The organism is Streptosporangium sp. NPDC053982, assembly GCF_055585205.1.
In genome coordinates this window covers 1-114,989 of sequence record NZ_JBVJKQ010000006.1, presented here as the reverse complement: position 1 = coordinate 114,989, position 114,989 = coordinate 1, and the positions used below count along the sequence as shown (strand labels likewise).

96 protein-coding genes (1 of these 96 running past the window's edge) are annotated in these 114,989 nt (G+C 73.0%); 45 read left to right on the top strand and 51 right to left on the bottom strand.

Going from position 1 to position 114,989, the window contains the following annotated elements:
- Positions 1–472, top strand: the end of a protein-coding gene (locus ACZ6W9_RS12160; RefSeq protein ID WP_389956010.1) for an FAD-dependent oxidoreductase. It extends 833 nt beyond the left edge of the window; the window shows 472 of its 1,305 coding nt (coding positions 834–1,305); the start codon falls outside the window, past its left edge; its stop codon occupies positions 470–472.
- 175 nt (positions 473–647) lie between these two features.
- The gene (locus tag ACZ6W9_RS12155) at positions 648–1,820 is read left to right on the top strand and encodes a DUF6986 family protein (protein ID WP_389956013.1); all 1,173 of its coding nucleotides are present in this window, start codon (positions 648–650) and stop codon (positions 1,818–1,820) included.
- A gap of 91 nt (positions 1,821–1,911) precedes the next feature.
- On the opposite strand, the gene ACZ6W9_RS12150 is transcribed toward ACZ6W9_RS12155, so the two are convergent.
- From ACZ6W9_RS12150 to ACZ6W9_RS12140, 3 genes are all read right to left on the bottom strand, one after another.
- On the bottom strand, positions 1,912–2,586 hold the full coding sequence (locus ACZ6W9_RS12150) for a copper homeostasis protein CutC (RefSeq protein WP_389956016.1): 675 nt from the start codon (positions 2,584–2,586) through the stop codon (positions 1,912–1,914).
- A gap of 78 nt (positions 2,587–2,664) precedes the next feature.
- Positions 2,665–3,375: a GNAT family N-acetyltransferase gene (locus ACZ6W9_RS12145; RefSeq protein ID WP_389956019.1), complete on the bottom strand. Its 711-nt coding sequence runs from the start codon at positions 3,373–3,375 to the stop codon at positions 2,665–2,667.
- A 453-nt stretch (positions 3,376–3,828) separates the two neighbouring features.
- Positions 3,829–4,575, bottom strand: a complete 747-nt coding sequence (locus tag ACZ6W9_RS12140) for a GntR family transcriptional regulator (protein WP_362928117.1) — start codon at positions 4,573–4,575, stop codon at positions 3,829–3,831.
- Between the two features lie 92 nt (positions 4,576–4,667).
- Here ACZ6W9_RS12140 and ACZ6W9_RS12135 point away from each other — a divergent pair, with 92 nt between their 5' ends.
- The 5 genes from ACZ6W9_RS12135 to ACZ6W9_RS12115 all read left to right on the top strand — a co-directional run bounded on the left by ACZ6W9_RS12135 (position 4,668) and on the right by ACZ6W9_RS12115 (position 12,183).
- On the top strand, positions 4,668–5,063 hold the full coding sequence (locus ACZ6W9_RS12135; RefSeq protein ID WP_389956023.1) for a hypothetical protein: 396 nt from the start codon (positions 4,668–4,670) through the stop codon (positions 5,061–5,063).
- 448 nt (positions 5,064–5,511) lie between these two features.
- The gene (locus tag ACZ6W9_RS12130; RefSeq protein WP_362928113.1) at positions 5,512–6,138 is read left to right on the top strand and encodes a flavin reductase family protein; all 627 of its coding nucleotides are present in this window, start codon (positions 5,512–5,514) and stop codon (positions 6,136–6,138) included.
- 230 nt (positions 6,139–6,368) lie between these two features.
- Positions 6,369–9,821: an AfsR/SARP family transcriptional regulator gene (locus ACZ6W9_RS12125; protein WP_470117663.1), complete on the top strand. Its 3,453-nt coding sequence runs from the start codon at positions 6,369–6,371 to the stop codon at positions 9,819–9,821.
- Positions 9,822–10,043: 222 nt separating this feature from the next.
- On the top strand, positions 10,044–11,246 hold the full coding sequence (locus ACZ6W9_RS12120; protein WP_389956029.1) for an FAD-dependent monooxygenase: 1,203 nt from the start codon (positions 10,044–10,046) through the stop codon (positions 11,244–11,246).
- 91 nt (positions 11,247–11,337) lie between these two features.
- Positions 11,338–12,183 (top strand): DMT family transporter, encoded by an 846-nt coding sequence (locus ACZ6W9_RS12115; protein ID WP_389956032.1) that lies wholly within the window; start codon positions 11,338–11,340, stop codon positions 12,181–12,183.
- 128 nt (positions 12,184–12,311) lie between these two features.
- Here ACZ6W9_RS12115 and ACZ6W9_RS12110 read toward each other — a convergent pair whose 3' ends face one another.
- Complete coding sequence (locus tag ACZ6W9_RS12110) at positions 12,312–13,529, bottom strand: MGDG synthase family glycosyltransferase (RefSeq protein WP_470117661.1); 1,218 nt, start codon at positions 13,527–13,529, stop codon at positions 12,312–12,314.
- A 140-nt stretch (positions 13,530–13,669) separates the two neighbouring features.
- Between ACZ6W9_RS12110 and ACZ6W9_RS12105 the strand changes: the two genes are divergently transcribed.
- The 7 genes from ACZ6W9_RS12105 to hpnH all read left to right on the top strand — a co-directional run bounded on the left by ACZ6W9_RS12105 (position 13,670) and on the right by hpnH (position 21,941).
- Positions 13,670–14,569 carry a polysaccharide deacetylase family protein gene (locus ACZ6W9_RS12105; protein WP_470117659.1) on the top strand — a complete coding sequence of 300 codons (900 nt, stop codon included), beginning with the start codon at positions 13,670–13,672 and terminating at the stop codon, positions 14,567–14,569.
- A 103-nt stretch (positions 14,570–14,672) separates the two neighbouring features.
- Entirely contained in the window at positions 14,673–15,593 is a 921-nt protein-coding gene (gene hpnC, locus ACZ6W9_RS12100) for a squalene synthase HpnC (RefSeq protein ID WP_470117657.1), read from the top strand.
- A complete protein-coding gene (locus ACZ6W9_RS12095; RefSeq protein WP_389956042.1) occupies positions 15,580–16,467 on the top strand; it encodes a squalene/phytoene synthase family protein in 888 nt (295 codons plus the stop codon). Before hpnC ends, ACZ6W9_RS12095 begins: the two co-directional genes overlap by 14 nt.
- Positions 16,464–17,939: a hydroxysqualene dehydroxylase HpnE gene (gene hpnE, locus ACZ6W9_RS12090; protein ID WP_470117655.1), complete on the top strand. Its 1,476-nt coding sequence runs from the start codon at positions 16,464–16,466 to the stop codon at positions 17,937–17,939. Before ACZ6W9_RS12095 ends, hpnE begins: the two co-directional genes overlap by 4 nt.
- Positions 17,936–20,173: a squalene--hopene cyclase gene (shc, locus tag ACZ6W9_RS12085; RefSeq protein WP_470117653.1), complete on the top strand. Its 2,238-nt coding sequence runs from the start codon at positions 17,936–17,938 to the stop codon at positions 20,171–20,173. Before hpnE ends, shc begins: the two co-directional genes overlap by 4 nt.
- Entirely contained in the window at positions 20,170–20,931 is a 762-nt protein-coding gene (locus ACZ6W9_RS12080) for a phosphorylase family protein (RefSeq protein ID WP_389956051.1), read from the top strand. Before shc ends, ACZ6W9_RS12080 begins: the two co-directional genes overlap by 4 nt.
- A 5-nt stretch (positions 20,932–20,936) precedes the next feature.
- Positions 20,937–21,941 (top strand): adenosyl-hopene transferase HpnH, encoded by a 1,005-nt coding sequence (gene hpnH, locus ACZ6W9_RS12075; RefSeq protein ID WP_389956054.1) that lies wholly within the window; start codon positions 20,937–20,939, stop codon positions 21,939–21,941.
- Between the two features lie 69 nt (positions 21,942–22,010).
- Here the strand turns inward: hpnH and ACZ6W9_RS12070 are convergent, their stop codons facing one another.
- On the bottom strand, positions 22,011–22,745 hold the full coding sequence (locus tag ACZ6W9_RS12070) for an SDR family NAD(P)-dependent oxidoreductase (RefSeq protein ID WP_389956057.1): 735 nt from the start codon (positions 22,743–22,745) through the stop codon (positions 22,011–22,013).
- A gap of 281 nt (positions 22,746–23,026) precedes the next feature.
- Between ACZ6W9_RS12070 and ACZ6W9_RS12065 the strand changes: the two genes are divergently transcribed.
- Entirely contained in the window at positions 23,027–24,334 is a 1,308-nt protein-coding gene (locus ACZ6W9_RS12065; protein ID WP_389956059.1) for a DUF2252 domain-containing protein, read from the top strand.
- A gap of 158 nt (positions 24,335–24,492) precedes the next feature.
- Here ACZ6W9_RS12065 and ACZ6W9_RS12060 read toward each other — a convergent pair whose 3' ends face one another.
- Complete coding sequence (locus ACZ6W9_RS12060) at positions 24,493–25,140, bottom strand: VC0807 family protein (RefSeq protein ID WP_389956061.1); 648 nt, start codon at positions 25,138–25,140, stop codon at positions 24,493–24,495.
- Positions 25,137–26,375 (bottom strand): alpha/beta hydrolase family protein, encoded by a 1,239-nt coding sequence (locus ACZ6W9_RS12055; RefSeq protein ID WP_470117649.1) that lies wholly within the window; start codon positions 26,373–26,375, stop codon positions 25,137–25,139. Before ACZ6W9_RS12055 ends, ACZ6W9_RS12060 begins: the two co-directional genes overlap by 4 nt.
- An 89-nt stretch (positions 26,376–26,464) precedes the next feature.
- Between ACZ6W9_RS12055 and ACZ6W9_RS12050 the strand changes: the two genes are divergently transcribed.
- The gene (locus ACZ6W9_RS12050) at positions 26,465–27,061 is read left to right on the top strand and encodes a TetR-like C-terminal domain-containing protein (protein ID WP_389956066.1); all 597 of its coding nucleotides are present in this window, start codon (positions 26,465–26,467) and stop codon (positions 27,059–27,061) included.
- A gap of 4 nt (positions 27,062–27,065) precedes the next feature.
- Here the strand turns inward: ACZ6W9_RS12050 and ACZ6W9_RS12045 are convergent, their stop codons facing one another.
- From ACZ6W9_RS12045 to ACZ6W9_RS12020, 6 genes are all read right to left on the bottom strand, one after another.
- Entirely contained in the window at positions 27,066–27,251 is a 186-nt protein-coding gene (locus tag ACZ6W9_RS12045; RefSeq protein ID WP_389956069.1) for a hypothetical protein, read from the bottom strand.
- Positions 27,252–27,400: 149 nt separating this feature from the next.
- Positions 27,401–28,414, bottom strand: a complete 1,014-nt coding sequence (locus ACZ6W9_RS12040) for an ABC transporter ATP-binding protein (RefSeq protein ID WP_389956071.1) — start codon at positions 28,412–28,414, stop codon at positions 27,401–27,403.
- Complete coding sequence (locus ACZ6W9_RS12035) at positions 28,411–29,487, bottom strand: ABC transporter ATP-binding protein (RefSeq protein ID WP_389956074.1); 1,077 nt, start codon at positions 29,485–29,487, stop codon at positions 28,411–28,413. Before ACZ6W9_RS12035 ends, ACZ6W9_RS12040 begins: the two co-directional genes overlap by 4 nt.
- Positions 29,484–30,332, bottom strand: coding sequence for an ABC transporter permease (locus ACZ6W9_RS12030; protein ID WP_389956347.1), 849 nt, complete (start codon positions 30,330–30,332; stop codon positions 29,484–29,486). Before ACZ6W9_RS12030 ends, ACZ6W9_RS12035 begins: the two co-directional genes overlap by 4 nt.
- 137 nt (positions 30,333–30,469) lie before the next feature.
- The gene (locus ACZ6W9_RS12025) at positions 30,470–31,528 is read right to left on the bottom strand and encodes an ABC transporter permease (protein WP_389956077.1); all 1,059 of its coding nucleotides are present in this window, start codon (positions 31,526–31,528) and stop codon (positions 30,470–30,472) included.
- A gap of 7 nt (positions 31,529–31,535) precedes the next feature.
- Positions 31,536–33,389 (bottom strand): ABC transporter substrate-binding protein, encoded by a 1,854-nt coding sequence (locus tag ACZ6W9_RS12020; RefSeq protein ID WP_389956079.1) that lies wholly within the window; start codon positions 33,387–33,389, stop codon positions 31,536–31,538.
- 275 nt (positions 33,390–33,664) lie between these two features.
- Here ACZ6W9_RS12020 and ACZ6W9_RS12015 point away from each other — a divergent pair, with 275 nt between their 5' ends.
- The gene (locus ACZ6W9_RS12015; RefSeq protein ID WP_470117645.1) at positions 33,665–34,426 is read left to right on the top strand and encodes an SDR family oxidoreductase; all 762 of its coding nucleotides are present in this window, start codon (positions 33,665–33,667) and stop codon (positions 34,424–34,426) included.
- A 181-nt stretch (positions 34,427–34,607) separates the two neighbouring features.
- Here the strand turns inward: ACZ6W9_RS12015 and ACZ6W9_RS12010 are convergent, their stop codons facing one another.
- Positions 34,608–35,417, bottom strand: coding sequence for an ATP-grasp domain-containing protein (locus ACZ6W9_RS12010; protein ID WP_389956085.1), 810 nt, complete (start codon positions 35,415–35,417; stop codon positions 34,608–34,610).
- Positions 35,418–35,697: 280 nt separating this feature from the next.
- Complete coding sequence (bla, locus tag ACZ6W9_RS12005; protein WP_470117643.1) at positions 35,698–36,702, bottom strand: class A beta-lactamase; 1,005 nt, start codon at positions 36,700–36,702, stop codon at positions 35,698–35,700.
- Between the two features lie 471 nt (positions 36,703–37,173).
- Between bla and ACZ6W9_RS12000 the strand changes: the two genes are divergently transcribed.
- The 3 genes from ACZ6W9_RS12000 (at position 37,174) to ACZ6W9_RS11990 (ending at position 39,407) form a co-directional block, all read left to right on the top strand.
- On the top strand, positions 37,174–37,449 hold the full coding sequence (locus ACZ6W9_RS12000; protein WP_389956092.1) for a heavy-metal-associated domain-containing protein: 276 nt from the start codon (positions 37,174–37,176) through the stop codon (positions 37,447–37,449).
- 136 nt (positions 37,450–37,585) lie between these two features.
- Complete coding sequence (locus ACZ6W9_RS11995; protein WP_389956095.1) at positions 37,586–39,019, top strand: MFS transporter; 1,434 nt, start codon at positions 37,586–37,588, stop codon at positions 39,017–39,019.
- A gap of 106 nt (positions 39,020–39,125) precedes the next feature.
- Positions 39,126–39,407, top strand: a complete 282-nt coding sequence (locus ACZ6W9_RS11990; RefSeq protein WP_389956097.1) for a metal-sensitive transcriptional regulator — start codon at positions 39,126–39,128, stop codon at positions 39,405–39,407.
- Positions 39,408–39,516: 109 nt separating this feature from the next.
- Here the strand turns inward: ACZ6W9_RS11990 and ACZ6W9_RS11985 are convergent, their stop codons facing one another.
- Positions 39,517–39,723: a DUF397 domain-containing protein gene (locus ACZ6W9_RS11985; protein WP_389956100.1), complete on the bottom strand. Its 207-nt coding sequence runs from the start codon at positions 39,721–39,723 to the stop codon at positions 39,517–39,519.
- On the bottom strand, positions 39,714–40,541 hold the full coding sequence (locus ACZ6W9_RS11980) for a helix-turn-helix domain-containing protein (protein WP_470117639.1): 828 nt from the start codon (positions 40,539–40,541) through the stop codon (positions 39,714–39,716). The genes ACZ6W9_RS11985 and ACZ6W9_RS11980 overlap by 10 nt, the downstream gene beginning before the upstream one ends.
- Positions 40,542–40,995: 454 nt before the next feature.
- On the opposite strand from ACZ6W9_RS11980, the gene ACZ6W9_RS11975 reads away from it, so the two are divergent.
- A complete protein-coding gene (locus ACZ6W9_RS11975) occupies positions 40,996–41,469 on the top strand; it encodes a hypothetical protein (RefSeq protein ID WP_389956106.1) in 474 nt (157 codons plus the stop codon).
- 8 nt (positions 41,470–41,477) lie between these two features.
- On the opposite strand, the gene ACZ6W9_RS11970 is transcribed toward ACZ6W9_RS11975, so the two are convergent.
- The 3 genes from ACZ6W9_RS11970 to ACZ6W9_RS11960 form a co-directional block, all read right to left on the bottom strand.
- Positions 41,478–43,442, bottom strand: a complete 1,965-nt coding sequence (locus ACZ6W9_RS11970) for a hypothetical protein (protein ID WP_470117637.1) — start codon at positions 43,440–43,442, stop codon at positions 41,478–41,480.
- 172 nt (positions 43,443–43,614) lie between these two features.
- Positions 43,615–43,923, bottom strand: coding sequence for a hypothetical protein (locus ACZ6W9_RS11965; RefSeq protein ID WP_389956112.1), 309 nt, complete (start codon positions 43,921–43,923; stop codon positions 43,615–43,617).
- Between the two features lie 325 nt (positions 43,924–44,248).
- The gene (locus tag ACZ6W9_RS11960) at positions 44,249–46,774 is read right to left on the bottom strand and encodes an MMPL family transporter (protein ID WP_470117636.1); all 2,526 of its coding nucleotides are present in this window, start codon (positions 46,772–46,774) and stop codon (positions 44,249–44,251) included.
- Positions 46,775–46,850: 76 nt separating this feature from the next.
- Here ACZ6W9_RS11960 and ACZ6W9_RS11955 point away from each other — a divergent pair, with 76 nt between their 5' ends.
- Both ACZ6W9_RS11955 and ACZ6W9_RS11950 read left to right on the top strand, forming a co-directional pair.
- Positions 46,851–47,426 carry a TetR/AcrR family transcriptional regulator gene (locus ACZ6W9_RS11955; protein WP_389956117.1) on the top strand — a complete coding sequence of 192 codons (576 nt, stop codon included), beginning with the start codon at positions 46,851–46,853 and terminating at the stop codon, positions 47,424–47,426.
- 198 nt (positions 47,427–47,624) lie between these two features.
- Positions 47,625–49,142 (top strand): serine/threonine protein kinase, encoded by a 1,518-nt coding sequence (locus tag ACZ6W9_RS11950; protein ID WP_389956120.1) that lies wholly within the window; start codon positions 47,625–47,627, stop codon positions 49,140–49,142.
- 27 nt (positions 49,143–49,169) lie between these two features.
- Here ACZ6W9_RS11950 and ACZ6W9_RS11945 read toward each other — a convergent pair whose 3' ends face one another.
- Both ACZ6W9_RS11945 and ACZ6W9_RS11940 read right to left on the bottom strand, forming a co-directional pair.
- Positions 49,170–49,607, bottom strand: coding sequence for a VOC family protein (locus ACZ6W9_RS11945; RefSeq protein ID WP_389956122.1), 438 nt, complete (start codon positions 49,605–49,607; stop codon positions 49,170–49,172).
- Positions 49,608–49,709: 102 nt separating this feature from the next.
- Positions 49,710–51,452 carry a right-handed parallel beta-helix repeat-containing protein gene (locus ACZ6W9_RS11940; protein ID WP_470117633.1) on the bottom strand — a complete coding sequence of 581 codons (1,743 nt, stop codon included), beginning with the start codon at positions 51,450–51,452 and terminating at the stop codon, positions 49,710–49,712.
- A gap of 64 nt (positions 51,453–51,516) precedes the next feature.
- On the opposite strand from ACZ6W9_RS11940, the gene ACZ6W9_RS11935 reads away from it, so the two are divergent.
- The 3 genes from ACZ6W9_RS11935 to ACZ6W9_RS11925 all read left to right on the top strand — a co-directional run bounded on the left by ACZ6W9_RS11935 (position 51,517) and on the right by ACZ6W9_RS11925 (position 54,329).
- The gene (locus ACZ6W9_RS11935; protein ID WP_389956128.1) at positions 51,517–52,461 is read left to right on the top strand and encodes a TetR/AcrR family transcriptional regulator; all 945 of its coding nucleotides are present in this window, start codon (positions 51,517–51,519) and stop codon (positions 52,459–52,461) included.
- A gap of 66 nt (positions 52,462–52,527) precedes the next feature.
- Positions 52,528–53,394, top strand: a complete 867-nt coding sequence (locus ACZ6W9_RS11930; RefSeq protein ID WP_389956132.1) for a GyrI-like domain-containing protein — start codon at positions 52,528–52,530, stop codon at positions 53,392–53,394.
- A 122-nt stretch (positions 53,395–53,516) separates the two neighbouring features.
- The gene (locus tag ACZ6W9_RS11925; RefSeq protein WP_470117630.1) at positions 53,517–54,329 is read left to right on the top strand and encodes a phosphotransferase; all 813 of its coding nucleotides are present in this window, start codon (positions 53,517–53,519) and stop codon (positions 54,327–54,329) included.
- A 199-nt stretch (positions 54,330–54,528) separates the two neighbouring features.
- Here the strand turns inward: ACZ6W9_RS11925 and ACZ6W9_RS11920 are convergent, their stop codons facing one another.
- Positions 54,529–56,106, bottom strand: coding sequence for a glycoside hydrolase family 3 N-terminal domain-containing protein (locus ACZ6W9_RS11920; RefSeq protein ID WP_470117628.1), 1,578 nt, complete (start codon positions 56,104–56,106; stop codon positions 54,529–54,531).
- A gap of 493 nt (positions 56,107–56,599) precedes the next feature.
- On the opposite strand from ACZ6W9_RS11920, the gene ACZ6W9_RS11915 reads away from it, so the two are divergent.
- From ACZ6W9_RS11915 to ACZ6W9_RS11905, 3 genes are all read left to right on the top strand, one after another.
- Positions 56,600–57,238 carry a phosphatase PAP2 family protein gene (locus tag ACZ6W9_RS11915; protein ID WP_470117626.1) on the top strand — a complete coding sequence of 213 codons (639 nt, stop codon included), beginning with the start codon at positions 56,600–56,602 and terminating at the stop codon, positions 57,236–57,238.
- A gap of 120 nt (positions 57,239–57,358) precedes the next feature.
- Positions 57,359–58,048, top strand: coding sequence for a TetR/AcrR family transcriptional regulator (locus ACZ6W9_RS11910; protein ID WP_389956143.1), 690 nt, complete (start codon positions 57,359–57,361; stop codon positions 58,046–58,048).
- A 9-nt stretch (positions 58,049–58,057) separates the two neighbouring features.
- Positions 58,058–58,786 carry a DNA alkylation repair protein gene (locus ACZ6W9_RS11905; RefSeq protein WP_362942119.1) on the top strand — a complete coding sequence of 243 codons (729 nt, stop codon included), beginning with the start codon at positions 58,058–58,060 and terminating at the stop codon, positions 58,784–58,786.
- A 119-nt stretch (positions 58,787–58,905) separates the two neighbouring features.
- On the opposite strand, the gene ACZ6W9_RS11900 is transcribed toward ACZ6W9_RS11905, so the two are convergent.
- From ACZ6W9_RS11900 to ACZ6W9_RS11880, 5 genes are all read right to left on the bottom strand, one after another.
- Entirely contained in the window at positions 58,906–59,817 is a 912-nt protein-coding gene (locus ACZ6W9_RS11900) for a carbohydrate ABC transporter permease (protein ID WP_470117625.1), read from the bottom strand.
- Positions 59,817–60,719 carry a carbohydrate ABC transporter permease gene (locus tag ACZ6W9_RS11895; RefSeq protein WP_389956150.1) on the bottom strand — a complete coding sequence of 301 codons (903 nt, stop codon included), beginning with the start codon at positions 60,717–60,719 and terminating at the stop codon, positions 59,817–59,819. Before ACZ6W9_RS11895 ends, ACZ6W9_RS11900 begins: the two co-directional genes overlap by 1 nt.
- Before the next feature lie 100 nt (positions 60,720–60,819).
- Positions 60,820–62,232 (bottom strand): N-acetylglucosamine/diacetylchitobiose ABC transporter substrate-binding protein, encoded by a 1,413-nt coding sequence (gene ngcE, locus ACZ6W9_RS11890; RefSeq protein WP_470117622.1) that lies wholly within the window; start codon positions 62,230–62,232, stop codon positions 60,820–60,822.
- A gap of 19 nt (positions 62,233–62,251) precedes the next feature.
- Positions 62,252–63,010, bottom strand: coding sequence for a sugar isomerase domain-containing protein (locus tag ACZ6W9_RS11885; RefSeq protein WP_470117620.1), 759 nt, complete (start codon positions 63,008–63,010; stop codon positions 62,252–62,254).
- A 15-nt stretch (positions 63,011–63,025) separates the two neighbouring features.
- The gene (locus ACZ6W9_RS11880; protein ID WP_362942104.1) at positions 63,026–63,901 is read right to left on the bottom strand and encodes a MurR/RpiR family transcriptional regulator; all 876 of its coding nucleotides are present in this window, start codon (positions 63,899–63,901) and stop codon (positions 63,026–63,028) included.
- A gap of 240 nt (positions 63,902–64,141) precedes the next feature.
- Between ACZ6W9_RS11880 and ACZ6W9_RS11875 the strand changes: the two genes are divergently transcribed.
- The 5 genes from ACZ6W9_RS11875 to ACZ6W9_RS11855 all read left to right on the top strand — a co-directional run bounded on the left by ACZ6W9_RS11875 (position 64,142) and on the right by ACZ6W9_RS11855 (position 70,126).
- A complete protein-coding gene (locus ACZ6W9_RS11875; RefSeq protein WP_389956159.1) occupies positions 64,142–64,792 on the top strand; it encodes a MerR family transcriptional regulator in 651 nt (216 codons plus the stop codon).
- 134 nt (positions 64,793–64,926) lie between these two features.
- Positions 64,927–65,940 (top strand): glutamine synthetase, encoded by a 1,014-nt coding sequence (glnII, locus tag ACZ6W9_RS11870; protein WP_389956161.1) that lies wholly within the window; start codon positions 64,927–64,929, stop codon positions 65,938–65,940.
- 155 nt (positions 65,941–66,095) lie between these two features.
- A complete protein-coding gene (locus tag ACZ6W9_RS11865; RefSeq protein ID WP_389956164.1) occupies positions 66,096–66,827 on the top strand; it encodes a TrmB family transcriptional regulator in 732 nt (243 codons plus the stop codon).
- A gap of 76 nt (positions 66,828–66,903) precedes the next feature.
- Entirely contained in the window at positions 66,904–68,646 is a 1,743-nt protein-coding gene (locus ACZ6W9_RS11860) for an NAD(P)/FAD-dependent oxidoreductase (RefSeq protein WP_470117617.1), read from the top strand.
- Between the two features lie 64 nt (positions 68,647–68,710).
- Positions 68,711–70,126 (top strand): ATP-binding protein, encoded by a 1,416-nt coding sequence (locus ACZ6W9_RS11855; RefSeq protein ID WP_470117615.1) that lies wholly within the window; start codon positions 68,711–68,713, stop codon positions 70,124–70,126.
- Positions 70,127–70,320: 194 nt separating this feature from the next.
- Here ACZ6W9_RS11855 and ACZ6W9_RS11850 read toward each other — a convergent pair whose 3' ends face one another.
- A complete protein-coding gene (locus ACZ6W9_RS11850) occupies positions 70,321–71,580 on the bottom strand; it encodes an alpha/beta fold hydrolase (RefSeq protein ID WP_389956173.1) in 1,260 nt (419 codons plus the stop codon).
- A gap of 92 nt (positions 71,581–71,672) precedes the next feature.
- On the opposite strand from ACZ6W9_RS11850, the gene ACZ6W9_RS11845 reads away from it, so the two are divergent.
- Positions 71,673–71,927 carry a GntR family transcriptional regulator gene (locus ACZ6W9_RS11845; RefSeq protein WP_389956175.1) on the top strand — a complete coding sequence of 85 codons (255 nt, stop codon included), beginning with the start codon at positions 71,673–71,675 and terminating at the stop codon, positions 71,925–71,927.
- A 206-nt stretch (positions 71,928–72,133) separates the two neighbouring features.
- Here the strand turns inward: ACZ6W9_RS11845 and ACZ6W9_RS11840 are convergent, their stop codons facing one another.
- From ACZ6W9_RS11840 to ACZ6W9_RS11830, 3 genes are all read right to left on the bottom strand, one after another.
- Positions 72,134–72,709: a DUF3147 family protein gene (locus ACZ6W9_RS11840; protein ID WP_389956178.1), complete on the bottom strand. Its 576-nt coding sequence runs from the start codon at positions 72,707–72,709 to the stop codon at positions 72,134–72,136.
- A complete protein-coding gene (locus ACZ6W9_RS11835; RefSeq protein ID WP_389956181.1) occupies positions 72,706–73,053 on the bottom strand; it encodes a DUF3147 family protein in 348 nt (115 codons plus the stop codon). The genes ACZ6W9_RS11840 and ACZ6W9_RS11835 overlap by 4 nt, the downstream gene beginning before the upstream one ends.
- Before the next feature lie 148 nt (positions 73,054–73,201).
- Positions 73,202–74,761, bottom strand: coding sequence for a BCCT family transporter (locus tag ACZ6W9_RS11830; protein WP_470117612.1), 1,560 nt, complete (start codon positions 74,759–74,761; stop codon positions 73,202–73,204).
- A 130-nt stretch (positions 74,762–74,891) separates the two neighbouring features.
- On the opposite strand from ACZ6W9_RS11830, the gene ACZ6W9_RS11825 reads away from it, so the two are divergent.
- From ACZ6W9_RS11825 to ACZ6W9_RS11815, 3 genes are all read left to right on the top strand, one after another.
- Complete coding sequence (locus ACZ6W9_RS11825) at positions 74,892–76,925, top strand: protein kinase domain-containing protein (protein WP_389956187.1); 2,034 nt, start codon at positions 74,892–74,894, stop codon at positions 76,923–76,925.
- A gap of 202 nt (positions 76,926–77,127) precedes the next feature.
- Entirely contained in the window at positions 77,128–77,469 is a 342-nt protein-coding gene (locus ACZ6W9_RS11820) for a VOC family protein (protein WP_362942069.1), read from the top strand.
- 248 nt (positions 77,470–77,717) lie between these two features.
- Positions 77,718–79,829 carry a CHAP domain-containing protein gene (locus tag ACZ6W9_RS11815; RefSeq protein ID WP_470117609.1) on the top strand — a complete coding sequence of 704 codons (2,112 nt, stop codon included), beginning with the start codon at positions 77,718–77,720 and terminating at the stop codon, positions 79,827–79,829.
- A gap of 130 nt (positions 79,830–79,959) precedes the next feature.
- On the opposite strand, the gene ACZ6W9_RS11810 is transcribed toward ACZ6W9_RS11815, so the two are convergent.
- The 5 genes from ACZ6W9_RS11810 to ACZ6W9_RS11790 all read right to left on the bottom strand — a co-directional run bounded on the left by ACZ6W9_RS11810 (position 79,960) and on the right by ACZ6W9_RS11790 (position 88,520).
- Positions 79,960–81,720, bottom strand: coding sequence for a trypsin-like peptidase domain-containing protein (locus ACZ6W9_RS11810; protein ID WP_470117607.1), 1,761 nt, complete (start codon positions 81,718–81,720; stop codon positions 79,960–79,962).
- A gap of 90 nt (positions 81,721–81,810) precedes the next feature.
- Complete coding sequence (locus tag ACZ6W9_RS11805; RefSeq protein WP_470117605.1) at positions 81,811–82,158, bottom strand: hypothetical protein; 348 nt, start codon at positions 82,156–82,158, stop codon at positions 81,811–81,813.
- 702 nt (positions 82,159–82,860) lie between these two features.
- Positions 82,861–83,493: an SSI family serine proteinase inhibitor gene (locus tag ACZ6W9_RS11800; protein ID WP_389956200.1), complete on the bottom strand. Its 633-nt coding sequence runs from the start codon at positions 83,491–83,493 to the stop codon at positions 82,861–82,863.
- 376 nt (positions 83,494–83,869) lie between these two features.
- Positions 83,870–86,110, bottom strand: coding sequence for an MMPL family transporter (locus ACZ6W9_RS11795; protein ID WP_470117602.1), 2,241 nt, complete (start codon positions 86,108–86,110; stop codon positions 83,870–83,872).
- A gap of 262 nt (positions 86,111–86,372) precedes the next feature.
- Positions 86,373–88,520 carry a serine/threonine-protein kinase gene (locus ACZ6W9_RS11790; RefSeq protein ID WP_470117600.1) on the bottom strand — a complete coding sequence of 716 codons (2,148 nt, stop codon included), beginning with the start codon at positions 88,518–88,520 and terminating at the stop codon, positions 86,373–86,375.
- A 187-nt stretch (positions 88,521–88,707) separates the two neighbouring features.
- Between ACZ6W9_RS11790 and ACZ6W9_RS11785 the strand changes: the two genes are divergently transcribed.
- Together ACZ6W9_RS11785 and ACZ6W9_RS11780 are read left to right on the top strand one after the other, a co-directional pair.
- Positions 88,708–89,529, top strand: a complete 822-nt coding sequence (locus tag ACZ6W9_RS11785) for a HipA family kinase (protein ID WP_362942048.1) — start codon at positions 88,708–88,710, stop codon at positions 89,527–89,529.
- On the top strand, positions 89,526–89,903 hold the full coding sequence (locus ACZ6W9_RS11780; protein ID WP_470117598.1) for a DUF3037 domain-containing protein: 378 nt from the start codon (positions 89,526–89,528) through the stop codon (positions 89,901–89,903). The genes ACZ6W9_RS11785 and ACZ6W9_RS11780 overlap by 4 nt, the downstream gene beginning before the upstream one ends.
- A gap of 46 nt (positions 89,904–89,949) precedes the next feature.
- On the opposite strand, the gene ACZ6W9_RS11775 is transcribed toward ACZ6W9_RS11780, so the two are convergent.
- The 5 genes from ACZ6W9_RS11775 to dxr form a co-directional block, all read right to left on the bottom strand.
- Positions 89,950–90,792 carry a GNAT family N-acetyltransferase gene (locus ACZ6W9_RS11775; RefSeq protein ID WP_362942173.1) on the bottom strand — a complete coding sequence of 281 codons (843 nt, stop codon included), beginning with the start codon at positions 90,790–90,792 and terminating at the stop codon, positions 89,950–89,952.
- A 56-nt stretch (positions 90,793–90,848) separates the two neighbouring features.
- Positions 90,849–92,531 (bottom strand): alpha/beta hydrolase, encoded by a 1,683-nt coding sequence (locus tag ACZ6W9_RS11770; protein WP_470117596.1) that lies wholly within the window; start codon positions 92,529–92,531, stop codon positions 90,849–90,851.
- Positions 92,532–92,821: 290 nt separating this feature from the next.
- Positions 92,822–94,081: an OmpA family protein gene (locus ACZ6W9_RS11765; protein ID WP_470117594.1), complete on the bottom strand. Its 1,260-nt coding sequence runs from the start codon at positions 94,079–94,081 to the stop codon at positions 92,822–92,824.
- Positions 94,082–94,213: 132 nt separating this feature from the next.
- A complete protein-coding gene (gene ispG, locus ACZ6W9_RS11760) occupies positions 94,214–95,383 on the bottom strand; it encodes a flavodoxin-dependent (E)-4-hydroxy-3-methylbut-2-enyl-diphosphate synthase (RefSeq protein WP_389956215.1) in 1,170 nt (389 codons plus the stop codon).
- 36 nt (positions 95,384–95,419) lie between these two features.
- Positions 95,420–96,592: a 1-deoxy-D-xylulose-5-phosphate reductoisomerase gene (gene dxr, locus ACZ6W9_RS11755; protein ID WP_389956217.1), complete on the bottom strand. Its 1,173-nt coding sequence runs from the start codon at positions 96,590–96,592 to the stop codon at positions 95,420–95,422.
- A 209-nt stretch (positions 96,593–96,801) separates the two neighbouring features.
- Between dxr and ACZ6W9_RS11750 the strand changes: the two genes are divergently transcribed.
- A complete protein-coding gene (locus ACZ6W9_RS11750) occupies positions 96,802–97,989 on the top strand; it encodes a trypsin-like serine peptidase (RefSeq protein WP_470117591.1) in 1,188 nt (395 codons plus the stop codon).
- A gap of 37 nt (positions 97,990–98,026) precedes the next feature.
- Positions 98,027–99,265: a hypothetical protein gene (locus ACZ6W9_RS11745; protein WP_389956222.1), complete on the top strand. Its 1,239-nt coding sequence runs from the start codon at positions 98,027–98,029 to the stop codon at positions 99,263–99,265.
- 133 nt (positions 99,266–99,398) lie between these two features.
- On the opposite strand, the gene ACZ6W9_RS11740 is transcribed toward ACZ6W9_RS11745, so the two are convergent.
- Positions 99,399–100,829: an aldehyde dehydrogenase family protein gene (locus ACZ6W9_RS11740; protein ID WP_389956224.1), complete on the bottom strand. Its 1,431-nt coding sequence runs from the start codon at positions 100,827–100,829 to the stop codon at positions 99,399–99,401.
- A 217-nt stretch (positions 100,830–101,046) separates the two neighbouring features.
- Here ACZ6W9_RS11740 and ACZ6W9_RS11735 point away from each other — a divergent pair, with 217 nt between their 5' ends.
- Positions 101,047–101,673: a TetR/AcrR family transcriptional regulator gene (locus ACZ6W9_RS11735; protein ID WP_362942021.1), complete on the top strand. Its 627-nt coding sequence runs from the start codon at positions 101,047–101,049 to the stop codon at positions 101,671–101,673.
- Between the two features lie 200 nt (positions 101,674–101,873).
- Here the strand turns inward: ACZ6W9_RS11735 and ACZ6W9_RS11730 are convergent, their stop codons facing one another.
- Positions 101,874–103,331 (bottom strand): PucR family transcriptional regulator, encoded by a 1,458-nt coding sequence (locus ACZ6W9_RS11730; RefSeq protein ID WP_470117588.1) that lies wholly within the window; start codon positions 103,329–103,331, stop codon positions 101,874–101,876.
- A 98-nt stretch (positions 103,332–103,429) separates the two neighbouring features.
- On the opposite strand from ACZ6W9_RS11730, the gene gabT reads away from it, so the two are divergent.
- A complete protein-coding gene (gabT, locus tag ACZ6W9_RS11725; protein WP_362942015.1) occupies positions 103,430–104,782 on the top strand; it encodes a 4-aminobutyrate--2-oxoglutarate transaminase in 1,353 nt (450 codons plus the stop codon).
- A gap of 214 nt (positions 104,783–104,996) precedes the next feature.
- Positions 104,997–105,206: a hypothetical protein gene (locus ACZ6W9_RS11720; RefSeq protein ID WP_362942012.1), complete on the top strand. Its 210-nt coding sequence runs from the start codon at positions 104,997–104,999 to the stop codon at positions 105,204–105,206.
- A 163-nt stretch (positions 105,207–105,369) separates the two neighbouring features.
- Here the strand turns inward: ACZ6W9_RS11720 and ACZ6W9_RS11715 are convergent, their stop codons facing one another.
- The 7 genes from ACZ6W9_RS11715 to ACZ6W9_RS11685 form a co-directional block, all read right to left on the bottom strand.
- Positions 105,370–107,073 carry an ABC transporter family substrate-binding protein gene (locus ACZ6W9_RS11715; RefSeq protein ID WP_389956233.1) on the bottom strand — a complete coding sequence of 568 codons (1,704 nt, stop codon included), beginning with the start codon at positions 107,071–107,073 and terminating at the stop codon, positions 105,370–105,372.
- A gap of 22 nt (positions 107,074–107,095) precedes the next feature.
- Entirely contained in the window at positions 107,096–109,156 is a 2,061-nt protein-coding gene (locus ACZ6W9_RS11710) for an ABC transporter ATP-binding protein (protein ID WP_389956236.1), read from the bottom strand.
- The gene (locus tag ACZ6W9_RS11705) at positions 109,153–109,992 is read right to left on the bottom strand and encodes an ABC transporter permease (protein ID WP_389956239.1); all 840 of its coding nucleotides are present in this window, start codon (positions 109,990–109,992) and stop codon (positions 109,153–109,155) included. Before ACZ6W9_RS11705 ends, ACZ6W9_RS11710 begins: the two co-directional genes overlap by 4 nt.
- Position 109,993: 1 nt before the next feature.
- Complete coding sequence (locus tag ACZ6W9_RS11700; RefSeq protein ID WP_362942000.1) at positions 109,994–110,968, bottom strand: ABC transporter permease; 975 nt, start codon at positions 110,966–110,968, stop codon at positions 109,994–109,996.
- A gap of 494 nt (positions 110,969–111,462) precedes the next feature.
- A complete protein-coding gene (locus ACZ6W9_RS11695; RefSeq protein WP_389956243.1) occupies positions 111,463–112,686 on the bottom strand; it encodes a saccharopine dehydrogenase family protein in 1,224 nt (407 codons plus the stop codon).
- A gap of 283 nt (positions 112,687–112,969) precedes the next feature.
- Positions 112,970–114,310 (bottom strand): extracellular solute-binding protein, encoded by a 1,341-nt coding sequence (locus ACZ6W9_RS11690; protein WP_470117584.1) that lies wholly within the window; start codon positions 114,308–114,310, stop codon positions 112,970–112,972.
- A gap of 247 nt (positions 114,311–114,557) precedes the next feature.
- The coding region (locus ACZ6W9_RS11685; protein WP_470117582.1) for an aldehyde dehydrogenase family protein at positions 114,558–114,989 on the bottom strand (432 nt) is incomplete at its 5' end.

The following is a 114,989-nucleotide window of genomic DNA, read 5'->3' as shown; positions in this document are numbered from 1 at the left end:
GCGGCTGGAGCGCACCCGCCTGGAAGGGGGCCGGGTCGTGGGCACCGGCGAGTTCGAGACCCTCCCGGTGGGCATGGTGCTGCGCTCGGTCGGCTACCGCAGCGTCCCGCTGCCGGGCGTGCCGTTCTCCGAGGAGACCATGACCGTGCCGAACGAGGCCGGGCGGGTCCGCGACCGCGAGTACGTCGCGGGGTGGCTCAAGCGCGGGCCCACCGGGGTGATCGGCACCAACAAGTCCGACGCCGCCGAGACGGTCCGCACCCTCCTCGCCGACCTCGCCGGCCTCGCCCGCGACCCGGTACGGCGCGGCGACGTCGACGCCCTGCTGGCCTCCCGGGGCGTCTCCCCGATCACCTACCGGGAGTGGCTGGCCATCGAGGCGGCCGAGGCGGAGCTGGCACGGAGCCTGGGACGCGGCGAGCGCGTCAAGCTCCTGGGCCTGGCCGCCATGCTCACCGCGTCGGGCCGCTGAGCCGTACGGCGGGCGTGTCCACCCGGAGCCGCCTCGGGCCGCCGAACCGTACGGCGGGCGTGTCCACCCGGAGGGCGTCCGGCGCGTCCACTTTCGAGCACGTTTCTGAGCACTTCTCTGAGCACGTCCGAACGACCCCCCGAACGCCCGTCAAGCACCACGAGGAGCGACCCCCATGCGCGTCACGCTCGGCGACCCGCTGGCCCTGATACCCGGCTTCGAGCGGGCCCACCGCGAGCAGACGGCGACCTACCCCCCTTCGGAGGTGGAGTGGCAGCCGGTGCACACCGTCTACGTGCCCGCCGACCGCTTCGACGCGGGCACGGTCGCGGCCTGGGGCGAGGCCGCGCTGGACCTGATGCGCCGGCACCTGTCCAGGAAGGACACGGCCCGTTTCTTCGAGATGCACGAGCAGACGGCCAGGGCCGTGCACGAGAGGGTGACGGCGAAGCTCGCCGCCGAACCGGTCGAGGACCTGCGGATCGACTTCGAGGACGGCTACGGCGGGAGCCCCGCCGAGGAGGACGGCCACGCCGTCCGGGCCGCCGAGGCGGTCGCCGTCATGCACGCCGGTGGAACGCTCCCCCGCCGGTGGGGGCTGCGGGTGAAGTCGTTCGCCGACGGCGACCCGGTCAGGAGCGTCCGGACGCTGGACGCCTTCCTCACCGGGGTGGTCGAGCGGGCGGGCCTGCTGCCCCCGGGGTTCGTGGTGACCTTCCCCAAGGTGCTGATGCGGGACTACCTGGAGCAGTTCACCGCCTGCCTCGCCGCCCTGGAGAAGGGGCTGGGGCTGGGTGAGGGCGAGCTGCGGTTCGAGATGCAGGTCGAGGCCGTCCAGACGCTGCGGTTCCTCGACGCCGGGCTCGTCGCCGCGCTCGGCGGCAGGCTGGCCGCCGCGCACTTCGGCGTCTTCGACTACACGGCGAGCTGCTCGCTGCCCCCGCACGAGCAGCGGCTGGACCACCCCGCGTGCGACCACGCCCGCCAGGTCATGCGGGCGGCGTTCGCCGGGACCGGGGTGGAGCTGTCGGACGGCTCGCTGGCCGCCGCGCCCGCCTCCGACGACCGGTACGCCGTGCGCAACCTGTGGTGGCGGCACGTGAGCCTGATCCGGCACTCCCTGGCGGACGGCTTCTACCAGGGCTGGGACATGCACCCGGCGCACCTGGTCAGCCGCTACGTCGCGGTCTACCACTTCCACCTGTCCCGCTACGACGAGTACCTCGGGCGGGTGCGGGCCTGGGAGGAGCGGCGCGCGGCCGAGGGCGGGACGCTGGAGGAGCCCGCCACGATCAGGACCGTGGCCGCCGCCCTGCGCCGCGCCGACCTGGCCCTCGGGAACGCCTGACCCCGTGCCCGGCCCCGCCCGTCCGTGAGGGGCCGGAGGGAGTAGGAGGGGGACCGTACGGCGGACCGGCCGGCCCGCCGTACGACGGGCGTCAGTCGATCAGCGCCCGCCACCGGCGGACACGGTCCGGGTCCACCGGGTCGGACCACGACGCCCGTACGGCGCTGCCGACGTGGAAGGCCCGCACGCCGTACTCCAGGAGCGCCGGGACGTGGGACGGCCGCAGCCCGCCGCCCGCCATGATCAGCGGCCCGTCCCCGGCGGAGCAGCGGGCCCGGATGATCTCCAGGCCGTCTCCCACGCCGCCGGGGGCGCCCGAGGTGAGCACGGTGGCGAGGTTGGGCAGCAGCCGCACGGCCCGCCAGCCCGCCCTGACGTCGGCCGCGTGGTCGACGGCCCGGTGGAAGGTCCACGGCAGCGGCGCGACGGCGTGGATGAGCGCCTCGGTGGCGGCCAGGTCGACCGCCCCGGCGGCGTCGAGGAAACCGAACACGAACCCGGCCGCGCCCGCGTCGGCGAGGGCCCGGGCGTCGCGCCGCAGGCCCTCCAGCGACTCGGGCGTGGCCAGGAACGACGCCTCACCGCGCAGCATGACCATCTGCGGCAGCGCGCACTCCTTGGAGATCGCGGCGACCGTCTCCGCCGCCGGGGTGAGCCCGTCGGCGGCCATGTCCGCCACGATCTCCAGGCGGTCGGCACCGCCCTCCTCCGCGGCGACGGCGTCGCGGACGTCGAGGGCGATCACCTCAAGCAAGGATCCGGTCATGGAGTGAGGCTATCGGATGACTTTGTCCTGGGATCGCCTTGGTTCAGCGACGCCGTTCCGGAGACGGTCCGTGATCTCTCATCGACGGCTCCTGACGATCGACGGCGAGCCGCCGTCCTCCGCGCCCGCCACGACGGGCTCGGCCGGGACGGTCAGCGGGCCGGTCAGCGGGCCGCGGAGGTCGGCGAACGGCAGCGCGCCGGCGAGGGCGTCGCCGCGCAGGCCGCCCGCCCTCTGGAACAGCGCCCCGGAGGCGCGGTGCGGCAGGTCCACCGTGCGCAGGTGGGTGAAGCGCTGGCCGCGGTAGTACCGCTGGAGTCCGGGGTTGTCCTTGGAGCAGTCGAGGCGCAGCCACCTGCGGCCCGTCGCCAGCACCCTCAGGCCCGCCCAGTCGAGCAGGGCCTGCCCCAGGCCGAGCCCGGCGTAGGCGCGGGAGACGGACAGCTTGTGGACGTAGAGCGCCGCCTCGGGGACGTCCCCGGCGGTCCAGAACTCGGGGTCGGCGTGGCCGTCCAGGGCGAGGGTGGCCGCGGGACCGGCCTCGCCCTCCTCACCGCCTTCGGCGCCTTCGCCGTCGAGCACGTACATGGTTCCCTCCTCGATCAGCGGGCTGATGCGCTCGGCCGGGAATCCCCCGGCGGGCCACTGCCGCACGCCGCGGCGGTTGAGCCAGCCGGCGGTCTCGGCCAGGAGCGCGAGCACGCCCGCGAGGTCGCTTCCGTCCGCCCGGCGCAGGGTGAGACGGGTGGTGGTGGTGGGGTGGGTGGGGCGAGCGGTGCCGGAGTGCATGGTGCATCCCTTCGTTGCGATGGGTGAATGAGTGGACACGGAAAGTGCCGGTCCGATGGCGTACGGCGACCGTGTCCGGCCAGGCGGAACGCCTAGGGGTCGAAGACGCGTAAGGGGAACGCGGAGGGGGGCCGGGAACGGGCTCCGGCGGAGACGCGCCGGCTGCGGCGCCCGGGAGGACGGTGGCCCTCGGGGACGGACCGGCCGCGCCCGGAACCGGGACGGCGGCGGCGGCCGGGGAGTCCGAGCCGGTGGTGGTCCGGGAAGGCGAACCGGTGGTGGTCCGCGTGAACGGGACGGCGACGGGCCGGGCAGAGGAGCCGGTGGTGGTCCATGGGGCCGTACGCGAGAGGAGCGAGAGGAGAGGGAACGCCGGGACCGCGGGCGCGGCCCGGTCCTCGCCCGTGGGGCGGGCGGGACTGGAGCCGCCCCGTCAGGGCGGTCACGGAGGCGTCAACGGCTTTCCAGCTCGTACCTGATCAGATGCTTGTCGGCGGGGAGCACGGACACCGCGACCCGTACCGGGGTGTCGGAGGGGTCGTAGCCGACCCGGACGTAGACGATGACCGGCGTGCCCTGCTGGAGCTGGAGCCGGTCCGCCTCCGAGCTGGTGGGCATGCGCGCCCAGATGTCATCGACGACCCGGACCTGGGGGTGGCCGAGCTCCTCCAGCACCCGGTTGCCTCCCCGGGTGATGTCGCCGGGGCGGGCGATCTCGGAGTCGGAGACCAGCTCCAGCGGGAAGTAGGAGTCGTTGGTGTTGTACGGCTGGCCGTCCACGAACCGCAGCCGGCGGCGGACCACGGCGTGCTCGTCGTCGGCCAGTTCCAGCCTGCTGGCGATCTCCTCGGCCGGCCGTACGATCGCGACCTCGATGTTCTGGCCGGGCGAGCGGCCCTCCTGGGAGACGGCCCAGGCGAACGCCTCGCGGGTCTCCCCCGGCTGGGGCCGCAGCTCGCGCTGGGGATGTATGAGCAGCGGACGGCGCTCCCTGACCACGGTCCCCCGGCGCGGGGTGCGGGTGACCAGGCCCTCGTTGACCAGCTCGCCCAGGGCGAGCCGCACGGTGTTCCGGCTCACCTGATGGGCCAGCATGAGCTCCGCCTCGGTCGGCAGCTGATCCCCCGGTCCGAGCGCACCGGAGTAGATGGTCCTCCTGAGCTCGGAGGCCACCTGCTGATACAGCGTTGACCGTGGCATTAAGTCCCCTTTGTGCCAACAAACTAGACGATCTGGTTCTAGCGGGAAACCGGCCCTTGACCCAACCTCCCGCAACCCGCATCATCCAATCGTTGGTACAAATCCATCGAAAGGTCGGCGAGGGGGTGAAGGTCCGGGTGTTGCCGGTCCCCGCGGACGCGCCATATGTGCCCTGGCGCGAACCCCGCGAGGCAACGCGTTCACTGCGCTACGCGCTGCATCGCCAGGGGTTCACCCACACCTACCAGAGCAACGGGAACGGGATGTCGGTCCTTTCGGTCCAGGCAGACCTGACCGTCTGGTGCAGAAGCGGGCTCTTCGTCTGGGACGAGGAAGGCCGCGAGACCTGCCACCCCGCCGACGATCCCGCGGGGGCGGCCCGCGTCATCTCCCTGCACTACCGGAGACCCGCGTCCGCCGCCCCCGTCCGGGAGAGGACGGGCTTTCGCGCCCCCGCCTCTCCCGTCGCCTACTCCGTGCGCGAGTGAACGGCCCGAGGACCCCAACCCTCGCCGGGGTCCTCGGGACGGCGCGCCGGAACGGGGCGCGTCCTGGCGGGTCCCCCACGCCCGCCAGGACGCGCATCCCACACCCCTCGCCGCGCCTCCTTCCGTCCCGCGCCCCCCTACCCCGGTGTCCCCGGTCACGGGTGTCCCGGCGTCGGCGTCCCCCGCTCCGGGCGTCCCCGCGGACACACCCGGTGAAGGCGTCCGCGGCACGGGTCCCCGCGCCGCGGACGGTCCCGGCCCGGTCATGCCGCCGTCCGCCCCGCCGTCCATGGCGGAGATCCGGAGGACCAGGCGAGCCCGGGGGGCCCGGCGCGCGTCCGGGGCCGCGGATGCGAACATGGGCTCCTACGCGACCCGGGCACCGGAGCCGGGCCGCCGCCCACGCGCCGCCCCCGAGGGACGCGGGGCCGGCCTCGACGGAGTCAGCATGCACAGCGGCCTTCCCCAGGACCCGCCAGGCGACCGGGACACGTCCCGCGACGCACCCGGCGGGACGCCCGGCCGGTGGGGCGCGCCCGGCGGCCCGGAGACGCACGGCGGCCCGCGAACGGCCGGAGGGGCGGGAAGCCGTCCGCGGGACGTCGACGAACGGCGGTTCCGCTCGGTGCTGGGTCACTTCGCCACCGGCGTGGTCGCCGTCACCGCGCTCGCCCCCGGCGGCCGCCCGCACGGCCTGGCCGTCGGCTCCTTCACCTCCGTCTCCCTCGAACCCCCGCTGGTGGCCTTCTGCGTGGGCAGGACCAGCACGAGCTGGCCGCACCTGCGGGCCGCCGACGTCCTGACGGTCAACGTGCTCGCCGAGCACCAGGGGCCGGTCTGCGACGCCCTGGCGGCCAGCGGCGGGGACAAGTTCGCCGGCCTGGACTGGACCCCCTCCCCCGCGGGCAACCCGGTGCTCGACGGGGCACTGGCCTGGATCGACTGCTCGGTCGAGGTCGAGTATCCCGCCGGAGACCACATGATCGTGGTCTGCCGGGTGCGCGACCTGGACGTCCACGCGAGCGGCGGGCCGCTGGTGTTCTTCCGGGGCCGCTACGGCGAGCTCCGCCCCTGACGCCCCTCCACCCCGGACACCTCCGGCCCCTGACGCCCTTCCGCCGCCGTCCCCACCCCGGACACCTCTCCGCCGGCGCTCCTCCATTCCGGGCACCCTCACCCCGGACGCCCTTCCGCCGACGTCCTCCACTCCGGACGGCCCTCCGCCGGCGCCCCTCCACCCCGGCCTCCGCGCCCCGATGTCCGCCACCGCTCCCGGCATCCGCGGAGGACGGGGACAATTGCCGGGTGCGATTCGGGATTCTGGGGACCACGCGGGCGTGGCGGGACGACGAGACCGAGGTGAACCTCGGTGGGCCCGCCAGGCGGGCGCTGCTGACCCTGCTGCTGGCCCGGCCCGGAGAGGCGGTGGCGGCCGACCGCCTCATCGACGACCTGTACGGCGAGCGGCCGCCGGACGGCGCCGGGCACGCCCTGCAGTCGCAGATCTCCCGGCTGCGCGGGGTCCTGGGTCCCGGCGCGGTGATCGAGGCGGCCCCGCCGGGCTACCGGCTCGCGGCCGGCCCCGGCGACGTGGACGCGCACCGTTTCGAGCGGCTGGCCGAAGAGGGACGGCGGGCGCTCGCGACCGGGGACCCGGCGCGGGCCGCCGCGCTGCTGCGCGAGGCCACGGACCTGTGGCGGGGCCCGGCGCTGGCCGACGCCGCCTCGGCCGGGTCCGTCCAGGCGCTGGTCACGCGGTTGGAGGAGCGCAGGCTGGGCGCGCTGGAGGATCGGATCGAGGCGGACCTGCGCCTGGGCGGGCACCACTCCGCCGTACCGGAGCTGCGGGAGCTGGCGGACCGGCATCCCCTGCGGGAACGGCTGCGCGGCCTGCTCATGCGCGCCCTCGCGGCCGACGGCAGGCAGGCCGAGGCGCTCGTGGCCTTCGAGGAGACCCGGCGGCTGCTGGCCGACGAACTCGGCGCCGACCCCTCCGCCGGGCTGTCCGCGATCCACCGGTCCATCCTCCGGGGCGAGACGCCCGCCGCCCCCGGGCCGTCCACACCCACCGCGCCCACGCCCGGCCCGCCCGCGTCCACCGCACCGGAGCCGTCCGCCCCCGCCGTGCCGGGGCCGCCCGCGCCCGCCGCATCCGGTCCTGTGCCCGGCCCGCCCGCCGCGCCCGGCCCCGTCCTGCCCGCGCCGCCCGCGCAGCTGACGAGCTTCGTCGGCCGCGCCGGAGACCTCGCCGAGGTGACCCGGCTGCTGGACTCCGCGCGTCTGGTCACCCTGCTCGGTCCCGGCGGCGCGGGCAAGACCCGCCTCGCGGTCGAGGCGGTGAGCGGCCGGTCCGGCGTCTGCTTCGTCGAGCTGGCGCCGTTGCGTGAAGGCGCGGAGCTGCCGCGGGCTCTGCTCGGCGCGCTCGGACTGCGCGAGGGCGGGCTGCTCTCCGTACCGGCCGGGGCGACCCCCCTGTCCCGGCTGGCCGCGGCGCTGGCCGATCGGCCGCCGCTGCTGGTCCTCGACAACTGCGAGCACGTCGTCGCGGCCGTCGCCGAGCTGGCCGGGCGTCTGCTGGCCGCCTGCCCCGGGTTGCGCGTCCTGGCCACCAGCCGCGAACCGCTCGGCATCACCGGCGAGCACCTGTGGCCGGTCCGCCCGCTGGCGCCGGAGGAGGCCGCGCGCCTGTTCGTCGACCGGGCCGCGGCCGTACGGCCCGGCTTCGCCCGGAACGAGACCGGGAGCGAGGCCGGGACCGGAGCCGGAGCCGGAGCCGGGACTGCGACCGGGACCGGAAGCGGGATCGGGGCCGGGGCGGAGGCGGAGGCCGTGCGGCACGTCTGCGCGGCGCTCGACGGCCTGCCCCTGGCGATCGAGCTGGCCGCGGCGAGGACCCGCACCCACGACGTGACGGAGATCGCCGTCCGCCTGGACGACCGGTTCCGCCTGCTGACACGCGGCAGCCGCACGGCCGACGCCAGGCACCGGACGCTGCGCGCGGTCGTGGAGTGGAGCTGGGACCTTCTGAGCGAGGAGGAGCGGGTCGCGGCCAGGCGGCTGACGGTCTTCTCCGGCGGCGCGACCGCCCGCGCCGCCGGGCGCGTCTGCGGGATCGAGGACGCCGAGGACGTGCTCGACTCGCTGGCCGACAAGTCCCTTCTGGAGTCCGGCGGCGGGCGCTACCGCATGCTGGAGACGATCCGCGCCTACTGCGCCGAGCGGCTGGAGGAGGCCGGGGAGGCCGGGGCCGTACGGCGGGCGCACGCCGGCCACTTCCTGGACCTGGTCAGGGACACCGCGCCCGGCCTGCTGCGCGCCGGGCAGCTCCGCCGGATGGAGGTCCTCATCGCCGAGCACGAGAACCTCCACGCGGCGCTGCGCTGGGCCGTCGAGGCCGGGGAGATCGGGACCGGCCTGGGCCTCCTAGGGGCCATGTCCGGATATTTATGGATGCGCGGCATGCGTTCCTTGATGACGGCGCAGGCCGTCGCGCTGCTGGAGGCGATCGGACCCGACCCCGACCCGGCGTTCGGGGACGACTACGTCATGTGCGCGCTCACCGCCGCCGCCGGCGAGGCCGGCAGGGATGCGTGGGAGCGTCACCGAAGAGCCGCGGAGGCGATCGTCCTGCGTCCGGACCGGCCGCGGCGCAACCCGCTCGTCGCGTTCCTGTGGCCGATGCTCAACAGCGGCGGGTCCGGCGAGGACGTGGAGGCCGCCCTCACCGTGATCGGCCGTGGGCGGACCGCCCCCGACCCCTGGGAGCGGGCGGCCTCCCGCCTGGTCTGGGGCTACCCGCAGATGGTGACCGGTGACTTCGCCCAGGCCGAGCGGGACTTCACCGCTGCCGCCGACGCCTTCCGGGCGCTCGGCGACCGCTGGGGCAGGGCACTGGCCCTGGACGCGCTGGCGGGACTGGCCGGGTGGTGCGACGACCCGGTGCGGGCGATCGCGCTGACCGACGAGGCGCTGGCCCTCACCGAGGAGCTGGGAGCGGACGAGGACGCCTCGGACCTCCTGTGCAACCGGGGCGACCACCGGGTCCGCCTGGCCCGCTCCGCCGGATCCGAGTCCGTCCCCGTCCCCGTCCCCGGGTCCGGCGGTCACCGCTCCGCGGAGGGGCGGGCGGCCCAGGGCCCGCCGGACGGCGGACTCGACGGCGCGCGCGCCGACTACGCGCGGGCCGCCGAACTGGCCCGCCGCGCGGGCAGCCCCACCTGCCTGGCCGCCGCGCTGCGCGGTCTCGGCGACATCGCCCGGCTGGAGGGGGACCCGGCCGGAGCGCGGAGGCTGTACGAGGAGGCGCTGGAGCGCTTCGACCCGCACTGGGTCAGGAGCCTGAGCAACCGCGTGGGCACGCTCGTCGGGCTCGGCCGGGTCGAGGAGGGCCTCGGCCGGATCGCCGAGGCGCGGGCGCGGTACCGGCAGGCCGTCGAGCTGGCGGTGAGCGCGGGGCCGATTCCCGACGGCGCGCGGGCGGTGGAGTGCCTCGCCGGGGCCGCGCTGGCCGAGGGTGACGCCGCCGCGGCGGCCCGGCTGCTCGGCGCGGCCGCCGCGCTGCGCGGCGTCACGGCCGACGGGGACCCGGACGCGGCCGGGACGGCGGCCGCCGCGCGGGACGCGCTGGGCGAGCGGGCGTACGAGGCGGCCCACCGCGAGGGGCTGCGGCTGGCTCCGGACGAGGCGCTGCGCCTGGCCGGGGTCTCCGAGCACGTCATCCGCTCCTCGCCGGTCCTCGGCTCCGCTTCCGAGGACTGAGACCGAGGGCCGGGACTGAGACCGAGGGCCGGGGCTGAGGGCCGGGAGCGCGGGACGCGCCGGAACGGCGGGCGGACGACGGGCATCGACGGGTGACGGGTGAGGACCGGCGGCGGGCGCTGTGAGTCTGCGGGAGCCCCGGTGAGCGGCCGGTGAGGCGCGGCGGGAGGCGGTGAGGCGGAGGTGAGGGCGCGGTGAGCGCCCCCGGACAGGCTTGCCGTCATGAACACCACTTCGCGGCTCAAGAACAAGAACGTCCTGATCTCCGGCGCGAGCGTCGCCGGCCCCGCGCTCGCCTACTGGCTGCGCCGCCACGGCTTCACCCCCACCGTGGTGGAGCGGGCGCCCGCGCCGCGCGACGGCGGCTACGCGGTCGACTTCCGCGGCCGGGCCCACCTGACCGTCCTTGAGCGGATGGGCATCCTGGACGACGTCCAGCGCGCCCGGACGGGCATGGGCGCGATGTGGCACGTCGACGAGTCCGGGAAGAAGCTGGTCTCCATGCCCGCCGACCTCTTCAGCGGCGACATCGAGATCCTCCGCGGAGACCTGGCCCGCATCCTGTACGAGGCCACCGCCGGCGACGTCGAGTACGTCTTCGGCGACTCCATCGCCTCCATGACCGAGGACGACCACGGCGTCGAGGTCACCTTCGAGCGGGGCGCGCCCCGCAGGTTCGACCTGGTCGTGGGCGCCGACGGCCTGCACTCGACGGTCCGCTCGCTGGTCTTCGGCCCGGAGGCGCGGTACGTGAAGGACCTGGGGCTGCACTGCGCGGTCTTCACCACCGGGAACTTCCTCGGTCTCGACCGCACCGGGCACATGTACAACACCCCCGGCAGGCTCGTCGGCCTCTACAGCGCCCGGAACAACACCGAGGCCAAGGCCATGTTCTACTTCGGCTCGCCGGAAGCGCCCTATGACCGCCACGACACCGGGCAGCAGAAGAAGATCCTCGCCGAGACGTTCGCCGGGGTCGGCTGGGAGACCCCGCGGCTGCTGGAGGCGATGTGGGACGCGCCCGACTTCTACTTCGACTCCATCAGCCAGGTCCGGATGGACCGCTGGTCGCGGGGCCGGGCCGTGCTGCTCGGCGACGCCGCCGCCTGCCCCTCGCCGCTGTCGGGCATGGGCACCGGCCTGGCCATGGTCGGGGCGTACGTCCTGGCCGGGGAGCTGGCGGCGGCCGGCGGCGACCACCGTACGGCGTTCGCCCGCTACGAGGAGGAGATGCGCGGCTACGCCGACGGCTGCCAGAAGGGGGCCGAGGGGACCGCGAAGGCGATGGTCCCGGAGAACCGCTTCGTCGCCTGGTTCATGAGCCAGAACTACCGGCTGCTGCCGTACGTGCCGTGGAAGGGGATGATCGCCAGGGGCGCCCGCAGGACGGCCGAGGCGATCACCCTGAAGAACTACTTTCTGTGACCAAGCATCACCCTGGGTACCAAATCATCATGGAACGAACGGCGCAGCCCGGTGGTCCCGGTCGCCGCGCGGCCGGAGGCCGGAGCGCGGGATGCCGGTGATCGCGGTCGTCCTGGCCCTGTGCGCCGCCGCGTGCAACGCCGCCGCGTCGGTGCTGCAGCGGCAGGCGGCGCGCGCCCTCCCGGAGAACGGGGTGTCCGGCCTGGCGCTGGCCTGGAGACTGGTGCGGACCCCGGTGTGGCTGGGCGGCATCGGCGCGCTCATCGGAGGCTTCCTCTTCCAGGCCTCCGCGCTGGACAACGGCGGTCTCACACTCGTGCAGCCCCTCCTCATCACCGAACTGCCCTTCACGATCGCCCTCGCGGCGAAGGTCTTCGACATGAGGCCGGACCTGGGGACATGGCTGGCCATCGGCTCCCTGACCGGGGGGCTCGCCCTCCTGCTGGCGGCCGCGGCCCCGTCGCCCGGCCTGAGGTATCCCGACCCGGCCGACTGGCTGGTCACCGTGGTGGCGACGGTCCTCACGACGGGGGCCCTCCTCGCGGCGGCGAGGGTCTCCCGCGGGCGGCTCCGCGCGGCCCTGCTCGGCACGGCCTCCGCGCTGGGGTTCGCCTTCACCGCCACGCTGATGAAGGAGAGCACCCACGTCTTCTCCAGGGAGGGGGCGGGGGTGCTGACCACCTGGCCGCCGTACGCCATGGCCGGGGCCGGCCTGGTCAGCGTGGTGCTCCTGCAGCAGGCGCTGCGCAGCGGAACCCTGGTGGTCGTGCAGCCCGCGCTCAGCGTCGTCGATCCCGTGATCAGCATCGTGTACGGCGTCGCGCTGTTCGACGAGGCGATCCGGCTGGGCCCGTGGGTCGTGGCGGAGCTGGCCGGTCTGGGACTGATCCTCTACGGCACCGTACGGCTGGCCCGTTCCCGGTTCATCCAGGGCTGAGCCGTACGCCGGCGACCGGCCCTCCGGCATCGGTGAACGACGGCCGGTGAACGACGGCCGCGGCCGGTCACCGGACACCGGTTCTCCGGGACCGAGCCGGACGCGCGCTCCCCAGGGCGGCGCGCCGGTCAGCGTCCCGGGCCGAGGGGGTCCGCGAGGCCGAAGAACGACTCGGCGGACGGCGCGGCGAACAGCGCCGCCGCCCGGACCACCCGGCGGTCGCGTTCCCCGTCGGACGCCAGCCGGTCCAGCGCGACCGGCAGCTCCCCAGGGCCGGGGACGTGCACGCTCAGCCCGGCCCTCGCCATGGCCAGGACGCCGTCCCTGCCGTGGCCGGGGATCGGCCGGCAGGAGACGACCGGCACCCCCGCCGCCATCGCCTCCCGGCACGTCAGGCCCGCCGCGTTGTCCACCAGCGCGTAGGCGGCGGCCATCAGCCCCGGCATGTCGTCGCACCAGCCGAGGGCGATCCCGGTGCGCGCCAGGCGGCGGCGCAGCTCCCGGTTGCGCCCGCACAGCACGACGGGCACGTACCGTCCCGAACCCGCCAGGACGCGGGCCGTCTCCTCGACCTCCCCCACGCCCCACGAGCCCGCCGAGACGAGGACCAGCCGCTCCCCCGCCGGCACGCCCGGCGGGAGCCGCACCGTACCGGGACCGGGGCCGGGGCCGGGGCCGGAACCGGTGTCCGGAGCGGAGCCGGCGTCAGGGCCCGAGCCGGAATACGGGCCGGCGCCGGGGCGGTGGAACTCCGGGCGCACCACGGGGGCGTGGCAGGCGGCCGGGCGCCCGGTCGCGGCCCGTACGGCGCGCGCGGTCGCCGGATCCGGGCACAGGTAGCGGTCGTTGCCCGGATGCAGCCAGAGGCGGTGCACCGCGAAGTCGGTCAGCAGGACCGTGCTGGGCGCCCGCAGGAGGCCGCGCCTCCGCAGGTGACCGGCCGCCTGCGCGGCCAGGTGGAAGGTCGAGACGACCTCGGACGGCGGCCTGCGGCGTACCAGCCGGCGCAGCCCGGCCGCGGCCAGGAGCGTCAGCGGCGACACCGGGACCGTCCCGTTCCGTACGGACACCCCGCCCGCCACGGGTGTCCCGTTCCGTGCGGGCCTCCGGCCGGGCGCGAAGAAGACCCGGTAGATCAGCGCGTACATCCAGGGGGCCGAGCGCATCATCCAGCCGTACCAGCGGCGCATCCCCTCCCCCAGCCGCAGCGGCAGCAGTTCCAGCACGTCGGCCACCTCGGCGGCGACGCCCCCGGCTTCCAGCCTCCTGGCCAGCTCGGCGGCGACCGCGTCGTGCCCGGCGCCCATGCCGGCGCTGAGGATCAGCACCGTGCGCCGCGTTGGCATCGCGCCTCCTCTCGCGCAGACTCGGAGGGGTGAGACGTTCCGCGCCGCTCCCGGCCGGCTCCGGCGAACCGGGTCGCGGGAAGACGGGCTCGGGGAGGACGGGCCTCAGGAAGACGGGTCTCGGGAAGGCGGGCTCGGGGATGACGGGCTTGGGTAAGGCGGGCCGTGCCACGCCGGCCTCGCGTGTGCCCGAAGCGCCGGGCCGGGCCGCGCTGGCGGTCGCGGGCCTGGCACTGCTCCACGTGGGACCGGCGGCGACCTGGCTGCCCGCCGTACGGCGTCTGCTGCCGGGGCTGGCCGGGGTGGGGACGCCCGGCCACGTCGCCCTGACCTTCGACGACGGGCCCGACCCGCACTCCACCCCGCGTTTCCTCGACGAGCTGGCGCGGCTCGGCTGCCGGGCCACCTTCTTCGTGCTCGGCGAGATGCTCGAACGCCATCCCGGGCTGGGCCGGCGCGTCGCCGCCGACGGCCACGAGATCGCGGTGCACGGCTGGCACCACGGCAACGCCCTCGTCACCCCGCCGGGCCGGACCGCGGCCGGGATCGGCAGGACGGCCCGGCTGGTGGCGGACGTCACCGGCGTCCGCCCCGCCTGGTACCGGCCGCCCTACGGCGTGCTCAGCGCCGAGGCCCTGGTCGCCGCGCGGGCGCTGGGCCTGCACCCCGTGCTGTGGACCGCCTGGGGCCGCGACTGGACCCGGTCGGCGACGCCGTCCTCCGTGCTGGCGGCCCTGGCCCCCGGCCTGCGCGGCGGGGCCACGCTCCTGCTGCACGACTCCGACCGCACCTCCGCCCCCGGCTCCTGGCACTCGGGGCTCGGCGCCCTGCCGGAGCTGGTGGGACGCTGCCGTTCCGCGGGGCTGCGGGTCGGGCCGCTGAGGGACCACGGCGTCAGCGGTTCCGGCGGCGCCGGCCGCCGCCGTCCGGTCCTCCATGACGCCTCCGAGACCACCGTGCCGGGAGACGCGGTTCACGCCGGCGACACGGACGGCGCGGACGCGGAAAACACCCCGGACTTCCTGGAACGACTTTCATGACAATCCACCAACTATCACTCCGAAGGAAAAGCCCTGCGCTTTCCAATGACTAGGTAAGGGCAAAACATCAAACGCTCTCCCACCTCATTTCCGGTAAACATCAATGGCCCGAAAGCCCATGTTTGCCCTGCACGACGGGGGACATCCTCTGTTCATGCATTCGGGGGAGGGCGATGCGGCGGGCATCACGCCCAAAACGCACGGGGAGAATTTCCCGGTGGCCGCGCTGGTACTGCCGCGCGATATCCGCCGCCACCTCCTCTCGGTGTACGGCTTCGCGCGGTTCGTTGACGACGCCGGTGACGAGGGCCGCGTCCGCGACCCGCTGCGGCTGCTCGACGAGGTCGACGCCGACCTCGGCCTCCTGTACGCCGGACGGCTCCCCCGCCTGCCGGTCGTCCGCGCCCTGGCGCCGCTCGTCGAGGCCCGCGCCGTCCCGGCCGAACCGTTCCACCGGCTGGTCGAGGCCAACCGGCGCGACCAGACCGTCGGCCGGTACGGCACGTTCAAGGACCTGCTGGCCTACTGCGAACTGTCGGCGAACCCCGTCGGCCACATCGTGCTGCACGTCTTCGGCCTGGCGACCGCAGGCCGGATGGCCCTGTCCGACCGCGTCTGCACGGCGCTGCAGATCGTCGAGCACTGCCAGGACGTGGGCGAGGACCACGCGCGGGGCCGCGTCTACCTCCCGGAGGAGGACCTGCGCCGCTTCGGCTGCGCCGAGCACGACCTCGCCGGGGAGACCACCCCGCCGAGGCTGCGCGGCGTCGTCGCCCTCCAGACGACGCGGGCCGAACGGCTGCTCGACGAGGGGGAGCCGCTCGTCGCCTCGGTGGGAGGCGCCGCCCGCGTCGCCGTGGCGGGCTACGTCGCGGGCGGCAGGGCCACCGTCGCGGCGCTGAGACGGGCCGGTCACGACGTCGTCGGGCGGGCGGTGCGCCCGCGCCGCGTCCGGATCCTCTCGGCGTGGACGGGCATCCTGGCACGAGGCATGCGAGGGGGGAACGGCCGTGGACGTCCCTGACGCCTACCGGCACTGCGAGCGGGTCGTCGGCCGGGAGGCGCGCAACTTCCTCTACGGCATGCGGCTGCTGCCGCCGCCCAAGCGTCACGCGCTCAGCGCCGTCTACGCGTTCGCCCGCCGGATCGACGACATCGCCGACGGGGACGAGCCGGCCGGGCGTCGTCTCGCGCGGCTGCGGGAGGCGCGGTCGGCCCTGGACGCGGTGCGCTCCGCGTCCGGCTGGCCTCCGCCCGGTCCCGAGGACCCGGTCCTGGTCGCGCTGCGCCACGCCTCGCTGCACCACCCCATCCCCCTGCGGGCTTTCGGGGAGCTGATCGACGGGTGCGCCGCGGACGTGCGGGGGACGCGCTACGCGCGGTTCGAGGAACTGCTGACGTACTGCCGGTGCGTCGCCGGGTCGATCGGGCGGCTGTCGCTCGGCGTCTTCGGCGTCCAGGACGGCCGGGACCTCCGTGAGGCCGAGCCGCTGGCCGACGCGCTGGGGGTGGCGCTGCAGATCACGAACATCCTCAGGGACGTGCGCGAGGACCGGCTGGCCGGGCGGATCTATCTTCCCGCCGAGGACCTCGACCGGTTCGGGTGCACCCTGGACGTCGACTCCTCCGGCGGACTCACCGACCCGCCGGACCGGCTCGCCGCGCTGGTGCGCTTCGAGGCCGACCGGGCCCGCTCCTGGTTCGCCGAGGGCATGCGCCTGCTGGCCGTACTGGACGGGCGCAGCGCGGCGTGCACGGCGGCGATGGCCGGCATCTACCGGTGCCTGCTCGGCCGGATCGCGGCGGACCCCGCCGGGGCGCTGGCCGCGCGGCTGTCACTGCCTCCCTGGCGGAAGGCGATGGTCGCGGCGGGCGCGCTCGCGGGGACGGTCCGGTGAGCGGCGGTACGGCGCCCGGCGGTCCCGCCGGAAACGGCACGGGCGGTCCCGAAGGAGACGCCCCGGACGGCCCGGCGTGGGGCCCTCCGGCGGCGAGCGGTCCGGTGAGCGGCGGCGCCCCCGTCGTGGTCGTCGGCGGCGGCCTGGCGGGCATCGCCGCCGCCGTCGCGCTCGGGGAGGCCGGCCACCGCGTGACCCTGTTCGAGTCCCGGCCGAGGCTGGGCGGCGCGACCTGCTCCTTCACCCGCGGCGATCTGACGGTCGACAACGGCCAGCACGTGTTCCTGCGCTGCTGCACGGCCTACCGGGGTCTGCTCGAGCGGCTCGGCGGCGCCGGGCTGGTGCACCTGCAGGACCGGTTCGACGTGCCGGTGCTCACCCCCTGGGGGCGGTCCGGGCGGCTGCGGCGCGCGGCCCTGCCGGGGCCGTTCCACCTGCTGCCCGCGCTGGCGCGGTACCGGTTGCTGGGACCGGCCGACCGGCTGCGCGCGATGCGGGCCTCGCTGGCCCTGCGCCGGCTCGACCCGGCCGACCCCGCGATGGACCGGACCGACCTCGGGAGCTGGCTGGCCGCCCACGGGCAGAGCGACGCCGCGCGGCGGGCGCTGTGGGAGCTGTTCGCGATGGCGGCGCTGAACGCCGCCGTCGAGGACGTGGCCCTGGGGCCGGCCGCGATGGTCTTCAGGACGGCGCTGTTCGGCCGGGCGGACGCGGCCGACATCGGGCTGCCCGCCGTACCGCTGGGCGAGTTGCACGGCGCCGCGGCGCGGGCCGCCGTCGAGCGGCTCGGCGGCACGGTGCACCTGTCGTCGAAGGTCACCGCCGTCGGGCCGGGTCCGGCGGTCACCGTGAACGGCGGCCGGGTCGAGGCGTCCGCCGTCATCGTGGCCACGCCGCACGAGCAGGCCGCGGCGCTGCTCCCCGAGGAGGCCGTGCCCGGCGCCCGGCGCTGGAGCGGCCTGGACGCGAGCCCGATCGTCAACGTGCACGTCGTCTACGACCGGCGGGTCACCGAGGCGCCGTTCGCGGCGGTCGTGGGCTCCCCCGTGCAGTGGGTCTTCGACCGGTCGCGGGTGGCGGGGCTGGAACGCGGCCAGTATCTCGCCGTGTCGGTGTCGGCGGCGGACCGCTGGATCGACACGCCCACGGCGCTGCTGCGGGCCGTGTTCGAGCCCGCGCTGGAACGGATCTTCCCCGCCGCCCGGCGGGCCGAGATCGTCGACTTCTTCGTCACCAGGGAGCGGCGCGCCACCTTCCGCCAGCGTCCCGGCAGCGGCGCGCTGCGTCCCGGAGCCGCCACCCGGTGGCCCGGGGTCTTCCTCGCCGGCGCGTGGACCGACACGGGCTGGCCCGACACCATGGAGGCCGCCGTGCGCAGCGGGCTCTGCGCGGCCCGCCTGGCCGGACACCGCCTCGGCGGGCGGGCGGCCCGGCCTCCCCGGACATCCTGCCACCGGGAGACCCTGACATGACCACCGAGACCGCCGGGGACACCGGCGAGGCCACCGGAACCACCGGGACCGCAGGAGCCGCCGGAGCCGTCGACACCGCCGGACCCGCCAGGGCCACCGGGACCGCCGGTAGCGCCGGTAGCACCGGTAGCACCGGGACCGTTCCGGCCGTCCCGGCCGCCGGAGCCGCCGTGCCCCTCGCCGCCCCGGTGATCGCCGCGTCCGCCGTGACCGTCGCACCGCCCGGGACACCCGGACCCGCCAGGACGACCGGGACGGCCGGGACGGCCGGGCGCGCCGCGCTCGCCCTGGACGCGGCGTGCGAGCACCTGCTGGGCCTGCAGTCCCCCGAGGGGTGGTGGAAGGGCGAGCTGCAGACCAACGTGACCATGGACGCCGAGGACCTGCTGCTGCGGGAGTTCCTCGGCATCCGCACCGAGGAGGACACCGCCGCGGCGGCCCGGTGGATCCGCTCCGAGCAGCGCGGCGACGGGACGTGGGCCACCTTCCACGGCGGGCCCGGCGACCTGTCCACCACGGTGGAGGCGTACACGGCGCTGCGCCTCGCCGGTGACCCGCCCGACGCCGCCCACATGCGGGCCGCGGCCGGTTTCGTCCGGGACTCGGGAGGCGTCGAGGCGGCCCGGGTGTTCACCCGGATCTGGCTGGCGCTGTTCGGGCGGTGGCCGTGGGAGCGGCTTCCGGCGCTCCCCCCTGAGATGATCTTCCTGCCGCCGTGGTTCCCGCTCAACGTCTACGACTGGGCCTGCTGGGCCCGGCAGACGGTCGTGCCGCTCACCGTCGTGGCCGCCCACCGGCCGGTCCGGCCGCTCCCGTTCGGCCTGGCCGAGCTGCGCACCGGCCGCGACCCCGGCGGGCGGCCCCGTCCCGGGTGGGAGGCCGCGTTCACCGCGCTCGACCGGGTCCTGCACCGGTACGAGCGGCACCCCGTCCCGGGCCTGCGGCGGGCCGCGCTGCGCCGCGCCGCCGAGTGGATCGTCGCGCGGCAGGAGGCCGACGGGTCGTGGGGCGGCATCCAGCCGCCGTGGGTGTACTCGCTGATGGCCCTTCACCTCCAGGGCTACCACCTCGACCACCCGGTGATGCGCAGGGGCGTGCGGGGACTCGACCGCTTCACGATCAGAGAGGCCGGGACACGCAGGCTGGAGGCGTGCCAGTCCCCGGTGTGGGACACCGTCCTCGCGGTCAACGGCCTGCTGGACGCCGGCCTGCCCGGCGACCACCCGGCCCTGCTCCGGGCGGCCGGATGGGTGCTCGGCGAGGAGATCCGCGGGCCGGGCGACTGGTCGGTGCGGCGGCCGGACCTGCCGCCCGGCGGGTGGGCGTTCGAGTTCGACAACGACGGCTACCCCGACATCGACGACACCGCCGAGGTGATCCTCGCCCTGCGCCGGGTGCGCCACCCGGGGGCACGGCCGGCCGTCGACCGGGCGGTGCGCTGGATGACCGGCATGGCCTCCCGCGACGGCGGCTACGGCGCCTTCGACGCCGACAACACCCGCGTGCTGTGCACGAAGCTGCCGTTCTGCGACTTCGGCGAGGTCATCGACCCGCCGTCCGCCGACGTCACCGCCCACGTCGCCGAGGCGCTCGCCCACGAGGCCCCCGGCTCCCTCGCCCTGCGGCGGGCCGTGGTGTGGCTGCTGCGGGCCCAGGAGGCCGACGGGTCGTGGTTCGGCCGCTGGGGTGTCAACCATGTCTACGGCACCGGCGCGGTGGTGCCCGCGCTCGTCGCGGCCGGGGTGCGGCCGGACGGCCCCTGGATCCGGCGGGCCGTCGCCTGGCTGGAGCGCCACCAGAACGCCGACGGCGGCTGGGGCGAGGACCTCCGTTCCTACACCGACCCGTCCTGGATCGGGCGCGGCGCGTCCACGCCCTCGCAGACGGCGTGGGCGCTGCTGGCGCTGCTCGCCGCCGGGGAGCGCTCGCCGGCGGTGGACCGGGGCGTGACGTGGCTGGCCGACCACCAGCGGCCGGACGGCACGTGGGACGAGCCGTACTTCACCGGGACCGGCTTCCCCGGCGACTTCTCCATCAACTACCACCTCTACCGGCTCGTCTTCCCGGTCAGCGCGCTCGGCCGCTACCTGCGGCGGGAGCGGCGCGCGGACGCGGGTGCCGGGCCCTCCCCGGACGGCGCGCGCCGGGAGCGGCGGACCGGCGCCGGAGGCGGGCCCTCCCCGGACGGGGTGGGCGGGCATCGGCGCGCGGGCGGCGGGGAGGATCGGTCATGATCGCCCTGCTGGTCTGCACCGCCCTGGGGATCGAGGCGCGTGCCGTACGGCACGGCCTGCCGGCCGGGGACGCGCTGGTGCTCCGCACCGGGATGGGGCCGGAGCGGGCCGGGCGGGCGGCGGCGCGGCTCCCGTCCGCGGGCGCGCTGGCCGTGGCCGGCTTCGGCGGCGCCCTCACGGAGGACCTGCGCGCGGGAGACGTGGTGGTCGCGAGTGAGATCCGCTTCGGGGAGCGGGCGCTGCCCTGCCCCTCGGCGTCGTTCCTCGCCGCCGAACTGTCCCGGTACGGCCTGCCGGTGCGGACCGGCCCGCTGGTGACCTGCGACCACGTGGTGACGGGCGCCGGACGGGGGCTGCTCGCCGGGCGGGGGGCGCTGGCCGTCGACATGGAGACCTGGCCGCTCGCGGAGGCCGCGAACGGCCTGCCGTTCGCGGCGCTGCGTGTCATCGCCGACACCGCCGGGGTCCGGTCGCCGTGGGCGGTCCCCGCGTACGGCGTCGTGGCGTACCGGACGCTGCGGCGGATCGGCCCGGCCCTGGCCCGCTGGGCGGCGCACGCCTCCGGCACCGGCCGCCCTTCCGGCACCGGCCACGCGGCGGGCGCCGGCCGCGTCGCGGACGCCCGCCGTACGGAGGGCGCCGGCCACGTGAGGGACACCGGCCACGTCATGGACGCCGGCCGCGGAACAGACCCGGGCGCGGACGACGACTCCGCGCCCCGGGGAGAACATCCGTTTCCGACATCCAGGGAGGGGTGATCCGGATGGCGATGCCAGTGCGCCAGTGCCTGCGAATCGGCGGCTACATCCTCGGTCAGCGGCTTCGCGGGCGGAGGAGGTTCCCGCTCCTGCTGGAGCTGGAACCGCTGTTCGCGTGCAACCTGGCCTGCTCGGGCTGCGGGAAGATCCAGCATCCCGCGGGGGTGCTGAAGCAGCGCATGGACGTCGCGCGGGCCGTGGCGGCCGCCGAGGAGTGCGGCGCGCCCATGGTGTCGATCGCGGGCGGGGAGCCGCTGATGCACCCCCGCATCGGGGAACTCGTCAGGGAGCTGGTCTCCCGGAAGAAGTACGTGTTCCTGTGCACCAACGCGCTGCTGATCCCGCGGAAAATCGACGAGTTCGAGCCCTCGCCGTACTTCGCCTGGACGGTCCACCTGGACGGCCTGCGCGAACGTCACGACGAGTCGGTGTGCAAGGAGGGGGTGTTCGACGCGGCCGTCGCCGCGGTCCGGGAGTGCCGGCGGCGCGGCTTCCGGGTCACCACGAACACCACCTTCTTCAACACCGACAGCCCGCAGACCGTCATCGAGGTGCTCGACTACCTCAACGACGAGCTTCAGGTCGACCAGATGATGATCTCCCCCGGCTACGCGTACGAGAGGGCGCCCGACCAGGACCGCTTCCTCGGCGTGCGGGAGACGCGGGAGCTGTTCCGCAAGGCGTTCTCCGGCGGGAACCGGCGGCGGTGGAGGTTCAACCACACGCCCCTGTTCCTGGACTTCCTGGAGGGCAGGGCCGACTTCCCGTGCACGGCGTGGGCCATCCCGTCCTACTCGGTGTTCGGCTGGCAGCGGCCCTGCTACCTGATGTCCGACGGCTACGCGGCGACCTACCGGGAGCTGGTGGAGGAGACCGACTGGGACTCCTACGGCCGGGGCCGCGACCCCCGGTGCGCCAACTGCATGGCCCACTGCGGGTACGAGCCGACGGCCGTCTTCGCCACGCTGTCCTCCCTGCGGGAGTCGCTGCGCGCGCTGCGCGAGGCCTGAACCGGCCCCGGGACGTCAGCGGGCTTGTCGCCGTACGGGAGGTGGCGCGCACCGCCTCACCGGCGGCGGTCACCGCTGCGCGGACAGTCCGGCGAGCACCCGGAAGGGACCGGGGGCCGCGCCCCGCAGCCGGGCCGGGAAGCGCAGCCAGCCGGGGACGTACGACTCGGTACGGCCGCGCTCGACGGCCGCGACGATCGCCCTGGCGACCCGCTCGGCGGGGATCGGCGCCGGCCACCGGCGGGTGTACGGCGCGCCGCGCCGCTCGAAGAACGGGGTGGCCACCACGCCGGGCAGCACGACCGACACGCCCACCCCGCGCAGCTCGTACCGGAGGCTCTCGGCGAAGCAGAGGAGGCCGGCCTTGGTCGCCGCGTACACCGCCTCCCCCGGCACGCCGACCGCCCCGGCGATCGACGCGACGAAGACGACGTGTCCCCGCCCGCGTTCCACCATGGCGGGCAGCAGCAGACGGGTCAGCCGGATGGGGGCGGTCAGGTTGCCCGCCACCAGGCGCTCGATGGCGTCGTCCGGCATCGCCTCCAGCGGCCCGGCCCACCCGGCGCCGGCGTTTGCGACCAGGACGTCCACCGGGCCGGCGCGCCGGGCCAGGTCCGCGGCGTCCGTCACGAGGTCGCCGGCCAGCGCCCGCCCGCCGGTCCCGGCGGCGACGGCGTCCAGCCTGGCGGGGTCGCGGCCGGTCAGTACCAGGCGGGCCCCGGCCGCCGCCATGGCCCGCGCGGTCGCGGCCCCGATGCCGGACGACGCGCCGGTGATCAGCACGCGGGCTCCCGCGATCCTCATGGTCACACCATCCCCTCGTCACCGGGGGGAGACCGGAACGACTCCGACGCCGTCTCCGGCGTCTCCGGCGTCGTTCCCCGCGCGGGCCCGCCGCATGCGCGCCGGGCCCTCACCCGGTCCGGCGGGGCTCATCGAGCGTGACGTCGAGCATGACGAGGCCCGCCGGGAACGAGAGGGGACGAGGACGCCGGATCCGGCCGGCCCCGCCGCCGCCCGGTCTCCGGCCGGATCGCGGCACCCCGCCTCGACGGGGTTTCCCGGTTGCCTCTAGCGTGCGGGTCATGACCGACGATGGGCGCTCGGCCCACATCCTCGACGTGCTGGTCACCGAGTTCGGTGACGCCATGGGACGCGACCCCGCCGCCTTCCGGCGCAAGTTCCGGAAGATGGCCGCCACCCCCTTCGCCTTCTACCGCGGCAGCGCGGCCCTGTTCTACGCGGACATGACGGGCGCGTTCGCCGACGACGCGTTCCTCGACGAGCGGACGAGGCGGGTGTGGATCCACGGCGACCTGCACGCCGAGAACTTCGGGACCTACATGAACGCCTCGGGCGTCCTGGTCTTCAACGTCAACGACTTCGACGAGGCGTACGTCGGCCCCTACGTCTGGGACCTCAAGCGGTTCGCGGCCAGCGTCGCGCTCATCGGGTACGCCAAGGCCCTGTCGGACGAGGCGATCACCGGCCTGGTGACCGGTTTCGCCCACGCCTACCTGGCCGAGCTGACCGCCGTCTCCGTGGGCGGGGACGACGCGATCGGCTCGCTGACCCTGGAGACCACCACCGGCGTGCTCCACCGGGTGCTGCAGCTCGCCCGGCTGAACACGCGGGTGGCGCTGCTGGACGCCGAGACCACGGTCGAGGACTTCGACCGCAGGTTCGCCGTGATGGACGGCCGCCGTCCCATCGACGAGGAGACCCGGCAGGCGGTGGAGGCGGCCTTCCGCGAGTACCTCACCACGTTGCCCTCGCAGCCCTCGGTCTCGCCGGTGGAGCACAGGATCAAGGACTTCGCGCTCCGCACGGGCGTCGGCATCGGCTCGGCGGGGCTGCCGTCGTACAACATGCTGCTGGAGGGCCACACCCAGGCCCTGGAGAACGATGTGATCCTCTACATGAAGCAGGCGCAGGTCCCGGCGGTCGCCCGGTACATCGCCGACGAACGGGTGAGCGGCTACTTCAGGGACCAGGGCCACCGTACGGCCGAGTCGCAGCGGGCGCTGCAGGCGTACGCCGACCCCTGGCTCGGCCACACCACGCTGAACGGCGTGGGCCAGCTCGTGGCCGAGGTGTCCCCCTACTCCGCCGACCTCGACTGGGGCGACGTCAACGAGCCCGAGGACCTCGCCTCGGTGATCGGGGACCTGGGCCGGGCGGTGGCCCGCATGCACTCGGTGGCCGACGACGAGTCCAGCCACGACCTGGTCGACTTCTCCACCGAGGACGCGATCGTCGAGGTCATCGGCGGCGACGCCGCCGGTTTCACCGCCATGCTCACCGGCTTCGCGCACGCCTACGGCGCGCGGGCCAGGGCCGACCACCAGCTCTTCGTGGACCTCTTCCGCAACGGCCGTCTTCCCGGCCTCTGACGGGAGCCGCCGGGCCGGTCCCGTCGGCGGCCCGGAATCCGGGGCCGCCGGCGCGGCAGGCCCGGCCGCGGCCCGGCCGCCGGGGGGCGGGGGGCGGGCCCGTCACCGGCGCCGGTCCGCGTCGAGGGCGGCGCGGCGGACCCGCCGCGCCGCCCGCCTCACGCGCCCGTGGGCTCCCTGCGCCCGTCCCGCTCCCGGAGGGCCGTCGCCAGCCGCTCGCCGCGTCCGCCGTACCAGGCGCTCCAGACGCCGAGCAGCGCGATGGTGGCGATGAGCAGGAGCGACGACAGCCCGGCCATGACGTCGACGGGCAGCAGGTAGACCAGCGGGATCCGGGCGGCCGACTCGGCCAGCAGGACCGCTCCCCAGACGAGCGTCATGACCAGGTAGACCCGGCGGAAGGAGGGCTCGGCGGCGTAGAGGACGTCCCAGCGCCGGGCGGTCTCCTCGTCCTCGGCGCCGAAGCGCTTGGCCACGGCGAAGGCTGCCGGACGGCCGGCGACGCAGGTGCCGAGGAAGATGAGCCCGGCGACGCAGGTCGTGAGGGACTTCGTCGCCATCAGCGTCCTCTCGTCGCCGGTGAGGAGGGACAGGGCGATCCCGACGCCGAAGACGACGGTCACGAAAGCGGCGAAGCCATCGAACCTGCGTTCCCGGATCGCGACGTAGCCGACGCGGAGGAACCCGACCGCGGTCGCGGCGAGCATGGCGGCGTACTCGCCGACGCCCACGGCGCGGAGGACGTAGTAGGCGGCGATCACGGGGACGACGTCCCACAGCACCACGCCGACGATCGAACGGTTCATCTCATGCTCCCGAAGGTGGTGTCCAGCCAGTCGCCGATGCGCGCCATGGCGAGCCGCTGCGCCCCTGACTGGCAGTGCGCGTCGGCCCCCTCCTCGGCGGTGAACTCGGCGAAGGTCTTGTCGCAGGTCAGGTGTTCGTACAGTGCCTCGGGCTGGCCGGCGAAGGCGAAGTCCCCCGCGGCCGAGCAGACGAGGGTGGGGCAGGTGATCCGCTCGGCGACGCCGTCGCGCAGGTGGTAGTCGAGCAGGGCGGCGGCGTAGCCGCGCGGCGTGGACGCGCCCATGACCCGCATGCCGTGGACGACCGCCCACCGGGTGACCGGGTCGGCGGCCATGAGCGCGGCCATGGCGTCGTCCGCCTCGGGCAGGGCGAGGGCGGCCCGCGCGGCCTCCCGGTCGCCGTCGAAGACGGCGGTGACCTTCCAGCCCATGTCGTAGACGCCGTCGAACGCGATCAGCGCGGCGATCCTCGGTTCGAAGGCGGCCGCGCGGGGCGCCAGCAGGCCCCCCATGCTCGCGCCCAGCAGCGCGACACAGCCGGGGTCGGCGATCGCCTCCCCCGCGGGCCGGTCGAGCAGGAAGTCCAGCACGGGTCCGACGACGTTCTCCCAGTCGGGGCGGAAGACGAGGCCCTCGCGACGCATCGGCCCCGGCTGGCCGGGTCCGTCGAAGGTCAGTACGTGGTAGCCGCGCCGGACCATGGCCTCGGCGGCGAAGAAGTGCATCTCCTCGGCGCTTCCGTCGAAGCCGTTGTGCATCACGACGACCGGGCCCGGCCCGTCGCCCGCCCGGTAGAGGTAGCCGGGCAGGGTGGTGCTCCCGTAGGGGATCTCGACGGGACGGATGTCGAGGTCGGACAGCTCGGCGGCGGCCCGGAAGCAGGCGACGGCCTCGTCGTGGGCGGCGTCGGCGCGCGGACCGGCGGAGTCTCCGTGCGGGCCGGCGGTGTCGCCGTGCAGGAAGAACCCGGCCGAGCGGTGGTAGGTGGAGGCACGCAGGAAGGCGTCGTGGGCGCTGACCCGGTGGCCGGCCGCGTGGCTCCGGCGGGCCTCGGCGGCGACCCGGTCGGCCGTCGCCCGCCACGCGTCGTGCCAGCCGTCGCGGTCGCCTTCGGCCACGCGTTCCACGGTGACGGCCACCTCGCCGAAGTCGGCGCCGCCGTAGGCGATGTGGCCCAGGACCCGCAGCGTCTCGTACCAGAACGACGGGTCCTTCTCGAAGACCAGTGGACGCACCGGATCCCCTTCACTTAAAGCGAGCTATTTCGCTTTAAGGTAGCGGGAGCGGACTGCTAACGCAATGGGATTCGCGTTAACATTGGGCCATGCCAGAACATCGCCCCGCCCACCGGCCGGGAGGCCGCAGCGCCAAGGTCCGCGCGGCAGTGCACGAGGCCGTCCTCGACCTGCTGCTCGAGAAGGACTGGGATGATCTGTCCGTAACCCAGGTGGCCGAACGGTCCGGCGTCCACCAGGCCACGATCTACCGCCGCTGGGGCACGCTCGGCTCACTGATCGACGACGCGGTGACCGAGCGGCTCACCCGCTCCTCCCCCGTCCCGGACACCGGCACGCTCCGCGGTGACCTGGAGGCGTACGCCACCCGGATGGCGGCCGACCTGGCCGGTCCGCTGGGCCCGGTCTACGTGCGGGCCGCCATGCTCGGCAACCGCGCCGAGGACGCCGGGGAGCCCGACCCCTACCTGCTGGAACGCGCCGTGCAACTCCAGGCGATGCTCGACCGGGCCGCCGCGCGCGGGGAGGACCCACCCGCGCTGCTGGAACTGATGGAGGTCGTCCAGGCGCCGCTGTACTTCCACATGATCTTCTTCGGCGGGCCCGCGGACGTGGGGCACGCCGTCGCCCTGGTCGACCGGCTGCTGTCGCTGCCCGGCCGCGGCCCCGGGGCCGCGGCCGGCTGAGACGTCAGGCCTCGGTCGGCCTCTCGTAGCCCTCGGCCTCCCCGTAGACGTGCTCGTCGGGGTCGGACTCGGGCTGGCCCGCCGGATCGGTCTCCGACGTGGTGAACTCGCCCGCGATGTCGGGCTCCGCATATGCCTCGGGATCGTCCCGCCGGTCGGCGAGCGACCTGTTCTCCTCTGGCTGTGACATGTGCTCCCCTCCTCTTCGTACGGGGAGGACGTGCCCGCCGGGAGCCGGTGTATGTCCCGGCGGGGCACGGAAGGACGCGGGCGTCAGGAGCGGACCGGGGCGGGGCCGTGGGGATCCGCCGGGTCCGGCACCGGTGTCCGCGCCGGGCGTCAGGAGCGGGCCGGGGCGGTCGCCTCCGCGTAGTGGCAGGCCACATGGGTCTCCGCCGACGACGGCGCGGCGGGCAGGATGTCCAGGAGCTGCGACCTGCACCGCCCGTCCACCCCCGCCTCGGCCGCCGCGCCGGAGGCGAGGACCTGGCAGCGCGGATGGAAGCGGCAGCCGCCGGGGATGCGGGTCGGGTCCGGCGGCTCGCCGCCCAGCACCACAGGCTCGGGCGACTCCGGCAGCACCGACAGCAGCGCCTGGGTGTAGGGGTGCGACGGCGAGGTCAGGATCTGCTCGACGGGCCCGGACTCGACGATCCGGCCGAGATACATCACCGCGACGCGGTCGGCGATGTTCCAGGCCAGCCCGAGGTCGTGGGTGACGACCAGCGCCGACAGGCCCAGCTCGTCGCGCAGCCGCAGCAGCAGGGCGAGGATCTCCCCGCGCACCGAGGCGTCCAGCGAGGCCACCGGCTCGTCGGCGATCAGCACCCCGGGGTCGAGGGCCAGCGCCCCGGCGATGACGACGCGCTGCCGCTGGCCGCCGGACAGCTCGTGCGGGTAGGACTGCAGGAACCGCTCCGGCGGGCGCAGCCCGGCCCGGGACAGCGCCGAGACGACCCGTTCGTGCTCGTCGGCCATGCCGTGGATGCGCGGCCCCTCGGCCACCGCCTCGTAGACGGTGTGCCGGGGGTTGAGCGACCCCATCGGGTCCTGGAGCACCAGCTGCACCTCGCGCCGGTAGGCCTTCAGCGCACGCGAGGAGTAGTTCAGCGGGGCGCCGTCGTAGCGGACCTCGCCCGCGGTGGGGCGCTCCAGCCCGAGCAGGGTGCGTGCCAGCGTCGTCTTGCCGCAGCCGGACTCGCCGACCAGGGCGACGATCTCCCGCCGGCCGACGGCGAGGTTGACCCCGTCCACCGCGCGGGCGCGCCGTCCGCGCGCGCTGAACTCCACGCGCAGGTCACGGGCCTCCAGCAGGGGGGCCTCGACGTCCGTACCGTCGCTTCGCCCGTTCACCGGACCTCCTTCGCCGGTCGCATGACCGGAACATCATCCTCGGCGCCTTCCGGGAGGTCCCCGGAGACGCCCGGGACGTCCTTGTGGCCCGGGAGATCCCCCGGCAGCGCCGGGTCCGGCAGGACGTGCACGCACGCGGCCCGGCGCCCCTCCCCGGCCGGCCACAGCTCGATCGGCCGCGACGCGCAGGAGGGCAGGGCGACGTCGCAGCGCGGGTGGAAGGAGCAGCCGGACGGCAGGTGCATGGGGTCGGGCGGGTCGCCGGCCAGGCCGCGGGGCGCCAGCCGGGAGGCGGGGTCGCCGACCGTGGGGAAGGCGGCCGACAGGGCGCGGCTGTAGGGGTGGCGCGCGTCGGCGAACACCTCCCGCGAGGGGCCGTGCTCCACCACCTGACCGGCGTACATGACCGCCAGGCGATCGCACATGGAGGCCAGGACCGACAGGTCGTGCGAGATCATGATCATGCTGATGCCGTGCTCGGCGATGAGCGAGCGGATCAGCGTCAGCACCTGTGCCTGGATCATCACGTCCAGCGCGGTCGTCGGCTCGTCCGCGATGATCAGGCGCGGCGAGCAGGCCAGCGCCATGGCGATCATCACGCGCTGGCGCTGCCCGCCCGACAGCTCGTGCGGGTAGTTGCGGCCCCGCCAGGCGGGCAGGCCGACCTGCTCCAGCAGCTCGGCGACCCTGCGCCGGGCCTGGGCGGCGGTGGCCTTGCCGTGCACCAGCAGCGGCTCGGCGATCTGCTCCTCGATGCGGCGCACCGGGTTCAGAGCGTGCTGCGCCCCCTGGAAGACGACCGACGCCGACGCCCAGCGGACCGCGCGCAGCCGTCCCCACTTCATGGCGAGGACGTCCTCGCCGTCGAGCAGGACCTCGCCGGTCACCCGGGCGTCGCGGGGCAGCAGCCGCAGCAGGGCCATGGCCAGCGTCGACTTGCCCGACCCCGACTCCCCTGCGACGCCGAGCGCCTGACCGGCCTCGAGGTCCAGGGAGACCCCCCGTACGGCCGGCACCTCGCCGGAGGCGACCCGATAGGTCACCGAGACGTCGCGAAGCTGAAGCAGGCTCATCGGGAAACCCCCCGCAGGCGTGGGTTGAGTACGGCCTCCAGCGCCCGGCCGCACAGCGTGAACGCCATCACGACCGCGACGATGCACAGGCCCGGCGCGAGGATGTACCACCAGGCGCCGGCGGTGGCGGCGCCCCAGTCGTAGGAGCCGCGCAGCAGGCCGCCCCACGACACCTGGCCGGAGTCGGCGCCGAGGAAGGCCAGCGTCGACTCGGCGACGATGGCGCTGGCCACCTGGAGGGTGGTGTTGGCCAGCACCAGCGGGGCGACGTTCGGCAGCACGTGCCGGGTCATGATGTGCCAGTGCCCCGCGCCCAGCGCCCGGGACCGCTCGATGTACGGCCTGGCCTCCACCGACAGCGTCTGCGCCCTGATCAGCCGGGCCGTGGACGCCCAGGACGTCACGCCGATCGCCAGGATGATCGTGGCGGTGCTGCCGCCGAGGATGGCCGCGAGCACCAGGGCCAGCACCAGCGAGGGCAGGACCAGGAACCAGTCGGTGATCCGCATCAGCACGGCGGAGGTCCAGCCGCGGAAGTGACCGGCCGCGATGCCGACCACCGTGCCGATGACCATGCTGAGCAGGGCCGCGAGGAAGCCGACGAGCAGCGAGATCCGCGAGCCCCACAGCACCATCAGCAGGACCGACCGGCCCGACTCGTCGGTGCCGAACGGGAACGCGAGGCTCGGGGCCGCCATCTTCGCGCCGGTCGCCTGGGTGACGTCCAGCCCGGTGGAGTCGGTGAGCAGCGGGGTGAGGAGGGCCAGGGCGACGGCCACGACGAGGATCACCGCGCCGTACAGCCCGGCGCGCTGGCGGCGGTACTCGCGCCAGAAACGTGCCAGCGCGAGCCTGCGGCGGGTCCGGGCGAGGCTCGCGGCGCTGACGGAGCCGGCGGCGCCGCCCCTGTCCCCCGCGCCGGTCGCGTTTCCGGCGCCGTCCGGGTTCCCGGTGCTCCCCGGTCCCGTGGTGTTCGGAGTGCTCACGCCGACCTCACCCTCGGGTCCAGGACGTGGTAGGCCACGTCGGCCAGCGTGTTCATGATGATCACGGCGGTGCACACCACGATGAACGTCCCCTGCATGACGGCGAAATCAGGACCCTTGATGGCCTCGTAGAACAGCAGACCCAGTCCCGGCCAGGAGAAGACGGTCTCCACCGACACCGCGCCGCCGACGACGAAGCCGATGTGGATGAACACCAGCGTGATGGTCGGCAGCAGCGCGTTGGGCACCGCGTGCCGGCGGCGCACCTGGTCGTCGCGCAGGCCCTTGGCGCGGGCGGTGGTCACGTAGTCCTGGCCGATCTCGTCCAGCAGCGAGGACCGCATGACCAGCAGGTACTGGGCGTAGACCACGGCGACCAGGGTCAGGCACGGCAGCACCAGGTGCAGGGCGACGTGCGGGATGTAGGCCAGGCCGTCGGGCGCGTCCACGCCCTCCATGCCGCGGGTGGGGAAGATCCCCGGGATCGGGCCGATGCCGGCGGCGAAGACCATCAGCAGCAGCAGGCCGAGCCAGAACGTCGGCACCGACCACAGCACGAGCGAGACGCCGGTGGACATCCGGTCGAACCGGCTTCCGTGCTTCCACGCCGCCCGGGTGCCCTGCCACAGGCCCAGGCTGACCGCGATGACCAGGCCGGTGCCGACCAGCACCAGCGTGGGGCCCAGCCGCTCGCCGATGAGGTCGAGGACCGGCCGGCGGTACTCGTAGGAGGTGCCGAAGTCCAGGCGCACGGTCCGCAGCACGAAGTCGGCGAACTGCTGCATCAGGGGCTTGTCCAGGCCCATCTGGCGGCGCAGCAGGTCGAGCTGGTCCGGGCTGAGCGGCACGTCGCGCGTGTAGGCGAGCGCGGGGTCGCCGGGGATCAGCCGGAACAGGAAGAACGTCGCGACGATGACCATGCCGATGCTGAGCAGGGCCCCGCCGGTTTTCGTCAGCGCGTAGCGCAGCACCCCCCGATGGGCGCCGCGCTCTTCCATGGCGGGGCCCGCCGCCGCGGTCGCGGCGGCGGGCTCCGTGTCGAGAGGTGCGGTCATCGAGACGCTACTCGCGGTCGTCGGTGACGGAACGGCGGCGGCGGGCCAGGAAGAAGCCCAGGGCGCCGAGGACCACGACGGCCACGACGCCGCCGATGATGGGGCCGGTGCTGGAGCCGCCGTCACCGGCGGAGCCCGCGGCCGCGGGGGCCGGGGCGTCCAGCGAGTAGATCGGCCAGTGGCCGCTGGCGCCGTAGAAGATGCCCTTGTCCTCCGGCATCGGTGTGATGCTGGAGATCCGGTCCTTGCGGTAGCCCTCCAGGTCGTTCTGGTAGTAGAGGGCGATCACCGGGGCGTCGGTGTAGAGCTGCTTCTCCATCTTCTTGATGACCTCGGCGCGCTTGGCGCGGTCGAGCTCGCTGAGCTGCTCCTGGTAGAGCTTCTCGTAGTCGGGGTTGCAGTAGAACGACTCGGTGCCGCCGCCGTCGCCGCTGGCCGTGGGCCTGCGGCTGCACAGGTGGGTGGCGAGGATCTCCTCGGGGTCGGGGTTGACCGACCAGCCGCTGATGGCGATGTCGAACAGGCCGGTGTAGCCGGTCTCCTCGGTGAACTTCGTCGAGTCGAGCTTCTTGGTGGTCAGCGTGATGCCGATCTGCTTGAGCCACCCGGTGAGGTACTGGGCGAGCTTGTCCTCGACGGGGGCGTCGGTGTGGATGCTGAAGCGCATCTCCAGCTTGCGCTTGCCGTCGGGCATGGTCCGGACGCCGTCCGGGCCCTTCTTGTATCCGGCGTCGTCGAGGATCTGGTTGGCCTTGGCGATGTCGAAGGTGACCTTCTCGTCGCCCTCGGCCTGCCAGAAGAAGTCCTTGTACATCGGCGGGATGATCGACCCGTCGGCGGGCACGGCCAGGCCGTTCTGCACCTGGTCGACCAGGGCCTTCTTGTCGATCGCGTAGTGGATGGCCTGGCGGACCTTCTGGTCCTTCAGCGCGGGGTGGCCGTCGCCGACGGGCTTGTCGTCGATCGTGGTGGCGCCGTGGTTGATCTGGAGGTAGGCGGCCCGGCGGCCGTTGCCGTTCCACTGCACGATGTTCGGGTCGCCCTTGAGCGCCTCGTACTGCGGGGCGTCGAGGCGGCCGATGAGGTCGATGTCGCCCTTCTTCAGGCCGGTGATCGCGGCCTCGGGGTTCTCGTAGAAGACGACGTCCAGCTCGTCGATCTTGGGCTTGCCCTGCCAGTAGTTCGGGTTGGCCTCAAGCCGGACGTAGGCGTCCTTCTTGTGCTCGACCGCGATGAAGGGGCCGGAGCCGACGATCGGGTACTGGTCGTTCTGGAACTTGCCGGGGTCGCCGGCCTTCTCCCAGACGTGCTTGGGCACGATCGGGATGGGGTTGTCCAGCATCGACGCCTGCGGCTTCTTGGTCTTGATGACCAGGGTCCGGTCGTCGGTGGCGGTGACGCTCTCGTAGTTCTCCACGACCGGGCCGTTGCCCTGCTTGGCCGCGTCGTTCGTCATGATCGTGTTGAACGTCCACGCGACGTCCTGCGCGGTGACCGGCTGACCGTCGGACCACTTGGTGTCGCGGATCTTGAAGGTCCACGTCAGCTTGTCGTCGGAGGTCTCCCACGACTCGGCCAGATCGGGGCTCGGCTGGAGGGTCTTGGGGTCGGGGACCGTCAGGTAGCTGTAGATCCACCGGTGGACCGACGAGGAGACCAGCCGGACCGCCAGGAACGGGCTCATCGAGTCGACGGCCTGCGTCGCGCCGATGCGGACGATCTTCTTTCCGGCTGCGGGAGCCTTCTGCTGTACGGCCTGCGCCTGCGTGGCCTGTGTCTGCGCCTGCCCTTGCGCAGCGGGGAGTGTGGCCACTACCAGCGCCACGCCCAGCGCCGCCAGGCGCCCGCCCAATCTGGTCATCGTTTCTGTCCCACCTTCGAACCGGTGAATCGTTGTAGAAGAAGCCACACCATAGGGATGGCGCGTGTCAACGAATGGTGGAAGATTGTTTCACTCTCGTTTCCTGGCGTGATATTTCTTTTCAGTCACGGCCCGGGGCTCCGGTGAGACGGGTCTTGACGGCGCACCGGCGACCGTGGGAGGCGGCGGCGCGCGACCCGCGCCCTTCTCGCCGCCCGGGAGGCCCGGCGGGACCGCGTGGACGGTGAAGCCGCCGGTACGGCATGCTGCAGAACATGACTCTGTTCTCCGTGGAAGGCAAGACGGTCGTCGTCACCGGCGGCTCCCGGGGCATCGGACGCATGATCGCGACCGGTTTCGTCCGGGCCGGGGCCACCGTCTACATCTCCTCGCGCAAGGCCGCCGAGGTGGAGAGGACCGCCGCCGAGCTGGGCTGCGTCGCCGTACCGGCCGACCTGTCCACCGAGGACGGCGCCGCCGCGCTCGCGGAGGCGGTCTCGGCACGAGAGTCACGGCTGGACGTGCTGGTCAACAACGCCGGGGCCACCTGGGGCGCGCCCCTTGAGGAGTATCCCGAGGCGGCCTTCGACAAGCTCTGGGGGATCAACGTCAAGGGCGTGTTCGGCCTCACCCGGCGATTCCTGCCGCTGCTGCGCGCCGCCGCGAGCCCCGGGGACCCGGCCAGGGTGATCAACGTCGGGTCCGTGGACGGCATCCGCGTCCCGGCCATGGAGACCTACGCCTACTCGGCGACCAAGGCGGCCGTCCACATGCTGACCCGGCACCTGTCCCAGCGACTCGCCGCGGACTCGATCACGGTCAACGCCATCGCGCCCGGACCGTTCGAGTCGAAGATGATGGCGTTCGCGCTCAACGACCCGGCGACCCGCTCGGCCGTCGAGTCGCACGTACCGCTCGGCCGGATCGGCACCCCCGAGGACATGGCCGGGACCGCGATCTTCCTCGCCTCGCGGGCGGGGGCCTACCTCACCGGGACGGTCATCCCGGTGGACGGCGGGATCACCGCCCACGGCTGAGCCGCCTCCGGCCGCGCGCCGGCGGGGCGGTGAGCCGATCGAGCCGCAGCGCTCCGAAGGCGGCCCCTCCGGCCGTGCGCCGCCGAGGCGGTGACGACGCCGGGACGAGCCCCGTACGGCGTGCGCCCCACTGCGCCGGGGCGCACGCCGTATCGGTTCCCCTTCCGGGCGGTGCGGCGGTTCAGACGGCCTCGGCGAGGGCTCGGGCGAGGCGTTCGGCGGCGCCGGGCGCGTAACGCAGGAACAGGTAGGGCTCGGTCAGCTCCAGCTCGATGAGGACCGGGGTCCCGTCGGCCGTGCGCACCATGTCGACGCGGGCGTAGAGCAGGTCCGGCAGCTCGCCGAGCACCCGCTCGGCCAGCGCCACCTGATCGGCCGCGGGGTCGCGCAGCTCGGCCCGGCTGTTCTGCCGCTCCGTGGCGGCCCCGGCGGTCAGCGCCGCGCTGCGCCGTACGGCGTGGCTGAACCGGCCGCCGAGGTACACCAGCGAGGTCTCCCCCTCGGTCTCCACCATGTCCAGGTACGGCTGGACCATCACGGTCCGGCCCTCGGCGGCGAGCCGGGCTGCGTGCGCCTCGGCCTTGCCGCGGTCACGGGTCCTGATCGTGTCGCGCGCCCCGGCCGAGACGGCGGGTTTGACCACGTACTCGTCCAGGACCGGCAGGTCGGGCGTCTCACCCGGTCCGACCCAGCAGGTCGGGATGAACGGCGCGTCCAGGTCCCGCATGTAGGTCTTGTCGGTGTTGCGCTCCAGCACGGCGGCCGGATTGAGCAGCCGGGTGACCCGCTCGACGCGGCCGGCCCAGCCGAGGAACTCCTCGCGCCGGTCGATGTAGTCCCAGGCGGAACGGACCACGGCGGCGTCGAAGCCGGCCCAGTCCGCCTCGGGGTCGTCCCAGCGCACGGCCCGCCCGCCGATCCCGGCCGCGGCCCAGGCCGCGAGGACGACCTCCTTCTCGTCGTCGATCCCATCCGGGTCAGCGAATGTCACATAGGCCGCGGAAACGCTCACTTGGTGTCCTATACGTAAGTCATCAAATAACCGTATGAACACTACATAAAGCAGAGCATTTCCACAGAGCCGACGGTGACGGGCCGAACGCGGCGGAGGCCGCCGGATGGCCGGTCGGCCCGGTCGGCCCGGCCGGGAGCTGGGACTCCGCGGGCCGCCGGGCGGTCCGCGGCCGGGGCCGGAAAGCGGCGGAGGCGGCCGGGCGGTCTACGGCCGGGGCCGGAACCCGGGAAGCGGCGGAGGCCCCGGGCGGCCCGGGTCAGCTCCTGGGGAGCTTGCCGAGGGCCTGGGCGACGATGGTCGCGGTGTCGGCGATGGCCTGGTTCTCGTTGGGCGCCTTGGCGGCCCGGTGGGTGGTGTAGATCGCCATGACCAGCGGGGCCTTGGCGTTCTCCGGCCAGACGACGGCGATGTCGTTCGTCGCACCGTGGTACGAGCTCGCGCCGGTCTTGTCACCGACGGTCCAGGTCTTGGGCAGCCCGGCGCGGATGCGCTTGTCACCGGTCTTGTTCGCGCGCAGCCACCCGTTGAGCCGCGCCCGGTCCTTGGCGTTCAGCGCGTCACCGAACGTCAGCTCGCGCAGGTCGGCCGCGATGGCCGCCGGGGTGGTGGTGTCCCGCTTCTCCTTGGGGTTCCAGATGTTCAGCTCGGTCTCCCAGCGGTCCAGGCGAGAGATCGGGTCCTTGAGGGTGCGGAAGTACCGGGTGAGGCCGGCCGGGCCCCCGATCTGCTTCAGCAGCATGTTGCCGGCCGTGTTGTCGCTCTCGGTGATGGCCGCGTCGCACAGCTCGGCGACGGTCAGTCCGTCCTCCACGTGGTGCTCGGTGACCGGCGAGTTCTCCTTCACCTCGTCCTGCGTCCAGTGGACGACCTTCTCCATCAGCCCGGGCTCGGTCGTACGGGCCTTGTCCAGCACCGCGGCGGCGGCCACCGCCTTGAAAGTGGACAGCAGCGGGAAACGCTCACCGGCCCGGTGGGTGATCTTCTTACCGGTGGCCGTGTCGACGGCGTAGACGCCGATCCGGCCGTCGAACGACGCCTCCAGCGCGCGCAGCCGGCGCCCGGCCTCGGCCTGACCGGACGGCGCGACCGCCTGCCGGTCGTGCCGGACCTGCGCCACCGGCGCGTGAACGGCCGCCGCGGGGGTCTGGACGGCCGCCGTGGCTGCGGCCGGGCCGTGGACCGCGCCACCCGCCAGGACGGAGACGGTCAGCGCGGCGGCCTTCAGTGCCGCGGGGAAACGCCGGGTGTGCAGGGGTCGCATGCCATGTCCTTCGGTCTCGATGACTACGGAGCTGCGAGCACATCAGAACGGATCAGCCGATGTCCAATATTCGCATGATCGCCGGATCAATAATCGAATGGATATAAAGCCAGGTCAGAGCACCAAAAAATGATCATGGAGGGTCGGGGCGACATAACCCCCGCAACACGTCCTCGACCCGCCCCGCTCCCGCAGACACCTGCCCTCGACCCGCCCCGTTCCCGCAGAGATCCGCCCGGCTCCCACAGGGACCCGTCTTCGACCCGCCCGACTCCCGCGGAGACCCGTCCGGCCGGCCTCAGGTTCGAGCCGCCACCCCGGGAGGCGGGGCGGCGCGGCGGCGGGGCGGGAACCGGCGGAAGGCCCTCATCCGGCCCCTCCGGAGGCGCAGCCGGGAAGATAAACCCTGTGGGGGTATGTTACAGTCTCGCTCGACATACCCCCCATGGGTAAACGAGAAGGAGGACGGACATGTGCACTGCGTGTGCGTGCGGCACTGAGCAGGTGCGGACCGAGGCGCCCGCTGAGACGGGCGCGGCGGACGGCAAGGTCTATTCGGTGAGCGGAATGACCTGCGGACACTGCGTCTCGTCGGTCTCCGGGGAGATCGGCAAGGTCGGCGGCGTCACCGGCGTCGCCGTCGATCTCCCTACCGGCGCGGTCACCGTCAGCGGCTCGGGATTCGCCGACGAGGAGATCCGGGCCGCGGTGGAACAGGCGGGCTACGCGCTGGCGAGCCGGCCCTAGGGGCGGGTCCCGGAAGAAGGCGGTGGGCGTGCACTGGCATGCACGCCCACCTGCGGGATCGGCCCGACTCGACATCACACCCGACCCCTACCGCATCCTCCCACCGCGAGGCGGATGCGAAGAACAGGAGTGCGGCATGAACGCCGTCAATCCGCGCAGATGGCGGGCACTGGTCGTGCTCGCCACCGCGCAGTTCATGGTCATCATGGACACCTCGATCATCGGGGTCGCTCTACCCGACATCCAGCGCGACCTCGGCTTCACGGCGGACGCCCTGCAGTGGGTTTTCAACGCCTACGTCATCGCCTTCGGCGGCCTGCTGCTGCTCGGCGGACGCCTGTCCGACCTGTTCGGCGCCCGCAGGGTCTTCACCGCCGGCTGGCTGGTCCTGATCGCCGGCTCGGTCGTCGCCGCCGCGGCGCAGGGCCCGTGGATGGAGATCCTCGGCCGGGGCGTGCAGGGCGCCGGTGGCGCCCTCATCGCTCCGGCCTCGATGACCCTGCTCATGATGCTCTTCGGACACGACCCGCGCGAACTCGGCAGGGCCATGGCGCTGTACGGCGCCGCCGCGCCGGCCGGAGGCACCGCCGGAGTGTTCCTCGGCGGGGTCGTCACCGAGTATCTGAGCTGGCCGTGGGTCTTCATCCTCTACATCCCGATCGGCGTCGCCACTCTGCTGGCCGTACCGGCCCTGCTGCCCGCGGTCGCCGGCAGGCGCGGCTCGGTGGACGTGCTCGGCGGCCTGGCCGTCACCGCCGGGATCGCCCTGGCCGTGTTCGCCATCGTGCGGGCTCCGGAACAGGGCTGGGGATCTGCCACGACGCTGCTGGAACTGGCGGGGGCGGTCGCGCTGCTCGCGCTGTTCCTGCTCGTGCAGCGCGCGGTCCGGGAGCCGCTCATGCCGCCGGCGATCTGGCGCACCCCCGGACTGGCCATCGCCAACCTGGCGATGGCGCTGCTGGGCGCGGCCTGGATCCCGATGTGGTACTTCCTCAATCTCTACCTGCAGCAGGTCCTGGGCTACAGCGCCTTCCCCAGCGGAGCAGCCCTGCTTCCCATGACCGTCGCCGTCATGATCTTCATGATCGGGATCACCGCCCGGCTGCTCGGCCGGTTCGGCGCCAAGCCGCTGATCGTCATCGGGCTCGCCGTACTCGCGGCGGGGGTGGCCGGGTTGTCCCTGGTCCGGGCGGACGGAAGTTTCGCCGCCGACGTGCTGCCCGCGTCGCTGGTCGCCGCGGTGGGGATGTCCCTGGCCTACATTCCCGCGATGATGTCGGCGATGTCCGGCGTGCGGCCCGAGGAGAGCGGGCTGGCGTCCGGCATCGTCAACACCACCTACCAGATCGGCTCGGCCCTCGGCCTGGCCGTGATGACCGCGCTCGCCACCGGCGGGGCGACCGCCGGAGCGACCGGCCGGGCCGCGCTCACCGACGGATTCCAGGCCGCCTTCGTCGGCGCGGCCGTCGTGGCGGTGTCGGGAGCCGTACTGACCTTGCTGCTGATGCGGAGACCCGCATCGGCCGGGTCCCCCGCGGCGGACGCCGAGGCGGCACCCACCCGGGTGTGAGAGTGACGACGAGCGGGCCCGCCCCCAGCGACGGCGGGCCCGCGAAATACGGTAGGGGGGTGGGGTGTTAGGTAGGGCGACGGGCCTCAGAGCAGGGAGCGGGGAGATGGCCGGATACACGGAAGCCAAAGAAGACCACCTCAGGCGGCTGCGCCGGATCGAGGGACAGGTCCGTGGACTACAGCGGATGGTCGGCGAGGACAAGTACTGCATCGACATCCTCACCCAGGTCTCGGCCGCCAACAGGGCGCTCCAGGCGTTCGCCCTGGAACTGCTCGAAGAGCACATGGCGCACTGCGTCGCGGAAGCGATCGCCAAGGGCGGCGGCGAGGCCGACGCCAAGATCAAGGAAGCCTCCGACGCCGTCGCCCGCCTCGTCCGCTCCTGATCATCCCGACCGGCTCGCGGCCCGTCCACCGATCAACACGAGCCACCCGCCGTCCGTCGATGGCCGTCCGTGCTCCGCCTCGAACACGATGACCGAACCGGAGTACGGCTCAGCGCGAGACATCGAACTCCCCGGCCTTGACTCCACCGACGAAGGCCCGCCAATCAGCGGGGCTGAAGAGCAGCTTGGGACCGTCGGGGTCCTTGCTGTCCCGGATCGCGACCACTCCGGGCAGGTCGGCGGCCACCTCGACGCACTGACCACCGTTTCCGCCGGAAAGCGATGACTTTTGCCACACAGCATTACTCAGGTCCATTCCCGCCTCGCATCCTCGATCATCTTGAGGGACATGTGCTCAGGGTAGGCCCATAGCCGGATCGTTTCATAGCGCTTCCAGGTCGCTGCCACGGATTCCGGGGCCATCGTGACGTGCCCTTCAGCTGAGGAGTCCACGTGGAGGGTATCCGGCTGTCCATGCGGAAGCTCAGCGATCATGAATGCGCCGAGAAGCCCGACAAGGCATTTCGGGTCCACTATTTGCAGGAAGATGTTCGACCTCTTTGCAGCATCGAGAAGATGGCCGAGTTGACCGCGCATCACCTCCGCGTCGCCTACCTGCCGACGGAGGACACCCGTGTCGATGAGGAAGAGAAGGGAGAAGGAGCCTTGTCGATCCAGCACTCTCTGCCGGTCCATTCGATCCTTTACCCGCTCCTCTATCTCCTCGGAAGTGGTGTGCGGTTCCTGGCTGAAGATGTGGCGGGCGTACGCCTCCGTCTGGAGGAGGCCGGGCATCAGGAGTGGGTCCCAGGAGCGCAGGACCAGGGCGGTGGGCTCGATCTCCTCGGCCCAGTCGCGGAACCAGATCGGGCTGCGGGACTGGGAGACGATGCTTTGGTAGATGCGGGTGAACGACGAGGCGTTGGACGGCTTGAAGAGCTGGTCCAGCCGTTCGGCGTCGGATCTCGACGGAGTGCGGGTGGCCGCCTCCAGGCGGCTGATCTGGGTCTGGGTACAGCCCAGGCGGGCTGCGACGGCGGCCTGGGAGAGCTGCTCGGCCTCACGCAGCCGCCGCATCTCGGCACCGAACCGCACACGCGGGGAGCCGGGGTCCAGAGATGGCATGTTGTCCATCGCACTTCCTCCCGAATTAGAAAAAACGGACCTATCCCTCGATTGTCGACATTGATCTGGCATGGTCATGCCAGCCACTGTCATCGCCTGCTTTAAAATGGTCTTATGATCTGTTGATCGACTGACCGTGGGTGAGGCATTCTAAGCACAGGAATTAGAACCCCAATAGCACTATAGAGAAAATCTTCCGTCACTCCATAGAACGGAGGGAACGGTCAGTCAATGCCGCGGAGACTGCCGGGCGTTTGTCCTCACGGCAGAAGGCTTCGGAGGGTGAAGCCACGGTGACGGGCGATTCTCCGGCCATCGAAGGCACGAAGAGTCTGGCCCTCAAATCGGCCGATCGATCCAAAACGGTCACTGCTGACAAATAGGTGGCCGAAGGGTGTGGCGCAGCCGGGCGGAGTGGGCGAAGATTGGGATGTCCCGGTCTCAGCCGCTCCGGAGGTGCTGAATGCGTATCACCCGACTGCTGGCCATCGGCTTGACACTGGCCATGGCGGCCTCGGGATGCGCCTCCGAGCCGTCACTGAAGGATGCGGCGGCCGAGCTGCAGAAGGATACGCACCGCCTGGAGACCGACGATCTCTTCAAGAACCCACTTATGAAACTCCGAGTGTTGCAGCGTCCAGAAAAAGACATCCCATGCGATAAAGGGAAATTTAAGCGGGTGTTGCGAGCCACGGCAGACGATGAACGAGCCGACGAGCCTCTGACCTCTCATCTTGGGCGGGCTCAGGCAGTTATGGAGAACGTCCTAGCCCAGCGGCTTGGCTACAAGGTTAATTCTGATTCCAGTCAGGAAAATGCAGAAGAGGGGCGCTTCGTTCAGGGTTCTAAGAGTTCAGGGGTCACAGTGATCGTGTATATTTCCCCTGAACCCCCTACGTGGCGACTGTATGCCATGACCACCTGCCTGCCACGATGAAGGCCGCGCTAGTTCCATACCCTTATTTGTTCTTTGGCTTGCTCGCTGGCAAGGAACGCCGACGAGTATTCAATTTTTTTGTCGAACCCGTCATTGCGATCCATCCACTGCTCGTATGAGGCCAACTTCGTCCGGAGCGCTTGCTCCAACGTCTTGTCTTTACTGACCTCTCTCTTGGCTTCGTTGAAGAGCTCATCATAAGTCTTTAGATGGCCAGTCTTCTTGCTGACAAGTTCGGGCGGCGGATCACTCGCGGGGTAGCGAGCCTCGTGGAGGATATACGCCATGTCGTACTTCTGGCGGAGGACGAAGTCCGATCGAGCCCCGGTCGCTTTCTCGACCCTGGTCTCGAAGCTGTCGGCCCAACCGTCCAGAAGAGTGCTGATGCCGTATGCCTTGGCCAGGGTCCAGGCGGCTCCTGGGATGGGGATCTTGTCGATTCCAAGAGCCATGGTGTTCTTTGTGATGTCTCGGATCAGGTCGTCGGTGGCGTCCAGTTCGCCACGTACATCCAGCGTCGCTTTGAACTCGACTCCGGCGAGGTCACCGAACATCCTCGCCGTGTCTTCGAAGTATCTGGTCGTGCCACGTGCGTCCAGACGGGCTGCGGCTGTCAACGTGTCATGGCGGAACCGGCCCGCTTCCGTGTCGAAGTCCTCGGTGAGCCGTTCGTCCCCGACGAAGGTCTTGAGGAAGCGATGGGTGTCACCGGGGCTGAGATAGAACGCCGGAGTCACCCCCGGAAGAGTGATCCAGTTCTCTGGGATCTTCATGCCGGAGGCGCGGTCCACGGCCTTGTCGAAACGGGCACCCGAGGCCATTTCATGGATGTAGGACTTCGCGATGGCCACCATGGATTCTCGGGCGGCCTCGGGCATGTCCTCACCGAAAGAGCCCGCCGCCCTCATCATGTCCATGGTGAACGCCGCGGCCTCCGGGCTGTGATGCCCTGCCTGTTCGGTCGTCGCCTCGGTGCCCGCCTTCACGGCCCGGCCGAAGGCCGCCGCCACCTCGTCCCCGGTGTCGATCACCTTGGCGTAGCCGATGAGGTGTTTCATCTTGTCGACCTGGCTCATTTTCAGATCCGTCCCGCCCATCTTCGCGAACGCGTCCCGTACGGCCGCGCCGTCCCCGGCGAGGAGATCCAGCGACATGGCGACCAGGTCGGCGGAGTATCCGTACGCCTTCGTATCGGTGGTTCCGGCGGCGCGGCGGTCCTGGCCCGGATTCTTGGCGAAGTCGTCCAGGACCAGGCCGCGGGCCACCGCGCTGCGGACGTCCGCCGGAGCGCCTGCCCCCTTGAGCAGGGCGAGACGGTTCCAGGCAGCGGCCTTGTCATTGGTCGGCTTCGCCAGGTCGGCCTTGACCTTGGTGAATGCGGGGACGAGGGCGGGAGCGTGGAGAGCCGCGCCCAGAACCTTGCTGAAGGCCGCCAGGTCCTGCTTGGCGGTCTTGCTGCCGGTGCGCGCGATACGGCTGGCCAGGCTGTCGCGGACCTGTGGGGACAGCAGAGCGTAGAAGGCTGCGGCGGCCTGGGGGTTCTTCGCCAGGGCGGCGATCTCGTCGACGTGCTCGTGGATCAGCTTGGCCTGGAAGTCGCCTTCGAAGGTGACGAAGATGTCCTTGCCGTACATGGTCGCCAGTCCCCGGGCGGCCTCCAGCGCCTCCAGGTCGGCGGGGAGCCGGACGAGCGAGGAGCCACCGGCCCCTCCCGTGCCGCCCGGCTCCGGGGCGCCCGCGCCCAGGTCGTTGATCAGGTCGATCCGGCGGCGCAGCATGGACACCTGCTCGCCGCCCCAGCCCGCGATGTCGGCGATCTCCCGCAGCTCCGGAGCGCTGATCCCGTACCGCCGCAGTCTGCCGTCGAGCTCCCGGCTGAGGGCGGTCAGCCGGTCGGCCGCGCCGCCCAGGGAGGACGCCAGCCCTCCCATCCCCTCGGGGTCGATGCCGCAGAACTCGTCACTGGATGCCACCGGGACTTCCCCCTTTTCGATCGTTGACGGGCGGATGGGACCGGTCGAGCCGGTCGGCGACGGCCCGGTGTCCGGCGAGAGCTGGCGCCGTGCCGGTCGGGTTCGGTGTCCGGCGAGGGCTCGGATCGCGCCGGTCGGGTTCGGCGTCCGGCCGGAGCTCGGGCCGCGCCGGTCAGGTTCGGCCGGCCGCCTCCCGGCGCATGGCGTTCGCCTGCGACTCGGGCACCGTGGCGGGCTGGCGGCGCAGCTCCTCCTCGATCGCGTCGACCACCCGTTGGGCGAGCTGTCCGAGCCGCCGGTGCCTGGCCTCCAGCTCGGCGGTCCACGCGGTGGCGGTCGGCCCCGTCCAGACCCGCCCCGACCGCATCGCCGCGGAGGAGGGCCGGTAGGCCCGCCGTACCTCTTCGGCCCGGTCCGCGGCCTCGGCCAGCAGGCGTCTCAGTTCCGCGTGCCGGGGATTGGGCACCATCGGCTCGGCCACACCGCCCCCGCCCTTTCCAGGACCCCGATGAAAACAGACCGTTGAATACCGTTGAATACCACAGTAGGTATTGATCGTTCACGCCGACAAGGCTCGGATGGCGTTTGCCCCGTTTTCGGGTTCGCTTATCGCCCGGCCCGATCCGCCATTTCCCGTGGAATCCCGTTTTGAAATATCACGACTTTCGCCTCGGCCGGGCGGGCTCTCCCCTGCCACGGCGGACCTCCCGGTCTCGGTGATCCGGAGACCGGGAGGTCCGCGCACGCGGGGAAGCAACCGGGCATCGCACGCCTCGCACGCGGGGAAGCGCCGGGCCGGGCAGGCCTCAGTCGTGAATGTGGTGGCGCCGTTCGAGAGCCGCGCCCTCGACGTCCACGTTCGGCATGATCCGGTCGAGCCACTTCGGGATCCACCAGGCCGACCTTCCGAGCAGGTGCATGAGCGCCGGCATCAGCAGCAGCCGCACGACGAACGCGTCCAGGAGCACCCCGAAGGCCAGGCCGAACCCGACCGAGCGAATGATGATCGACTCACTGAACACGAATCCGCCGAACACCGCCACCATGATGACGCCCGCCGCGATGACCACCGAACGGCCGGCGCGCAGGCCCTGAGTGACCGCGAGACGCGCCGGTGAGCCGTGCACGTACGCCTCACGCATGCCGGAGGCGAGGAACAGCTGGTAGTCCATGGCGAGGCCGAACAGGATGCCGACCAGGATCACCGGCAGGAAGCTCAGGATCGGACCGACTCCGTCGATGCCGAGCAGACCGGCGAGCCAGCCCCACTGGAACACGGCGACGACCGCGCCGAAGGTCGCCAGCAGCGACAGGATGAAGCCGCCGGTCGCGACCAGGGGCACCAGGAACGAGCGGAAGACCACGATCATGATGAGCAGCGACAGGCCGACCACGATCAGGAGATACACCGGCAGGACCTCGGCGAGGCTCTCGGAGATGTCGATGTTGATCGCCGCCTGGCCCGCCACGCCGAGCGAGACCTCGCCGTCCACGGCCTCCACGAAGACGGGCTTCATCGTGCGCAGGTCGCGGACGAGCCGCTCGGTCGACTCGCTGTTCGGCCCCTCGGAGGGCACGACCTGGAAGGCGATGACCGTCTTGTCGCCGGACACGCCGGCCGGGGCGACGGCTTCGACGTCGCCGAGGTCCGCGAGGGCGTCCGCGACGGTCGCCTCGGCGGCGGTGAGGTCGTCGTCCGGCACCGCGGCCGGGAGGGTGGCGACCACGAGGAGCGGCCCGTTCGCGCCCGCGCCGAATTCACGCTCGACGACGATGAAGGCCGCGTTCGTGGTCGATCCGCTCGGTTCGGACGAGCCGTCGGGAAGCCCGAGCCGCATGGACAGGGACGGAATCGCGACGACGAGCAGGGCGATCACCGAGGCGAGGGCCGTCACGACGGCACGCCACGTCGGCATGGGCGCGACGGGCCTGCTCACCGGTGCGGCGTCCGCCGCGGCCGGGGCCGCCGCCGCGCGTTCGCGTTTCCTGCGGGAGAGCACGCGCATGCCCGCGAGCCCGAGCAGGGCGGGCGTGAGTGTGATCGCGACGAGTACGGCGATCAGCACGCAGACGGCGCCGACCGTACCCATCAGTCCGAGGAACGGGACGCCTGTGACGTTGAGCGCGAGCAGGGCGACGATCACGGTCGATCCGGCGAACACGACGGCGTTGCCGGCGGTGCCGTTGGCGAGGCCGACGGACTCGTGGACGCCGACGCCCTGCAGCAACTGCTTGCGGTGGCGGTTGACGATGAACAGCGAGTAGTCGATCCCGACGGCCAGGCCCAGCATGACGCCGAGGACCGGGGTCACCGAGGCCATCTGCACCACGCCCGAGAAGGCGAGGGCCGCCAGGACGCCGGTGGCCACGCCGACGAGCGCCGTGACGATCGGGAACGACGCGGCCACGACGCTGCCGAGCATGACGAGCAGGACGACCGCGGCGATCACGACGCCGACCGCCTCACCGACGCCGATGATCTCCGGGACGCCCTGCGCGATGTCGGTGGAGAAATCGACCTCGACGCCGTCGATCGGCTTCGCCGTGAAGTGGTCGATGACCCCGTTCTTCGTCTCGGGGGCCAGTTCCATGCGGGGCTCGGTGAACGCGATCGTCACCTGGGCGGCGGAGCCGTTCCCGGACACCATACGGATCTTCGACGCGTGGGCGAGCAGTCGCTCGCCGAGCGCGAGCGACTCGCCGTTCCTCGTGAGCTCGGCGCGTGAATCGTCGATCTTCTTCCGCTGCTTCGCGAGTTCCGCCTTCTGCGCGTCCAGCCGCTTCTGCTGCGCGTCGAGCATCGCGAGCTGCGGCGCCGGCGCGCCCGCCGACTTCGCCTGCTCGCGCGCCGCGTCGAGCCGGGCCTGGGCGTCCGCGAGCCGTTTCGCACCGGCGTCCAACTGCGACCGGCCGGCGTCCAGCCGGGTACGGCCGTCCTCGATCTGCCGTTTGCCGTCGGCGAGTTCCCGTTCGCGGCCCGCCCGCTGCTTCTCGGTCTCGAACGGGTCGACGGTCCGGGCGACTCCCTTCAGTCCGCCGGCATCCGCGACCAGCGCGCTGATCCGCTGCCGCTGCTCCGGGGTGAACGGCGAGCCGTCGGCGGTGTGGAACACGGCGGTTCCGGACGCTCCGGCGAAGTCGGGGAACCTGCCGGCGAGCTCGTCCACGACCTTCGACGAGGCCGTGTTGGGGATGTCGAAGTTCGAGGTCAGCGTGCCGGATCCGGCGGCGAAGCCCGCGCCGGCCAGGACCAGCAGCACTGCCCACGTGGCGATCGTGATCCACGCGCGCCGTGCGGCCGCCTTGCCCAGCCGGTAGAGGAGTTCGGCCATGTAGTCACCCCTTCAGGGCTTCCGAGAATTATCATACGCAACGTACCGTATTTGAAATATCGCTAGGATGAGGGCCATGCCGAGCCGAGGTCGCGGGGCGCCCCGCAGTGAGAGCGCGCGGCTGGCGATCCTTCAGGCGACCGCCAGGCTGTTCGCCCAGCGGGGCTATGAGCACCTGTCGATCGAGGGGATCGCCGCCGAGGCGGGAGTGAGCAAGCAGACGATCTACCGCTGGTGGCCGGCCAAGGGCGACCTCGTGGCCGACTGCCTTCTGGACGGGATGCTGCTGCCGTCCAGGCTGACGATCCCGGACACCGGAGATCTGCGCGCCGACCTCGTCGCGTGGCTGGATCAGCTCTTCCAGCTCCTCCGGGAGCCGGACGGGCGCGGGCTGATGATCTCGCTGATCGCCGCCGCGACGGCGAACGAGCAGATCGGCGCCCGGCTGCGGGACAGCCTCGGCGGGAGCTCCTCGCTCGCCGGGCGCCTCGCCACAGGGGTCGAGGCCGGTCAGCTGCGCGGCGACGCGCTCGTCGCGGAGCTGAGCGAGGCCCTGGTGGGCGCCATGATCGTCAAGGCCCTCAGCGGCCGCCCCGCGGAGAGCGCGGACGCCGTACGGCTCGTCGACGCCCTCCTCGTGCCGCCGGGCTGACCGCGCGGCTCCGGCCATGACGCCCCCACCAAGCCGCCCACGCCCTCAGGCCGCTCGCATTCTCACGCCGCCTACGTCCCCCGAGCCGCCCGCGTCCCGAACCGTCCGCGTTCCCAAGCCGTCCGCGCGTCGGCCGGGGCACCCGTAAGGTTGGCCAGAATTGCCGGGACGGAGTCAGTAGGGGCTGATATGCCGGATGTGACGCCGGATCTGATCGCGGGGCGGTATCGGCTCGTGGAGCGGATCGGCCAGGGCGCCGGGGCCGAGGTGTGGCGAGCGTACGACCACCGGCTCGACGTGGCGGTCGCCGTCAAGATCCTCGACCCTCCGGCGGGCGGTGCCGCCGCGGCCGAGCGGTTCGCCCGCGAGATGCGGGCGGCGGCGCAGATCGTGCACCCCAACACGGTCACCCTGCTGGACGTCGGCCAGGAGGAGAACCGCCGCTTCATGGTCATGGAGCTGCTGACCGGCCGCGACCTCGCCGCCGAGCTGGCGGCGCGCGGCCCACTGCCGGTGGCCGAGACCTGCCTCCTGCTCGCCCAGGCCGCGGCGGGACTGGCGGCGGCGCACCGCGCCGGGGTGGTGCACCGCGACGTCAAGCCCGGCAACCTCCACCTGAACGGCGACGGCACGCTGAAGGTCGTCGGCTTCGGTCTCGCGCACGTCGCCGGCGAGGCCGCGCGGCCGACCAAGGCCGGCGCCATCGTGGGCACCGCCGCCTACCTGGCGCCCGAGCAGATCGGCGAGTCCGGCGGGGAGGCGGCCTGCGACCTGTACGGGCTCGGCTGCGTCGCCTACGAACTGCTGTGCGGGCGTCCGCCGTTCACCGGCTCGGTGCCCGAACTCATCCACCAGCACGTCCACCGCTCCCCCGACCCTCTCAGCGTCCACCGGCCGGGCGTCCCCGCCGAGCTGGAGCGGCTCGTCATGGCCATGCTCGCCAAGAATCCCGGCGAACGGCCGGCCGGGGCCGAGCAGGTGCGCCAGGTCCTGGACGGCATCGCCCGCTCGGTCCACACCCCGGTACGGCCCGCCGCCACTCCGGCGGTCCGGGCGGCCCGCGCGGGCGACACCACCGTGTTCGAGGCCCCGCCGGTCCCACCGGTCGTTCCGCCCGCCGTACGGCCCGGCCGGCCCGGCGGGGCGAGAGGGGATCGGCGGCTCCTCCTTCAGGTCGGCGCGGCCCTCGCGGCCATCGTGGTCGCCACCGTGGGAGCGGCGACCCTGTTCTCGGGCTCGTCCGGTCCGGCGGAGACGACCGCCACCGTGTCCGCCGCCGCCCCCGTGGAGCCGGTCCGCGAGCGGAAGCCCTCCGCCGCGCCGACCCCGGCCGCCCGGCCCACGACACGGCCGACCGCAAAGCCGACGCCCGCGCCGACCGGGACCCCGGCCCGGCCCGCCGTACGGGATCCGCGTGCCTGGCTGGCGGCCTTCGACCGGGCCGTGACCGCCCAGCAGGCGCGCGGCGGCATCGATCCGCGACTGGCGCGCAGGACGCACGACAGGATCCGGGAGGCGGCCCGCAAGCTCGCCGAGGGCAGGGCCCGGGAGGCGGGCAGGAAGATCCAGGAGGCGGGGCGGGATCTGATGAGGGCCCGCCGCGAGGGCAGGCTCGCCGACGGGCCCCTGACCGCGTTCCTCGGCGACGCCGGTCTCGACACGTTCAGGGACCCTGCCCCGAAGGACGACCACCGCGGTCGCCCCGGCAAGCACTAGCCGAGGGCCGCCGGTGCGCCCTGCTCGTCAGCCGAACGCCGTCAGGGCGCCCCGCTCGTCGAACGCGGCGTTCGGCGCCCACGCGATCTCCCACCGGTGGCCCTCCGGGTCGGCGATGTAGGCCGAGCGCCCGCCCCAGGGCCGGTCCACCGGCTCGGCGACCGGAACCGCGCCCGCCGCCACGGCGGCGGCGAAGGCGGTGTCCACCTCCGCGGCGTGGTCGACGTTGCAGGCCAGGGTGATTCCGGACCATCCGCCCGGCGGCGGCGTCCCCGGCGCGGCCTCGGCGGCCAGCTCGTCCAGCGGGTACAGCGCGAGCACCGCCCCGCCGAGTGTGAAGGCGGCCCACGCGTCGTCACTCGACGGCAGCTCCGGCCAGCCCAGCCCGCGGTAGAACGCCCGCAGCCGCGGCAGGTCTCTCGCCCCCAGGGTCACGATGGACAGTCTCGATGGCATCTCGGTCATGCACCCGATTCTGTCCCTGAGCCGCCGGCGTCGCGCCGTCCTGGCCGAACCGGGTCCGGGCGGAGAGCGCCCGGCCGCTGCCCCGATCCACGCCGTGGCGGATCAGGAACCGGCTCTCCGGGGCCGGGGACGCCGGCCGGCCCGCGCCCGGATGGCGGCGGTGGCGGCGTTCAGCTCGTGCTCGTCCTTGAGGGTGACGTTCCCCTCGTAGGTGACCCCGTCCGGCGGGTCGTCGTGGCCGATCGGGTCGGCGTCCCAGAAGTTGTCCCGGTAGACGACGTTCTCCAGCGGCGGCGCCACGTGCAGCACGGCCGTGTTGTCGGCGCGGGCGACGACGTTGCCCTCCACCGTCACCCACGAGGCCCCGTAGTCGGTGTAGAGCCCGAAGTTGTACGGCGTGCGGGTGTCCTCGATGACGTTGCCCCGCACCAGCGCGCCCTCGTCGTACGAGCGGCCCTGCGACCCGGACAGGTAGATCCCGCCGCCGTCGGCCAGGACCCGCATGGTGTCGGCGGTGCGGTTGTGCAGGATGCGGGTGCCCTCGCCGGGTCCTGCCACGATCCCGCAGTGCGGCACGTCACCGATCTCGTTGTGCGCGACGACGCAGCCGGACGTCTCCATGATCGAGATTCCGGGCGATCCGCGGTACTCCAGCCCGATGCCGCGTACCAGGTTGTCCTCGATCACGGTGCCGCGGCCGCCGGACACCACGACGGCCCCGGCGGAGATGGTGTCGAATTCGCAGCCCCGCACGGTGAGCCCTTCGCCTCCGGACACGCCCAGCCCGGACGCTCCGAGCCGGGTGAACCGGCAGCCCTCGACCACCGCGTCCACGGTGTCCTCGAAGACGACGCAGGCGGGAATCGTCACGGACGCGGCGGGATACGTCACGAACGCTCCTTCCCCCAGGGCGGCCACCTCGACGCCGCCGCCCTCGTAGTAGCCGCTGCCGTGGTAGTGCACGAAGCCCTCGGGGCGGCTCGGGCGCAGCCAGGTCGCGTCGGCGAACACCAGCCCCAGGAACGCCGTCCCCCGCGCGCCGGTCACGCGCAGCAGGGTCTCCAGCACCGGGGCGACCGCCTTCGTGCGCGCCGGGTCCTCGCCGGGACGGGGAAGGTAGTGCAGCACGTGGTCGCCGGGGCGGGATCGGTCGAGCACGAAGGTGCCCGGCTCGCGCAGGAAGCTCGGGTCGTTCTCGATCCGGGTGGGCAGTCCGGGGCCGGTGGAGGTGACGCCGCCCCACGCGGAGTCGTACAGCTTCATGGCCCAGCCGAAGGCGGGCCGGGCCATGGTGATCACCGTCCGGTCGCCGTCGCGGGCGACGTCCGCGACGCCCAGTCGGGCCTCGGTCCACGGGTAGACGCCCCGGTGGACGAACTCCACGTCGCGGGGGCTGCGCCAGCCGAGCGGGCCGGTGCTGTCGGTGACGTAGCCGGTGGCGGTCGCGGCCGGGGACGAGCCCGGCAGGCCCGGGATGCCGGCGCGTTCGGCCCGGCGGCCGTCGACGTGGAGCTGGCGGGTCTCCAGGTCGCCGACCTCGGCCGTCCAGACACCGTCGCGCTCCCTCCACCCGGTGATCGTCCGGCCGCCGCTCAGGACGGCCTCCTCCTGCGCGGGGGTGCCGTATCCGTACGCCTGGTAGACGACGCCGGAGTCGGCCTCGGTGAGTTCGAGGGGCCGGGTGAGCTCGTGGACGCCGCCCCGGAGCAGGACGACGACGTCCCCGTCCGCCTCCCTTCCCGCCTCCCTGGCGGCCGACCGGGCCCGTTCCAGGGTGGCGAAGGGGCGTTCGAGGGAGCCGGGCCAGGAGTCGTCCCCGCCGGGGGCGACGTGGAGATGGAGCATGCTTGACCGCCTTTGCTGTTTATGCCGTACACAAGGTAATACACTATAAACACGGGAGGTGCCAATGGCGCGAGGCAGATCGGGGGACCCCGACCACGGCATGGAACTGCTGTGGCGGGAGGCGGAACACGAGCCGCGACCGGGCCTCAGCCTGCGCCGGATCGTGCGCGCCGCCGTCGAACTGGCCGACGCCGAGGGACTGGAGGGGCTGTCGATGCGCAAGGTCGCCGACCGGCTCGGCTTCACGACCATGTCGCTGTACCGGCACGTCCCCGGCCGCGACCAGCTCGTGGACCTGATGGTGGACGAGGTCACGGGCGAGGTCCTCGCCGAGGCGCGGGGCCGCTCCCCCTCCGGGGCGCCGGACCGCCCGCAGGCCGGGGAGGGCTGGCGGGAGAGGCTGGAGGAGGTGGCCCGGCAGGGGTGGGAGCTCCGCGGGCGGCATCCCTGGCTGGCCGAGGTGCGCGGATCCCGGCACCTTCCGGGCCCCAACGGCGTCGCCTACTACGACCACATGCTCGGCACGCTGGCCGGCACGGCGCTACGGCCGTCCGAGGTGATCGCGGTGATCGGACTGCTCGGCCGATTCGTGGACGCCGAGGCCCTGCTCCTGGTCGAGACGCGACGCGAGGAGCGGCGCAGCGGCGTGTCGGAGCAGGACTGGTGGGGCGCCCGCGACTCCCTGTACGAACGGCTCGGCCGCTACCCCGCGATCACCCGCCTGTGGGAGACGGGAGGCTGGGACCGTCCGGAGGACTCCTTCACGTTCGGCCTGAGCCGCCTCCTGGACGGCGTCGAGGTGCTCGTCCGCGAACGCGCCGGGGAGCGTGACGATGGACCCGGCGGGGAGCGTGACGAAACTCGTGACGTAATTCGTGACGGGATTCGCGGGGAGAGCTGCCCCGAATGCGGCACCCCGCTGGACGCCGCCCGCTCCGGCCGTCCCCGCGTGTACTGCTCGCGGGCCTGCCGGCAGCGCGCCTACCGCAGGCGCAGCACCGACGCCTAGAGGACCAGGACCGCCTGGGAGATGAGCCGCTCCTGGCGTGACGGCTCGAAAGGGAGGGAGACGGGGATGCTGGACCGGCTGAACCAGGCCATGCGGTACGTCGAGGAGCACCTCGACGAGCCGATCGACGTCGCCGAGCTGGCGCGGATCGCCGTCACGTCGGACTACCACTTCCGGCGGATGTTCTCCGCGCTGGCCGGCATGCCGCTGTCGGAGTACGTCCGCCGCCGGCGGCTCAGCGTCGCCGGGGCCCTGGTGATCGCGGGAGAGGAGACGCTGCTCGACGTGGCGGTGCGGTACGGCTACGGCTCGGGTGAGGCGTTCGCCCGCGCGTTCCGGGCCGTGCACGGCATCGGTCCCGGCGAGGCCAGGCGGACCGGCGCGGCCCTGCGCTTCCAGCCCCCCATGTCCTTCCGCCTCGTCATCGAGGGGAGCACGAGCATGCGATACCGGATCGTGGAGAAGGACGGGTTCCGCGTGGCCGGCAGGAAGGCGCGGATCCCCCTGGTCCAACTGGGGGTCAACCAGCCGATGGCCGACCACATCCGGAGCATCGGCCAGGAGACCCTCGGGCGGATGGCGGCGCTGTCGGACCAGGAGCCCCGGGGGATCGTCTCCGTGTGCGACGACATCGACCCCGGCCGCGCGGAGGGCAGCGAACTGGACTATTACCACGGCGTGGTGACCGGCGCCGACGTCCCCGGGGATCTGGACGCCCTCGCCGTCCCGGCGGGGACATGGGTGGTCTTCGAGGACTCGGGGCCGGTCCCGGAGGCACTGCAGCGCATCTGGGCGGACGCCTACTCGCAGTGGTTCCCGTCCAACCCGTACCGCACCAGGCCGGGGCCGGAGATCCTGCGCACCCGGATGTCCCAGGACGGCGGGGAGGCCGAGGCCGAGTTGTGGCTCCCCGTGGAGCGGACCGGGGGCTGAGCAGGGGGCGGGAGCGGGGACCGGATCGAGGACCGGGCGCCCGCGGGCCCTCCCGACAGGAGCGACCCGCCGCCGGGGAAACCGTTCGCCACCGGCCCGGAGAGGAGAGGATCATGTCCGTCATGAGCCTCCCCGTAATCTCCGAGATCCCAACCGGACCGGTGCCCGTCCCCGCCGTCGTCGCGGCGCTCGCCGACGGCGACACCGTCACCCCGGTGTGGCGCAACGAACTCGGCGGCCTGACGTTCCGCCTCGGGGACGCCTCCGGCGGCGGCCGGTACGTCAAGTGGGTCGCCGCGGGCACTCCGGAGATCGACCTCGCCGGTGAGGCGGAGCGCCTGGCCTGGGCGCGGCGGTGGGTGACCGTTCCGCGGGTCGTCGAGCACGGCGCGGACGCCGACGGCGCGTGGCTGGTCACGGCGGCGCTTCCCGGCCGGTCGGCGGTGGACCCCCGGTGGACCGCCGACCCGGCGACCGCGGCCGCCGCGATCGGCCGGGGACTGCGTGTGCTGCACGACGCCCTGCCCGTGGACGGATGCCCGTTCGACTGGAGCGTCGAGCGCCGGCTCGTCCGCGCCGACGAGCGTCTCGCCGCCGGCGACGGACCGGTGAGCGAGCTCGCCGCGCACGGATGCGCCGACCTCGCCGAGGCCAGGGCGCGCATCGGCGCGCCGCCCCCGATCGACCGCCTGGTCGTCTGTCACGGCGACGCGTGCGCCCCCAACACCCTGCTGGACGACGACGGCGCGTTCGCCGCCCACGTCGACCTCGGCTCGCTCGGCGTGGCCGACCGGTGGGCCGACCTCGCGGTCGCGGCGTGGAGCACCGACTGGAACTACGGCCCGGGATACGACGGCGTCATCTACGACGCGTACGGGGTCGCCCCGGACACCGAGCGCATCGCCTACTACCGCCTGCTGTGGGAGATGGCCTGACCGGTCGTGTCCACCCCGACCGAACCCGAGCCGTGCCGGGAGTTCGGCGTCTCCCCCGTCCGGTCCGGGTCGTTCTCCTCAGCGAGGACGCCCTTTACGAAGTACGTCCTATTTGCGAACAATCAGAACTATTCCGATTCAACCGGCATTTCGGGAAGGACCGGTCGTGGGCTTCGGCGCGGCCCCGGCCGTCCCGTCGTCAGAACCCCGCGCCCCCGGCGAGCAGTTCGGCGGCGGCCTGACCGCAGACGCGGGCGGCGCCGTACGTCGCCAGGTGGACCGCGCCGAGGTCGCGGCGGCCGGGCAGCCCCATCTCGACCACGACGGCGTCCGGCCGGGCGGCCAGCAGGTGCTCCAGGACCGCGGCCTGCCAGGCGTGGCGGTGGGCGTCGCGGACGACGGCGACCAGGGGCCGGCCGGACGCCGCGGCCAGGACCGTCTCAACCGCTCCCCCGGTGGCCTCCGGGGCGGTCAGGCGGGTCACCGTGGTGCCGGGCAGCAGTTTGCCGAGCGGCTCGCCGACGCCCCAGGGGGTGTGCGGGTCGATGGCGAGGTTCATCTCGGGGGCGAGTTCGAGCACGTGGGGCGGGGCGGGCAGCGGGATGACGGCCGCGGAGGAGCGCCGGGTGACCCGCAGCGCCCGCCGGGCGGCGGCCAGACCGGCGGGGACGCCCCCGGGACGCGCGGACGCCTCCGGGGAACCGGCCGGCGCGACGGTACGGCCGGCGGCCGGCCCCCCGGGAGACGCGGAGACGGCGGACCGGCGGGCGGGTCCCGCCGAGGCGGCCCAGAGAGCCAGCTCGCAGACCCGCTCGGCCGCGTCGGCCAGCCGTTCCTCGGGGAGCCTGCCCTCGACCACGGCGTCGGCGATGGCGTCGCGCACCGCGACGGCGGTCCGCTCGTCGGCGTGCTCACCGCCCACGCAGATCGCGTCGGCCCCGGCGGCGACGGCCAGCGCGGACGCGCCGCCGATGCCGTGCGGTCCGGAGACCGCCTCCATCTCGATGCCGTCGGTGACGATGACGCCTCCGAAGCCCAGTTCGTCGCGGAGCAGGTCGCGCAGCAGCGGGCCGCTGAGCGTGGAGGGCATGGCGGGGTCGAACGCCGGGACCAGCAGGTGACCGGTCATGACCGCCCGCACCCCCTCGGCCACGGCCGCGCGGAAGGGCTGCAGCGCCACCTCGCGCAGTTCGTCGGCGTCGGCGCCGACGAGCGGCAGCCCGTGGTGGGAGTCGACGGAGGTGTCGCCGTGACCGGGGAAGTGCTTGGCGCAGGCGGCGACCCCGGCGGACTGCAGGCCGCGGATCCAGGCGGCGGTGTGCCGGGCGACCAGATCCGGGCCGGAGCCGAAGGAACGCAGTCCGATGACCGGGTTGCGCGGATTGGAGTTCACGTCCGCCGAGGGGGCGAAGTCGAGGTTGATCCCGGCCAGGGCCAGGTCGCGTCCGAGGTCACGGGCGATCTCCTCGGTGAGGCCGGGGTCGTCCACCACGCCCAGGGCGAAGTTTCCCGGCCTGCTGCTGCCGGTGGCGGCCTCCAGCCGGGTGACCTCCCCCGTCTCCTCGTCGACCCCGACGAGGACCTGCGGGTTCTCCGCGCGCAGCGCCGCCGTGAGGTCCGCGACCTGGCTCGGGGAGGCGATGTTGCGGGAGAAGAGCACCACCCCGGTCAGACCTTCGGACAGCCGCCGCCGGAGCCAGTCGGGCGGGGTCCTCCCCTCGAATCCGGGGAGGACAACGGTGTCCGCCAGGCGAAGCAGCTCTCGGCCGTGCTTCATTCATCCTCCTCGCCCGGCGACGGCGTCTCCTGCCGTGGGCGCGCGGGCAGCACGTTGTCCCAGGGGTCTTCCCGGCGAGAGCGCTCTCCCGGGACTCCCCGCAAATCTAATAGGAAAGTTTACTAATTGCCAGTGGGCTGACCGTGGGTCTTCACCCCGGCCACCGGCCGCCCCTCCCCTGCACGGCCGCCCCTCCCCTGCGCGGCCGGTCCGTACGAGGGAGGGCCTCCCGCACCGCCTGCTCTGCGCTCTCTCCCGGCCCTCCGGGCCCGCCGGTCCTTCACACGCCGCCAGACCCCCGGGCCCACCGGCCGTCCGCGTTCTCCCGGCCCTCCCGCACCGTGCCGACACGCCGGGGCGGGGCTCCGCGGAACGCCGGGCGCCGCCCCGGCATTGACTAAAGTCAACGGCAGCCGGCGACGTTCGGCGACGGCCGGCCGCACCTCCCGCTTCCTACGGTCATCAGCACCGTCTGGAACGACACGGAGGAAGCGTGCACAACGAGATCGAAGACGTCCCCGACGTGAGCGCCGAGTGGTACCGGCAGATCACCGCGTTCGCCCGGACCACCCCGCACTGGTTCCAGGAGCTGGCCGAGGTCGGTACCGAGGCCGTGCTGATGGTCTTCGCCGTCCTGTACCTCGTCGCCTGGTGGCGGGCCAGGCGCGGCGGCGACCGGGGTATGGCGCTGGCGCTCCTCGCCCCCGTCGCGATGACGGCGTCCTACCTGGTCAGCGAGGTCCTCAAGAACGCGCTGCGGATCGACCGCCCCTGCCGCCTGGTCCACGGCGTGGTCACCCTCGTCCCGTGCCCGGAGTTCGGGGACTGGTCGCTGCCGAGCAACCACGCGACGCTCGCCGGCGCCACCGCCGTGGCGCTGGCCGTCGCCTGGCGTCGCACACTGTTCTACGTGCCGGTGCTGGCGGTGCTGGGGGCGTTCTCCCGGGTGTTCGTCGGCGTCCACTTCCCGCACGACGTCATGGCCGGTCTGCTGCTCGGCGCGGTGGTGGCGCCGCTGGTCATGTGGGCCCTGGCCGCCCCGGTGACGAGGCTGGTCGGCAGGCTGCGCGGGCACGCCTCCCTGCGGGCGCTGCTGCTGGACACCGGTACGATCCGCCGTCAGAGCCGTTAGAAGCGCCCGTTCCGCTCCCGTCCGGGCTCCGGGAGGATCTCCTCCGGGTTCGGAGAGAACGGGCGTGAGCTGGTGTGTTCCGGCGAACAAGCGATTGCGCAAAGTCTCATAATGGGTGACGTGAACACGCGAAAGAACTCCGGCGGCACGACCAGGACCCCGGCCGGACGCCAGGGCGCGGCCAGGCGCGCGACCGCGTCCGGGTCGGCCTCCGAGCGCCGTGACCACCTCGTCAAGCTGGCCGCCGAGCTCTTCGCCCGCAAGGGGTTCCAGGCCACGACCGTCCGCGAGATCGCGGAGGAGGCCGGCATCCTGTCCGGGAGCCTCTACCACCACTTCGACTCCAAGGAGTCGATCGTCGACGAGGTGCTGACCACCTTCCTCGACGACCTGGTGGGCCGCTACCGCGCCGTGCTGGCGCGCGGGGGCGAGCCGCGCGAGGTCCTGGCGGAGATGGTCCGCACCGGGTTCGCCGCGCTGGAGCCGCACCGCGCCGCGGTCACCGTCATGCAGAACGACTGGAACTACCTGCGATCCCTGCCCGGCGACCGCTTCGGCTACCTGGTGAAGGCCGAGGAGGAGGTCGAGCGGATGTGGATCGAGCAGATCAAGCGGGGCCAGGCCACCGGCGGGATCCGCCCCGACGTCGATCCCAAGCTGACCTACCGCATGATCCGTGACACCATCTGGGTCGCGGTCCGCTGGTTCCGGCCTGACGGCCGCCTCGACACCGCGGCCGTCGCCGAGCACTACATCACGATCCTGTTCGACGGCCTGGCCACCGGCGAGCGCAGCAGCCACCAGGACTGACGGGGAGCGATGGACACACTGCACAAGGCCGTGCGGATCGCCCTGACGGAGGCGGCGGACCCGGGCAAGGCCGAGGCGATGCGGGCCTACATGAAGTCGGACCTGCCCTTCCTCGGGGCCCAGGCGGTGCCGCGCCGTACGGCGCTGCGGAGGGTCTTCGGCGAGCACCCGCTGCGGGACGCGCACGAGTGGCGCGAGGCGGCGCTGACGCTGTGGCGGGACGCCGAGTACCGCGAGGAGCGCTACGCCGCGATCGAGCTGACCGGTTTCCGGCTCTACCGGGCCCACCAGACGCTCGACGCGCTGCCGATGTACGAGGAGATGATCGTCACCGGGGCGTGGTGGGACTACGTCGACGAGCTGGCCGTCCACCGCGTCGGCGGCCTGCTGGCGGCCTTCCCCGACGTCATGCGCCCGCTCATGCTGCGCTGGGCCCGCGACCGCGACCTGTGGCGGCGCCGTACGGCCATTCTGTGCCAGAACCGGTTCCGGGGCGCCACCGACCCCGGTCTGCTCCACGCCTGCATCGAGCCGAGCCTGTCCGACAACGACTTCTTCGCCCGCAAGGCGATCGGCTGGGCGCTGCGCGAGTACGCCAAGACAAATCCGGGCGAGGTGCTCCGCTACGTGGACCACATGGGCATCACCGGCCTGAGCCGCCGCGAGGCCCTGAAGAACCTGACGGACCCAGGGAACCCGAGGGGCGGCCCGAGGGGCCCGAAGCGCCCGGAGGCATGAGGACCGCGGGGAGCTGAGGGGCCGCCCGCCGGCCCCGGTCCGGCGCCGCCGGGCGGCCCCTCCCGGGGAAGGAGGAGAGGCCACCCGACGGACCGTGCCGGCGGGGCGTCAGCGGGGCGTCACTTGAGCGCCCCGGCGGTCAGGCCCTTCTGGATCTGGCTCTGGAAGATCGTGTAGACCACGAGCATCGGCAGGATCGCCATGCTGAGCGCCGCGAACAGGGCCGACCAGTCGGCGTCGTAGCCCGCGGCGGTGGAGATGTCGGCGATGCCCTGGGTGAGCACCCACTTGCTCCGGTCGGAGTTGAGCAGCACCAGCGGGAGCTGGTACTGGTTCCACTGACCCAGCACGTTGAAGATCGTCACGCTGACGATGCCCGGCCGGGCCATGGGCAGCATGATCTGGAAGAACACCCGGGTGTGCGAGGCCCCGTCCACGAACGCGGCCTCGGCCACCGCGCCGGGCAGCGTCCGGAAGAACGCGGCCAGGAAGAACACGGTGAACGGCAGCGAGTAGGCGATGTAGACCAGGACCAGCCCGGCGTGGGTGTTCAGCCCGATGAACGGCCCGACCACCGGCAGCGTCCCCATGTTCTGCACCACGAAGAACAGCGGGGTCAGCGCGAGGTAGACCGGGAAGGCCAGGCCCGAGACGAACAGGAGATAGATCGCCCGGTTGCCGAAGAACCGGTAGCGGGCCAGCACGTAGGCGGCCATGGAGCCGAACAGCATGGTGCCGAACACGCCGAACGCCACGACGACCACGCTGTTGATCATGTACTGGCCGATGTGGGCCTGGTCCCACGCCCGCGCCCAGTTGTCGAGGCGCAGGACGGCCGGCAGCGACCAGGCGTCGCCGAAGATCTCGTCCTCGCTCTTGACCGACGCCAGGAAGGTCCACGCGATCGGGATCACGACCAGGACCGTCCACACCAGCAGAGCGAGGTGCGTCAGGACCCCGAACGGGCCGAGCCGCCGCCTGCGCTCCTCCCGGGCGAGGGCCCGGCTCCGGGGAATCGCCGCTTCCGCCACTAGAACTCGATTCGCTCACGCCGCGACAGGCGCAGGGCCAGCGCCGCGAACCCGATGGTGAAGAAGAAGAGCACCACGCCCATCGCCGAGGCGTAGCCGAACTTGAAGTACTGGAAGGCCGTGCGGTAGATCTCCGCGGCCATCACGGTCGTGGAGTGGTCGGGCCCGCCGTGCTCGGCCGTCATCACCCACACGACGGCGAAGACGTCCAGCGCCGCGATGCCGAGGTAGACCCAGCCGACCTGGATGGTGTCCCACAGCAGCGGCAGGGTGATCCGGAAGAAGAGCTGCGCTCCCCCGGCGCCGTCGATCGCCGCCGCCTCGAACAGGTCGCGCGGGATGGAGGCGATGCCGGCCGAGAACAGCACCACGTAGAAGCCGACCGCCTGCCAGACGAGCACGCCGAGGATCGACCACAGCGCCACGCCGGTGTCGGACAGGAAGCCGACCGGCTCGAACCCGAGGGCCATCAGCGGCGCGTTGAGCATGCCGCTGCGGTCGGGCCGGAAGACCTGCTGGAACAGCACCGCGACCACGGCCACGGCCAGCACCTGGGGGAAGAAGAACACCACCCGGTAGAACTTCGACCCCCACACGCCCGCGGCGCCGCCCCGTCCCCCGGCGTTGAGCAGGAAGGCGAAGAACAGGGCGATGCCGATGGTGAGCAGCGGCATCAGGATCAGCAGGAGCAGGTTGTGGCCGACCGCCGTCCAGAAGACGTCGTCCGCGAAGAGCCTGCGGAAGTTCTCCACGCCGACGAAGCGGGGGGACGCGGTGACCCCGCGCCAGTCGGTGAGCGCGATGTAGAACGCCTGCGCGTAGGGGGCGATCACGTAGATCAGGTACAGCGCCACCGGGACCGCGAGGAACCCGGTGACGAACCTCAGCCTGCCGTGGTTCACCGGCCGTCCCTCGCTTCCCCGGCCGCCGCGCCCGCCGCGTGCTCCGTACGCGCCGGACGCGGAGCCCCTGCCGTATGAGCCGTGCCGCCGCTCACCCCGCCTACCTCGAGAACTTCTTCACGGAGGAGTCGTTCTTGATGGAGTCGGCCTTCTTCTGCGCGCGGTCCGCCCACTGGTCGACGGTGAGCTTGCCGTTCATGAGCTGCCCGGACGCGGCGGCCACCTCGTCGTGCAGTTCGGCGTACCACTTGCGGAACAGGAACCAGACGGTGTTGTCGCCGGCGGCGGTCAGCGCGTCGGAGGAGCTCTTCAGGCCCGGCTTGAGGGTGCGTCCCTCACCGGCGCCCTTGACGATGGTCAGCGTGGAGACCAGCTCCATGAACTTGCCGGCGCCCTCCTTCGAGAGCATCGCGCGCATGTACTCCATGCCCGCCCGGGGGTTGCCCGACTTGGACGGCACGACGTACTCCTCGCCCGGCTGGGCGTGCAGCGTGCCGTACGGCAGGGCGTCGGAGGAGGTGAAGTCCGGCAGCGGGAACATCGCGTAGCCGAAGTCGGCGGGGGTGGTGTCCTTCTGCTCGTTCTCCAGCCAGGAGCCGCAGGGCAGCATGGCGACCTGGCCCTTGTTGTGGGCGGTCTGGGTCTGGATGTGGTCCAGGCCCGCGGTGCCCTGCAGGAGGTACTTGGCGCCGATCTCGGCGAAGGCGGCGGCGGCCTGCTTGACCGGCTCGGCCTTCCAGGCGCCGTCCTCCAGGTTGTCGATGTTCTTCAGCACGTCCTTGCCGCCGATCTTCGCGGCGAGGGTGAGGATGGTCTCGTAGATGTAGTAGGGGTGCTTTCCGGCGTAGGTGAACGGCGCCGTCTTGCCGGACTTCTTGATGGTCTCGCAGAGCTTGAGGAACTCGTCCCAGGTCTTGGGCGGCTGCCAGCCCTCGGCGTCGAAGAGCTTCTTGGAGTACCAGATGCCCCAGACGGTGTTGGCGTAGTTGAGGACGTACGGTTTGCCGTCGTAGCTGCCCATCTCGATGGCGACGGGGTCGATCGTGTCGCGCACCTTGACGGCCGGGTCCTCCCAGCTCGGCGCGTCGAACAGCGGGGTGAGGTCGGCGAGCTGGCCGTCCTGGACGAGGGCGCCGAAGTCCATGGCGTTGGCGCCGGAGTTGTTGATGAACTCCGGGGGGTTGCCGCCGGCGAAGCGCGGCTGGAGGGTCTTGGCGACCTCCTTGGTCGCGTTGTGCTTGATCTCCAGCTTGGGGTGCTTGGCCTTGATCAGCGCTTCGTGGATGTCCTTGGCGTAGGCGTCGCCGAAGCCGCCGTCGAAGATCCAGATCTCCAGGGGCTTGTCCTCGGCGAAGCCGAGCGGGTTGGCCGCGCTGGTGGCTCCGGCGGCCGGCGCGGACGGGGAGGCTCCGCCGCCGGTGCCCGCGGGGGTGGCGCAGGCGGACAGCGCGGGCAGCGCGATTCCCGCGAGGACCGCGCTGCGCAGCAGCTCGCGCCGGGACAGTTGGGTCATTCTTCCTCCTGGGGGGTGATCAGGCACCTCGCCGGATCCTTCCGGCGTAGCGGTTCTCAAGGTCGCGGTTGTGCTCGTCGCCGCCGGTCACGTTGGCGGACCGGTAGACCGGCGGCGTGCGGCCCGCCCCGGCCAGGGCGCGCACCACCTCGGCGACGACCATCTGGGCCAGCAGGGCGGAGGTGATGGTGGAGACCGCGCCGAACGTGCCGCCGCCCGGCAGCGGCATGACCGCGTCGCCGTACGGCGCGCCGTTGTCGAGGACCACGTCGGCGAGGTCGAGGAGCTTGCGGCCCGAGGGGTGGCGGGAGGTCATCTCCGTGCTGTGCCGTACGGAGGTCAGGGCGACCAGGGCGTGGCCCTTCTCCTTGACGACGGAGGCCAGCTCCACCACCGAGCCGTTCACCCCCGAGCTGGAGATCAGCACGAACGCGTCCTGGGGCCGCACGGGGGCGAGGTCGTAGATCCGCCGGGCGACCTCGGGGTCGCGCTCCAGCTCGCCGGGGGCGCCGAGGAGGACGTCCACCGGGGCTCCGCCGTACAGGACGAGGTCGCGCAGCGCGAGGCGGTTGGTCGGCACGAGCCCGCCCGCGCGGCCGGCGATCTCCATCGCGATGGCCTCGGAGTGGCCGGAGCCGAACGCCTGGATGACGCCGTCGTCCAGGACGGACGCGGTGAGCAGCGCGGCGGCCCGTCCCACCGCCTCCGCCTGGGTGCGGACGACCTCGTCCATCAGCGCCCGTGCCTCGCGGGCGTAGTCCGCGGCTCCGATCTCCATGCCGGTCTCCACTCGTCAGTTCCTTTCCACGCGGTGGCTTTCGAGCGCCCGGATGGTGAGCTCGAACGCCCGGTCGGTCTGCTCGTAGGTGCGTTGCGCGACGGCGACGTAGACGGTGTCGAGGACGAACAGCTGGGAGTGGACGGCGGCCAGGCCGCCCAGCCGGAAGGTGGTCTCCCTGCTGGCGGTGGTCAGCACGAGGCGGGCGAGGTCGGCCAGCGGGGAGCGGGCGAAGGAGGTGACGGCGACGGTCGTCGCGCCGCGGGCGGCGGCCTCGGCGAGCGGTTCCAGGACCTCGCGGGTGCGGCCTTGGTGGGAGACCCCGATCGCGACGTCGCCGGGGGCGAGCAGCGCCGCCTCGGCGAGGGACTCGTGGGCGTCGGCGTGGCTCCAGCAGGGCATCCCGATCCGGCGCAGCCGCCCGGCCATCATGCCCGCCGCGGACCCGCTGGTGGAGACGCCGAAGATCAGCGTCCGGCCGGCGGCGACGACGGCGTCGGCGACCCGCGCGACGACGGCGGCGTCGAGCTGGGCCGCGGTCTCCTGGATGAGCCGGGAGTCGGCGGCGGCCATCACGCCGATCGCGACGTCGAGGGGGTCGGTGGGGGCGATCTCGTGGCCGACGCCGGCGTCCCAGTGGGCCTGCGCGGCCCGCCCGGTCTCGGTGGCCAGCGCGACCCGCAGCCCGGCGTAGCCGCTGAAGCCGAAGACCCGGCAGAACCGGGTGACGGTCGCCGGGGAGCTGCCGCTGCGCTCGGCGAGCGCCATGATCGTGGAACGGGCGGCCGCGGCGGGGTCGGCCAGGATGGCCTCGCCGACCCGGCGGAGGGCTCCGGGCAGCGTGGGCGTCTCGGTCTGGATGCGTCCGAGCGCGCCTGCGGCCACAGACATTCCTTTCATCCGCCGGGAGGTTGGATGAAAATTATTCTTACCAAGGGACTGCGTCAACCCCTTGCTGCTTTCCGATGGAAAGTGATCCTTTGACGAAGGAAATCACGCGAATTCCTGGAAACCGCGTTGATTTCGTCGGCACTCCCCGCTTTCATGCCATTCGGCTACGTCACGGCGGGCCCGCCCGCGGGCCCGGCCCGCCGCTCCGACGGCGGGCCGGGCCGCCGATACCATCCGATCATGCGGATCTCCCAGCTCAGCGCCGCCACGGACGTCCCCGTCCCGACCATCAAGTACTACCTGCGTGAGGGCCTCCTTCCTCCCGGGGAGCAGACGTCGGCCACCCGGGCGGAGTACGGCGAGGCCCACGTGCGCCGGCTGCGCCTCATCCGCGCGCTGCTGGAGGTGGGCCGGCTGCCCATCGCCGCCATCCGCAAGGTGCTCGCCGCCGTGGACGACGAGGGCCTGGACATGCACACCGTGCTCGGCACCGCCCACTACGCCCTCGCGCCCGGAGTCGAACCCCGGTCCGGCGACGAGGACTGGCGGCGTGCCCGCGCCGAGGCGGACCGGCTGATCGGCGACCTCGGCTGGCGGATCACCCCCCTCGCACCCGCCCGCGACGAGCTGGCCCAGGCCGTCCTGACCCTCGACCGGCTCGGCATGCCCGCCACGGACGAGAAGCTGCGGTCCTACGCCGGGGCCGCGCTCCGGCTGGTCACCGAGAACGAGACCGGCGTCATCCCCTTCGCCGGCCCCCGGGAGAGCGCGGTCGAGGCGCTGGTGGTCCTGACCGTGGTGTACGGCCGGATCTTCGACGCCATGCGCCGCCTGGCCCAGGAGTCGGTCTCGGCGGATCTCTTCGAGGCCGGCGCGCCCAGGACACCCTGAACCCGGCAACCGTCCCGAAACCGGGCAAGTGGGCATCGGTAACATTCTGTTCACATACGGGCAACAGCCGGGAAATCCCCCCTTGCGAGTCTTGCAGCGCACCAGACATCTCTCTCCTCAAGGAAGTCCCGCGGATGACCTTCAAGGCCGAATACATCTGGATCGACGGCACCAAGCCGACCGCCAAGCTGCGCTCCAAGACCAGGATCCTGGCGGACGGCGCCGAGCCTCCGCTCTGGGGCTTCGACGGTTCCAGCACCAACCAGGCCGAGGGCTCCTCCTCCGACCGCGTGCTCAAGCCGGTCTTCACCTGCCCGGACCCGATCCGCGGCGGCGGCGATGTGCTGGTGCTCTGCGAGGTCCTCAACACCGACATGACCCCGCACGTCAGCAACACCCGGGCCAGGCTCGTGGAGGTCGCCGAGCGGTTCGCCGGCCAGGAGTCCTGGTTCGGCATCGAGCAGGAGTACACCTTCTTCAAGGAGGGCCGCCCGCTCGGCTTCCCGCAGGGCGGCTTCCCCGCACCGCAGGGCGGCTACTACTGCGGCGTCGGCGCCGACGAGGTCTTCGGCCGCGACGTCGTCGAGAAGCACCTCGACCTGTGCCTTGAGGCCGGTCTGGCGATCTCCGGCATCAACGCCGAGGTCATGCCCGGCCAGTGGGAGTTCCAGGTCGGCCCGGCCGGTCCCGTCGAGGTCGCCGACCACCTGTGGGTGGCCCGCTGGCTGCTCTACCGCGTCGCCGAGGACTTCGACATCGCCGCCACGCTCGACGCCAAGCCGGTGAAGGGCGACTGGAACGGCGCCGGCGCGCACACGAACTTCTCCACCAAGGCGATGCGCGAGGGCTACGACGCGATCATCACCGCCTGCGAGGCGCTCGCCGAGAACGCGCTGGAGCACGTCAGGAACTACGGCGCCGACGTCGAGGACCGCCTCACCGGCCACCACGAGACCGCCCGCTGGGACCAGTTCAGCTACGGCGTCTCCGACCGCGGCGCCTCGGTGCGCATCCCGTGGCAGGTCGAGGTGGACAAGAAGGGCTACATCGAGGACCGCCGCCCCAACGCCAACGTCGACCCCTACACGGTCACCCGTCTCATCGTGGACACCTGCTGCACGGCGCTGGAGAAGGCCGGCCAGGTCTGATCGTCCCCGCCGCCCCCGTCCGGGCCGCGGCCGCCCCCGTCCGGGGCGGTCGCGGCCCTTCGCCGTCCCCGGGGTGCTCCTGTACGGAATATGGGGCCGAATTTGGCAGTTTGGGACAACACTAAACGGTGACAGCGCGCCGTAGCATGACTGCGATGCGAGACGTCGTGGAGCAGTTGCAACGCCTGGGCATGTCGGGCTACGAGGCCAAGGCGTACGTCACGCTGGTCGGGGCCGGACGGCCGCTCAACGGCTACGAGGTGGCCAAACGCTCGGGCGTGCCGCGCAGCACGGTCTACGAGACGCTGGGCAAGCTGGTGTCCCGGGGCGCCGCCTACGAACTGCACGAGGAGGAGGGCGTCGTCGGCTACCAGCCGCTGCCGCCCGCGGCCCTGCTGGAACGGATGCGCCGGGAGTTCGACGACTCGATGGAGTCGCTGCAGTCCTCGCTGCCCACGATCGCCGCACCGCCCGAGGTTCCGCCGACCCACAACCTCAGGGACGCCGAGTCGCTGCTCACCCGTGCCGGGGACGTGGTGGCCGCGGCCCGCTCCTCCCTGCTCGTCGCCGCCTGGCCGGAGGAGACGGCGCGGCTGTCCCCGTTGGTCCGCAGGGCCGCGAAGCGCGGGGTCGAGGTGTCGGAGACGTGCTCCGGGACCGAACGGGGCCCGGTGGGGGACGCGACGGGGGACATGACCGGGTCCGGGCGGGACGCGGTCGGGGGCACGGCCGGCGAGGACGCCGGGAGCCGTCTCCTCGTCGTCGTGGGCGACCGCCGGGAGGCCCTGATCGGCGGCCTGGCGAACGGCGCGGGCTGGGGTGTGTACACCCAGGACCGCGCCGTGGTGCTGCTGGCCGAGCGGTACATCGCCGGCGTCCGCCGTTGATCTTTCGGGGTGTCCGATATAGGTATGACCGCCTATGACATCCTTCAAGGAAGCGCCGTCTCCTGGAAGGCAGATAATGGATAAACCGGTCATCGTTACGGTTGACGACGACCCGGGCGTGTCGCGGTCGGTGGCGCGTGACCTGCGACGCCGCTACAGCCACTCCTACCGCGTCGTCCGGGCCGAGACGGCGGCCCAGGGCATGGAGAGCCTTCGCGAGCTCCGGCTGCGCGGCGACGACGTCGCGGCCGTCCTCGCCGACTACCGCATGCCCCAGATGAACGGCGTGGAGTTCCTGGAACAGGCCATGGACCTGTACCCCCACGCCCGCCGCGTGCTCCTCACCGCCTACGCCGACACCGACGCGGCGATCCAGGCGATCAACGTCGTGGACCTCGACCACTACATGCTCAAGCCGTGGGACCCACCGGAGGAGAACCTCTATCCGGTGCTGGACGCCCAGCTCGACGCCTGGCAGCGGACCGACCGGCGCGAGACCGGCGAGCTGCGGGTGGTGGGCGCCCGCTGGTCGGCGCGGTCGTACGAGGTCCGCGACTTCCTGTCGCGCAACCAGGTGCCCTACCGCTGGATGCTGGCCGACACCCCCGAGGGCGCCGAACTGCTCGCCGCGGCGGGCGAGACGGGCGCGGGCGAGACGGGCGCGGTTGAGACGGGCGCGGGCGGAGCGGGTGCGGGCGGAGCGGGTGCGGGCGGGACCGGCGCCACCCCGCCGCCCGACCGGCTGCCCGTGGTGGTCACGGCCGAGGGCGTGACGCTCACCGCCCCCTCCGTCCCGGAGCTGGCCGCGGCCGTCGGCCTGTCCACCACCCCGGCCACCGACTTCTACGACCTGGTCGTCATCGGCGGCGGCCCGGGAGGACTGGGCGCGGCGGTCTACGGGGCCTCCGAGGGGCTGCGCACGGTGCTGGTCGAGCAGCACGCCTCCGGCGGCCAGGCCGGGCAGAGCTCCCGCATCGAGAACTACCTCGGCTTCCCCGACGGCCTGTCCGGCGCCCAGCTCGCCGACCGCGCCCGCCGCCAGGCCCTGAAGTTCGGCGCCGAGCTGCTCACCGCCCGCCAGGTCACCAGCCTGGAGGTCAGGGGTCGGGCACGGGTGATCGGTTTCGCCGACGGCGGCAGCATCGCGGCGCACACCGTGATCCTGGCCACCGGCGTCGCCTACCGGCGGCTCACCGCCCCCGGGCTCGACGGCTTCATCGGCTCCGGCTGCTACTACGGCGCGGCCCTGACCGAGGCGGCCGAGTGCGCCGGCAGCGACGTCTACGTCGTCGGCGCGGCCAACTCGGCCGGGCAGTGCGCGGTCCACCTGTCGAAGTACGCGCGCACGGTCCACCTCCTCGTCCGGGGCGACGCCCTGGAGAGGTCCATGTCGCACTACCTGATCGAGCAGATCTCCGGGCTGCGGAACGTCGAGGTGCACACCGGGACCGAGATCACCGCCGCCGAGGGCGACGGGCACCTGGAGCGGCTGGTCCTCAAGGGGCCGGACGGCGAGCGGGCGGTGGACACCGAGCGGTTGTTCGTCTTCATCGGCGCCGAGCCGTTCACCGACTGGCTCGGCGACACGGTCGAGCGCGACGCCCGGGGCTTCGTCCTCACCGGGCCGGACCTGACCGCCGGGGGGAACCGCCCCCGCAACTGGCCGCTCCAGCGCGAGCCGTATCACCTGGAGACCAACGTGCCCGGCGTGTTCGCCGCCGGGGACGTGCGGGCCGACTCCATCAAGCGGGTCGCCTCGGCCGTCGGCGAGGGCGCCATGGCCGTGGCGCTCGTCCACCGCTACCTGGAGAAGGCGTGAACGTGGCATACGGCGCGGGCGGGGCGTGGGCCCGCGGCGTCGCGGAGGCCGGGAGGAAGGCCGCATGACCGATCCTGAGGTGCTCAGAAGGCTGTTCCTGTTCGACAGGCTCGACGACGAGAAGATCGCCTGGCTGGTCGCCTACGGCGAGGAACGCGGCTACGACGCGGGTGAGACGGTCCTGCGGCAGGGCGATCCCGCCGAGTCGTTCTTCGTGCTCATCGACGGCGAGGTCATGATGACCACCGAGACCCCCGCCGGGCCGGTCTCCATGGCCCCCACCTCCCAGCCCGGCGTCTACGCCGGGGCGATCTCGGCCTACCTCGGCGACCGCGCCCCGGACACCTACGCCCACTCGCTGCGCGCGACCAAGCCGTCACGGCTCTTCGTGCTCCCGGCGAAGAAGTACGGGCACATGATCGGCGAGTGGTTCCCGATGGCGGTGCACCTGCTCGACGGGGTGCGTCTCGGCGGGCTCGCCCAGCGGGACTTCATCGACCGCAGGCAGCGGCTGACCGCGCTCGGCACGATCACCGCCGGGCTCACCCACGAGCTCAACAACCCGGCCGCGGCGGCCGTGCGCGCCGTGGGCGAGCTGCGGGAGATGGTCCGCTCGTCGCGGCGGGAGCTGGCCGCGCTGGCCGAGTCGGGCATCCCCGCCGACAGGCTGCGCGCCCTGATCGACCTCCAGGAGGGCTGCACGGACGGCGCCTCGGAGATTCCCGCGCGGTCCCCGCTGGAGATCTCCGACGCCGAGGACACGCTGGGCGAGGCGCTGGAGGACGCCGGGGTGCCGGACGGCTGGGAGCTGGCCCCCGCCCTGGTGAGCGCGGGCTTCGGCCCCGGCGGGCTGGACACGGTGCGCGAGGCGGTCGGCGAGGAGCACCTGCCCGGCGCGGTGCGCTGGCTCTCGGAGGCCATCGAGATCAGCCAGATGCTGGACGAGGTGACCGACGCGACCGGGCGGATCTCCTCGCTGCTGGCCTCCGCCAAGCAGTACTCGCAGATGGACCGCGCGCCGTACCAGACGGTGGACGTGCGGGAGCTGCTGGGCAGCACGCTCGCCATGTTCAAGGGCAAGATCCCGCCCGGGGTGAGCGTGGCGACCGACTACGACCCGGAGCTGCCGCCGATCCCCGGTTACGCCGGGGAGCTCAACCAGGTGTGGACCAACCTGATCCACAACGCGCTGGACGCGATGGACGGCAGCGGCACACTGACCGTCCGCACCCGCGTGGAGTACGACACCACCGCCCTGGTGGAGATCTGCGACACCGGCCCCGGCGTCCCGGAGCACCTGCAGGAGCGGATCTTCGAGCCGTTCTTCACCACCAAGGCCGTCGGCGAGGGCACCGGGCTGGGGCTGGACATCTCCTACCGCATCGTGGCCGGCCGGCACGGCGGCGACCTGCGGGTGGAGTCGGCGCCCGGCGACACCCGCTTCCAGGTACGGCTCCCGCTCGTCGAACCGCCCGCCTGACGGTCAGGCGGAAGCCGGACGGTCAGGCGGAAGCCGGACGGTCAGGCGGAAGCCGGACGGTCAGGCGGAAGCCGGACGGTCAGGCGGAAGCCGGACGGCCGCGAGCGGAGGCGGAGCAGGAAGCGGGGTCCCGGGACGCGGGACAGGACCCGGAGGCGGGGCGGAGGCGGGGGGAGGCGGGACGGCCCGGCGGCTCAGGGGCCGTGGACGCCCTTGACCGTCTCCATCAGGCGGGCGAGGACCCGGCCGCCGGAGACGCGCAGACCGTCGTGCTCCCACTCGTTGGTCACCCAGGCCCGCACCCCGCCCACCGCGCGGGCCGTCTCCATCGACAGGCCCTCGTCGACGTACATGTCGTCGTAGTACACGGCGGCGGCGACCGGGACCCGGTTGGCCGCCAGCCGTACCGGGTCGTAGAGGGCGGGCCAGCCGGAGCGGGCCGCGATGATCTCGGCGGCGCCCCTGAAGGGGCGCAGCGCGGCGATCTCGTCGAACATCCAGGGGTAGATCATCTCCCCGGTGGGCAGCAGCGGGCGCGCGTCCTCGGCGAAGTCCTCCGGCAGCAGGCGGTGCGCGGCCCAGGCGGTGGCGCCGCCCTGGGCGTAGATCGACTCGTGCAGGACCGCGTAGAGCGGGTTGCCGACGAACCCGGTGGCCGTCATGACCTCGTACAGGAACGGGTCGGAGAGCCGGTCGCCGGCCCACGCCTCCTCCAGCATCCAGTGCAGGCGGTCGGCGCCGTCGCCCGTCCCCAGGCACATGCCGAGGCTCTGCAGGCGGCGCACGGTCAGCCGGTCGCCGTCGGGCAGCAGGACCTCCCGGTCGCGCAGATGGTCGGCGATCGCGTCCAGGCGGGCGGAGTCGCCGGGGTGGCGGGCGAAGTACCGCTCGGCCTTGGCGCGGACCCTGGGGTAGGTCCGCGCGTAGACGTCGTCGGCGCTCGCCGCGAGCCCGGCCAGGCCGCCGGTGACGTAGCAGGCGGAAAGGCCCTCGGGCGCCCGCGACAGGTAGGTCAGCGTGACGAACCCGCCGTAGCTCTGGCCGAGGGTCTCCCACGGCCGCCCGCCGCACAGCTCGCGGCGGATCAGCTCGGCGTCGGCGACGATCGCGTCGGCGCGGAAGTGCGCGAGGCGGGCGGCCAGTCCGGCGTCGGAGCCGGAGACGGTCGCGGCGGTGACCGGGGTGCTGCGGCCGGTTCCCCGCTGGTCGAGCAGGAGCACCCGGTGGGTCTTCAGCGCCTGCCCCAGCCAGCCGTCCGCGCCGGTCGGCCGCGGCGACCTGCCGCCCGGCCCGCCCTGCAGGAAGAGCAGCCACGGCAGGTCCTCGTCCCGCCTGGCCGGGTCCACCGCCTCCCGGGCGAAGACCTCGATGGTCTCGCCTCCGGGGTCGGCGTGGTCGAGGGGGACGGTGAGGACGTGGTCGGTGAGGGCCACGCCGGGCAGCAGGACGGTCACCCGCCGAACGGTACCGGAAAGCGGCGAACCGGCGGACTCCTCGCCGCGCGCCTGCTCGGCGTTCCCCCGGCCGACGTCTACGATTCCTGGTCGTGACGATCGACAACGGCGGGGACGACCCCGCCTACCGGCGGCTCGCTGACGTCCTCCGGACGCAGATCACCCGCGGCGAGATGGAGATGGACCGCCCGATCCCCTCCGTGGAGGCCCTCGGGGAACGGTACGGCCTCACCCCCGAGGACGTACGGCGGGCGGTCCAGGTGCTCCGGGACGAGGGGCTCCTCTACACGCTGGAGGGCACGGGGGACTTCGTGTCCTCGCGCGCCGAGGAGACCGGCGGCGGCTGACCCGCGGCCGCCGGGCGCTCCGTGCCGCCGGGCGCTCCGTGCCGCCGGGTGCTCCGTACCGCCGGGTGCTCCGTGCCGCCAGTCGGCTCCGGGCCGCCGGGTTCCACGGGTGCGACGCCGGACGAGCCCGTCCGCGCGGAGCCGGCCGGAAGCCCTCCGGAGCCGCCGTGAGCGTCCGGAGCGGACGTGGCGTCGGGGCCGCGGGCTCAGCCCGCCGGTGGCTCGTCTCCCCCGGCGCCGAACGCCCTGGCCAGCAGGTAGCAGCCCAGCGCCAGGACGGCCCACGCCGCGGTGGCGGCGGTCAGGACCGCCCACAGCGGCCACCGGGCGGCCAGCCCGGCGGCGAGGACCGCGGCGAAGCCGAACAGCCCCACCGCGCCGAAGGTCGCGCCCCGGGCCTCGTTGCGGGCCTGGCGCACGCTCTCCTTCTTGGCGACCAGCGTCAGCGACGCCATCAGGATCGCCGGGAACGCCAGGAAGAGGCCGCCGAACCGCGGACCGGCCACCGTGGCGATCACGGCGGCGAGGGCGGAGACCCCGGCGCCGAACCCGAACCGGACCAGCCACTCGCGCGGCCTGGTCTCCGCGAGCTTGCGGGGGGCGAACCGTACCTCGTCGCGCCGCTCGTCGTCCCGCCGGCGGCCGCCGGAGCCATCGCGATCGCCGTGGAAGCCGTGGCCGCCGCGATCGTCGTGGGGACCGGTGCGGCCGCCGCCGGAGTCGCGCCCGCCGGGCAGGCCGCGGCGCCGGTCCTCGTGGTCGCCGTGGAGGTCGCTCGTCACGGCCACACCACCAGGTAGCCCGCCACGGCCGCGACCAGCCAGACGCCGAGCGCGGCCGCCGACCCCTTCCAGGCGCCCCACCGCTTCAGCAGCGGCACCCCCACCAGGCAGTAGACGACGAACGCGATCGCCCCGACCGCCATGCCCAGTGCCGCCTGACGGACGTCGGACACCCCGCTGAGTCCGGCCGTCACCAGCATGCCGCCCAGGGCCACGGACGGAGCCGCGGAGAACACGCCCGCCAGCCTCTTCGGGGCGATCGCCTCCGCCAGCGCGGCGAACAGCAGCACGAACAACCCGCCCGCCGCGGCCTTGAGCAACACCTTGACGACTTCGAGCCCCATGGCACTCCTTCTCCCGGGCATCCTCCACCCAGGCCACCACGCTGCCCGCGGTTCCGCCGGTCATGCCCTCCGCCACGCCGTACGGCCGCCGGAATCCGGCCCCGGGAGCGGGTCCCCTCCGGGCCGGCGCCGCCCGCCGCGCGGCGGGTCAGGGCCCGTCGTCCTCGCCCCAGGCCCGCCGGACGGCGGCCGGCAGGCCGTAGGGGTGCCCCCGGGGGGCGGTGATCCTCGGATCCCGGCGCAGCTCCTTCACCAGGGCCACGCAGAGCAGGAGCATGACGGCCACGAACGGCAGCGCGACCAGGATCGTGGCGCGCTGCAGCCCTTCCAGGCCGCCCGCCAGCAGGAGCACCAGGGCGATCATGCCGGTCAGCACCCCCCACATCACGACCAGCGGCCGGGGCGGGTGGAGCGATCCCCTGCTGGACAGCGAGCCGAGGACGAGCGCGGCCGCGTCCGCGCCGCTGACGAAGTAGAGCGCGACGAGGATCACGGTGATCGCGGTGGTGACCAGGGCCAGGGGCAGGTGGTCGAGCAGCGTGAACATCGCCGACTCCGGTCCCTTGGCGAGGGTCGCGGAGAAGTCCACCGTGCCCTCGCGCTGGAACCACACGGCGGCGCCGCCGCTGATGACGAACCAGAGCACGCTGACGCCGGACGGGACGAGCAGGACACCGATGACGAACTCGCGGACGGTCCGCCCCCGGGAGATCCGGGCGATGAAGGCCCCGACGAACGGCGCCCACGACATCCACCACGCCCAGTAGAAGATGGTCCAGGTCCCGAGCCACTGCTTGTCGATGAACGCCCCCGTCCGCGAGGACATGGGGATGAGGTCCTGCAGGTAGCCGCCGACCGACGCGGGGAGCAGGTCGAGGGTGGCGATCGTGGGGCCGAAGACGAAGATGAGCACGGCCAGGAGGGCGGCCAGGTAGAGGTTGGCGGTGCTCAGCCACTGCACGCCCCGGTGCACGCCGGTCGCCGCCGAGACGACGAAGGCGGCGGTCAGCACGATGATGACGACCACCTCCAGCCGCCGGCCGCTGAGCCCGAACAGCGCGTTGAGGCCGTACTCCACCTGCAGGGCTCCCAGCCCCAGGCTGGTGGCGGTGCCGAAGACCGTGGCGAGGAGCGCCAGTAGATCCAGTGCCCGTCCCGCGAGCGGCCGGGGCCTGCCGCCGAACAGCGGGATGAAGGCGTCGCTGAACCGGTTGCCGCGCCCCATGCGGAAGGTCGAGTACGCCAGGGCCAGTCCGGTGATCGCGTAGATGGCCCAGGGGTGCAGGGTCCAGTGGAACAGCGAGTACTCCATCGCGACGCGCGCGGCCTCCGGCGAGCCCGCGGTGACGCCCAGTCCCGGAGGCGGCCGGAGCAGGTGCGTGACGGGCTCGGCGACGCCGTAGAACATGAGGCCGATGCCCATGCCGGCGCTGAACATCATCGCGACCCACGCGAGGTTGGAGAACTCCGGGGTGTCGTCGTCCTTGCCGAGCCGGATCGTGCCGTACCGGCTCGCCGCCAGTACGACCGCCAGGACCAGGAAGAGGTCGGCGGCGACCACGAACAGCCAGCCGAAGCCGTCGAGCACCCAGCCGAGCGCGTCCGTGCCCGCCGTGTTCAGCGATTCCGGGGAGATCACCCCCCACGCCACCATCGCGAGCAGCAGCGCCACGGCGACCGCTGCCAGCGGGACATCGAGTTTCCGCATGGAACCGGGCCCCCGTCATCGATGCATCCCCCGTATCCGGCTTACTGCCCGGTGCGAAGTTCGCGAACCGTGACAACCGTCCCGGGGGGTGAGACCGTCGAACAACCGACGGCGCTCGGAGGGGGACTGGATGGTTCCGGGATACCGCGAGGTGCGAGAGCTCGGCGGCGGGGGCGGCGGCCGCGTGGTGCTGGCCACCTACGAGGCCACCGGCGCCTATGTGGCCATCAAGTATCTCGGCGCCTCCCTGCGGGACTCCCCCGGGTTCCTGGCCGGGTTCCGGCGGGACGCCCACGTCCTGGCGGACCTGCGCGATCCCAACGTGGTCTCGTTCCACGAGTACTACGAGGACGTGATCCAGGCCGCGATCGTGATGGAGCTGGTGGACGGGGTCCCGCTCCGGAGGATCCTGGCCCGGCACGGCGCCCTCGGCCCCGAGGCCGCGCTGGTGGTGCTGCGGGACTCGCTGGCGGGCCTCGCGGCCGCGCACTCCGCGGGAGTGGTGCACCGCGGCCACCGGCCGGAGAACGTGCTCGTCCAGGCGGACGGCGCCGGCAAGCTGACGGACTTCGGCGTGGCCGCCCGCACCGGCGGGCCGGGGCCGCCGGGCGGCCTGCCCTACGCGGCGCCCGAGTGGTGGGACGGGCTCCCGGCCGGTCCGGCGGGCGACCTGTACGCGGCCGCGTGCGTGTTCTTCGAGTGCCTCACGGGGCGCCCGCCGTACGGCACGGCGCACGCGGGGCCCGGCCCGGAGACCGCGGGACCGGCGGAGCTCGCGGAGCTCGCGGAGCTCGCGGAGCTTGGGCGGCGGCACCGGATCGAGCCGGTCCCGGTGGAGGCGGTTCCGGCCCCGGCCCCTCGGCTCCACGGGCTCCGCGAGCTGGTGACACGCGGACTGGCCAAGGACCCGGCGGACCGGCCGGCCACGGCCCGGGAATTCGCCGCGGCCCTGGAGTCGGTCGCGCCCGCGGCCTGCGGGCCGGACTGGGAGCGGCGGGGGCGGCAACGCCTGGCCGAGCTCGCCATCGGGCTGGCGCTGGCGTTCCCGCTGGCCAGGACCACTCCCAGGGCCGGCGTCCCGAAGCCCGGGAACGCGGCCGGCCGGGCGGGCACGGCGCGCCGGCCCCGGCTCGGCCCGCGGATCGCGGCGGCCGCGGGGATGATCGGCGTCGCGGTCGTCACCGGACTGGTGGTCGCGGGCCGGACCCCCGACCGGCTCGCCTCGGGCACGGTCTTCACTCCCGCCCCGGGACGGCACGCGGGCGGCACGGCCGCCTCCGGCGACCACGGGACGGCCCGGCCGGCCGGCCGCGGACGGTCCCGGGACCCCGTCGTCCCCAGCCCCTCCCCCGGGCCGCCGAGGAGCGCCGCCCCCGGCCGGACCGCGCCGCCCGCGCCCACCGGGCCGGGCGGTTCCCCGGACCGGTCCGCTCCTCCGGCTCCCACCGGCGGGCCCGGGCGTCCCGGCCCCACCGCGCGGCCGGGCAGTCCGGGACCCACCGCGACGGCCACCGGTCCGGGCCGGCCGGGTCCCACCGCGACGGCCACCGTCCCCGGCCGGCCGAGCCCGACGGGATCGGCGCCCTCCCCGGGCACGCCGCCCCCGGCCGGGCCTTCGCCCACCCCCTCTCCCGGCGCCCCGGCCGCGGAGGCGGAGATCATCTCGTTCGACGGCTCCGAGGTCGGCTTCCGGGTGCGGGCCGCGGGCACCTCGGCGGTGACCGTGCGGCTGGGGTTCGCCCAGAAGGTCGTCGGCGGCGAGGGCGGGCTGACCGGCGGCGTCCGCACCCTGACGCTGTCCGGTCTGACGGAGTACACCCGCCGGGTCCCCGGGGAGTTCGCCGCCCTTCCCCCCTGCGGGGAGTACGCCCACCGGCTGGTGACGATCGCCGTCGTCCCCGGCGGCGAGATGCGCTCCCGGGACGTGCGGCTGGGCCTGCCCGCCTGCGGGCGGGGCACGGCCTCCGGGCCTTCCGGGCGCTCCGGCCTCTCCGGCTCCTCCGGCTTTTCCGGACCTTCCGGGCTCTCCGGGCCCTCCGCTCCGGAGGCGGACCCGGATCGCACCGGGACAGACTCCGGCGTCTCCGGGACGGGCGGCCTCCCGGAAATCGGAGACCTCACGGGGACGGACGACGTCTCGGAGGCGGCGGGGGCGGGTGGCTGAGTGGAGGTCCGGCCCGGCGGCGGACGGCCGAGTGGAGTCCGGCCCGGCAGGCGGACGGCCGAGCGGGTTCCGGCCCCCCGAAAACCGGGTGAAGCACGGCCGGTACCCAGGTTTCGCAAAAAATCACCTGGAACCTCGTCTTGTAGCTGGAAACCGGCATCGCTAGCTTGTCGATCGACAACCGACCCCCGCGGAGGCTTCCTTGACCAAGCTTGGCAACGTCCTGATCCCCGTGGCCGACATGGGAGAGGCGATCGCCTTCTACTCCGGGACGCTCGGCCTGGCGGTGCGCTTCCGCGACGGCGACCGGTTCGCGGCCCTGGACGGGGGCGGCGCCACGGTCGCGCTGGTGGCGGCGGAGGAGCGGGTGGCCGGGGAGGTCACCGCGCCGTCCTACCGGGTGGACGACGTCGCGCGGGCCGTACGGGAGCTGGCGGACGCGGGCGCGACGGTGGTGCGCGAGCCGGAGGCGGGACCGCACGAGACGAGGGCGGTGCTCCGCGACCCCTCGGGGAACACCCTCGTCCTCTACGCACCCATCTGAGTGGTCCTACCCAGTTTTGAGATCTATGCACGCTTTACCGTGACGTAACCTATTCTTGAAGCATGTAACCCCTCCCGTCACGGAAGACACTGGCCAATGGTGCCGCCACACGCGCCCCGGTCCCTCTCCGACCGCCCGCGTGAACGCACCATCGTTCGACCCCGTCCCCGATGCCCAGGTCGCGAAGGCGGCGCGACCACACACGCGTGGCCATCGGGGTTCTCGCGAAACTCTCTATGACCCCTGAGATGCACAAGTTCATCGAGCTGCTGGAAAGCCAGCTCGGTTACTCCGAGAAGTCGGACGGTTACACGAAGTTCGGCGGCTGGTACGACGGCACCGTGGTGTCGAAGGACGACTACTCCTCCGCCCCCTGGTGCGACATGTACCTGTCGTGGGCGGCGCACAAGCTCGGCTACGAGAGCTGGGTGGGGCAGTTCGCCTACACCGTCTACCACGCGCGGTGGTTCAAGGAGCAGGACGCCTGGGGCACCACCCCGGAGCCCGGCGCCATCGTCTTCTTCGACTGGGGCGGCTCGAACAAGATCGACCGCATCGACCACGTGGGCATCGTGACCAAGGTCGAGGGCCGGAAGATCCACACGATCGAGGGCAACATCGACGGCGGGGTCGCCAAGCGCAAGGTGCGCGACACCGACAAGGTCGTCGGCTACGGCTACCCCGAGAAGATCAAGGCCCGGCTGGAGAAGGAGGCGGCCCAGAAGAAGACCGTCGTCACCTCCTCCGACGTCCGGTCCGACAACTCGGTGGAGGTCTCGCCCGACCCCGGTGTGCTGGCGCTGTTCGCCGTGCCCGACCCCGTGCCGGTCGAGAAGACCGGCACGAAGACGACCGCCAAGCCCGCTCCCAAGCACGCCAAGGGCCCCGGCAAGCACGCCGCCCCCTCGCCGTCCCCCGCCCAGGCCGAGGCCCCGGCGACCACGACCACGACCGTCAACGGCGTCGGCACCGGTACGGCGGGCGCCACCGGGACCACCGGCACGACGGGCGCGACGGCGGGGATCACCGGCACGACGGCCGGGCAGGCCGCCGCGCCGTCCGGGACCTCGGCCGGAAAGCACGCCAAGCCGGCCACCGCGGACACCAAGGCGATCTCCGCGGACCCGGTCGCCTCCGGCCGCGACCTGTCCCTGCCCGTCCCCCAGCTCGGCAGCCCGACCGTTCTCGCGCCGGTCCTGCTCACCGCGATGGCGATGATCGCCCATGCCAGGATGAAGCAGTCGCGGACCCGCCTCGCCTTCGCCGGCGCGGTCCCCGCGGCCCCGTCGCGGAAGGCGCCCGCCCGCCGGGCCCCCGGCCGCCGCCGCGCACCGGGACGCCGCCGGATGACCAAGAACGCGCCTGCCACGGCCGTGTCCCCCGTCTCCACGGCCCCGGTCGTCGAGTCGCGGACCGCCGGGACGGTCCTCCCCGAGATCACGCCCACCCCGGTCCCCATCCCCGCGGCCACCACGGCGCGGGACGGCCGGGTGTCCCTCCCCGGGGCCGCGACCGCACGGACGGCCGTCTCCACCACCGCGGCGGTCCCGCCGGCCGAGCAGGCCGTCGTCACGGCCTCGTCCCTGCACGTCTACCGGGCCGACGAGGCCCTGCCGGCGGCACTCGCCCGTACCGGCTCCCACGGCGCGGGGGCCGAGCCGTTCCCCGACGCGGCCAGCCTCACGCACGCCGAGGAGACCGACCTGACGGCCCTCCTCGCCCGCGTGAGCGAGACGGCGGAGAGCTGGCTCTCCGCCGTCTCCGGGGACCGCCCCGAGGCCGCCTCCGAGAGCTGGTTCTCCCCCGTATCGGGCAGCCGGTCCACGACCGCCTCCGAGGGCTGGTTCGCGTCCGTTCCGGAGAGCCGGTCGGGCGCGGCCGGGGACGCCGCAGGGACCGGAGACGCCGGGAGGCCGGAGCGGGCTCCGGACCGGGAGATCTCCCCGGTCCGCCGCCACGACGGCCCGAGGGCGCCCTACCAGGGCAGACGCCGCCTGCGCGAGCATCCCGCCGAGGCCATCGCCTTCACGCAGGACGCCCGGCAGCAGGACCGGCGGCACCATCGCGAGCACCCGCTGGAGACGTCGGCCTTCGCCCAGGACGTCCCGCTGCGCGGCCGGCGGCACCGGCGTTCCGAGTCCGTGGCCGGCACGACCGTCCGGCTCGGGCCCGCCCCGGCCGTCCGCACCCGGTCCGTCGACCTCCCGAACCGGTCCGTCGACCTCCTGAGCCGGTCCGCGGACGTCCTGAGCCGGTCCGCGGCCGTCCTCGCCCAGGAGGACATCGTGGTCGGCGGTGACGTCCTGGTGCGCGGCGGTTACCGGGGACGCCGCCGGGCGAAAATCCCGGAGCGGGTGTGACCGCCGCTCCCGGCCCCGCGAGGGATCCGGGAACGGCGCGCCCGAAGGTCTCCGGATGCCCCATGACGTCCGGGGACCCGCGGGTCTCCGGGCGCTCCATGACGTCCGGGGGCCCGCCGGGAGCGGCGCCTCAGCGCCCGTCGTCCGGGTGCCGGCCGAGACCGCGGCGCAGCCGTTCCAGCTCCGCCTCCAGATCGGCGATCCTGGTGTCGGCCCCGGGGCCGGCCTGCGGGGCCTGACCGTACGGCGGCTGCGGGGCGACGGCGGGGCCGTCCCCCGGCCCCATCGGGAGGGGGTGCGGCGATCGCCGCGAGTGGACGGGCCGCCGCGGCGCGCCGTACGGATCGTGCCCGCCGTACGGGTCCGCGCCGTACGGGTCGTACCGTCCGGACCGGTCGCCCTGGGGCACGGGCCCGTGCCCCGCCATCCGGGGGGCCTGCCGCGCGTCGTACGGGATCTCGGGGAAGGGCGCCGGCGCCTTCGGGCGGCGCCTGCGCCCGAGCACGACGGCCAGGGCGCCGAGCGCGGCCACGAGCGCCAGGCCTCCGCCGCCCCACATCAGCCACGGCGGGATCGGGCCCGGGCTCCTGTCCCGGCCCGCGGTGATGGCCTGCTGGGAGTCGGAGATGTACCGGGCGACGTAGGGGTGGTTCGGGTGCAGCGCCTGGACCTCCCGGAACTTCGGCAGCGCCTCGGAGTAGTGGTCGGCGAAGAACAGCTCCAGCGCCTCGTTGTAGGTCCTCGTCGTCACCGACTCGGCGGGCCGGATGTTCTTCTCGTTCAGCTTCTCCTTGACGACGCCGACCGGCAGCACGAAGCTCTCCCCCTCGGTGGAGCCTCCGTCCTGCTGGATCAGCCCGCCGACCAGGATGCCGATGACCTTGCCGTCCCTGCTGAACACCGGTCCACCGGAGTTCCCCGGGTAGGAGGGCGCCTGCGTCTGGATGTACGGCACGCCCTCGGGGGTCTGCCTGGAGGCGTTGTAGGGGCCCTCGGTGAACGCGGGTTCGAGCTTGGACTCGATGTTGAAGATCGAGGTCTGCGTCACCGTGCCGGGGAAACCGCTGATGTAGAGCGTGTCGCCGACCCGCACGTCGGAGTCGGCGCCCAGCGGAACGGTCGGCAGGTTGTTCATGCCGTTGGCCTTGAGGATCGCGACGTCCTTGCCCGGGTAGACCGTCCCCCTGGCGACCAGCTCGATGGGGACCGCCTTGGCGGTCTTGTCCACGCCGCCGCCGGGCAGGCTCTGCAGCAGGGACAGCGAGCTCTCGACGTTACGGATCTTGATGTTGTCGGCGTTCCAGATCTGGAAGATCTTGGCGGCGGTCCGGACGATCTCGTCGTCGGAGGCGAACTCGCCGAGGTCGGCCACCAGGTCGGCGGCGTCCTTCTTGTTGATCTTCTCGAGTGCCTGGGACGCGAAGGTCCGCGCCAGCTGGGCGTCCTCCTGACCGACGCAGTGGGCGGCGGTGACCATGTAGCCGTCCGGCGTGACCCACCAGCCCGTGCACAGCCCGCCCGCGGTGGCCTTCACGACCCGCTCCGGCTTCCCCGGCGAGAAGTAACGGCCCGGGTTCCCGGCCATCTGCTGGACGATCCACCGGTAGATGCTGTTGTCGTCGGAGGAGATCTTGCCCGACCGGACGGCCTCGACCCCCTGTACGGTCAGGTTCCTGATCGCCGCCGGCTTGGCCACCGGGGTCGGCACCGCGACGTCGGCGGTGTAGGACACCGAGGTGAGCTGCACGGCCGGATGCGTCCGGGCCGCCAGCCGCGTTCCCACGGGAATCTCCGGATCCTTCGGGGCCGCCAGGGCGGCTCCGGGTGACGCCATGACGCCGGCCAGGACCAGTCCCGCCAGCCCGGCCGCGACGGTTGTTCGTGCCTGCATTAGCTCGCTCTCCCCAAACTCGCTTTCCGGAGCGGAGCATTCCGGGCACGACTTGGGGAGGACTTGGAACCGGCTGGCAGCCCCGCCCGCTCATCGGCGGAGCGCGGGCCGGGCACGCGGCGGGCCCCGTACGGCGCGGCCGGCGAGCGCTCCCCGTCCGGCGACGGGGCACGGGCCGGGGACGCGGCAAGGGCCGGGGACGCGGACACGCGGCCCGCGGCCCCGGCCTCTCGCGGGGCGCGTCAGCACGTCCACGGGCTCCAGGAGTTCCAGGAGGTCCAGGGGCTCCACGCGCTCCAGGTGCCGACGAGCCGTCCACGACGGCGGGCAGGGGGTGCAGGACGGCGAGCAGGAGGTGCAGCAGGTCCACCCGGACACGATCGGCGTGACCGGCGTCAGGATCTCGATCGGCCGCACCGGCACCGTCCCGATCGTCACCCCGGGGATCATCCGGACGGGCGGGACCACCGGAGGCGCCGGAGCCACCGGGACCGGCGGTCTCGGCCTCGCCGGGCCGGGAGGACCCGCGGACCCCGCCGGACCCGCGGGACCGGGTGGGCCTCCAGGCCCCAGCGCGTTCCCCGTGCCGGGGGGCTGGTCGCCGCCGGGGCTCCCGCCTGCCTGCCGGGGGCGGAGTGCGGCGCTCGCCCGCACCGTGGAAGAAGCACGTGAATCTCCCTGTGCCCTTGATGGCGGAAATCTTGCTTGATTACGCACCGAATGTGCTGATCAGCCAAAAAGGTACTTCGGGGTGCAAAAAACCATCCGGACCACACGGTTCGCCGGAAGCAAATAGATGCCAGGAAATCACAACCCTCGCACCTTCTCGCGGGGGTTGATCCCTGTTGTCGGATCCAATCCGAGAAACACCTGGCGCACCCGGTGCGCCTATCCGGAAAAGGCGATATTTCCGGCGGCCGGCGTCTCGACACGCCGGCCGGGGTGCCGCGCATGCCGGGGTCCAGGGCCGACAGGACGAACATGCGCGGCACGTCTTCCGAACCCGAGGGGCACGGAGGGCGACGGCTCCCGGTCGTGGGACGCGGACGGTGACGGCTCCCGGTCACGGGGTCGCGGACCGGGGACTCCGGCCGGGGACCGGACTCTCCCCGGCCGGAGGACTCGGAAAGACCCCGGCGCTCAGAAAGCGAAGACCAGGCCGGTAGCCCTGCGCAGCTCACAGGAGTTGGGGTAGGTCCGCTGGAACCGGATGTACCGGCCGTTCCAGGAGCCGTACGCCCGCGCCGTGACCGGCTGGTAGATGCGCGAGCAGAAGATCGGCGACACGACGCTGACGAACGCCGGGTTGCCCTGCGCCGGGGCCAGCTCCCTGCACGCCGCGTACGGGTTCGGGTGCGTACCGCGCACGGGAGAGCAGCTCAGCCAGACGGTCCGCGGCTGGGTGAACGGCCCGTAGGCCCTGGCGACCGACAGCGTGAGCTGCCTGACGCCGGGGAAGGGCGGCCTCACGGACGGAGGCGGCAGGGGCATGGGAGGCGGTACGGGCCGGCCGGGCCCAGGCGGTACGGGCATGGGAAGCGGTACGGGCCGGCCGGCCCCGGGCGGCATGGGCCGGGGACCGGGCGGAGGCGGCGGGATGTCCGCCGGGTCCGTCATGTCCTGCCAGGCCGGGTCCGCCTGGAGCTGCGCGGAGCCCGGGTCGTACCCGGGGTCGTACTCGGGATCGCTGGGCCCGGTGGCCGCCTGGGCGGCGGTGACGGTGCCGCCGAGCAGGATCAGGCCGGTGACGGTCGTGCACAAGAGACGTCGCATGGAATCCCCAAAGAAAACGCGTTGCCTGAAAGGCCGGAAAGGGGCTTTCCAGCCTTTTCGGGGGGATGATGTGCGTCCTGAACAGTGAAAATGCTATATCCGCTAAGGCCGGGATGTCGCATGGCGACTCGCCGCCGAACGTCATCTGTGACCCGTTTTTCCGGCACGGAACCGCTTAATCAACACATAACCGATTAATCAGCACAAAACTATCCGGCCGACGCGAAACCGCTCCGCCGGAACGGACAGGCGTCCCGGCCTCCGGCGCCATTCTCGCCGAGACCGGCGCCGCCGCGTGGGCTCATCGGGAAAACCGCGGGGAACTCGGCGAGGACGGCCCAGGCCGGCGCGGGTGACCCCGGGCCGGCGACGCGGGTCATCCCAGGCCGGCGCCGACGAGCCTGCCGCGCGGCTCCTCCGCCGGGGCCTCCTCCTCGTCGTGCCCCTCCACGGAGAGGTCCGGCAGGATCCGGTCCAGCCAGCGGGGGCACCACCAGTTCAGCCTGCCCAGCAGGGCCATGGTCGACGGCACCAGGAGCCCGCGGATGACGGTGGCGTCCACCGCGACGGCGACGGCGAGGCCGACACCGAAGATCTTGACCATGGGGTCGGGGTAGGCGATGAAGGCCACGAAGACGGCCACCATGATCAGGGCCGCGGAGGTGATGACCCGGCCGGTCGACCCCAGCCCTTCGGCCACCGCCCGGCGGTTGTCCCCGTGCCGCAGGTACGCCTGCCGTACGGCGGTGAGCAGGAAGACCTCGTAGTCCATCGACAGGCCGAACAGCACCGCGAACAGCATCAGCGGGATGTAGCTGTCGATCGGCACCGTGAAGAAGATCGCGGTCAGGAAGGAGTCGTCCACGCCGACCGGCGGGTCCATGCCGACCAGGGCGCTGCCCAGGCCGAAGGAGAAGACCAGCGACAGCGCGCCGAACGCCGCGCCGAGCGAGACCAGGTTCATCACCGCGGCCTTGATCGCCACCACGGGCGACCGGAACGCCAGGAGCAGCAGCAGCGCGCTCAGCGCCACCACGACGGCCATGACGATCGGGGTGCGCTCGGCCATCCGCGCGTTCGCGTCGGCCATGCCCGCCACCTTGCCGCCCACGTGCACCTCGGCCCCGTCGAGGCGGATCGCGCGCACGCCTTCGACCACGTCCAGCGCCCGCGGGTCGCCGGGGCCGTACTCGGGGATTGCCTGGACCAGCGCGGCGGTGCCGGTGTCGTTGAGGACGGGGTCGGCGGTGTGCGCCACGCCGTCGACCGCGGCGACCTTCCTCTTGAGCTCCTTGAGCACGGCCGGCTCGGGCCCCGAGGCCGGAGCCTTCTCGTCGAGCGAGGCCACCACGATCAGCGGCCCGTTGAACCCCGGCCCGAACCCGGCCTCCAGCAGCTCGTATGCGCGGCGGGCGTCGGTGCCCTTCTCGGCGTAGCCGTCGTCGAGCGTGCCGAGCTTCATCCCGAGGGCGGGGGCGGTCAGCGCGCCGAGGATCACGACGCTGAGCGCGAGCACCCGCCAGGGGCGTCGGGCGACCCAAGTGCCGAGCGCCGACCAGCCCGAGGCGCCGTGGCTTCCCTTCCGGCCGCCCGCGAACGGCAGGCGCAGCGCGTTCACCCGGTGGCCGAGCAGGCCGAGGAGCGCGGGCACCAGGGTGACCGCGGTGATCACCGCGCAGACGACCGAGACCCCGGTGATCCAGCCGAGCGTCTGCAGCATCGGGAACCCGGCGAGCATGAGCGCGCTGAGCGCGATGATCACCGTGCCGCCCGCGAAGACCACCGCGCTGCCGGAGCTCGCCACGACCCGGCGCACCGCCTCGTGCACCGGCACCCCGGCGGCCAGCAGCCCGCGGTGCCGGCTCAGCAGGAAGAGCGCGTAGTCGATGCCGACGCCGAGCCCGATCATCGTCGCCATGATGGATGCCTGCTTCGGCACGTCCACGACGTGCCCGAGCAGGCTGATCAGGCCCAGGCCGGTCGCGATGCTGATCAGCGCCGTGAAGATCGGGATCATCGCGGCCACCACGGTGCCGAACGCGAAGACCAGCACCAGCAGCGCGCAGAGCACGCCGATGATCTCGCTGGCCCCCGTCTTGATCTCCTTGTCGGCGGGGGTGGAGGCGACGGCGGGCACCGCCTCGATCCCCGCCGCCCGCGCGGGGGCCGCCGCGTCCGAGACCTGGCGGCTGATCTCGGCCACCTTGTCGGTGTCGTGGCCCTGGAGTTTGGCGGTGATGATGCCGATCTGGAGGCTGGAGGCCATTCCGCCGACCCGGTAGGGGGTCTGCACCTCGGTCACGTGGGGCAGCGCGCGGATCCCGTCCATCGCCCGCTGGACCGCGTCCTTGCGGCTCTTGGCGGTGAGGGGCCCGTCGGGCGAGTAGAGCACGATCTGGACCGTGCCGCCCGTGTCGTAGCCGGGGCCGAAGCCCTCGCGCATCAGGTCGTGCGCCCGCTGGGCGTCGGTGCCGGGGATGGCGACGTTGTTGTTCACCGGGCCGGGGAACAGCAGCGAGCCCGCGGTGAGCAGCACCGCCACGGCGACCCACAGCGCCAGCACGGCTCCGCCGTGCCGCGCGCACCAACTTCCCAGCCGCCCCAGCAAGCCCGACATCGGTGACCGTCCCCTTGAGAACCCTCGAAACCGGCGCGGCCCTCGTACGGCACGCGAAATCCCCAGGAGAGCGTATTGCGAAATATCACGAAATAAGGGATCTCAACGGTGAATGAGACGATGAACACACTCGTACGCCGGACCCCGTCCGCATCAGCCGCCCACCGGGACCGCCCCGGGCCGCCGCCCAGGCCCCAGCGGCCCCATCGACCCCAGGAACCCACAGGTCAACGCCGTGACGACGCCTCGCCCCGAATCCGGCTCAGCCTTCGCCCGCCGGGTCCTCCGAGGGGCCGGGCTGTTCCGTGGCGGGCGGGTCCGGCGGCGCGGAGGGGTCCGGCCCGGTGGAGGGCTCCCCGGGCCCCGGGCCGGACTGCCCGGCGACGCCGACGGTGATCACGACCGTGGCGCCCGGCGCGGCGCACCCGCCCGGCTCCGGGCTCTGGGCCAGCACCTTCCCGTCCCGCTCCGGGTCGTCGACGAGCCGGGGCCGGAGCCGTACGGCGAGCCCCGCCCCGCTCAGCGCGTCACGCGCGGCCTCCGCCGTCCGCCCCGCCACCGACGGCACCGCCGTGCCGCGCCGGGACACGACGAGCGCGACCCTGTCGCCGGAGGAGGCCCGCGCACCCGCGCCGGGGGTGCTGGCGAGCACCTCTCCCCCCGGCCGCGCCGAGCAACGCGTGGTCACCGCCCCCCGGGCCAGGCCCGCCCGGGTGAGGGCCGCCCCGGCGGCCTCCGTGTCCAGGCCGGCCAGCCGCGGGACGGCCACCCCCGCCGAGATCTCCAGATCGACCCTGGTCCCCCGGGCGACGGTGGCCCGCGCCCGCGGCCGGCTCCCCACGACCTGGCCGATCCGCCGGTCGGAGTCGGTCCGGGTGAGCGCGCCCAGGATCAGCCCGGCCTTCTCGATGAGCCGGGACGCCTCGGCGTGGTCGAGCCCGGCGAGCGCGGGAACGCTCACCCCCGGAACGGCCGGCGGCGGGGTGGAGGCGCCCTCTCCCGGCGGGACGGCGGTCTTCCCCGTCTGCGACCTCGTGGGCGGGACGCGCGGCGCGGTGGCGCCGGACGTGTTCTCGGCCGGGCGGGCCGTACGGCCGGGGTGCGCCGTGAGCCGGTCCCGCGTGCCGGTCTCGGCGGACGGACCGATCAGCCCGCCGCCCATGGCCTGGCTCCCGCCCCCGCCCACCGCGGGTACCAGTGCCCCCGCCAGCACCGCAGCGCTGACCAGCAGCGCGCCGGACATCGCGACGGAGGCCCTGGTGACCGCCCGCCGGGGATGGGCGGGCGGCTCGGTCACCCTGGCGGGGAAGGCGGCGGGGCCCGGTGCGGCGTCGTGGCCCGCCGCCCGCCCGGCGGACGGCGGACCCGCCGTGTGCCCCATGGACGACGGGTCCGCCGTGGACCCCTCGAACGGCGGGGGGCCCGCCGGGTGCCCCGCGGGTGACGAGTCGGCCGCGTGCCCCCCGGATGACGGGTCCCCCGCGTGCCCCGCGGACGACGGGTCCCCCGCGGGCCCCTCGAACGATGAGAGGCCCGCCGGGTATCCCGCGCGCGGCGGCCCGGTACGGCCCGCGCGCGACGTGACGCCCGCCGACGGCCCGCCGCCGTCCTCCCCGAGGAGTGCGAGCAGCAACTCCCGGCTCGTGGGGCGGTCGCGGAAGTCCTTGGCCAGACAGCCCGCGACCAGCCTGCCGAGCCAGCCGTCCAGGCGGCCCAGCTCGGGGGGCGCGGTGAGGACGCGGTGCAGCACCGCCGCGACCGAGTCATGGCCGAACGGGGGCCAGGCGTTGGCCGCGAAGCACACGGTGGCGCCCCAGGCGAAGACGTCTGCCGCCGGGCCCACCTCGGCCCCCTCCACCTGCTCGGGCGCCATGTAGGCGGGGGTGCCCGCGCCGCCGGACACCGGGGCGGCGCCGGTGTCCAGCGCCCTGGCCAGACCGAAGTCGATCACCCTGGGGCCGTCCGGGCCGAGCAGCACGTTCTGCGGCTTGAAGTCGCGGTGCACGATCCCGGCCCGGTGGATGGCGGCCAGCGCGGTGGCGGTGCCGATCGCCAGGCGTTCCAGGGCGCCTCCGGCCCGGGGGCCGCCGACCTCGACCTCCCGCTGGAGCGAGGGCCCGTCGACGAACTCGCTGACGATGTAGGGGCGGTCGCCCGCCAGCCCGGCGCCGACCACCTGGGCGATGCAGAAACGGGCGACCTGCTTGGCCAGCTCCGCCTCGCGCAGGAAGGCGTGCCGGTCCTCCCCGAGCGACCGGTACAGCAGCTTGACGGCGTAGTGCTCGTCCCCGCCCCCGGGACGCGCGGCGAGGTAGACCGTTCCCTGGCCCCCCTCCCCCAGACGGCCGATGACCTCGTACTCCCCGAGTCTCCGGGGGTCCGCTGACGTGAGCGGCTCCGTACGCGGCACGTGAGCCTCCCTCCCCCGCCGTCGCCCCTTGCATCCACTCAAGAAGAGGTGTCCCCGGCAGTCAACGGTGACCAGGCCACCGGCGGCCCGACCGTGACACTCATGTGATGCTCAGGTCAGTGCCTTTCCCCCCGATCCCCCCGAAACCGGCCCCGCTCGCCCCCGGGCGACCCGGTAGCCTGGCGAGGTGCTGGAACAGATCACGGCGACCCGCTACGTGACGCCCCTGCGGGAGGGCGGGTCGCTGCCCGGGGTGGTCGAGGCCGACGACCTCGGCACCTACGTCGTGAAGTTCCGGGGCGCCGGGCAGGGCCGCCGGGTGCTCGTCGCCGAGGTCGTCTGCGCCGAGCTGGCCAGGCGGCTCGGTTTCCGCACCCCCGAGCTGAAGGTGATCGACATCGACCCCCAGCTCGGCGCCCGCGAGCCCGACGAGGAGATCCAGGACCTGCTCAAGGCCAGCGAGGGCGCCAACCTCGCGGTCGACTTCCTGCCGGGGGCGCTGGGCTTCGAGCCCCTCACCTGGCCGCCCGACCCGGAGTTCGCCTCCCGGCTCATCTGGTTCGACGCGCTGATCCACAACGTCGACCGGAGCTGGCGCAACCCCAACCTCCTGCTGTGGCACGGCGACGTCTGGCTGATCGACCACGGCGCGGCCCTGTGGTTCCACCACAACTGGCCCACCGCCGACCCCCGGCGCGGCTTCCGCGCCGACGACCACGTGCTGGCCCCCTTCGCCACCGAGACGGCGCGGGCCGACGCCGAACTCGCTCCGATGATCACCCGGGACCTCCTCGACGCGGTGGTGGACGAGGTCCCCGACGAGTGGCTGGAGGACGAGCCGGGCTTCGACGGCGCGCAGGCCGTACGGCAGGCGTACGTCGACCACCTGCTGGCCCGTGTCCAGGAGCCGCGGACGTGGGTGCCGGAGCCGCCCGCCACGCCGGGGCGGGCCCCGCGGCAGGAGACGAAGACCGGCTCGGTGGGCGCGTTCTGGAAGGACAACCGGTGAGGGACGTCTACGAGTACGCCGTGATCCGGGTCATCCCCCGCGTCGAGCGCGGCGAGCTGATCAACGCCGGGGTGCTGCTCTACTGCCAGCCACGCGGCTACCTGTGCGCGCGGGTGGAGCTGGACGAGGCGCGGCTGCGCGCCCTGGATCCCCGGGCCGACACCGAGGGGGTACGGCAGGCCCTGGGCGTCTACCAGCGGTCCTGCACCGCCGAGGAGGGCCCGCTGGCCGCCGAGCCGCTGGGCGGCAGGTTCCGCTGGCTGACCGCCCCGCGCAGCACGATCGTGCAGACCGGCCCGGTCCACGCCGGCCTCACCGCCGACCCCGACGCGGAGCTGGAGCGCCTGATGACCTGCCTGGTGCGCGGCGTCTGACCCGGCGCGGCGCACCGGTCAACGGCCCTCCGCTCAGAACGGCACCTCAGAACAGCACCGACATGAAGGTGCCGACCTCCTCGAACCCGGCCTTGCGGTAGGCGGCCCTGGCGGGGGCGTTGTAGTCGTTGACGTACAGCGAGACCACCGGCGCGAAGCAGCCGAGCGCGTGCTGGATCACGGCGGCCATCCCGGCCGCCGCGTGCCCCCTGCCCCGCAGCTCGGGGTGGACCCACACGCCCTGCACCTGGCAGGCCAGCGGCGTCACCGCGCCGATCTCGGCCTTGAAGACGACCCGGCCGTCCTCGATCCGCGCGTAGGACCGGCCGATGCGGATCAGTTCGGCGACCCTGGAGCGGTATAACGCGCCGCCGTCCCCGGCCTCCGGGGAGACGCCCACCTCCTCGGTGAACATCGCCACGCAGGCCGGCAGGAGGATCTCGAACTCGTCGGGCCGGACCCGCCTGACCAGCGGGTCGGGTGGCACCGGCGACGGCCGGACGGCCGCCATCACCGGCTGCGCCCAGCGGACGGCCCGAGCCGGGCCCCAGTGGGGCTCCAGCCGCTCCCACAGCGGTCCCACGGCCTCCACGGGGCCGACGATCGACGAGCAGCGGCGGCCCTGCCTGCGGGCACGGTCGGCGAAGGCGTGCACGGCCTCGTGGCCGGCGTTGACCGGCACCAGGTTGGCGCCGGCGTAACAGAGGGCGGTCAGGCCGCCGCGCGGTCCGAAGCCCCACATCTGCCCGCCGAGCCTGGCCGGGCTGAGCCCGACGGCACGGACCCGGGAGGCCACGAAGACGTTGGCCACAGGGTCGGCGTCGAGCAGCGCCAGAACCTCGTCACGGTCGTTGTCGTCGAGCACGCGCGACGCCATCGTGCGGAGCATCACGGCCTCAGCCTACGCGACCCCCTCGATTTTGGCAGGAACCAACTCAGAGGCCGTCATCCCCCCATGGCGATCGCGCGGGCCACCGGGCGCTCCTCCGCGGGCACGGGCTCGGGGTTTCCGGCGCAGCGGACGTCGGCGGCGATTCCGGGACGACGTGCCGCGCCGTATGCGGATCCCGTCCCGTTCCCGGCCGTTCCGGTCCTGGCGGCTCCGGCACGGCGGGCGTCATCGGACGCGGCCGGCGGCGCGGACACGGGCAGGACACCGTCCCTCAGGTAGGCGAACAGGCGGCGGTCCACGCACGCGTTCCCGTCGAGGGCGACGCCGTGGTTGCCGCTCGTCGCGCTCACCAGCCGGGAGGCGGTGAACAGCCGGCGCAGCCGCAGCGCCCCGTCGTACGGCGTGGCGGCGTCCCGCTCGGCCTGGATGAGCAGGATCGGCGGGAGCCTCGGGTCGTCCCGCAGCCCGACCGGCGTGCCGCCCCGCTGCGGCCAGAACGCGCAGGGGGCGTTGTACCAGGCGTTGGACCAGGTGAGGAAGGGCGCCCGGCTGTGCATCCGCGTCATGTCCCGCCGCCAGACGCCCCAGTCACGCGGCCAGGCGGCGTCGCGGCACTGCACCGCGAGGTAGACCGCGTAGCTGTTCTCGGCCGCGGCGTCGGTCTCGACGTTGCGGCGGTAGGCGGCGAGCAGCGGCCCGGCGTCGCCCTTGCGGACGTAGGCGGAGAACGCCTTGGCGAACTGGGGCCAGACCAGGTCGGAGTAGCCCGCGACGGTGTAGAGGTCGTCGAGTTCGCTCGGGCCGAGCCTCCCGCCCGCCGGGTGGTCGCGCAGCCGGTCGCGCATGGCGTACCAGGCGAAGGAGACGGCCTTCTGGGTCGGGCCGAGCCGGTAGAGGTCGTTGTGGCGGGCCGTCCACCGCAGGAAGTCCTGGTGCCGCCGGTCGAAGGTGACGTTCTGCGCGAGGTTGGACTCGTACCAGATCCCCTTGGGGTCCACCACGCTGTCCAGGACCATCCGCCCGACCCGGTCGGGGAAGAGGGTGGCGTAGACCGCGCCGAGATAGGTGCCGTAGGAGTAGCCGAGATAGTTGATCCGCCGCTCGCCGAGCGCCTCCCGGATCGCGTCCATGTCCCGGGCGGAGTTCTCGGTGGTCATGTACGGCAGCAGCCAGTTCCACCGGCTCCCGCACGCCTCGGCGTACCGGCGGGCGCGGTCCGCCAGCACCGACTCCTCCCGGCGGTCGCGCGGCACGTAGTCGGGACGGGGGGCGTCGTAGAGCTTCCCGGGGCTCATGCAGCGCAGCACGGGCCGGCTCCTGCCGACGCCCCGCGGGTCGAAGCCCACCACGTCGAACCGGCCGGACAGGCCGGGAGGGAGTTGGGCGGCGACCCGCCGGGCAAGGTCGCGGCCCGAGGCGCCGGGCCCGCCCGGGTTGACCAGCAGCACCCCCAGGTGGTCGCGGCCGGGTGCGGCCGTCCCGCGGATCCGGGTCAGGGCCAGGCTGATCGTCCGGGACGGGTCGCCGTAGTCGAGCGGCACCCGCACCGAGGCGCACTCCTCGGTGTTCGCCGCCCGGCCGGGGACGGCCGGCGGCCCGAAGATCCCGGTGCCGTGCTGCCCGCCGCAGGGTTTCCAGGCCGGCTCGTCCCGCCGCTGCGCCACCGCCCCCTGGGGCGCCCCGAGCGCGGCGACCAGCAGCGATACGCCCCCGATGACCCCGATGACCCTTTTCACATCATCCCCCTACTCCTACGGCAGAGGTGATGGTCTCCCGGGGCGGGACGGGGCCACCGGCGACACGGCCGGTTCTTTACCGGCGCACGCCCGGCCGATTACCTCCGCGAGGGACGCGGGACCGACGGCGGCGCGCCCGGACCGGGAGGTCCGACGGCCGGCCCGGGAGGTCCGCCGCATCACGCCGGACGGCCCCGCGCGAACCGTCCGGGATCCGTCTCCGGTGAGCAGCGGACGCGTGGAGCGGCGGACCCTCGTCGAGGGCGGGTGGATTCCCTTCCCCCCTGACCTCAGGTGACGGTGGAGACGACCACCCGGCGGTTCCTGGCGCGTCCCGCCGGATCGTCCGAGCCGTCGGACCTGGTGTTCGGCTCGACCGGTTTGGCCTCGCCGTATCCCCGCGCCTTCAACCGTGATCGCGCCAGGCCCCCCTCGCTCGCCAGCCACTCGACGACCGCCTGGGCCCGCCGTTCGGACAGCGACCGGTTGTAGGAGTCGTCGCCCTTGGCGTCGGTGTGCCCGTCGACGGCGATCGGCGCGCCCGCTTCCGCCTTCTCCCCGATCTCCCGGGCGATGCGCCTGAGCTCGGAGGCGGCCGCGGGCTTGATGACCGCCTCGTCGAAGTCGAACAGCACGTCGGCCCTGAGAGTGAAGGCGATCGAGTCGTCTCCCTTCAGGATCTCGCTCTTGCCGACCTCGTACGACTTCAGCTCGGCGGCCGGGATCTCCACCGCGGGCACCTCGACCGCGGGCACCTCCACCGCCGGCACCTCGACGGCCGGGACGCACTCGTTCCGGTCGTTGCAGGCGTTCGGCCGGATGATGAACGGGCGGATGACGAACGGCCGGATCACGAACGGGCGGATGATGAACGGCCGGATCACGAATGACACGATCCCGCCCTCCTTCGGTTCGACCTGGCACACCTCGGGTGTCGACACGCCCTCGGCGTGCTGCGCCTCGGCCCGCTTTCCGTCGGCCCGAACCGGATCGAGCTTGATCCCGCCCGCGTCGACGCCGGGTATCTCGACCGGCGGGATCTCCACGGCGGGAATCGACACCGGCGGGATCGACGCCGCGCCGAGGCACCCTCCGGGAGCCGGGGCGATCTCGGTGCACTGGGCGGGAACGCGCTGTGCGGGGATGTCGACGCCGGGGATGGTGACGGCGGGAACGGTGGTGCCGCCGATCTTCGCCTCCGGGATGACCACCGGGTCGGCGTGCACGGCCGGGATGTCCACCGCCGGGATGAGCTTCCCGTTCGGGCAGTCCGCCGGCTCGGACCCGGTCGGCACCGGCGTCGGCGTCGGCGAGGCCGGGCCGCCGGACGCCTCGGTGGCCGTGGTGGTCGCGGTGGTCGCGGTGGTCGCGGTGGTCGCGGTGGTCGCGGTGGTCGCGGTGGCGCTTTGCGAGCTCGCGTGGGCCGGCGTCTGGCGCTCCTCCCCGCCCCCGCCGATCGTCGTGGCACCGCACGCGGCCGTCACCACGGCGAGCAGCGGTGTCAGAAACCTGATTCTCGTCGTGATGGATCTCCCGGGGATTCTCCACATGACCCTCGACGATAGGAGATCCACCTTCAGGATCCGTATAGCGCGTTCATCGAGGCCGAGCGGCGGGGATCCGTGGCACGGGACCCGGGCGTGTGGATCCTCACGGTGGTGAGGATCCACGAAGCGCGTGGGTCAGCCGACGACGACCTGGGCGCCGGAGCCGTCCTCGTCGTCGAGGTCGACCTCGACGCCCATCTCCTCGGCCAGGCGCAGGGCCTCCTCGATGAGGGTCTCGACGATCTGCGACTCGGGGACGGTCTTGATGACCTCGCCCTTGACGAAGATCTGGCCCTTGCCGTTGCCGGAGGCGACGCCGAGGTCGGCCTCGCGGGCCTCCCCGGGGCCGTTGACGACGCAGCCCATCACCGCGACGCGCAGCGGGACCTTCAGCCCGGCGAGCCCGGCCTGCACCTGCTCGGCCAGGGTGTAGACGTCGACCTGGGCGCGGCCGCAGGACGGGCAGGAGACGATCTCCAGGCCGCGCTCGCGCAGGCCCAGGGACTCCAGGATCGCGGCGCCGACCTTGATCTCCTCGACCGGCGGGGCCGACAGCGACACCCGGATGGTGTCGCCGATGCCCTCGGCCAGCAGCGCGCCGAACGCGACGGCGGACTTGACCGTGCCCTGGAACGCCGGGCCCGCCTCGGTGACGCCGAGGTGCAGGGGGTAGTCGCAGCGGGCGGCGAGCAGGCGGTACGCCTGGACCATCACGACCGGGTCGTTGTGCTTGACCGAGATCTTGATGTCGCGGAAGCCGTGTTCCTCGAACAGCGAGCACTCCCACAGCGCCGACTCCACCAGCGCCTCGGGGGTGGCCTTGCCGTACTTCTCCAGCAGGCGGCGGTCGAGCGAGCCGGCGTTGACGCCGATCCGGATCGGCACGCCGTGGTCGGACGCGGCGCGGGCGATCTCGCCGACCTTGTCGTCGAACTTCTTGATGTTCCCGGGGTTGACCCGGACCGCGGCGCAGCCGGCCTCGATCGCGGCGAAGACGTACTTCGGCTGGAAGTGGATGTCGGCGATCACCGGGATCTGCGACTTCTTCGCGATGATCGGCAGCGCCTCGGCGTCGTCCTGGGACGGCACGGCGACGCGGACGATCTGGCAGCCCGAGGCGGTCAGCTCGGCGATCTGCTGCAGCGTGGCGTTGATGTCGGCGGTGACCGTGGTGGTCATCGACTGCACCGAGACCGGCGCGTCCCCGCCGACCGGCACGGAACCGACCATGATCTGACGGGATTTGCGACGCTCGGCGATCGGCCGGGTCCGTACGGACGGCATACCGAGAGCAACAGAAGTCATTTTTCAGCCCTTGAAAAAGTCGACGGCGTTGACAGTCTAGGCAGCCGCGGTGAGCTCCCGGGCACGAACCCGCGCCCAGGTGTCGGCGGCGAGCACCTCCTCGACCGAATCGGCCTCGGTGACGGCGTGCTCGGCGACCACCGCGGCGACGGTGTCGACGATGCCGGGGAACGGCAGCCGACCGGCCAGGAACGCCTCCACGCAGACCTCGTTCGCGGCGTTGTAGACGGCCGGGGCGGTGCCCCCGGCCTCGCCGACGTGCCGGGCCAGCGCGACGGCGGGGAACGCCTCGTCGTCGAGCGGCTCGAAGGTCCAGGTGTGGGCGCGGGTCCAGTCGACCGGGGAGGCGGCGCCGGGGACCCGGCCGGGCCAGCCCAGGGCCAGAGAGATCGGCAGGCGCATGTCGGGCGGGCTGGCCTGGGCGACGACCGAACCATCGGTGAACTCCACCATGGAGTGGATCATCGACTGCGGGTGGATCACGACCGTGATGCGGTCGAAGCCGATGTCGAACAGCAGGTGCGCCTCGATGACCTCCAGGCCCTTGTTGACCAGTGTGGCGGAGTTCACCGTGACGACCGGCCCCATCGACCAGGTCGGGTGGGCCAGCGCCTGCTCGGGGGTGACCCCGGTGAGCTCGGCGCGCGGCCTGCCGCGGAAGGGGCCGCCGCTCGCGGTGACGATCAGCCGCCGCACGGCCGAGGCGTCGGGGCCGGTGGGGCTCGCCGCCCACAGGCACTGGGCGAGCGCGCTGTGCTCGGAGTCGACCGGGATCAGCTGCCCCGGCCCGGCCAGGCGCTTGACCAGCGGGCCGCCGACGATCAGGGACTCCTTGTTGGCGAGCGCCAGCGTACGGCCCGCCTCCAGCGCCGCCAGCGTCGAGGTCAGCCCCAGCGCGCCGGTGATGCCGTTGAGCACCACGTCGGAGGGCCAGGCCGCGGCCTCGGCGACGCCCTCGGGCCCGGCGAGGACCTTCGCGGTCACGCCGAGCGCGGACAGGGCCTCGCGCAGCGCGGGGACGGCCGCGGGGTCGGCGACGGCCACCGCCTCGGGCCGGAACTCGGCCGCCTGGCGGGCCAGCAGGTCGACACGGGAGCCTCCGGCGGCGAGCGCGGCGACCCGGAACCCGCCCGGGTTGCGGGCGATGACGTCGAGGGACTGGGTCCCGATGGAGCCGGTCGAGCCGAGCAGGACGACGGAGCGTGTCATGTCTGGGTCCATGGCCCCATTCTCGCGGCTCCCGCCCACCGGTCGCGCCCCGCGTCGGGAGCGGGTTTCGCAGAACGCGGGAGACGGGCGATAAAAAGCGCAATTTAAGTCCGAATTTAGATATAGCAATACCTGTAAATCTTGAGAAATATAGACATGCGGCGCACTAGCTTCCCGACCCATCGATTCAGGTTTTCGGAGGTAGAGAAATGCGCCGTACGGCACGCCTGGTCCCCACCCTCACGCTCGCCGCGGGCAGCGCCCTGCTGCCAGCGGCGTTCGCCCACGGCGCGTCGGCGGCCGCCGCACCCGGCGCGGCGGTCGCGCACGGCTCGTCGGCGGCGAGCGCGCATGACCTGTCAGCGGTCGCGCACGGCCCCTCGGCGGCGGGCCCGCACGGCGCCGGCGCGGCGCGGAGCGCCTCACGACCCGCCGCGCGCGCCGCCGCGGTTAAGGCGGCCCCGGAGCCGGTCGGGAAGGAGGCCGCGGAAACCCGGAGCGAGCAGCGCGCCGTCAGCCGCTACTGGACCGGGGCGAAGATGGAATCCGCCAAGCCGCTCGACGTGCCCGCGCCCAGGAAGGAGGGTGTCCGGCTCACCGCGGCCGCGACCGCCGAGCAGGCCGCGGCCGACCCGGTCGAGGTCCCGGCGACCCGTCCGGGCGGCGGGACCGTGACACCCGCCGCGTCGGCGGCGCGCACCTCCAGCGGGGCGGCGTGGACCCGCGGCGGGACGGTGGCGAAGACCGCCGGCCGGGTGTTCTTCACCTACCAGGGCCGCAACGCCTCCTGCTCGGCCACCGCCGTCACCGGCGGCAACAGGAGCACGGTGATCACCGCCGGGCACTGCGTGCGGATGGGCGGCGCCTTCCACACCAACTGGGTGTTCGTCCCCGGCTACGCGAACGGCGAGCGCCCGTACGGCACCTGGGTGGCGACGGCCCTGTACACCACCCCGCAGTGGAACAACGGCGAGGACGTCAACTACGACGTGGCCGCCGCCGTGGTGGCCCCGCTGGAGGGCAGGTCGCTGACCGACGTCGTCGGCGGGCAGGGCGTCTCCTTCAACCAGCCCCGCAGGCAGCGGATGCACGCCTTCGGCTACCCCGCCGCCGCCCCCTACGACGGCTCCAGTCTGACCTACTGCGCCGGCCAGACGTTCGACGACTTCATGATGTCCCGCGACCTCGGCCTGAACTGCACGATGAACGGCGGGTCGAGCGGCGGGCCCTGGTTCGCCGGCTTCGACGAGAACACCGGGCTGGGCACGGTGAACTCCGTCAACAGCTTCAAGTACGGCTTCGCCGGCGGCTGGATGTTCGGCCCGTACTTCGGCGCCGAGGCCCGCGACGTCTACGAGGCCGCCCAGGAGGCGACCACGCCCATTGACCGAAAGTAGTCACAACGACACACCACGTAGTGCAAAATCAGTCCTCATGACCTCAAGCCTCCCCCTGCTTGCGGGTGCCGCGCTCGTCGCCGGGCTCGTCGGCGGCCCCGCGGCCCGTCCCGCGACCGACACGGCGCCCCCCGGACCCGGCCGGACGGCGCCGGCCGTCGCCCAGCGGACCCGCCCGGCCGGCGCGGTGACACCCGGCACACCCGGCACACCCGGCACACCCGGTGCGCCCGGTGCGCCCGGTAAGGCGGGCCCGTCCGGTACGGCCGGTCCGGCGGCCCCGGTCACCCCGGTGGCCCCGATCGCGGCCGGTGTCGCCGACGTGGCGGAACACGCGGCCGCGGACGACGCGTACGGCCACCGGCGGGTGCTCGGCTACTGGACCCCCCGGCGGATGGCGGCGGCCGTCCCGATCGGCATGCCCGGGGAGGTGACCGGGCTGCTGGACGGCCGCCGTGCCGTCGCCGGCGGTGGCCGTACGGGGGCCTTCGGGGTGAAGGACCTTCCCGGTCCCGCCTCCGCAGGGAACGACCGCCCGGCCGTCTCGGGCGAGCGCCTGGCCGCTCCCGCGGCCGGGACCCGGCGGGCCGCCCCGGTCACCGGGGCCCGCTGGGTCACCGGCGGCTCGGTCGCCCAGACCACCGGGCGGGTCTTCCTCACCATCGGCGGGGTCGACTACGTGTGCTCGGCCAGCTCCGTCCGGAGCGCCAACCGCGACCTGGTGGTGACCGCGGGGCACTGCGTCAAGGACGGCACCGGCGCCTGGGCGGACAACTGGGTCTTCGTGCCGGGCTACGACCGGGGGCGGCAGCCGTACGGGCAGTTCACCGCCCGCCGCATGTTCGTCGCGGGCCCCTGGGCGCGCGGCGCCGACGACAGCTACGACGTGGGCATGGTGGCGCTGAACACCAGGGACGGCAGGCACCTCGGCGACGTCGCCGGGGCGCAGGAGATCGCCTTCGGCGCCCCCCGGGGCCGCCCGGCCCACGGTTTCGGCTTCCCCGCCGACGCCCCCTACGACGGTGAGCACCTGGTCTACTGCGCCGGGCCCGTGCGCGACGACCCGCACGAGCAGACCACCGACCAGGGCATGCGCTGCGACATGACCGCCGGCTCCAGCGGCGGCCCCTGGCTCACAGGTTTCGACTCCGCCACCGGCCGCGGCACGATCACCTCGGTGAGCAGCTTCAAGTACAGCGACGACCGCGGCACGATGTACGGCCCCTACTTCGGGAGCACCGTCAGGGACCTGCACACCGTCGCCGAGCGGTCCTGACGGAGACGGCTCCGGCGGCCCCGGGAGACGGCGGCCGGAGCGTGCGTGGCCCGCGGCCCGATGAGGGTCGCGGGCCACGCGGAGACGACGCGGAGGGGGAAGCCGGGCCCGGCCCGGCGGCCCCGCCGGGCGGTCAGAGAGAGGACAGGCCGGTGAGGACCATGACCTTCTCGTAGGTGAGGTCCTCCATGGCCGAGCGGACGCCCTCGCGGCCGACGCCGGAGTCCTTGACGCCGCCGTAGGGCATCTGGTCGGCGCGGTAGGACGGGACGTCGCCGATGATCACGCCGCCGACCTCCAGCTCCCGGTTGGCCCGGAAGGCGATGCCGAGGTCGCGGGTGAACACCCCGGCCTGCAGGCCGTACCTGGAGTCGTTGACCGCGGCGAACGCCTCGTCGACGCCGGAGACGGTCTGGACGGTCATGACCGGGCCGAAGACCTCCTCGCAGCCGAGCCTGGTGTCGCCCGGCACGTCGGCGAGGACGGTGGGGGCGACGGTGGCGCCGTCGCGGGTGCCGCCGGTCAGCAGCCGGGCGCCGGCCGCGACGGCCTCCTTGACCCAGCTCTCGACGCGCTCGGCGGCCTCGACGGAGACGAGCGGCCCCACCTGGGTCTTCTCGTCGGCGGGGTCACCGGTGACCAGGGCCTCCACGGCCGGGACCAGCTTGGCGAGGAACGCCTCGCTCACCTGCTCCTCGACGATGACCCGCTGGACCGAGATGCAGCTCTGCCCTGCCTGGTAGTTGGAGAACAGCGCCGTCCGGGAGGCGGCCCAGTCGAGGTCGGCGTCGGCGAGCACGACGGCCGCGGCGTTGCCGCCCAGCTCCAGCGTGACGTGCTTGCGCGGCACCCGGTCCATGATGGCGTAGCCGACCGGCCCGGATCCGGTGAAGGAGACGACCGGCAGGCGCGGGTCCTCGACGAGGGCGGAGGCGCGGTCGTTCGGGACGGGCAGGACCGAGAACATGCCGGCGGGCAGGTCGGTCTCGGCCAGGATCTCCCCCAGCACCAGGGACGACAGCGGTGTCGCCGGGGCGGGCTTGACGATGATCGGGGCGCCGACCGCGATGGCCGGGGCGACCTTGTGGGCGACCAGGTTCAGCGGGAAGTTGAACGGGGTGATCGCCAGGACCGGACCGTGCGGGACGCGGGAGACGTAGGCGAGGCGCCCCTCGGAGGCGGCCTCGGTGTCCAGGCGCACGGTCTCGCCGTTGAGGCGGCGGGCCTCCTCGGCGGCGAACCGGAAGGTGGAGACGGCGCGACCGACCTCGCCGCGGGCCCAGAAGATGGGCTTGCCGTTCTCCTCCATGATGAGCCGGGCGATCTCCTCGGTCCGCTCGGTCAGGCGGCGCGCGACGTGGGCGAGGGCCGCGGCCCGCACGTGGAGGGGCAGCGCGGCGGCCTGCCTGCGTACGGCGTCGGCCGCGGCGACGGCCTCCTCGACCTGCTCGGGGGTCGGCACGGAGCAGACGCCGACGACGCGGCCGTCATGGGAGTTGGTCACGGTGAGCTCGGCGTCCCCCGTGGCGGGGCGGCCGGCGAGCCAGAAGGGGCGCACGTCCATGGCTCAGACGCTATGTCACGGCCCTCGGGGCGGTGTTGCTCCACGATGCACAAGACCCTTGCGCCGCCGCGCCGTTACGCATAAAAATATCTCGCTCTCAGCCTGTAACGAAAACAGGGCCAATTATGGATATTTCTGAGATGGCACCTGTTTCATGGAGCGCGGCCCCGATCACGTCACAGATCGCCACCACCCGAGAGCGGAAAGGCATGGTCGCATGACCTCTACGGCGCCACGCGGCCTTCAGGGCGCCTATCTGGTCGGCGAGCGCGCCGGCCAGGACGAACTGCGCGGCAGGCTGCTCGACGTGGCCAGTCAGCTTCTGATCACCGTCGGCCCGGAGAGCCTGTCGATGCGCCGCATCGCGGCCGAGGCCGGATGCTCGACGACCGTCATCTACACCATGTTCGGCAGCAAGGAGGGACTGGCCGAGGCTCTTTACCTGGAGGGCTTCGAGCGGTTCCGGCGGCGGCTGGAGGCGGTGCCGCCGCACCGCAACGCGCTGGAGCACCTGACCGCGCTCGGTCCCGCCTACCGGGAGGCCGCGCTCGCCGAGCCCGGGTACTACGCGCTGATGTTCGAGCGGGCCATCCCCGGCTTCTCGCCGAGCGAGCGGGCCAGGACCCTCGCCAGGGCGGCGCTGAACGTCCTCGACCGGGTGATCGCCGACTGCATCTCGGCGGGCTATCTCATCCCGACCCAGCCCAGGAAGATCGCCGACGCGCTGTGGGCGGCGGCCCAGGGCGCGATCGGTCTGGAACGCGCCGGGCACCTGCGCGACGACCGCACCTACCAGACCGTCACCTACGCCACCATCTCCCGCTACCTCGCCGACCGCTCCTGACCGTCCGGCCTCCCGGCCTCCCGGTCGTCCGGACCGTCCACGCCGCTCGATCCGCCCCGGACCGCCGGGCCCGGCGCGCCGCGACCGCTCCGTCCCCGCCTCCGTCCCCACCTTCGTCCCCGCCTTCGTCCCCGCCCTTGGCCGCGCCCTTGGCCGCGCCGCGGCCGGCCCCGGCCTCCCGGCCGCCGGACTCGCGGCGGTCAGCCCGCGACGGTGAGCGCGACCCACAGCTCGGCGCGGGCCGCCGGGTCGTCGAGGTCGCGGCCGAGGAGCTCGGCGACCCGGCGCATGCGGTAGCGCAGGGTGTGCCGGTGCACACCGAGCCGCTGCGCCGCCGCGTCCCAGTGGCCGTTGCAGGCGAGGTAGGCGCGCAGCGACTCCAGCAGGTCGGCGCGCGAGCCGTACTCGCGCAGGGGGGCGAGCAGCGCCGCGGCGAACGCCGCACCCGCCTCCGGGTCGAGCAGGGCGAGCAGGCCCTGCCCGGCGAGGTCGGCGAAGCGCATGACCCCCGCCTGGCCTCGGCGGGCCCCGGCGAGCGCCCGGTCGGCCTGGTCGAGCCCGGTGCGCAGGTCGTCGAGACCGACCGGGGCGCCGATCCCGACGGAACCCTGACCGGCCAGCGCCGCGGCCGTCTCCTCCGCGCGGTCCTCGGCCACGACGACGACCACCCGGTCGTCGAGGGGCGCGGCGAACTCACCCCCGGCGGCCTCCAGCACCGCCTCGGCGTCGCCGGCCGCGCAGAGCACGGTCAGCGGCCCGTCCGGCAGCCCGTCGCCCAGCCGTTCCAGCGCCTCGACCCCGGCCCGCACCTGTCCGGCGAGCAGCAGCCCGAGCACCGCCGAGCGGACCCGCCGCTCGGCGGCCAGGTGCTCCCGGCCGTGCTCGACGGCGAGGGTCAGCAGTGAGCCGGCGGCGTTGACCACGGTGTGCGCGACCGGGGTGAACGGCCGTTCCAGGCCGACGGCGAAGAAACCCCTGACCCGGCGGGCGCCGAGCGGCTGCACGACGACGTGCTCCCCCGGCGTGGACAGCGACAGGCTCGCGGGCGCGCCGCTCCCGGGGGGTCTGCGGAGGCGTTCCAGCTCGGGGCGGAGGGCGGCGACCCGGGAGGCGCCCCGGCCGGTGGCGTGCCGTACGGCTCCGGACTCGTCGAGCAGGACGGCCCAGCCGCCGAGCTCGCGGGCCAGGCGGTCGATGACCGCGCGCGGCCCCTCGGGGCGCAGCGCGGCGCGGGTGAGGCGTCCCTGGGCGGCGAAGGCGCGGCTGATCTCGTCGTACTGCTCGGCCGCGATCAGGTCGCTGACCAGCTTGCTGATCGCGACGAAGGGCGTGTCGCGGGGCACCTCGACGAGCGGCAGCCCGGCCCGCGCCGCCGCGGCCACCAGCTCGGCGGGGACCGTCTCGTGCCCCAGGCCGACGCCGAGCCCCAGACCGGTGACGCCCTTGCCGACCAGCCGGGCGACGTACGGCGCGGCGTTGCCGGCGTCCAGGCGCATGCCGGTGGTCAGCACCAGTTCGCCGCCCTCCAGGAAGGGCGTCGGGTCCTCCAGCTCGCTGACCGCGACCCAGCTCACCGGCCGGTCGAGGCCGTCGTGCCCGGCCAGGACGCCGAGCCGGAGCGGCAGGCGCCGCACGACGGTGCGGAGCGTCGGCGCCACGGTCCACCTCCGGTTTGTACGTTACGTCCAGCACGCTCTTCGCAATTTTGCCATAGTGCATCATCAGCGCACCGGCGGACGCGACATACCTTCGCACTATGAGCACCGTCACCCAGGGCGGCCCCTCGCTTCCCCAGGAGCGCCGGGTCGTCACCGAGATCCCGGGCCCCAAGTCGCGCGAGATGTTCGCCCGCAAGCAGGCCTCCGTCCCCCAGGGCATCGGCACCACCCTGCCGGTCTTCGTGACGCACGCCGGTGGCGGTGTCGTCGTGGACGCGGACGGCAACTCCCTCATCGACTTCGGCTCCGGCATCGCGGTGACCGGCGTGGGCAACGCGGCCCCGCGCGTGGTCGAGCGGGTCACCCGGCAGGTCGCCGACTTCACCCACACCTGCTTCATGGTCACGCCGTACGAGTCGTACGTGGAGGTCTGCGAGAAGCTCAACGCGCTGACCCCCGGCGACCACGAGAAGCGGACCTTCCTCCTCAACAGCGGCGCCGAGGCCGTGGAGAACGCGGTCAAGGTCGCCCGCAGCGCCACCGGGCGCGACGCGGTCGTGGTGTTCGACCACGGCTACCACGGCCGGACACTGCTCACCATGACGCTGACCGCCAAGAGCATGCCGTACAAGCACGGTTTCGGGCCGTTCGCCCCCGAGGTCTACCGGGTGCCGCTGGCCTATCCCTACCGCTGGCCGACGGGGCCCGAGAACTGCGCCGAGGAGGCCGCGGCCCAGGCCATCGACCAGATCTCCAAGCAGGTCGGCGCGCAGAACGTGGCGGCCGTGGTGATCGAGCCGATCGCCGGCGAGGGCGGCTTCATCGAACCGGCCAGGGGATTCCTGCCGAGGATCGCGGAGTTCTGCCGTGAGAACGGCATCGTCTTCATCGCCGACGAGGTCCAGACCGGCTTCGCCCGGACCGGGAACCTGTTCGCCTGCGAGGACGAGGGCGTCGTCCCGGACATCATCGTGACCGCCAAGGGCATCGCGGGCGGCCTGCCGTTGTCGGCCGTCACCGGCCGCGCCGAGCTGCTCGACAAGGTCCACCCGGGCGGACTGGGCGGCACCTACGGCGGCAACCCGCTGGCCTGCGAGGCCGCGCTGGGCGTGATCGAGACCATCGAGGCCGACGACCTGGTCGGCAGGGCCCGTCACATCGGCGAGGTCATGCTGCCCCGGCTGCGCGCCCTCGCCGAGCGTCACCCGGTGATCGGCGACGTGCGCGGCCGCGGCGCCATGATCGCCATCGAGCTGGTCGTCCCCGGCACCAAGGACCCGCACCCCACCGCGGCGGGCGAGATCGCCAGGCGGTGCCACGCCGAGGGCCTGCTGGTGCTGACCGCCGGCACCTACGGCAACGTGCTGCGGTTCCTGCCGCCGCTGGTCATGCCCGACCACCTGCTGGAGGAGGGCCTGACCATCCTGGAGAAGGCCATCAGCGAGGTCTGACCGTTTACATCCTCATAAAAGGGGCACCCGGCTTGATGGCGGGTGCCCCTTTTGCTGCCATATGGCATGCACACGGGACGTGATTTAACCGCTCCTTGGCTCTCAGCACGACGATCACGGGAGATCGCGGCGTTATAACGGTTGCGATACGAGATCGCAGATCACGACCGGAGGCGCGATGAGCCGGCGGCCGACCAGAGGGGGGCAGGACGCCATGACCTTCGATCCCGAGGGCCTGACCCGCACCCAGCGGGAGGGCGACGCCTGCGTGGTCTGCCACAAGAAGTGGCCGCGCCCGCGCATCAGGATCGGGCGGCTGCCCGACGAGGCGGCCCTGTTCGCCTGCCCGGAGTGCGCCGACGCGCTGCTGCAGGACCCGCGGGAGAACGTCTACCCGCTGCCACGCCGCGCGGCCTTCTTCTAAACCCCCGGCGTCTTCCGGCTTCTGGACCCCCCGCATCTCCCGGCGGAGAAGGGGCTCGCCGTAGCGCCGGGAAGGGCCGGGAAAAGGGCCGTGCCCTCCCCCGCCGGAGCGGGGAAGGGCACGGAAGACGCGGTCCCGCGCCGGTGTCACCGGGCGGGGGCGCCTACTTGGTGAAACCGATCTTCGTCCAGTCCTTGTCGGCGTAGCCGAAGGAACCGTAGTTCGCCAGGGTCTTCTTGGCGGCGTGGATGTCGGGACGCTGGTAGATCGGGAGGGTGTGCACCTCGTCCCAGATCAGCTTGTCGGCCTGGTTGCCCAGCTCGATGGCCTTGGCCGGGTCCATCTCACCGCCCACCTGCTCGATGATCTTGTCGAGCTCGGGGGTGCCGATGCGCGGGAAGTTGCTGCCGAAGTTCTCCGGGCCGGTCGGCGTCTTGTAGATCTGCGCCAGGCCGCCGAGCGGGAACGGCGTGCCCAGCCACGAGAACGGCGTGAGGTCGAAGTTGCCGGGGATGATGAAGTCGTCGAAGAACTTGTCGCCCGGCACCGGCTCGACGGTGACCTTGACGCCGACCTCCTTCAGCATCGCCTGGGTGAGCTCGCCCTCCTGCTTGGACAGCGGCAGGTCGGCCGGGACGATGAAGCGGAGGTTGAGTTCCTTGCCGTCCTTCTTGCGGTACTCGCCCTCCTGCTTCCAGCCGGCGGCGTCCAGCAGCTGCTTGGCCTTCTCCGGGTTGTACTTGCCGAGGTCCCCGGAGTTGTCCACATAACCCTTCTGGGTGTTCATGTAGACGTGGTTGTTGAGGAGCTGGATCGGCCAGTCCATGTCCTTGAGGTCGGACTGGGCGATGGCCTCGCGGTTGATGCCGAGCACGACGGCCTGGCGGACCGACTTGTCCTTCAGCATCTCCGAGGAGCCGTTGAAGGTGAAGTGGCGCCAGTTCGGGGCCGCCGCCTTGCGGATGTCGACGTTCGGCACCTCCTTGGCCCGCTTGAGGTCCGCGGCGTTCGCCGGGATCTCCACCGCGTCGATCTCGCCGTTGGCGAAGGCGCCGATCATGGCGGTCTGGTCGATGGCCCGGAAGATGACCTTGTCGAGCTTGGCCTTCTGGCCCCACCACTTGTCGTCACGGACGAGGGTGGCGGTCTTGGCGGTCTGGTCCATGGACTCGACCTTGAACGGGCCGGCGGTGACCGGGAGCTTGTCGATCCAGCCCTTGTTGAAGTGCTCGGGCGTGTCGTTCGTGGAGGCCGGGTAGAGCGGCCCGAACAGGCCCTTCCAGTCGGGGTAGTTCTTGGCGAAGGTGACGATCACCTCGTAGTCGGAGGCGCCCTTCTCCACCGACTCGATGCGCTCGTAGCCCTCGGTCGAGGAGACCTGGTACTTCTTGTTCTCGCCGTTCAGCGCCTTCCACTGGGCGACGAAGTCCTTGTAGGTGATCGGCGTGCCGTCCGACCAGACCGCCTTCTCGTTGAGCTTGTAGGTGACGACCTCCTTGCCACTGCTGAGGTCCATGTTCCACTCGGTGACGTAGTCCGGGTTGTTGACGACCTCGGCCTTGTCATCGGCGATGCCGATGATCGGCATCAGCGGCTCGATCACGTCCTTGGTGCTGGCGTTGGTGCCGTTCACCTGGTTGTAGTTCCACTGCTCCTGCCACTGGCTGAGGCCGAGCTTCACCACGCCGCCGTCGGCGACCTGCTCGTAGGCGACCGGGTTGATCGTGCTGCCGGGCAGCTGGGAAGCCTGCTGCTGGGCGGCCTGGCTCGACTCGGCCTTCGGCTTGTCGCCGCTGCCGCCGCCGCAGGCGGTGAGGGCCATGGCCAGGAGCGCGGCTCCGGCGGCGGCCTTGTAACCAACCTTCACGTGTTCCTCCATCGGGGATTCGTCAGGAGACCGCGGTCTCGGGGACCTCGGTCACCTCGGGGTAGTGGCAGGCGGCGCCGTGATCGGCGGCGGGCGCGAGCCGGGTGACAAGGGGTTCTTCGGTGTCGCACCGGCGCGCGTCCTCGGCGCTCAGCCGGGCGCGCTTGGGGCAGCGGGTACGGAACCGGCAGGCCGACGGCGGCGATGCCGGGCTGGGCAGGTCGCCCTCCAGCAGGATCCGCTCGCGTGAGCGCTCCAGGTTCGGGTCGGGCAGCGGGATGGCCGACAGCAGCGCCCGCGTGTAGGGGTGGGCGGGCCTGGCGTAGACCTCCTCGACCGTGCCGATCTCGGCGATCTTGCCGAGGTACATCACGGCCACCCGGTCGGCGATGTGCCGGACCACCGACAGGTCGTGGGCGACGAAGAGGTAGGACAGGCCGAGCCTGACCTTCAGCTCCTCCAGCAGGTTGATGACACCCGCCTGGATGGACACGTCCAGCGCCGACACCGGCTCGTCCAGCACGATCAGCTTCGGCTCCAGCGCCAGGGCGCGGGCGATGCCGATGCGCTGGCGCTGGCCGCCGGAGAAGTGCTGCGGGTAGCGCTCGGCGTGGGACGGCTCCAGGCCGACCAGGGTGAGCAGCTCGGCGACCCTCGCCCTGACGTCCTTGCGGCCGTGCGCGCGCAGCGGCTCGGCGAGGATGTCGCCGACCGGCATCCTGGGGTCGAGCGCGGCCATCGGGTCCTGGAAGACGATCTGCAGGTCCCTGCGGAGCGCGAGGCGCTCGCTCCGGCCCAGCGTGGCGCTGTCCTTGCCCAGAACGACGACCGTGCCGCCCTGGGGCGCCTCCAGCTGCATGATCTGCTGCAGGGTGGTGGTCTTGCCGCAGCCCGACTCGCCGACCAGGGCCAGCGTCTCGCCCTCGGCGATGTCGAAACCGATGCCGTCCACCGCGTGCACGGTGCCGACCCGGCGCTTGAACACCGCGCCCTTCATGAGCGGGTAGTGCCGGATCATGTCCTCGACCTTGAGCACGGTCTCCCGCTCGGCGCGCGGCCGGGGCGCCTCCGTCTCGACGGGGGGCTCGGGAACCGGGTAGATCGTGGCGCCGTCGAGGTTCTTCAGCTCGATCTCGTGCGCGCGGATGCAGGCCGCCCGGCGGGTGCCGGGGCCCACCGGCTCCAGCTCGGGCTCGCCGTCGTCGCAGGCGTCCACCTTCATCGGGCAGCGCGGCGCGAACGGGCAGCCCGGCGGCAGCGCGGCCGGCGAGGGCGGGTTGCCCTCGATCGGGATCAGCCTGGCCGACGGGCGGTCCATCCGCGGGATCGAGGCGAGCAGCCCCATCGTGTACGGCATGCGCGGGCGGTAGTAGATCTCCTCCACGCCGCCCAGCTCGACCGGCCGGCCGGCGTACATGACCAGCACCCGGTCGGCCAGGCCGGCGACGACCCCCAGGTCATGGGTGATCATCACGATGCCCGCGCCGGTCTCCCGCTGCGCGGTCTTGAGCACCTCCAGTACCTGGGCCTGGATGGTGACGTCGAGCGCGGTGGTCGGCTCGTCGCAGATCAGCACGTCGGGGTCGTTGGCGATGGCCATGGCGATCATGGCGCGCTGGCGCATGCCGCCGGAGAACTCGTGCGGGAACGCCTTGGCCCGGACGTCCGGGTGCGGGATGCCGACCAGGTCCAGCAGTTCGACGGCCCGCCTGGCGGCCTTGTCCTTGCCGACCTTCTGGTGGATCCGCACCGCCTCGGCGATCTGGTCGCCGATGGTGTAGACGGGGGTGAAGGCCGACAGCGGGTCCTGGAAGATCATGCCGATGGACTTGCCGCGGAGCCTGGTGAGCTCCTCCTCCGGCATGCCGATCAGCTCCTGACCGTGGAGCTTGACCGAGCCGCTGATCTCGGCGCCCTCGGGCAGCAGGCCCATCACGGCCAGCGAGGTCACCGACTTCCCGGAGCCCGACTCGCCGACGATGCCGAGCACCTCGCCCCGGCCGAGCCGATAGCTCACGCCCCGGACGGCCTTGATGCCGCCGCGGAAGGTGACGTTGAGGTCGTTCACCTCGAGAATCGTCATGTGTTACTCCCCGGGTCGAGCGCGTCGCGCAGGCCGTCGCCGATGAGGTTGACGCTGAGCACCAGCAGCACGAGCAGACCGGAGGGGAAGAGGAAGAGCCAGGAGTAGCCCGGGACCTTGTCACTTCCCGCCGCGATCAGGGTGCCGAGCGAGACGTCGGGCGGCTGGACGCCGAATCCGAAGAACGACAGCCCGGCCTCGCCGATGATCGCGGCACTCACGTTCAGCGTGGCGTCGATGATCAGCAGGGAGGAGAGGTTCGGCACGACGTGCCGAAAGATGATCTTCCATCCGGGGATGCCCATGTAGCGGGCGGCCAGGATGTACTCCCGTTCCCGCAGGGAGAGCGTCATGCTCCGCACGACCCGGGAGGTGATCATCCAGGAGAACACGGCCAGCAGCAGCACGAACCACAGCCAGGAGCCGCCCCTGAGGCGCGGCGAGACGATCGCGATGATCAGGAAGCTGGGCAGCACGAGCAGCAGGTCGGCGCCCCACATCAGGGCCTTGTCCAGCCAGCCGCCGAAGTAGCCGGCCGCGGCGCCGACGAGGGCGGCGAGGCCGGTGGAGATGAGCGCGACGAGGAAGCCGATGACGATCGACTTCTGCATGCCGTGCAGGGACACCGCGTAGACGTCCTGGCCGATCTGGGTGGTGCCCCACCAGTGCTCGGCCGAGGGCGGCTCCATGAACGCCGTGAAGTCCTTGTCCATCCAGTCGTGCGGGCCGAAGAACGGGCCGACGTAGGCCAGGAGGAGAAGCAGCAGCAACGCGATCAGACCGTAGCGGGTCTGCCGGTTGCGCATCATGCGGGCGAAAACGACCTTGGATCGCATCTCAGCTCACCCGCACCCGGGGGTCGAGGGCCGCCACGAGGAAGTCCGACAGCAGTCCCGCGACGAGCACGCAGACGGCGGCGAACAGGTTCACCGCGGCGACCGCGTTGGTGTCGTTCTGCTGGATCGAGTCCACCAGCCAGGCGCCCATGCCGTTCCAGCCGAAGATCTTCTCGGTGAAGATCGCGCCGGTCAGCAGCGTGCCGAAGGTGAAGGCGAAGTAGGTGGCGGCCGGCACCAGCGCGGTCCGCAGCGCGTGCTTGAGCAGCGCCGCCTTGCGGCTGAGGCCCTTGGCGCGGGCGGTGCGGACGAAGTCCTGGCCCAGTACGTCCAGCATCATGTTGCGCTGGATCCGGCTGTAGAAGGCGATCTGCCCGAGACACAGGGAGATCGTCGGCAGGATCAGGTGGTTGAGCCGGCTGATCGTCTGGTCCCAGCCGCTCAGTCCCGGGGTGTACTCGCCGGTGTACTCCAGCTTGGTGCCCAGCAGCTCGTTCGTCCCGACCGCTCCGATGGTGAGCATCTTCGCCATCACGAAGACCGGGACCGCCATGATGACGAAGGACGCGACGCCGATGACCCGGTCGCTGACCCGGTACTGCCTGATCGCCGCGAAGGCCCCGACGGCCACACCGATCCCCGAGCCGAGGACCGTGCCGATGAGCAGCAACCGGAGGCTGACGCCGATCCGGCGGCCCATCTCCTCGTTGACCGACTTGCCCTGCCAGGTCTTGCCCAGGTCACCGGTGACGACGCCGGAGGCCCAGGTCACGTAGCGCTCGAAGACGGGCTTCTTGTCATTGAGGTTGTAGTCGTCCAGCGTCGAGTCGACGACGGCCTCCGCCACGGGCGGTTGACGGCCTTCGTACTTCGCCCTGGGGTTGAGGCTGGTCGCGGCGAGGAAGTACGCCATGCTCGCGGCGATCGCCACCAGCAGGACGTTGCTGACCAGCCGCTTCAGCAGGTAGGCGCCCATCGGCCTCCCCTCATGTGTCGCCCGGGAGCGCGAGGGACGGCGGCGGTTCACCGCTCGGTGGACGTCACCTGATCCCAACTAGCGCATGGTTGATCCCGCTATGTCTCTTTTAAGGCGGGATGAGCGAAACCATACCTGGGGGTAGTGATTACATCTGACCGTAGGGGGTAACGATCCGGATTCGAGATGTCCAGATCCTGTGACACAACGTCGTCTTCGCAGGTCAGAGCTCCGTCCTCGCGGCCTTCGAGCGCCGCCCGGCTCCGGGCGCGCCGAGGAGGCGGTCCCGGAGCCGGGACCGCCTCGATGGGCGAAGCCGTACGGAAGACCCCCTCGGCCCACGGAAACCGTACGGCAGAGCCGCCTCCACCCGCGGAATCCGTACGGAGGACGGCCGCCGGCCGGGACCCCGCGGAACGCCCCGGCGGGACCCCCGCGAAAGGGCCGGCCGGGACCCCCGTGAGGGAGCCCCGGCCGGTGGCCGCGCGGACGGCTCAGGCGGGCTGGAGCGCCGCGAGCTGGTCGCGCACGCCCCACGGGGAGCCGTACTCGCCCAGCAGATCCAGGAACGGCACCGCGTCGAACGCCTCCGGCCCCAGCACCCCGGAGCCGGTCCAGGCTCCGGTGGCCAGCAGCTCCAGCGCGACGACCGGATGCAGGGCGGTCTGCCAGACGACGGCCTGACAACCGTACTCCCGCATCGACCACTCGTTGTCGACCACGTGGTACAGGTAGACCTCGCGCGGCCCGCCGTCCTTGCCGACGCCCTTGACCCAGGTGCCCGCGCAGGTCTTGCCGCGCATCCGGTCGCCGAGGGTGGCCGGGTCGGGCAGGCTGGCGGCGACCACGTCGCGGGGCGAGGTCTCGACGCCGCCGACACGGATCTTGCCGGCGTTGTCCAGGCCGAGCTTGTGCAGGGTCTTCAGCACCCCGATGAACTCCTCGCCGAGGCCGTACTTGAACGTCACGCGCCTGGCGTCGACCCAGCGCGGGACGAGCAGCACCTCCTCGTGCTCGACGTTCACGCACTCCACCGGGCCGATGCCCTCGGGGAAGTCGAACACCTCCGGCTCGCTGAACGGCTCGGTGGTGCGCCAGCCGCCGTCCTCCCAGATGACCGGCGGGTTGAGGCACTCCTCGATGGTGGTCCAGATCGAGAAGGTCGGCGCGAAGTCGTAGCCGTCCACCACCAGGTTGGACCCGTCGCGGATCCCGATCTCGTCGATGCTCTCGAAGAGGTGGTCGGCGGCGTAACGGGCGAACACGTCGGCCAGGCCGGGCTCGACCCCCATGCCGACCAGGGCCAGCCGGCCCCGGTCGCGCCAGGCGCCGTCCATCGCGAACTGCTCGTCGCCCAGCTTCACCCCGGGCAGCTCGTACGGTCGCCGGGGGTGGGGGCGCGACAGCGACATGGCCATGTCCAGGTAGTGCGCGCCGGCGTTCAGCGCCGCCCGGAACAGGGGCATGGTGAAACGCGGATCCACGGCGTTGAAGAGCACGTCGCAGCGGTGCTCGGCCAGGGCCGCCTCCACCGCGGCCTGGTCGGAGGCGTCCAGCGCGATGGCGCTGAACCGTGGATCGGCGACCTTGGCCACCGCCGCGGCGGCCCGGTCCTGTTGGGAGTCGGCAACCACGATGTGTTCGAAGAAATGTCGGCGCGCGGCGATCGGAACGACGGCGGACCCGACGCCGCCCGCTCCCACAAGGAGGATTCTCATGGCCCGATCCTACTCACTGACTGGTCGACCAGCCAATAGCGAGGACACAAATTCACCACTGAATCCATCGCTGATCGCGAGCAGAGCTACGGAAATCGCGGTGATCCCACCGTCTGACAGACATACATGGGGACCCGCATGGCAGATGCACCCGGGGACGAGGCGGGCGCTCCGGGGTCGGGGGAAACACCCGGAGCGCCCCTGACGGGCCACGCCCGGCGGGGGGTCGGGCGCGCCCGCGGCTCGTCAGGCGCGGGTCACCGGCGGGTCACGGAGAAGCCGGTCACTCCACCAGGTTCTTCCACCGCTTCACCCAGTCGGTGTAGTCAGTGCATTCCCCGCCCGCGCCGCCGCAATCCTTCGACGGGCGAACGGCAAAGAAGACGCGCTTCAGCCACGCCGCGTCCCCGACATGGTGGGCGTCGCAGACGCGCCGCGTCTCGCCGCCGCACGCCTCGGGGTTCGCCGGGGCGAGGCCGGTCCAGGCCGCGGCGGCGCGCTGCGCGGCCGGCGAGGTGATCCAGTCGAGCCACCGGTACGCGCAGTTCGGGCTGGCGGCGCCGGAGGAGAGCATCCAGGAGTCGGCCCACCCGGTCATCGGCGCGCCGCCGAGCGCCTTCACCGGACGGCCCGCCCGCGCGAAGAGGTCGGCGTGGTACGGCAGGGCCCCGCCGAGCCGTACCCGGTCCGTCGCGAACGCCCGGATCACGTCCAGGGAGTCCCGCCAGTAGACCCGGCCGGGCCCGTCGTGCCGGGAGACCAGCTCCACGGCCGCGTCGAGCTGCTCCGGCGTGAGCTGGAACGGGTCGTCGATCTCCAGGTCCGGCCGCGTCTCCTTCAGCGCGAGCGCGGCCCCGGCGAGGCTCATCGGGGTGTCCCTGATCGCCGCCCGCTCGTCGTCGTAGAGGTCCTGCGGGCCCTTGGGCCGCTCACCCCGGTAGAGGACCTCGTCGGCGCTCCACAGGTACGGCACGCCGAAGACCTCCTCCCCCCGCCGCGTCGAGGGCAGCTCGCGCAGCCGCTCCGGAACGTCCTTGTAGGAGGAGAGGAGACCGGTGTCGATCGGCGCGACCTTCCCCTCCGCGACCAGCTCCCCGGCCAGCTCGGGTGAGGGCGACACGACGTCGTAGGACCCCGGCCGGAACTTCGCCGCCATCTCCTCGGCCGAGCCCACCCGGTCCAGCCGGACGACCCGGCAGCCGGTGCGCTCCTCGAAGGGCGAGACCCAGTCGGCTCCGGTCAGCGTCGCGCCGTACTCGACGTGGCCCTGGAAGGTGAGCACCCGCAGGATGCCCTCCCCCTTGCCGATCGAGGCCGAGGGCTTCGGCGAGGGGCTCCGTCCGGCCGGGCCGCCGGTCGTCCCGGGCCCCGGGGTGGCCCCGGATCCCGGCGTCGCGGCGGACGTCGCGGCGGACGTCGCGGTGGGCGCCGGGGTGGGCGCCGGGGACGGCGAGCCGGTGGACGCGGGCGCGGCGTTCCGGGCGGCGGCGGGGTCCCGGGCGGCGGCCGCCGACCCGGTCACGGTCCCGCCGGCGGTCACGGTGCCCGCCGCCACGCACGCGGCCAGCGCCAGACCACCCGCCAGCGCGCCCCGGCGTGTACGGCGCAGCCCGTCCCTGCCCACGAAGACCCCTTACCGACGCGTCGACATCTGTGCGGAGCCTACCCCGGCCCGCGTCCGGCCCGGCGGGGACTCGCGGCCGCGGATCCCCGCCGGGGCCCCGAGGCTGAGCCCGTCCGGCGGGCCGTCCCGCCCACCACGAGCCCGGGTCATCGGTCTCCCCGTCCGCCGTGCCCGCGGGCGGGGCGACCCGCGGGGCGGGGTGTCAGGAGGCGTGGTGTCAGGAGGCGGGGTGTCAGGAGGCGGGGTGTCAGGAGTTGGTGGGGAAGCCGAGGTTGACGCCGCCGTGGCTGGGGTCGAGCCAGCGGGAGGTGACGACCTTGCCCCGGGTGTAGAAGTGGACGCCCTCGGCGCCGTGGACGTGGGTGTCACCGAACAGTGAGGACTTCCAGCCGCCGAAGCTGTAGAAGGCCATCGGCACCGGGATCGGCACGTTGATGCCGACCATTCCGACCTCCACCTCGTTCTGGAAGCGCCGGGCCGCGCCGCCGTCGTTGGTGAAGATCGCCGTGCCGTTGCCGTACTCGCCCTCGTTGATCAGCCTCAGGCCCTCGGCGTAGGAGGAGACCCGCACGATCGCCAGGACGGGGCCGAAGATCTCCTCGGTGTGCACCCGTGAGCCCGGCGGCACGTGGTCCAGCACGGTGGGGCCGAGCCAGAAGCCCGGGGTGTCGGCGGCGGT

Coding starts and splice junctions, on each gene's coding strand:
- ACZ6W9_RS11920 (WP_470117628.1), bottom strand. CDS start 56,106: ATGAAGCACGGCCGAGAGCTGCTTCGCCTGGCGGACACCGTTGTCCTC.
- ACZ6W9_RS12105 (WP_470117659.1), top strand. CDS start 13,670: ATGACGGGCTTGGGTAAGGCGGGCCGTGCCACGCCGGCCTCGCGTGTG.
- ACZ6W9_RS11990 (WP_389956097.1), top strand. CDS start 39,126: ATGGCCGGATACACGGAAGCCAAAGAAGACCACCTCAGGCGGCTGCGC.
- ACZ6W9_RS11865 (WP_389956164.1), top strand. CDS start 66,096: ATGCGAGACGTCGTGGAGCAGTTGCAACGCCTGGGCATGTCGGGCTAC.
- ACZ6W9_RS11860 (WP_470117617.1), top strand. CDS start 66,904: ATGGATAAACCGGTCATCGTTACGGTTGACGACGACCCGGGCGTGTCG.
- ACZ6W9_RS11745 (WP_389956222.1), top strand. CDS start 98,027: ATGACCTCAAGCCTCCCCCTGCTTGCGGGTGCCGCGCTCGTCGCCGGG.
- ACZ6W9_RS12025 (WP_389956077.1), bottom strand. CDS start 31,528: ATGACCGCACCTCTCGACACGGAGCCCGCCGCCGCGACCGCGGCGGCG.
- ACZ6W9_RS12115 (WP_389956032.1), top strand. CDS start 11,338: ATGCCGGTGATCGCGGTCGTCCTGGCCCTGTGCGCCGCCGCGTGCAAC.
- ACZ6W9_RS11700 (WP_362942000.1), bottom strand. CDS start 110,968: ATGGGCGCCTACCTGCTGAAGCGGCTGGTCAGCAACGTCCTGCTGGTG.
- ACZ6W9_RS11830 (WP_470117612.1), bottom strand. CDS start 74,761: ATGCGGAAACTCGATGTCCCGCTGGCAGCGGTCGCCGTGGCGCTGCTG.
- ACZ6W9_RS12150 (WP_389956016.1), bottom strand. CDS start 2,586: ATGACCGGATCCTTGCTTGAGGTGATCGCCCTCGACGTCCGCGACGCC.
- ngcE (WP_470117622.1), bottom strand. CDS start 62,232: ATGACCCAACTGTCCCGGCGCGAGCTGCTGCGCAGCGCGGTCCTCGCG.
- ACZ6W9_RS12130 (WP_362928113.1), top strand. CDS start 5,512: ATGCACAGCGGCCTTCCCCAGGACCCGCCAGGCGACCGGGACACGTCC.
- ispG (WP_389956215.1), bottom strand. CDS start 95,383: ATGACTTCTGTTGCTCTCGGTATGCCGTCCGTACGGACCCGGCCGATC.
- hpnC (WP_470117657.1), top strand. CDS start 14,673: ATGGCCCGAAAGCCCATGTTTGCCCTGCACGACGGGGGACATCCTCTG.
- dxr (WP_389956217.1), bottom strand. CDS start 96,592: ATGACACGCTCCGTCGTCCTGCTCGGCTCGACCGGCTCCATCGGGACC.
- ACZ6W9_RS11985 (WP_389956100.1), bottom strand. CDS start 39,723: ATGGACCTGAGTAATGCTGTGTGGCAAAAGTCATCGCTTTCCGGCGGA.
- ACZ6W9_RS12045 (WP_389956069.1), bottom strand. CDS start 27,251: ATGTCACAGCCAGAGGAGAACAGGTCGCTCGCCGACCGGCGGGACGAT.
- ACZ6W9_RS11720 (WP_362942012.1), top strand. CDS start 104,997: ATGACCTTCGATCCCGAGGGCCTGACCCGCACCCAGCGGGAGGGCGAC.
- ACZ6W9_RS12140 (WP_362928117.1), bottom strand. CDS start 4,575: ATGCCACGGTCAACGCTGTATCAGCAGGTGGCCTCCGAGCTCAGGAGG.
- ACZ6W9_RS11710 (WP_389956236.1), bottom strand. CDS start 109,156: ATGACGATTCTCGAGGTGAACGACCTCAACGTCACCTTCCGCGGCGGC.
- ACZ6W9_RS11835 (WP_389956181.1), bottom strand. CDS start 73,053: ATGGGGCTCGAAGTCGTCAAGGTGTTGCTCAAGGCCGCGGCGGGCGGG.
- ACZ6W9_RS11815 (WP_470117609.1), top strand. CDS start 77,718: ATGCACAAGTTCATCGAGCTGCTGGAAAGCCAGCTCGGTTACTCCGAG.
- ACZ6W9_RS11875 (WP_389956159.1), top strand. CDS start 64,142: ATGCGGATCTCCCAGCTCAGCGCCGCCACGGACGTCCCCGTCCCGACC.
- ACZ6W9_RS11905 (WP_362942119.1), top strand. CDS start 58,058: ATGGACACACTGCACAAGGCCGTGCGGATCGCCCTGACGGAGGCGGCG.
- ACZ6W9_RS11735 (WP_362942021.1), top strand. CDS start 101,047: ATGACCTCTACGGCGCCACGCGGCCTTCAGGGCGCCTATCTGGTCGGC.
- ACZ6W9_RS11795 (WP_470117602.1), bottom strand. CDS start 86,110: ATGTCGGGCTTGCTGGGGCGGCTGGGAAGTTGGTGCGCGCGGCACGGC.
- bla (WP_470117643.1), bottom strand. CDS start 36,702: ATGCGACCCCTGCACACCCGGCGTTTCCCCGCGGCACTGAAGGCCGCC.
- ACZ6W9_RS12020 (WP_389956079.1), bottom strand. CDS start 33,389: ATGACCAGATTGGGCGGGCGCCTGGCGGCGCTGGGCGTGGCGCTGGTA.
- ACZ6W9_RS11765 (WP_470117594.1), bottom strand. CDS start 94,081: ATGTGGAGAATCCCCGGGAGATCCATCACGACGAGAATCAGGTTTCTG.
- ACZ6W9_RS12110 (WP_470117661.1), bottom strand. CDS start 13,529: ATGCCAACGCGGCGCACGGTGCTGATCCTCAGCGCCGGCATGGGCGCC.
- ACZ6W9_RS11775 (WP_362942173.1), bottom strand. CDS start 90,792: ATGCTCCGCACGATGGCGTCGCGCGTGCTCGACGACAACGACCGTGAC.
- ACZ6W9_RS11925 (WP_470117630.1), top strand. CDS start 53,517: ATGAGCCTCCCCGTAATCTCCGAGATCCCAACCGGACCGGTGCCCGTC.
- ACZ6W9_RS11935 (WP_389956128.1), top strand. CDS start 51,517: ATGGCGCGAGGCAGATCGGGGGACCCCGACCACGGCATGGAACTGCTG.
- ACZ6W9_RS12000 (WP_389956092.1), top strand. CDS start 37,174: ATGTGCACTGCGTGTGCGTGCGGCACTGAGCAGGTGCGGACCGAGGCG.
- ACZ6W9_RS12050 (WP_389956066.1), top strand. CDS start 26,465: ATGCCAGAACATCGCCCCGCCCACCGGCCGGGAGGCCGCAGCGCCAAG.
- ACZ6W9_RS11955 (WP_389956117.1), top strand. CDS start 46,851: ATGCCGAGCCGAGGTCGCGGGGCGCCCCGCAGTGAGAGCGCGCGGCTG.
- ACZ6W9_RS11855 (WP_470117615.1), top strand. CDS start 68,711: ATGACCGATCCTGAGGTGCTCAGAAGGCTGTTCCTGTTCGACAGGCTC.
- ACZ6W9_RS11885 (WP_470117620.1), bottom strand. CDS start 63,010: ATGGAGATCGGAGCCGCGGACTACGCCCGCGAGGCACGGGCGCTGATG.
- ACZ6W9_RS11980 (WP_470117639.1), bottom strand. CDS start 40,541: ATGGACAACATGCCATCTCTGGACCCCGGCTCCCCGCGTGTGCGGTTC.
- ACZ6W9_RS12120 (WP_389956029.1), top strand. CDS start 10,044: ATGAACACCACTTCGCGGCTCAAGAACAAGAACGTCCTGATCTCCGGC.
- ACZ6W9_RS11880 (WP_362942104.1), bottom strand. CDS start 63,901: ATGTCTGTGGCCGCAGGCGCGCTCGGACGCATCCAGACCGAGACGCCC.
- ACZ6W9_RS12035 (WP_389956074.1), bottom strand. CDS start 29,487: ATGAGCCTGCTTCAGCTTCGCGACGTCTCGGTGACCTATCGGGTCGCC.
- ACZ6W9_RS12070 (WP_389956057.1), bottom strand. CDS start 22,745: ATGAGGATCGCGGGAGCCCGCGTGCTGATCACCGGCGCGTCGTCCGGC.
- ACZ6W9_RS12155 (WP_389956013.1), top strand. CDS start 648: ATGCGCGTCACGCTCGGCGACCCGCTGGCCCTGATACCCGGCTTCGAG.
- ACZ6W9_RS11825 (WP_389956187.1), top strand. CDS start 74,892: ATGGTTCCGGGATACCGCGAGGTGCGAGAGCTCGGCGGCGGGGGCGGC.
- ACZ6W9_RS12065 (WP_389956059.1), top strand. CDS start 23,027: ATGACCGACGATGGGCGCTCGGCCCACATCCTCGACGTGCTGGTCACC.
- ACZ6W9_RS12145 (WP_389956019.1), bottom strand. CDS start 3,375: ATGCACTCCGGCACCGCTCGCCCCACCCACCCCACCACCACCACCCGT.
- ACZ6W9_RS11945 (WP_389956122.1), bottom strand. CDS start 49,607: ATGACCGAGATGCCATCGAGACTGTCCATCGTGACCCTGGGGGCGAGA.
- ACZ6W9_RS11960 (WP_470117636.1), bottom strand. CDS start 46,774: ATGGCCGAACTCCTCTACCGGCTGGGCAAGGCGGCCGCACGGCGCGCG.
- ACZ6W9_RS11695 (WP_389956243.1), bottom strand. CDS start 112,686: ATGAGAATCCTCCTTGTGGGAGCGGGCGGCGTCGGGTCCGCCGTCGTT.
- gabT (WP_362942015.1), top strand. CDS start 103,430: ATGAGCACCGTCACCCAGGGCGGCCCCTCGCTTCCCCAGGAGCGCCGG.
- ACZ6W9_RS12080 (WP_389956051.1), top strand. CDS start 20,170: ATGATCGCCCTGCTGGTCTGCACCGCCCTGGGGATCGAGGCGCGTGCC.
- glnII (WP_389956161.1), top strand. CDS start 64,927: ATGACCTTCAAGGCCGAATACATCTGGATCGACGGCACCAAGCCGACC.
- ACZ6W9_RS11930 (WP_389956132.1), top strand. CDS start 52,528: ATGCTGGACCGGCTGAACCAGGCCATGCGGTACGTCGAGGAGCACCTC.
- ACZ6W9_RS11740 (WP_389956224.1), bottom strand. CDS start 100,829: ATGGACGTGCGCCCCTTCTGGCTCGCCGGCCGCCCCGCCACGGGGGAC.
- ACZ6W9_RS11995 (WP_389956095.1), top strand. CDS start 37,586: ATGAACGCCGTCAATCCGCGCAGATGGCGGGCACTGGTCGTGCTCGCC.
- ACZ6W9_RS11800 (WP_389956200.1), bottom strand. CDS start 83,493: ATGCGACGTCTCTTGTGCACGACCGTCACCGGCCTGATCCTGCTCGGC.
- ACZ6W9_RS12015 (WP_470117645.1), top strand. CDS start 33,665: ATGACTCTGTTCTCCGTGGAAGGCAAGACGGTCGTCGTCACCGGCGGC.
- hpnH (WP_389956054.1), top strand. CDS start 20,937: ATGGCGATGCCAGTGCGCCAGTGCCTGCGAATCGGCGGCTACATCCTC.
- shc (WP_470117653.1), top strand. CDS start 17,936: ATGACCACCGAGACCGCCGGGGACACCGGCGAGGCCACCGGAACCACC.
- ACZ6W9_RS11975 (WP_389956106.1), top strand. CDS start 40,996: ATGCGTATCACCCGACTGCTGGCCATCGGCTTGACACTGGCCATGGCG.
- ACZ6W9_RS11810 (WP_470117607.1), bottom strand. CDS start 81,720: ATGCAGGCACGAACAACCGTCGCGGCCGGGCTGGCGGGACTGGTCCTG.
- ACZ6W9_RS11940 (WP_470117633.1), bottom strand. CDS start 51,452: ATGCTCCATCTCCACGTCGCCCCCGGCGGGGACGACTCCTGGCCCGGC.
- ACZ6W9_RS12060 (WP_389956061.1), bottom strand. CDS start 25,140: ATGAACCGTTCGATCGTCGGCGTGGTGCTGTGGGACGTCGTCCCCGTG.
- ACZ6W9_RS11750 (WP_470117591.1), top strand. CDS start 96,802: ATGCGCCGTACGGCACGCCTGGTCCCCACCCTCACGCTCGCCGCGGGC.
- ACZ6W9_RS11705 (WP_389956239.1), bottom strand. CDS start 109,992: ATGCGATCCAAGGTCGTTTTCGCCCGCATGATGCGCAACCGGCAGACC.